Annotated in this window: 101 protein-coding genes and 3 pseudogenes (2 of these 104 only partly in view); 46 read left to right on the top strand and 58 right to left on the bottom strand. The window is 33.4% G+C overall.

The window, feature by feature from the left end; translation table 11 throughout:
• Positions 1–899 carry the 5' portion of a reverse transcriptase domain-containing protein gene (locus IGB25_RS05280; RefSeq protein ID WP_211065654.1) on the bottom strand. The gene continues 85 nt to the left of window position 1, outside the view, so the window shows 899 of its 984 coding nt (coding positions 1–899); it begins with the start codon at positions 897–899; the stop codon falls past the left edge of the window.
• Positions 900–2,471: 1,572 nt separating this feature from the next.
• Here IGB25_RS05280 and IGB25_RS05285 point away from each other — a divergent pair.
• The 3 genes from IGB25_RS05285 (at position 2,472) to IGB25_RS14820 (ending at position 4,915) form a co-directional block, all read left to right on the top strand.
• A complete protein-coding gene (locus IGB25_RS05285) occupies positions 2,472–3,254 on the top strand; it encodes an FRG domain-containing protein (protein WP_211066470.1) in 783 nt (260 codons plus the stop codon).
• Complete coding sequence (locus IGB25_RS05290) at positions 3,245–3,733, top strand: hypothetical protein (protein WP_211066471.1); 489 nt, start codon at positions 3,245–3,247, stop codon at positions 3,731–3,733. The genes IGB25_RS05285 and IGB25_RS05290 overlap by 10 nt, the downstream gene beginning before the upstream one ends.
• 882 nt (positions 3,734–4,615) lie before the next feature.
• On the top strand, positions 4,616–4,915 hold the full coding sequence (locus IGB25_RS14820) for a hypothetical protein (protein ID WP_247653635.1): 300 nt from the start codon (positions 4,616–4,618) through the stop codon (positions 4,913–4,915).
• Between the two features lie 227 nt (positions 4,916–5,142).
• On the opposite strand, the gene IGB25_RS05300 is transcribed toward IGB25_RS14820, so the two are convergent.
• Positions 5,143–5,310: a hypothetical protein gene (locus tag IGB25_RS05300; protein ID WP_211066472.1), complete on the bottom strand. Its 168-nt coding sequence runs from the start codon at positions 5,308–5,310 to the stop codon at positions 5,143–5,145.
• A 139-nt stretch (positions 5,311–5,449) separates the two neighbouring features.
• Here IGB25_RS05300 and IGB25_RS05305 point away from each other — a divergent pair, with 139 nt between their 5' ends.
• The 4 genes from IGB25_RS05305 to IGB25_RS05320 all read left to right on the top strand — a co-directional run bounded on the left by IGB25_RS05305 (position 5,450) and on the right by IGB25_RS05320 (position 7,326).
• Entirely contained in the window at positions 5,450–5,842 is a 393-nt protein-coding gene (locus IGB25_RS05305) for a Fur family transcriptional regulator (protein WP_211066473.1), read from the top strand.
• An 82-nt stretch (positions 5,843–5,924) separates the two neighbouring features.
• Entirely contained in the window at positions 5,925–6,311 is a 387-nt protein-coding gene (locus tag IGB25_RS05310) for a DUF302 domain-containing protein (protein ID WP_211066474.1), read from the top strand.
• 80 nt (positions 6,312–6,391) lie between these two features.
• The gene (locus IGB25_RS05315; RefSeq protein ID WP_211066475.1) at positions 6,392–6,667 is read left to right on the top strand and encodes a hypothetical protein; all 276 of its coding nucleotides are present in this window, start codon (positions 6,392–6,394) and stop codon (positions 6,665–6,667) included.
• 20 nt (positions 6,668–6,687) lie between these two features.
• Positions 6,688–7,326, top strand: coding sequence for a serine aminopeptidase domain-containing protein (locus IGB25_RS05320; RefSeq protein WP_256437268.1), 639 nt, complete (start codon positions 6,688–6,690; stop codon positions 7,324–7,326).
• A 368-nt stretch (positions 7,327–7,694) separates the two neighbouring features.
• Here IGB25_RS05320 and IGB25_RS05325 read toward each other — a convergent pair whose 3' ends face one another.
• From IGB25_RS05325 to IGB25_RS05405, 17 genes are all read right to left on the bottom strand, one after another.
• Positions 7,695–8,453, bottom strand: a complete 759-nt coding sequence (locus tag IGB25_RS05325) for an SDR family NAD(P)-dependent oxidoreductase (protein WP_211066476.1) — start codon at positions 8,451–8,453, stop codon at positions 7,695–7,697.
• A 244-nt stretch (positions 8,454–8,697) separates the two neighbouring features.
• Positions 8,698–9,579 (bottom strand): glycerophosphodiester phosphodiesterase family protein, encoded by an 882-nt coding sequence (locus IGB25_RS05330; RefSeq protein WP_211066477.1) that lies wholly within the window; start codon positions 9,577–9,579, stop codon positions 8,698–8,700.
• Positions 9,580–9,589: 10 nt separating this feature from the next.
• Positions 9,590–11,128, bottom strand: a complete 1,539-nt coding sequence (locus IGB25_RS05335) for a RagB/SusD family nutrient uptake outer membrane protein (RefSeq protein WP_211066478.1) — start codon at positions 11,126–11,128, stop codon at positions 9,590–9,592.
• Between the two features lie 11 nt (positions 11,129–11,139).
• Complete coding sequence (locus IGB25_RS05340) at positions 11,140–14,421, bottom strand: TonB-dependent receptor (RefSeq protein WP_211066479.1); 3,282 nt, start codon at positions 14,419–14,421, stop codon at positions 11,140–11,142.
• A gap of 109 nt (positions 14,422–14,530) precedes the next feature.
• Positions 14,531–15,559: a FecR family protein gene (locus tag IGB25_RS05345; protein ID WP_211066480.1), complete on the bottom strand. Its 1,029-nt coding sequence runs from the start codon at positions 15,557–15,559 to the stop codon at positions 14,531–14,533.
• 504 nt (positions 15,560–16,063) lie between these two features.
• Positions 16,064–16,627 (bottom strand): RNA polymerase sigma factor, encoded by a 564-nt coding sequence (locus IGB25_RS05350; RefSeq protein ID WP_211066481.1) that lies wholly within the window; start codon positions 16,625–16,627, stop codon positions 16,064–16,066.
• A gap of 622 nt (positions 16,628–17,249) precedes the next feature.
• Complete coding sequence (locus IGB25_RS05355) at positions 17,250–18,134, bottom strand: dioxygenase (RefSeq protein WP_211066482.1); 885 nt, start codon at positions 18,132–18,134, stop codon at positions 17,250–17,252.
• Positions 18,118–19,167, bottom strand: coding sequence for an LLM class flavin-dependent oxidoreductase (locus IGB25_RS05360; RefSeq protein ID WP_211066483.1), 1,050 nt, complete (start codon positions 19,165–19,167; stop codon positions 18,118–18,120). Before IGB25_RS05360 ends, IGB25_RS05355 begins: the two co-directional genes overlap by 17 nt.
• A 58-nt stretch (positions 19,168–19,225) precedes the next feature.
• Positions 19,226–20,107 (bottom strand): SDR family oxidoreductase, encoded by an 882-nt coding sequence (locus tag IGB25_RS05365; RefSeq protein ID WP_211066484.1) that lies wholly within the window; start codon positions 20,105–20,107, stop codon positions 19,226–19,228.
• Between the two features lie 451 nt (positions 20,108–20,558).
• Complete coding sequence (locus IGB25_RS05370) at positions 20,559–23,318, bottom strand: Eco57I restriction-modification methylase domain-containing protein (protein WP_211066485.1); 2,760 nt, start codon at positions 23,316–23,318, stop codon at positions 20,559–20,561.
• Positions 23,319–23,348: 30 nt separating this feature from the next.
• The gene (locus IGB25_RS05375) at positions 23,349–24,218 is read right to left on the bottom strand and encodes a type I restriction enzyme HsdR N-terminal domain-containing protein (protein WP_211066486.1); all 870 of its coding nucleotides are present in this window, start codon (positions 24,216–24,218) and stop codon (positions 23,349–23,351) included.
• A gap of 399 nt (positions 24,219–24,617) precedes the next feature.
• Positions 24,618–25,484: a hypothetical protein gene (locus IGB25_RS05380; protein WP_211066487.1), complete on the bottom strand. Its 867-nt coding sequence runs from the start codon at positions 25,482–25,484 to the stop codon at positions 24,618–24,620.
• A gap of 3 nt (positions 25,485–25,487) precedes the next feature.
• Positions 25,488–25,952, bottom strand: a complete 465-nt coding sequence (locus IGB25_RS05385) for a hypothetical protein (RefSeq protein ID WP_211066488.1) — start codon at positions 25,950–25,952, stop codon at positions 25,488–25,490.
• A gap of 147 nt (positions 25,953–26,099) precedes the next feature.
• Complete coding sequence (locus IGB25_RS05390; RefSeq protein ID WP_247653713.1) at positions 26,100–26,948, bottom strand: IS3 family transposase; 849 nt, start codon at positions 26,946–26,948, stop codon at positions 26,100–26,102.
• The gene (locus tag IGB25_RS05395; RefSeq protein WP_247653637.1) at positions 26,894–27,352 is read right to left on the bottom strand and encodes a helix-turn-helix domain-containing protein; all 459 of its coding nucleotides are present in this window, start codon (positions 27,350–27,352) and stop codon (positions 26,894–26,896) included. Before IGB25_RS05395 ends, IGB25_RS05390 begins: the two co-directional genes overlap by 55 nt.
• Positions 27,353–27,552: 200 nt before the next feature.
• A complete protein-coding gene (locus tag IGB25_RS05400) occupies positions 27,553–28,275 on the bottom strand; it encodes a hypothetical protein (protein WP_211066489.1) in 723 nt (240 codons plus the stop codon).
• 2 nt (positions 28,276–28,277) lie between these two features.
• A complete protein-coding gene (locus IGB25_RS05405; protein ID WP_211066490.1) occupies positions 28,278–29,003 on the bottom strand; it encodes an ion transporter in 726 nt (241 codons plus the stop codon).
• A gap of 282 nt (positions 29,004–29,285) precedes the next feature.
• On the opposite strand from IGB25_RS05405, the gene IGB25_RS05410 reads away from it, so the two are divergent.
• The 14 genes and pseudogenes from IGB25_RS05410 (at position 29,286) to typA (ending at position 41,937) form a co-directional block, all read left to right on the top strand.
• A complete protein-coding gene (locus IGB25_RS05410; RefSeq protein WP_211066491.1) occupies positions 29,286–29,618 on the top strand; it encodes a single-stranded DNA-binding protein in 333 nt (110 codons plus the stop codon).
• A 267-nt stretch (positions 29,619–29,885) separates the two neighbouring features.
• On the top strand, positions 29,886–30,224 hold the full coding sequence (rpsF, locus tag IGB25_RS05415; protein WP_211066492.1) for a 30S ribosomal protein S6: 339 nt from the start codon (positions 29,886–29,888) through the stop codon (positions 30,222–30,224).
• 3 nt (positions 30,225–30,227) lie between these two features.
• Positions 30,228–30,524: a 30S ribosomal protein S18 gene (gene rpsR, locus IGB25_RS05420; protein ID WP_125085365.1), complete on the top strand. Its 297-nt coding sequence runs from the start codon at positions 30,228–30,230 to the stop codon at positions 30,522–30,524.
• Positions 30,525–30,536: 12 nt separating this feature from the next.
• The gene (gene rplI, locus IGB25_RS05425) at positions 30,537–30,986 is read left to right on the top strand and encodes a 50S ribosomal protein L9 (protein ID WP_211066493.1); all 450 of its coding nucleotides are present in this window, start codon (positions 30,537–30,539) and stop codon (positions 30,984–30,986) included.
• A 116-nt stretch (positions 30,987–31,102) separates the two neighbouring features.
• A complete protein-coding gene (locus tag IGB25_RS05430; protein WP_211066494.1) occupies positions 31,103–32,311 on the top strand; it encodes an ATP-binding protein in 1,209 nt (402 codons plus the stop codon).
• Positions 32,312–32,371: 60 nt separating this feature from the next.
• A complete protein-coding gene (locus tag IGB25_RS05435) occupies positions 32,372–34,294 on the top strand; it encodes a BatA domain-containing protein (RefSeq protein ID WP_211066495.1) in 1,923 nt (640 codons plus the stop codon).
• Between the two features lie 6 nt (positions 34,295–34,300).
• Complete coding sequence (locus IGB25_RS05440; RefSeq protein ID WP_371815952.1) at positions 34,301–35,134, top strand: dihydroorotase family protein; 834 nt, start codon at positions 34,301–34,303, stop codon at positions 35,132–35,134.
• 66 nt (positions 35,135–35,200) lie between these two features.
• Positions 35,201–35,566 carry a hypothetical protein gene (locus IGB25_RS15480; RefSeq protein ID WP_371815953.1) on the top strand — a complete coding sequence of 122 codons (366 nt, stop codon included), beginning with the start codon at positions 35,201–35,203 and terminating at the stop codon, positions 35,564–35,566.
• Entirely contained in the window at positions 35,541–35,882 is a 342-nt protein-coding gene (locus IGB25_RS05445) for a DUF4870 domain-containing protein (protein ID WP_247653638.1), read from the top strand. The genes IGB25_RS15480 and IGB25_RS05445 overlap by 26 nt, the downstream gene beginning before the upstream one ends.
• Positions 35,883–36,533: an alpha/beta hydrolase gene (locus tag IGB25_RS05450; RefSeq protein WP_211066496.1), complete on the top strand. Its 651-nt coding sequence runs from the start codon at positions 35,883–35,885 to the stop codon at positions 36,531–36,533.
• A 642-nt stretch (positions 36,534–37,175) separates the two neighbouring features.
• Positions 37,176–37,337 (top strand): T9SS type A sorting domain-containing protein, encoded by a 162-nt coding sequence (locus tag IGB25_RS15485; RefSeq protein WP_211066497.1) that lies wholly within the window; start codon positions 37,176–37,178, stop codon positions 37,335–37,337.
• A 104-nt stretch (positions 37,338–37,441) separates the two neighbouring features.
• Positions 37,442–38,590: a hypothetical protein gene (locus IGB25_RS05460; RefSeq protein WP_211066498.1), complete on the top strand. Its 1,149-nt coding sequence runs from the start codon at positions 37,442–37,444 to the stop codon at positions 38,588–38,590.
• 14 nt (positions 38,591–38,604) lie between these two features.
• A complete protein-coding gene (locus IGB25_RS05465; RefSeq protein WP_247653642.1) occupies positions 38,605–40,065 on the top strand; it encodes a transporter substrate-binding domain-containing protein in 1,461 nt (486 codons plus the stop codon).
• A 76-nt stretch (positions 40,066–40,141) separates the two neighbouring features.
• A pseudogene (gene typA, locus IGB25_RS05470) lies at positions 40,142–41,937 on the top strand (translational GTPase TypA).
• 204 nt (positions 41,938–42,141) lie between these two features.
• Here the strand turns inward: typA and IGB25_RS05475 are convergent.
• Positions 42,142–42,903 (bottom strand): MBL fold metallo-hydrolase, encoded by a 762-nt coding sequence (locus IGB25_RS05475; protein WP_211066499.1) that lies wholly within the window; start codon positions 42,901–42,903, stop codon positions 42,142–42,144.
• Between the two features lie 99 nt (positions 42,904–43,002).
• On the opposite strand from IGB25_RS05475, the gene IGB25_RS05480 reads away from it, so the two are divergent.
• Entirely contained in the window at positions 43,003–44,469 is a 1,467-nt protein-coding gene (locus IGB25_RS05480; RefSeq protein ID WP_211066500.1) for a TonB-dependent receptor, read from the top strand.
• 27 nt (positions 44,470–44,496) lie between these two features.
• Here the strand turns inward: IGB25_RS05480 and IGB25_RS05485 are convergent, their stop codons facing one another.
• A complete protein-coding gene (locus IGB25_RS05485) occupies positions 44,497–44,841 on the bottom strand; it encodes an efflux RND transporter permease subunit (RefSeq protein WP_211066501.1) in 345 nt (114 codons plus the stop codon).
• A 21-nt stretch (positions 44,842–44,862) separates the two neighbouring features.
• Entirely contained in the window at positions 44,863–45,939 is a 1,077-nt protein-coding gene (locus tag IGB25_RS05490) for an AraC family transcriptional regulator (protein WP_211066502.1), read from the bottom strand.
• Positions 45,940–46,249: 310 nt separating this feature from the next.
• Between IGB25_RS05490 and IGB25_RS05495 the strand changes: the two genes are divergently transcribed.
• The 4 genes from IGB25_RS05495 (at position 46,250) to IGB25_RS05510 (ending at position 52,344) form a co-directional block, all read left to right on the top strand.
• Complete coding sequence (locus IGB25_RS05495) at positions 46,250–49,159, top strand: TonB-dependent receptor (protein WP_211066503.1); 2,910 nt, start codon at positions 46,250–46,252, stop codon at positions 49,157–49,159.
• Between the two features lie 64 nt (positions 49,160–49,223).
• Positions 49,224–50,372, top strand: coding sequence for a tyrosine-protein phosphatase (locus IGB25_RS05500; RefSeq protein ID WP_211066504.1), 1,149 nt, complete (start codon positions 49,224–49,226; stop codon positions 50,370–50,372).
• A 302-nt stretch (positions 50,373–50,674) separates the two neighbouring features.
• Entirely contained in the window at positions 50,675–51,703 is a 1,029-nt protein-coding gene (gene porQ, locus IGB25_RS05505) for a type IX secretion system protein PorQ (RefSeq protein ID WP_211066505.1), read from the top strand.
• Positions 51,703–52,344, top strand: a complete 642-nt coding sequence (locus IGB25_RS05510) for a type II CAAX prenyl endopeptidase Rce1 family protein (protein WP_211066506.1) — start codon at positions 51,703–51,705, stop codon at positions 52,342–52,344. The genes porQ and IGB25_RS05510 overlap by 1 nt, the downstream gene beginning before the upstream one ends.
• A 13-nt stretch (positions 52,345–52,357) precedes the next feature.
• Here IGB25_RS05510 and rimO read toward each other — a convergent pair whose 3' ends face one another.
• From rimO to ftsY, 3 genes are read right to left on the bottom strand one after another with little or no spacing between them, the layout of a single operon-like run.
• The gene (rimO, locus tag IGB25_RS05515; RefSeq protein WP_211066507.1) at positions 52,358–53,659 is read right to left on the bottom strand and encodes a 30S ribosomal protein S12 methylthiotransferase RimO; all 1,302 of its coding nucleotides are present in this window, start codon (positions 53,657–53,659) and stop codon (positions 52,358–52,360) included.
• A gap of 3 nt (positions 53,660–53,662) precedes the next feature.
• Positions 53,663–53,962 carry a hypothetical protein gene (locus tag IGB25_RS05520; protein ID WP_211066508.1) on the bottom strand — a complete coding sequence of 100 codons (300 nt, stop codon included), beginning with the start codon at positions 53,960–53,962 and terminating at the stop codon, positions 53,663–53,665.
• A 1-nt stretch (position 53,963) separates the two neighbouring features.
• On the bottom strand, positions 53,964–54,908 hold the full coding sequence (gene ftsY / locus IGB25_RS05525) for a signal recognition particle-docking protein FtsY (RefSeq protein WP_211066509.1): 945 nt from the start codon (positions 54,906–54,908) through the stop codon (positions 53,964–53,966).
• 235 nt (positions 54,909–55,143) lie between these two features.
• On the opposite strand from ftsY, the gene IGB25_RS05530 reads away from it, so the two are divergent.
• Both IGB25_RS05530 and IGB25_RS05535 read left to right on the top strand, forming a co-directional pair.
• Positions 55,144–56,343: a DNA adenine methylase gene (locus IGB25_RS05530; RefSeq protein WP_211066510.1), complete on the top strand. Its 1,200-nt coding sequence runs from the start codon at positions 55,144–55,146 to the stop codon at positions 56,341–56,343.
• Positions 56,343–57,122: an HNH endonuclease gene (locus IGB25_RS05535; protein WP_211066511.1), complete on the top strand. Its 780-nt coding sequence runs from the start codon at positions 56,343–56,345 to the stop codon at positions 57,120–57,122. Before IGB25_RS05530 ends, IGB25_RS05535 begins: the two co-directional genes overlap by 1 nt.
• Positions 57,123–57,401: 279 nt before the next feature.
• On the opposite strand, the gene IGB25_RS05540 is transcribed toward IGB25_RS05535, so the two are convergent.
• The 3 genes from IGB25_RS05540 to rpmB are packed head-to-tail and all read right to left on the bottom strand — an operon-like array spanning position 57,402 to position 57,992.
• A complete protein-coding gene (locus tag IGB25_RS05540) occupies positions 57,402–57,551 on the bottom strand; it encodes a DUF4295 domain-containing protein (RefSeq protein ID WP_211066512.1) in 150 nt (49 codons plus the stop codon).
• Positions 57,552–57,558: 7 nt separating this feature from the next.
• Positions 57,559–57,741, bottom strand: coding sequence for a 50S ribosomal protein L33 (rpmG, locus tag IGB25_RS05545; RefSeq protein ID WP_138932665.1), 183 nt, complete (start codon positions 57,739–57,741; stop codon positions 57,559–57,561).
• An 11-nt stretch (positions 57,742–57,752) separates the two neighbouring features.
• Positions 57,753–57,992, bottom strand: coding sequence for a 50S ribosomal protein L28 (gene rpmB, locus IGB25_RS05550; RefSeq protein WP_125087986.1), 240 nt, complete (start codon positions 57,990–57,992; stop codon positions 57,753–57,755).
• Positions 57,993–58,171: 179 nt separating this feature from the next.
• On the opposite strand from rpmB, the gene queA reads away from it, so the two are divergent.
• The 6 genes from queA (at position 58,172) to IGB25_RS05575 (ending at position 61,872) form a co-directional block, all read left to right on the top strand.
• The gene (gene queA / locus IGB25_RS05555) at positions 58,172–59,221 is read left to right on the top strand and encodes a tRNA preQ1(34) S-adenosylmethionine ribosyltransferase-isomerase QueA (protein WP_211066513.1); all 1,050 of its coding nucleotides are present in this window, start codon (positions 58,172–58,174) and stop codon (positions 59,219–59,221) included.
• 645 nt (positions 59,222–59,866) lie between these two features.
• On the top strand, positions 59,867–60,220 hold the full coding sequence (locus IGB25_RS05560; protein WP_211066514.1) for a hypothetical protein: 354 nt from the start codon (positions 59,867–59,869) through the stop codon (positions 60,218–60,220).
• The gene (locus IGB25_RS05565) at positions 60,208–60,936 is read left to right on the top strand and encodes an NRDE family protein (protein ID WP_211066515.1); all 729 of its coding nucleotides are present in this window, start codon (positions 60,208–60,210) and stop codon (positions 60,934–60,936) included. Before IGB25_RS05560 ends, IGB25_RS05565 begins: the two co-directional genes overlap by 13 nt.
• Positions 60,921–61,283 carry a DUF6695 family protein gene (locus IGB25_RS05570; RefSeq protein ID WP_211066516.1) on the top strand — a complete coding sequence of 121 codons (363 nt, stop codon included), beginning with the start codon at positions 60,921–60,923 and terminating at the stop codon, positions 61,281–61,283. Before IGB25_RS05565 ends, IGB25_RS05570 begins: the two co-directional genes overlap by 16 nt.
• A gap of 5 nt (positions 61,284–61,288) precedes the next feature.
• Positions 61,289–61,579: a DUF6695 family protein gene (locus IGB25_RS15490; RefSeq protein ID WP_371815977.1), complete on the top strand. Its 291-nt coding sequence runs from the start codon at positions 61,289–61,291 to the stop codon at positions 61,577–61,579.
• Positions 61,558–61,872, top strand: coding sequence for a DUF6695 family protein (locus tag IGB25_RS05575; RefSeq protein ID WP_211066517.1), 315 nt, complete (start codon positions 61,558–61,560; stop codon positions 61,870–61,872). Before IGB25_RS15490 ends, IGB25_RS05575 begins: the two co-directional genes overlap by 22 nt.
• Before the next feature lie 23 nt (positions 61,873–61,895).
• Here IGB25_RS05575 and IGB25_RS05580 read toward each other — a convergent pair whose 3' ends face one another.
• From IGB25_RS05580 to gyrB, 5 genes and pseudogenes are all read right to left on the bottom strand, one after another.
• Positions 61,896–62,513: an L-threonylcarbamoyladenylate synthase gene (locus IGB25_RS05580; protein WP_211066518.1), complete on the bottom strand. Its 618-nt coding sequence runs from the start codon at positions 62,511–62,513 to the stop codon at positions 61,896–61,898.
• Between the two features lie 6 nt (positions 62,514–62,519).
• Positions 62,520–64,574, bottom strand: a pseudogene (locus IGB25_RS05585) (HD family phosphohydrolase).
• 195 nt (positions 64,575–64,769) lie between these two features.
• Positions 64,770–65,691: pseudogene (locus IGB25_RS05590) on the bottom strand (malate dehydrogenase).
• A gap of 19 nt (positions 65,692–65,710) precedes the next feature.
• Positions 65,711–66,730 carry a DUF6588 family protein gene (locus IGB25_RS05595; protein WP_211066519.1) on the bottom strand — a complete coding sequence of 340 codons (1,020 nt, stop codon included), beginning with the start codon at positions 66,728–66,730 and terminating at the stop codon, positions 65,711–65,713.
• Between the two features lie 92 nt (positions 66,731–66,822).
• Positions 66,823–68,763, bottom strand: coding sequence for a DNA topoisomerase (ATP-hydrolyzing) subunit B (gene gyrB / locus IGB25_RS05600; protein ID WP_211066520.1), 1,941 nt, complete (start codon positions 68,761–68,763; stop codon positions 66,823–66,825).
• Positions 68,764–68,938: 175 nt separating this feature from the next.
• Between gyrB and IGB25_RS05605 the strand changes: the two genes are divergently transcribed.
• Positions 68,939–69,466 (top strand): DUF2911 domain-containing protein, encoded by a 528-nt coding sequence (locus tag IGB25_RS05605; protein WP_211066521.1) that lies wholly within the window; start codon positions 68,939–68,941, stop codon positions 69,464–69,466.
• Positions 69,467–69,545: 79 nt separating this feature from the next.
• Here the strand turns inward: IGB25_RS05605 and IGB25_RS05610 are convergent, their stop codons facing one another.
• The 8 genes from IGB25_RS05610 to IGB25_RS05645 all read right to left on the bottom strand — a co-directional run bounded on the left by IGB25_RS05610 (position 69,546) and on the right by IGB25_RS05645 (position 75,878).
• The gene (locus IGB25_RS05610; protein ID WP_211066522.1) at positions 69,546–70,457 is read right to left on the bottom strand and encodes a bifunctional UDP-sugar hydrolase/5'-nucleotidase; all 912 of its coding nucleotides are present in this window, start codon (positions 70,455–70,457) and stop codon (positions 69,546–69,548) included.
• A 2-nt stretch (positions 70,458–70,459) separates the two neighbouring features.
• Positions 70,460–71,221 carry a 5'-nucleotidase C-terminal domain-containing protein gene (locus tag IGB25_RS05615; protein ID WP_211066523.1) on the bottom strand — a complete coding sequence of 254 codons (762 nt, stop codon included), beginning with the start codon at positions 71,219–71,221 and terminating at the stop codon, positions 70,460–70,462.
• A 4-nt stretch (positions 71,222–71,225) separates the two neighbouring features.
• Complete coding sequence (locus IGB25_RS05620) at positions 71,226–71,867, bottom strand: protein-L-isoaspartate(D-aspartate) O-methyltransferase (protein WP_211066524.1); 642 nt, start codon at positions 71,865–71,867, stop codon at positions 71,226–71,228.
• 322 nt (positions 71,868–72,189) lie between these two features.
• Positions 72,190–72,492 (bottom strand): type II toxin-antitoxin system RelE/ParE family toxin, encoded by a 303-nt coding sequence (locus tag IGB25_RS05625; RefSeq protein ID WP_211066525.1) that lies wholly within the window; start codon positions 72,490–72,492, stop codon positions 72,190–72,192.
• Between the two features lies 1 nt (position 72,493).
• Positions 72,494–72,715 (bottom strand): hypothetical protein, encoded by a 222-nt coding sequence (locus IGB25_RS05630; RefSeq protein WP_211066526.1) that lies wholly within the window; start codon positions 72,713–72,715, stop codon positions 72,494–72,496.
• 233 nt (positions 72,716–72,948) lie between these two features.
• Positions 72,949–74,334 carry a Sau3AI family type II restriction endonuclease gene (locus IGB25_RS05635; RefSeq protein WP_211066527.1) on the bottom strand — a complete coding sequence of 462 codons (1,386 nt, stop codon included), beginning with the start codon at positions 74,332–74,334 and terminating at the stop codon, positions 72,949–72,951.
• Positions 74,327–75,580 carry a DNA (cytosine-5-)-methyltransferase gene (gene dcm, locus IGB25_RS05640; RefSeq protein WP_211066528.1) on the bottom strand — a complete coding sequence of 418 codons (1,254 nt, stop codon included), beginning with the start codon at positions 75,578–75,580 and terminating at the stop codon, positions 74,327–74,329. The genes IGB25_RS05635 and dcm overlap by 8 nt, the downstream gene beginning before the upstream one ends.
• A complete protein-coding gene (locus IGB25_RS05645; protein ID WP_211066529.1) occupies positions 75,570–75,878 on the bottom strand; it encodes a helix-turn-helix domain-containing protein in 309 nt (102 codons plus the stop codon). Before IGB25_RS05645 ends, dcm begins: the two co-directional genes overlap by 11 nt.
• A gap of 269 nt (positions 75,879–76,147) precedes the next feature.
• Here IGB25_RS05645 and IGB25_RS05650 point away from each other — a divergent pair, with 269 nt between their 5' ends.
• From IGB25_RS05650 to miaA, 10 genes are all read left to right on the top strand, one after another.
• Positions 76,148–77,107 (top strand): Gfo/Idh/MocA family protein, encoded by a 960-nt coding sequence (locus tag IGB25_RS05650; RefSeq protein WP_211066863.1) that lies wholly within the window; start codon positions 76,148–76,150, stop codon positions 77,105–77,107.
• 11 nt (positions 77,108–77,118) lie between these two features.
• Entirely contained in the window at positions 77,119–78,009 is an 891-nt protein-coding gene (locus IGB25_RS05655) for a 3-hydroxyacyl-CoA dehydrogenase family protein (RefSeq protein WP_211066530.1), read from the top strand.
• A gap of 3 nt (positions 78,010–78,012) precedes the next feature.
• Positions 78,013–79,251, top strand: a complete 1,239-nt coding sequence (locus IGB25_RS05660) for a DUF1015 domain-containing protein (protein ID WP_211066531.1) — start codon at positions 78,013–78,015, stop codon at positions 79,249–79,251.
• A 37-nt stretch (positions 79,252–79,288) separates the two neighbouring features.
• Positions 79,289–79,948 (top strand): YggS family pyridoxal phosphate-dependent enzyme, encoded by a 660-nt coding sequence (locus IGB25_RS05665; RefSeq protein ID WP_211066532.1) that lies wholly within the window; start codon positions 79,289–79,291, stop codon positions 79,946–79,948.
• A 356-nt stretch (positions 79,949–80,304) separates the two neighbouring features.
• Positions 80,305–80,547 (top strand): hypothetical protein, encoded by a 243-nt coding sequence (locus tag IGB25_RS05670; RefSeq protein ID WP_211066533.1) that lies wholly within the window; start codon positions 80,305–80,307, stop codon positions 80,545–80,547.
• Entirely contained in the window at positions 80,538–80,855 is a 318-nt protein-coding gene (locus tag IGB25_RS05675; protein ID WP_211066534.1) for a type II toxin-antitoxin system RelE/ParE family toxin, read from the top strand. Before IGB25_RS05670 ends, IGB25_RS05675 begins: the two co-directional genes overlap by 10 nt.
• A 415-nt stretch (positions 80,856–81,270) precedes the next feature.
• Positions 81,271–82,428: an exonuclease domain-containing protein gene (locus tag IGB25_RS05680; protein ID WP_371815954.1), complete on the top strand. Its 1,158-nt coding sequence runs from the start codon at positions 81,271–81,273 to the stop codon at positions 82,426–82,428.
• Entirely contained in the window at positions 82,425–84,164 is a 1,740-nt protein-coding gene (locus tag IGB25_RS05685; protein WP_211066535.1) for a TrkH family potassium uptake protein, read from the top strand. The genes IGB25_RS05680 and IGB25_RS05685 overlap by 4 nt, the downstream gene beginning before the upstream one ends.
• 17 nt (positions 84,165–84,181) lie before the next feature.
• The gene (locus IGB25_RS05690; protein ID WP_211066536.1) at positions 84,182–84,871 is read left to right on the top strand and encodes a TrkA family potassium uptake protein; all 690 of its coding nucleotides are present in this window, start codon (positions 84,182–84,184) and stop codon (positions 84,869–84,871) included.
• A 24-nt stretch (positions 84,872–84,895) separates the two neighbouring features.
• A complete protein-coding gene (gene miaA, locus IGB25_RS05695) occupies positions 84,896–85,798 on the top strand; it encodes a tRNA (adenosine(37)-N6)-dimethylallyltransferase MiaA (RefSeq protein ID WP_247653646.1) in 903 nt (300 codons plus the stop codon).
• 35 nt (positions 85,799–85,833) lie between these two features.
• On the opposite strand, the gene IGB25_RS05700 is transcribed toward miaA, so the two are convergent.
• The 17 genes from IGB25_RS05700 to IGB25_RS05775 form a co-directional block, all read right to left on the bottom strand.
• Positions 85,834–86,241: a protein-export chaperone SecB gene (locus tag IGB25_RS05700; RefSeq protein WP_211066537.1), complete on the bottom strand. Its 408-nt coding sequence runs from the start codon at positions 86,239–86,241 to the stop codon at positions 85,834–85,836.
• A 1-nt stretch (position 86,242) separates the two neighbouring features.
• Positions 86,243–86,464 carry a hypothetical protein gene (locus IGB25_RS05705; protein ID WP_211066538.1) on the bottom strand — a complete coding sequence of 74 codons (222 nt, stop codon included), beginning with the start codon at positions 86,462–86,464 and terminating at the stop codon, positions 86,243–86,245.
• Complete coding sequence (locus IGB25_RS05710) at positions 86,451–87,026, bottom strand: hypothetical protein (RefSeq protein WP_211066539.1); 576 nt, start codon at positions 87,024–87,026, stop codon at positions 86,451–86,453. The genes IGB25_RS05705 and IGB25_RS05710 overlap by 14 nt, the downstream gene beginning before the upstream one ends.
• 254 nt (positions 87,027–87,280) lie before the next feature.
• Positions 87,281–88,003: a response regulator transcription factor gene (locus IGB25_RS05715; protein ID WP_211066540.1), complete on the bottom strand. Its 723-nt coding sequence runs from the start codon at positions 88,001–88,003 to the stop codon at positions 87,281–87,283.
• A gap of 3 nt (positions 88,004–88,006) precedes the next feature.
• Entirely contained in the window at positions 88,007–88,738 is a 732-nt protein-coding gene (locus IGB25_RS15495) for a sensor histidine kinase (RefSeq protein WP_371815955.1), read from the bottom strand.
• Positions 88,701–89,573: a hypothetical protein gene (locus tag IGB25_RS15500; protein ID WP_371815956.1), complete on the bottom strand. Its 873-nt coding sequence runs from the start codon at positions 89,571–89,573 to the stop codon at positions 88,701–88,703. Before IGB25_RS15500 ends, IGB25_RS15495 begins: the two co-directional genes overlap by 38 nt.
• A 121-nt stretch (positions 89,574–89,694) precedes the next feature.
• A complete protein-coding gene (coaE, locus tag IGB25_RS05725; protein ID WP_211066541.1) occupies positions 89,695–90,291 on the bottom strand; it encodes a dephospho-CoA kinase in 597 nt (198 codons plus the stop codon).
• Entirely contained in the window at positions 90,288–91,238 is a 951-nt protein-coding gene (locus IGB25_RS05730; RefSeq protein WP_211066542.1) for a CdaR family protein, read from the bottom strand. The genes coaE and IGB25_RS05730 overlap by 4 nt, the downstream gene beginning before the upstream one ends.
• Positions 91,235–92,284, bottom strand: a complete 1,050-nt coding sequence (locus IGB25_RS05735; RefSeq protein WP_371815957.1) for a glycosyltransferase family 2 protein — start codon at positions 92,282–92,284, stop codon at positions 91,235–91,237. Before IGB25_RS05735 ends, IGB25_RS05730 begins: the two co-directional genes overlap by 4 nt.
• Before the next feature lie 40 nt (positions 92,285–92,324).
• A complete protein-coding gene (locus tag IGB25_RS05740; RefSeq protein WP_211066543.1) occupies positions 92,325–98,012 on the bottom strand; it encodes a fibronectin type III domain-containing protein in 5,688 nt (1,895 codons plus the stop codon).
• Between the two features lie 124 nt (positions 98,013–98,136).
• Complete coding sequence (locus tag IGB25_RS05745; protein WP_211066544.1) at positions 98,137–99,561, bottom strand: T9SS-dependent choice-of-anchor J family protein; 1,425 nt, start codon at positions 99,559–99,561, stop codon at positions 98,137–98,139.
• A 125-nt stretch (positions 99,562–99,686) separates the two neighbouring features.
• Positions 99,687–105,353 (bottom strand): fibronectin type III domain-containing protein, encoded by a 5,667-nt coding sequence (locus tag IGB25_RS05750; RefSeq protein WP_211066545.1) that lies wholly within the window; start codon positions 105,351–105,353, stop codon positions 99,687–99,689.
• 111 nt (positions 105,354–105,464) lie between these two features.
• A complete protein-coding gene (locus tag IGB25_RS05755; protein WP_211066546.1) occupies positions 105,465–105,830 on the bottom strand; it encodes a T9SS type A sorting domain-containing protein in 366 nt (121 codons plus the stop codon).
• 17 nt (positions 105,831–105,847) lie between these two features.
• On the bottom strand, positions 105,848–107,773 hold the full coding sequence (locus tag IGB25_RS05760) for a choice-of-anchor J domain-containing protein (RefSeq protein ID WP_211066547.1): 1,926 nt from the start codon (positions 107,771–107,773) through the stop codon (positions 105,848–105,850).
• 81 nt (positions 107,774–107,854) lie between these two features.
• Positions 107,855–110,485: a choice-of-anchor J domain-containing protein gene (locus tag IGB25_RS05765; protein WP_211066548.1), complete on the bottom strand. Its 2,631-nt coding sequence runs from the start codon at positions 110,483–110,485 to the stop codon at positions 107,855–107,857.
• A gap of 125 nt (positions 110,486–110,610) precedes the next feature.
• Positions 110,611–113,550, bottom strand: a complete 2,940-nt coding sequence (locus tag IGB25_RS05770) for a fibronectin type III domain-containing protein (protein ID WP_211066549.1) — start codon at positions 113,548–113,550, stop codon at positions 110,611–110,613.
• Positions 113,529–114,062 (bottom strand): GEVED domain-containing protein, encoded by a 534-nt coding sequence (locus tag IGB25_RS05775; RefSeq protein WP_211066550.1) that lies wholly within the window; start codon positions 114,060–114,062, stop codon positions 113,529–113,531. The genes IGB25_RS05770 and IGB25_RS05775 overlap by 22 nt, the downstream gene beginning before the upstream one ends.
• A gap of 260 nt (positions 114,063–114,322) precedes the next feature.
• Between IGB25_RS05775 and IGB25_RS05780 the strand changes: the two genes are divergently transcribed.
• Positions 114,323–115,343 carry the 5' portion of an endonuclease gene (locus IGB25_RS05780; protein WP_211066551.1) on the top strand. The gene runs 110 nt beyond the window's last position, so 1,021 of the gene's 1,131 nt are visible here — the first part of the coding sequence; it begins with the start codon at positions 114,323–114,325; its stop codon lies beyond the right edge, outside the window.

The following is a 115,343-nucleotide window of genomic DNA, read 5'->3' on the forward strand; positions in this document are numbered from 1 at the left end:
CAGTGTTTACGCCTAAATCTCCGATATTTGTTGCGTACCCATTTTGCCAGACGCATATTCAAGAAACGAAATACATAGTGTAATTCACTCATTCTTACTTTGCCGTAATAATTAATCCAACCTCGTACTTTTTCTGCTATTATGCCTGCCAAATCTGGCAGGCGTAAATGAACCATACGATGAAGTTTCATCTTAAACAAAGTTTGATTGATGCGTTTCTGTCGTTTACGACTGATTGACGGTGTAAATCCCAAATGAAAGTTCCCAAAATAGCCCTTTACCATTCTTGGCTTAAATGTAAATCCAAGAAAATCGAATGTTACATAATGAACCTTAAATGGTGGATGCTTCTTTTGGTTGCGTTTGCAATAAACGATATTGCTCTTGCCGTCTTTTATCTGCAATTTGCACTGTTTAAATCGGGCTTTTACCGCTTCCAACGTCCGCAAGGCTTGTTTAAAATTATCGCAATGGATGATAATATCATCAGCATAGCGCTCAAACTTTACTTCCGGGTGGTTGTTCTCAATCCACTTATCAAAAACAACATGCAAGAAAATGTTTGCCAGTAATGGGCTAATAACACCTCCTTGTGGTGTGCCTTTGTCTCGTGAATGAATACTACCGTCTTTCTTTTGAATTGGAGCCTTTAACCAACGTGCTACATACAAGTGAATATGCTTTTCTTTGGTAAAATGTCCTAATGCTTTAAGCATTAAGTCATGGTCTATCTCATCAAAAAAACTCTTGATATCCAAATCTATCACCCAATCCATTTTCATGCAGTTTTCCCTGCATTGCTTTATGGCTTGATGCGCTGATTTGTTTGGTCGATAGCCAAAAGAATCTTTACTAAACTGTTTATCTACAATCTGTTCTAATTCTTCTCTTATTACCATTTGAGCCGTTCGGTCTTATACTGTTGGAATGCCAAGCTTCCTGATTCTGACCGTCTTCTTTGGGTATTTCTACCTCGCGCACAGTACTGGAAAATAACTACCATCGGCTAACCTATTCCATACAGGATATAAGTATTTCATAGGACGTGAATGTACTTCTGTACTGACAAATTATCAACACCTGAAATACCTTTGTTACTCTTTACCTTTTTAAAGGCATCCCATACCTGTCGCTTTAATATCGGTTGCGACTTTTGTTTCTCTTTGAAAATCATCCTAAAAAAATCTTTAGTTGTAATACAATTTAAAACTGTTAAGTCAGTCCCTTCGCTCCATTTCCATTACAGAAACTTCATCACTACTACAGACTAATCCGCCACTAATTAACAGTATCGCTACTTTCTACCTTGCCCTTCGGGGTTGTGGTATTTTTGCACTATTAATTAGCTTCTCCTGCTCCGTAATTGAGCCGTAAGCAAAGCTCCTGCCCTCTTTATGCCGATTGCCACTTGACCAGAAATAGGTATCATGTCAAGTTCTGTTCTCGCAAGACCGCCCATCCCTCGATTTTGACAATACTAAAGTTGTTTACGACACTTCTACAAGGGTTCAATCTCGTCTCTTTCAGCTTCTTTACTCCTACCATAGCAAACTACTCTGAAAACAACACAGGTAGTGCATTTAACCTTATCGCTCAAGACCAACCCGTGAAAGGAAAGCCCCATAAGGCGGTTTGACTGGTGTGCCTAATCACTCCCAGCCGAGAGACCAATCCTCATCGTACTCTTTACGTGAATCCACCTGAAACAAATGCCAGGGTCGTTTCTAAATACCAATGAGACTCTCATCTCAATTACAGTTATGTTACTTGTTTTCAATGAACTTAATCACTATCTTGTATCCCCAAGTAACGCAGGACACACTACTGCTCACAACAATGTATAAAAGTAATAGCGGTTTGGGTATTAATCCAAACCGCTTTTGCGTTTTATTAAGTACATTGCATACCGAAAAGTAGTTGCTTATTAATCCGCTACTACTCTTATACTTGACCGTTGGTAGCAACTACTCCATAATATTTTTAAAATTATAGGCTCACCCATTTTTTGATAAAGTAAGATGTAGGAATTTTTTCGGTGGAATTTTTCTAAATCCTAAATGATAGGCTTATCACGAGGAATGTTAACGATTAAAATCTTATCACGACGAGAAAATCACAATCCGCAACAAAAGGCTGATTTGCAATAAAATAGTGAATAAAGAAAACAAGGAGCGATGCTAAATCAAAAACTATGGCTAAGCGTCAACGAAATGTTATAACATCGAAATTATGGGAAATTTGAAATCTGGGAATGAAAAAAAATGGGTGCGAAAGGTTTGGGCATTTTTCAGCAAAAGTTCTCGCCTACTCCACCGCTACTACCAACAATGTGTATCATTAATGGCTGTGTTTGGGCAAAATTTTAAGGTTTGTGATTTTTTTTTATCTTTACCAATAAAAACGAAAATGTGTTGACTTTTTGCACGCCACTAATGATACACTCGCCCGTTACCTGCAAGCTAAATAAAACTATGACCAAAAGAGAAATATCGAATTTAGATTTAAAGGTTCAGTTCACCAACGAATATTTACGAAGCGGTGGACTTGAAAAAATATTAGACCCAAATCTATTGCAGGACTTAATAGATATGAAGTTTGACCATAACGGAAAAGCTAATCCTGAATCAGTTACACCAAGAGCAAATGCTTTTATGTTAGCACTTCTTGGAGTACAACTTCAACCACCTTATTTCTCTAAAGACTTTATATCTGAATATTCCTCAATACTTCAAAAATCAAAATGCTTTGACCAAATAAATATTGATACAGTTGAACATTTCGATAAAATATATGATGAATATAAAATCAAAGAAGATATGCTTTTTAGAGGCCAAAGAGAAGCAAGATGGCGTCTTTATAGTAATCTTCAACGTTTTTGGATTCTTCATAAACTTCACGAACAAGAAAATTCTTTTGAAGAGTTTTTAGACAAGCTTGTAACAAATGGAAAAACTGATTACGAAGAACATATCAAACAAATTTTAGAGGAACACAATATTGATACTTTAAATGCTATTTCCATACTTGGCTTTTTACAACACCATAGTTGCCCAACACCTTTATTAGATTGGACTTACAAATTTCAGAATGCACTATTCTTTGGTTTAGATGGTTTGGAATTAAATCAAGGAGCAAAAGAAATAGACAATTATTTTAGTCTGTTCTACATTGAGGAAGAATATATGGGAGAAGGCGGAATGCGTAAATTAATGGAAGCTTTGAAGATGTTGGACAAGCTCTCACTTTGGAACTAATTGCAAAAATTGCCAAAGACGATAAAGAAAGATTGGAAATTGAAGAGCATTTTAAAGGACGTAGTATAATCGACAAAAGCAAAGTATTTGGTTCGGGACTTGTAAAATATGTTACTGAAATTAAGCATATGGTTAATATTCCTATAAGTTTTTTCAGCGATAAAGATGTAGATAGCGGTTTTATATTTTCTCTAAACAATAGTAAAAATATACAGAATCAAGTTGGAGTTTTTACTTGGAACGCTGACCCAATAAAACCACTAGAGATTGTAGGAAATGAACAATATTTAGAAGCCAAAGCCGAGAACGAGCCAGAGGAATACAGATTTTGCAGTTGTTTTAACATTAATAAAAAACTTGCAGGTCATATACTCAAAAGATTGGAAGATGACGGAATTACAAGAGATTTCATATATCCTACACCTGATATTAACAGTTGGAACATTTATGAAAAATCTAGAACAAAAGCCAGCAGGTAACATCGGCTATAGCAAATGCGGGCTAAAGTGCTAAAATGAAAATAATTACACAAAATAAACTAATCGCTAAACGGAAAGGAAAGTTCCTTGAAATCCCGCACTTGCCATAGCCGAGAACCGTTGGTAGCAACTACTCCATAATATTTTTAAAATTATAGGCTCACCCATTTTTTGATTAAATAAGTTGAATGGATTTTTTTCGGTGGAATTTTTCTAAATCCTAAATGATAGGCTTATCACGAGGAATGTTAACGAGTAAAATCTCATCACGACGAGAAAATCACAATCCGAAACAATAGGCTGATTTGCAATAAAATAGCGAATAAAGAAAACGACAAACGATGCTAAATCAAAAACTATGGCTAAGCGTCAACGAAATGTTATAACATCAAAATTATGGGAAATTTGAAATCTGGGAATGAAAAAAAATGGGTGCGAAAGGTTTGGGCATTTTTCAGCAAAAGTTCTCGCCTACTCCACCGCTACTACCAACAATGTGTATCATTAATGGCTGTGTTTGGGCAAAATTTTAAGGTTTGTGATTTTTTTTTATCTTTACCAATAAAAACGAAAATGTGTTGACTTTTTGCACGCCACTAATGATACACTCGCCCGTTGTGCCTCATTCCCCACATGTAATTTCCTGAAACAGGTTGACTAAAAATTAAACCATTAATTATAGTCACTTATGAAATCAAAAAAAGAACACTGGCGAAAAAAAGCTACCAAAAAGTAACTTTAGAAACCAAATTATTAGTTGTTGACCAAATCGTAAACGGTCAGCTCTCAAGAAAAGTCGCCTCAAAGAAATATGATGTTCCTCGGACAACTATTTCCTACTGGCTAAGAATTTATAGTACCTTAGCCCAACAAAAAATAGGTATGAGTAAAAATCAAGAAATCAAGAAATTAAAAGAAAAGATCGAAGAACTGGAGTTCGTTAAAGACTTTCAGCAAGACATCATTGCTGATATGGAACTCATTACAGGAGTGGATATGGCAAAAAAGTCGTTGCCCAAAACATTAGCAAAAGAGATAGAGCGAAAGAAGAAAGACCGTATAAAAGAAAATGGCTCTATGGATGTTTTGGGATCACTAAACAAGCCTTCTACAAACGACTTAAAGCCCAACAAAAACATTGAAATAGCTAGAGATATGACTCATCAAGCTGTATATTTATAATAACCTAAGAACGCATTTTAGTCTTGACCTTAGAAAACCAGCAGAGGTTCATTTAAATCCGAACATCAAATACAAATCGTATAGAAAAAATAACTTAAATTTACAGGAAATTAAAATATGAGCACAAAGTAAAAAGTTATTCTAATTTTTTTAAATCATTCAAAAGGCTCAGAAAAAAAATTGGAAATAACTTTTGATCGATAATCTAATCAATAACCAAAAAAGAGTCAACCTATATCAATATAATACATTGACTTTTGCACTGGTAAAAGTTGATGAAATTTTCCAAGTTTTAGAATGTCGATAAAGTTTAGAAAGAAATCTGCTCTTTTGTGTTTATCAACAAAAGCACTGTTTAATTCTGATAAATTTTTAATATCTTTGTGTTGTAGCATTTTGTCGTATTTGGAATTACAGCTTTAAATATACTGAAAATCAGTAAATTAAAGAAACAAAAAGCTACTTTTTTTTGTAATATTTATCTTGTTTTTAGGACAATTTAAAAGTGCGAAACTTGAGTTAATTATTACTGTTATGGAAAATCAGGAAATCGATAAAAAACTTGAATCGAAAAACGTAAAATCAACAGCCATGCAAACGTTGGTTTACAAAGCACTGAGCCTATCGGATTTGGAACAACGCTTTGGAAAAGTTGAGCGTTCAACCATATTCAGGGCACTTAAATCATTCGAGGATAATTTCATCGTTCAAACAGTTAATGATGGTTCAGGTTCAGTTAAGTATGCCGTTTGCGATGAGGATTGTACATGTAATATAAATGACCTGCACGTTCATTTTTTCTGTACGCGTTGTGGCAGAACACGTTGCATGAAGGAACTGCCCATCCCCGATGTTAAACTGCCCGATGGATATACTTATGAGAATACCCAGTTCATTATTAACGGGGTGTGTCCGCACTGTCATTAAACTTTGCAACAATTTTGCACTAACTTTTATGTAATTTTGGTGTTAATATTATTAGAATGTCTCACATTAAAAAATTATTAGTATGAAGTATTATTTTGAAAAAACCACAGATTATGCTTTTGAAGAAGCAGTAGAAAAAGTAACCGAAGAACTTAAAAAAGAAGAGTTCGGGGTACTGACCGAGATTGATGTGCAGCCTACATTGAAAAAGAAACTGGATGTCGATTTCAGAAAATACCTAATTTTGGGGGCTTGCAATCCGCCATTTGCACATAAAGCACTGCAAGCCGAAAACAAAATCGGAGCCATGCTACCCTGCAATGTGATTGTGCAGGAACTGGAGAATGGCAAAACAGAAGTAGTCGCCGTTGACCCAGTGGCATCCATGAAGGCGGTTCAAAATGACAAATTAGGTGGTATTGCTGGCGAAATCAGGGCGAAACTTGAAAAGGTCATTGAAAACGTATAATAACTTAATAATCATGATAAAAATTAATCGAAATAAAAAAGAGGATTGTTACATTCTTATTGACGAGTTTTATCATTTACATGGCAATTTGTTTATCTCTTATCTATTGGTCGATACCTGAAATAAAGAACATTAAAAACTACGATTTTAGTTCAATCGAGGAAAATTCAGGTTCTTCTCTTGGAGAAACGCAATGGATTAAAACCAGAGATGGATTTGAATTATTCAACAGAATTTATAAAAGCGAAAGCAAAGATGTAATGATTTTAATTCATGGCTCTGGTTCTGAAAGCAGGTATTTGTCAAGTTTATCCGATTCAATTGCAAAAAAAAATTGCCACAGTACTGACGCCTGATTTAAGAGGACACGGAAATAATAAAGAAAAAAAAAGGAGAAGTTGAGTACATAGGACAACTTGAAAACGACATTGAAGATTTGATTGAGTTCAGCAAACAAAATCTCAAAGCTGATAAAATCATATTGGCAGGACACTCATCGGGAGGCGGTTTAGTTTTAAAGTTTATCGGCAACCCTAAAAACACAAAAGTTGACAGGGCAATTATGCTTGCACCTTATTTGGGATACGATGCAATAACGGTTAAACCGAACAGTGGCGGTTGGGTGACGGTTGCGTTGAAAAGGATAATCGGACTATCGATGTTGAATAACATTGGGATAAAGATGCTCAATGGACTTCCGGTTTTGTTTTTCAACCGGCCGGAAAGTGTTAATGATGAACTCCAGGTTCCTTTTTATTCGTTCCGAATGACGATAGATTTTACGCCCAAGAATTATAAAGAAGACATAAGAAATATAAATATCCCGTGCCTGGTTTTAGTAGGAAAGCAAGACGAAAGTTTTTATCCCGAACAATTTGAAGTTGCTTTTAAACCAGCCGACAAATTTGTCAAGACATTAATATTGGACGATGCGAAACATTTAAGTCTTGTTGATAAACAAAAGACATTTGAAATAATTAAAGAATGGGTGAAAGAAACAGAGCACGAAAATTAAAATCTGCTTCGCAGACAGAAAAGAAAACTATGGAGAAATCCTTGTGAAAAGTTTAGCCACGTTAGACAAGTTTTTAGATGACGGAATGAATGCCGAGTAGCCGCCAACACATGGTATAGTGCATGCGGGTTTCAGAGGTTTGCGAAGGCTTGTGGCTCGTAAAAAAAGTCGGTGTAAACTGATAGGAAATCGCTTCGTAATCCCGCACGACACCTAAACTGAAAAAATGTCAAGGCTGTTTTATGGCTAATGGTGAATGTTATTTTATATATATCTTTCTATGTATTGGGGTTCTTAAAAAATACGTCGGTATTATACTTTCATCTGTTTATTAACGATACTATTTCATTAAAAATGGTATAATATCATTATAGTGCGGTCAATCCACCATCAATAACTAATTCAGAGCCTGTCATATAAGAAGATTCATCAGAAGCAAGAAATAAAACACCATACGCAATTTCTTCTAATTTTGCCCCTCTACCCAAAGGTGTTCCAGAAAGTGAATTCATTTTAAAATCATCAGAACCTTTCATCTGTGTTGTCATAGGAGTTTCTACATAACCTGGATGAACGGAGTTGACACGAATGTTATCCTTGGCTAATTCAACTGTCGCCCCTTTGGAATAGATTCTTGAACCACCTTTTGATGCCGTATAGGCCGTACCATTACCTCCACCAATAATACCTCCTACGGATGAAATATTGATAATGGAACCTGCTCCTTCTTTTTTCATATAAGGAACAACGGTTTTAACTCCTATGAACTGACCTAAAAGATTAACCGAAAGTACTTTGTTGAATTCTTCTACGGTTCTTTCTTCCAATGATCCCATGATATCACCAAGAATACCTGCATTATTAACCAGTACGTCAATTTTACCAAAAGCGGTCTCCGCTTTTTGAGCTACTGTTTTCCAGCTCTCTTCCGAGCTTACATCATGGACGACATATTCCACAACACCACCATTAGCCTTTATTTCAGCGGCAACGGATTTTAATTTTTCTTCTTGTATATCGGTGATGATTACTTTTGCCCCTTCTTTGGCAAATAGTTTAGCTTCTGTCGCACCCATACCACCAGCAAGACCAGTGATAATTGCGACTTTGTTTTCTAATCTGTTCATGCTTATATATTTTTTAATTTAAAATCGAATTTAATTAAATTCCATTTAAATATTAATAAGTTTCACATAAATTTAATGAACTAAAACATCAGCCTACAAACAATTATCAAAAGTTTAGATTTTTGAATACTTTTTATTTCTAAGTCCTAAGATTTTCAGTTTTCTTTCTTTAAGTTGGTGGTTTTTATCTTATTTCTCCTTATATTTTATCAATTAACACTATAATTCATTTAGTTTATCAATATTAACGATGTAAATTTTTCGATTTAAGAAATGCTAATAGTTCTTCAGGTAAATCAGTCTGAATTACATTGACATACTTTTCATTTAAGACTTTTTCAAAACCAGAACCTTTTTCTTGCAATTCCAAATCATCGATATCTCCCATGGTTTTTACCAAGATACGCATCCCTTTATATGCCATTTTTTTCATTAAATAATCATTATAAAAATCATGGTCGATGTGTACAATTTTTATATCGTCATATTTTAGCATATCTTCTACATCACAAGTAGAATATGCCCTTGGCATAATTTTAATTTCTGGATTCAACTTATGTATATGGGGGAAATATCTAAAATTATGTAAAAAGAAAAGCACTTGCTTTTCAGCATTATGCTTTTCAATAAGTTTAAAGGTTTTAACCACAGCTTCTTTATCATCCAACTTAAAGTCAACATCTATCATAATTTTATCTTTAGTAAGCTTTAGAACCTCGTCGAAAGTGGGTACGGCTTGATTGGTTGGTTTTTCATTAAACAATAAATGCAATTTTTTTAATTCATCTAATGTAAAAGAACTGACTTCTCCAGTACCATCTGTTGTACGATCGACAGTAGCATCATGCATAATGATTAATTTTCCATCCTTAGTTTGTCTTAAATCCAATTCGATAATATCCACTCCTAAACGGATACTTTCTTTCATTGCGACTATCGAATTTTCTGGATAATTTTGATGAGCTGAACGATGAGCCATTACCAGAATTTCCTCTGGTTCATTATTAAAAACATGTAATATACTATCTAATCTTGTTGTGATCTGTGCCTGAACTTGCAGAGCTATGAATAAAAGAAAGAATAGATTTTGGAAAGCTTTTGTTGTTATATTTAGATTTCTTTTCATTTTAAAATTTTTAGTATCCGTCATTTTGTGGAAATTCTACTGTGCTTAAATCGATTTGAGATTGTGGTATCGGTCTTAGTTTATGATAATCCATGATATTAGGTTCAGCATTAGGATTATATAGCCTTGTCCGCTCTATTAATTTTCCTGTTCTTGCTAAGTCCATCCAACGTTTCTCCTCAGCACCTAATTCTAAAGCTCTTTCATCTAAAATTTTATCCATGTCTATTTGCGATGCGGTCACTAAAGGAATCATAGTACCTTCTTTTGATGCTCTAATACGAACTTCATTTAAGTAATCAGCGACTTCTTGTTTTTTATCCTGCTTTAAAAGTGCTTCTGCTGCCAACAAATAAGTTTCTGAAAGTCGATATACAAAAAAGTCTCGAAAACCTGCTCTGTCTTGAAAACTGGCACGTGTGGGATCATCATGTTTTTTTATACCCCAATGCATTTTATCGATATTAGGAGCTATTTTTGAAGGAACATCTGATTCTACCTGCCAAACAACAGTATCTCCTATAGCTTTACCTTCTGGCAAAGTTGCTTCATTATTGTAAAACCAGGTATATCTAAATGTAACATCAAATCGAGAATCATTTTCAGAAAATAAATTTCTAAAAAATTCAGTAGGACGAAATCGAGTATATGGTCTTCCTCCTTGAGTTACGTCTCGTTTAAGCCCAGGATATTGATCATAGGCTGGAGTAAAAAAAAGATGACCTTGGTTTCCATCTCCATTAAAAAGCGGGTCTCGAATGTATTGAACTGCAAAAATTATCTCTTCATTTACCTGATTATTATAATCAAACACATCAGCATAATTACTCAGTAATGCATAAGGACCTTCTTGTATAATCATTTTAGCAGCGTTTTCTGCACCTTCATAATCATTCAACAATAAGTCAATCAAAGCTAATTGTTGCAAGGTCGCTCCTTTTGTAACTCTACCATACTCATCTTGTGTATAGTCTAAGTTATTTACAGCATATTCGGTATCTTCTTTCATTTTTTCCCAAATGCTAATCCTATCGGTTCTTACATCTTCTGTATTTACGCCTTCTGTTTCAGTATCTCTATAGACTACATCGCCATACTGTATGGTCAGCCAGTAATAATAATGAGCTCTTAAAAATCTTACTTCAGCTTTATAGGTTGTTTTCAGAGCCTCATCCATATCAACATTATCTATACGATCAAGTATTGTATTAGAAGCATTAATTCCGGCATAGCAGGTACTCCATATATCTTCTAAATAACCCATAGATGAGTTCAATTCAGAACTGTATCTGTCCATACCTTTATAACCGCCATCCTTACCGTGGCGGAACAAATCTGTACCAAAAGTAGTTAGAGTAAAGCCAGGCTGAGATCCATATAAATCTCTGAGATATGAATAAACACCATTCACACCGTCAACTATTCCCGAAGGAGTATTGAATATAGTATTGGGAGTAGCTTCTGAAACAGGGTCTTCGTCTAAACTACATGAATAGAAAACACCCAATGCTAACACTGATAAAATGATTAAAAAATTTATTTTTTTCATGATAAATAAAATTAAAAAGTTACATTAAGATTTAAAGAGTACATTTTGGTAGAAGGATATAAAGCTCTTTCACCATTAGATTCAAACTCAGGATCAAATCCCTCATAAGAAGTAAATGTAAAGGGGTTTTCACCTATTAGAGTTAATGTTAGGTCTTGAATATTGAGATTTTTTGTCAATTTTTTAGGCAAAGAATAGCTCAAAGCTATATTCCTTATCCTCACAAAGCTCACATCTTTATAAGCTAAGGTAGATCCTAAGAAAACGCTTTCCTGACTTACATTAGGGCGTGGATTTGCGTTGGTAGGATTTTCTGGCGTCCAATAATCAACATCTAAATTATTATATCTTCCTGCAAGTCTGTTATTATTGACGTAAAATTGAGAAAAGGTCTTGTAGTTTTGACGGGTATAGAGTACAAAAGATAGGGCTAAATTTTTATAGGTAAAGCTATTGGTAAGACCGCCTATCCATTCAGGGTTTGCAGAACCGATGATGGTTCTATCATCCGCATTGTATAAACCATCATTATTGATATCTTCAATTTTTATATCTCCAGGTGCAAATCCTGTCGCTTCTGCCACTTCTGCTTCATTTGTCTGCCAAATACCAATTTTTTTATAATCGTAAAAGACATTGATAGGTTGCCCAATAAACCAATTATTTCCAACATCATCCTGACCGTTTCCAAAAAGTTCGGTAATTTTATTTTTATTGGTAGCAAAAGACAAATCAGCTCTCCAATTAAAATCTGAAGAATTAAGAATATTTTTAAAGGATAAGTTTATTTCTAAACCTTTATTTCTTGTAGATCCAATGTTTTCTAAAACACTTTCAAAACCCGTACTCGTAGGGATACTTCTCGGTAACAAAAGATCTTCTGTATCAGCTACATAATAATTTATAGAACCTCCTATGTGTTGGTTCCAGAATTCAAAATCAAGACCCAAGTTGAATTGTTTTGTAGTTTCCCACCGCAAATCTGGATTTGATAAAGAACCAGGAACAAAACCAAGAACACCATTATCTCCAAAAGCATAGGAACTTGAATTTAAAAAACTAAAAGTTTGATAGGGTTGTATTCCTGTATTTCCAGTTTCTCCATAGCTAACCCGAAGTTTTAGATCTGAGAAAGTAGGTAATTTAAAAAATGGTTCGTCAGAAATACGCCAAGCCAAAGTCGCTGAAGGAAAGAATCCCCATTTATTTCCTTCTGCAAAACGAGATGAACCATCAGTTCGAGCGGTTACAGTTAGGAGATAGCGTTTTTTAAATTGGTAATTAAGACGTCCAGTATAAGAGAGAAGCCTCCACTTTTGATAATTAGATCCAACTCCTGTGATTTCAGTAGCAGACCCTAAATTATTATACGATTGTGAATCATAGGGCAAATCTCTGACATTTATAAAACTTGACCTCGTGACTTGATTTTGATAACTTTGCACTAAGGTTGTTGATAGTGAATGAGATTCATTAAATTCATGATCATAGCTTAAAATATTTTCTACGGTTATAGAAATAATATCAAAATTATTTTTTCCAGCCAAAGAAGCTCCTCCTTGAGAATTAGTGGTTTCACTTCCATAAAAATAGCCTTGCTTTCCAAATTGTAGATCAGGATCGACTTTCAACTGGTAGGTCAAATCATCTGTTATTTTATATTCCCCATAAATACTCGAAAAAATACGAGTTTTAAAACGTTCATCTACTGAATTTTGAATATCAGATAACGGATTTACGCGTTGGCTTTCATCATTTGTAGGACGAAAACGAATGTTTCCTTCTTCATCATAAGGAACCCCTAAAGGGCTTAAACGCAACACATTATCATACAAGTCGTTTTGGGTAAAATCTTGTTTTGAATAGCTACCGAATGAGGACACACCAAACTTAAATCTCTCATTTACTTTATGATCTAAATTTATTCTTAAAGATGCCCTGTTATAAGTTGAGCTTTCAACAATTCCCTTTTCATCAAAAAAATTTATAGATGTAGCAAACTGTGTTTTTTGATTGCCACCCCTAATAGATATTTGGTGATTCTGTTTATAGCCTGGGTCGTATGTAAAATCCTGCCAATCTGTAAAGTTTCCGTTTGCCAAAGATTCTAAAGCGATATTATCAAAAATCTCCTCATCGTCTGGATAGCTTCCATCAGGTCGTATGGTTCGGTTAGCTTCTCTCCTTAGTTGGGCAAACTCTTCACCGTTCATCAAGTCAATTTTATGAATTACAGAGGTTATACCGTAATAACCGTCATAGGTGATGCGAGTCTCTCCTATCTCTCCTCTTTTGGTAGTGATAAGAATAACACCGTTTGAAGCCCTAGAACCATAAATAGCTGTGGCAGATGCGTCTTTTAAAATCTCAAAAGAAGCTATATCATTGGGGTTAATGTCATTTAAACCGCCACTGATGGGAATGCCGTCTAATACAATCAAAGGTTCATTATCAGCACCGATAGATCGTGCACCCCTTATGCGTATGTTAGTTGGCGAACCAGGCTCATGACCACCATTAAAAACATCTACTCCCGAAACTTGCCCTTTTAATAACTGTAAAGGATTGGCTACTGGTATATTTTTAAAATCTTCACTATTTACAGATTCTACTGAACCCGTTACATCCCGTTTTTTTTGCTTTCCATAACCTATTAAAACCACTTCGTTTAAGCTCGTAACATCACTTTCTAATTGAATATTTATTACTCTACGCTCATTAACTGAAATGGTTTGTGGAATGTAACCTAAATATGAATATTCCAATTCTACGTCTAAATTAGGGACATCAACAATATATCGACCGTCTAAATCGGTTATGGCACCTGTATTAATCCCTTTTACTTTTATATTCACTCCTGGTATAGGTTCTCCTGATGTTTTATCGGTTACTACCCCAGTAACTTTTCCTGGTTCATCCTTTTGAATTATGATGATATTGTTTCCATTAACCTCATAAGTAAGAAATGTTTTTTCTAGTAAACGCTTTAACACTTGTTCTATACTTTGATTTTCAAATTTTAGGCTTAGATTTTGGTAATTATTTACTTGTTCTTGGTTAAATACAAACTTTAAGTTACTCTGGGCTTCCACTTGTCTAAACCCATCTATTAAAGGTGCATTATTGAGTTCTACAGAAACTTTTATTTCAGAAATGTTCTGTGCCTTTACAATCCCAATATTATATAAGGATAACAATAGCATAAAAATCAATGATGTTTTTATAAATTTTTTAGAAAAAGAAATATTTTTGTTCCAACTAAAAAATAGAATTGTTTTGTAAGAAATTTTCATAAATTTGAATGTTTAATAGTTTGAGATGGTTATTGAATTGAATGTTTTTGAATTAATCCAGTAATTCAAAATACAAATATCGGTCTAGTAGGTTTTACCTAAAGTTTTTTTACTGCATATTTTTATCTTTTTTTAAACAACCTTTTCCCGTTATAAGAATTTGGTCATGGGTTAATAATTTGTATGATGTAGGGTTAAGCCGGCATAGCATATCCAATATTTCATTTATAGATTTATCAGCATTAAAACTTGCTGTGATAGGGCAATTTTTGGCAGACTCATTTTTAAAAGTTATAGTTACCTGATATCTTTTTTCCAGTATTGTGGCTACTTCCCCGAAATTTGATTCTTTAAAAATCAACTGTCCATTCTTCCATTCATTCCAATTTGGATTGCTTATTTGAGTGGTATGTATCTTATTGGTACGATGGCTATATGTGAGTTTTTCATCCTTTGTGAGTAAACTTAGTCTTTCATTTCCTCGAGATACTGAAACCTTGCCCGTTGCCACCGTTACTGAAATGTTTTCACTGTCTGGGTAAGCACTAATGTTAAATGAAGTGCCTAAAACTGTGGTTTTTAAATCCTGAGTATAAATAGAAAAAGGTCGTTTTGCATTGTGTTGCACTTCAAAAAAAGCTTCTCCTTCTAAGTATATTTCCCGATAATTTTCTTCAAATTTTCTTGGATATCTAATTTTGCTCGTTGTTGTTAACCAAATCTTAGAGCCGTCAGGTAAATTGATGTTTTTGATTTTTCCTGAGTTGTTTTCAACAAGAACATCATCGGCTAATTTCATATTTGAAAACCAAAACGCAACAGCACCAGACAAGCCAATTAGCAGAAAAATGATAGTCGCGATCTTTCGGAAACTAAAGGCTGGTTTTGATTTTTTGGTATTACCTATCGCATTTTCTTTTCTAAAGAATATTTTATTTCGAACCAACTTCTTAGCGTTATCCAAATTAAATTGTGGATATTCACTCTCATCAAAATTCCAATTAGATTTAATTTCAATATATAATTTTAAATCCTCAGGGTTTTCTTGAAGCCACCTCTTTACTCTCTCATCTTCTTCTGCAGAAGTCTCTTTTAAGAGATGTTTAATTATGAGTTCCCAAAAATCCTGTTGTTCCATAGTTTTACCTTTCTACTTATAAGACCCCAAAACCCAGTTTTTTTCCCGACTCATGCTATTACCAAATTGTTAAGGTAGAGTTAGCTTTAGGTTTTTATATTTAACGTGAGTTCGATATAAATTCCAGTAAAATATATTCATATAAAACACAGATATTTAATCATTTGTCATGTTGACAGAGCGATGCATGAGCGACGAGACATCTCAGTAGGATGAGATTTCTCCTCATTCTTCGTTCGAAATGACAAAATTTGCTAACAAAAAGATGTAATTATCTGATTTACAGCTTTCGATAAATCTAACTCACGTTATTTAAGAAGATATTTATGAAACAATCTTATACCATTTTGAGTGAATAATATCGTTTAGATAAAGGTATAAGTTTGATTAGCTTGCTATATTTGTATCATCAGCAATGATATTTTTCGTCTTAGCAAGTGAAAAAAGTTTAATCAAAAAGTCTAACAATATTTTTTTTACTGGACTTCTTGATTTTTTATAATTTTATATTACGGATTTTAATTTAAGAATTTCTTTCAATTGTTTATCGGCCAAACGCAGTTGATTCATTACTGTTTTTTCTGAAATGTTTAAAATTTCGGCGATTTGTTTACTTGAAAGATGTTCTTTACGATTAAGCTGAAAAATCTTTCTTCTTTTTATAGGAAGTGTTTGTATCAATTTTTCCATTTCAATTTCAGTTTCCTGAAATATCAAATTTTCAAAAGCATTTGCCGATTTTTCTATACTTGTGTTGGCTACTTCTTCAAGCTGTTGATTTGCTACTTTTGTTTTGCGAATTTGTTTTAGTGCATTATTTTTAACAGCCATAAATAAATACGACTTTAGACTTGTATGAATGTATTCTTTTTTACGATTTACCCATAACCCAAAAAATATATCTGCAACAATTTCCTCACAATCTGTTTTAGCATTTATAAAACCGTAACAAAACCTACATAACAGAACATAATATTTCTCCATTAAAATTTCTAAAGCCTTTTCCTCATTATTTTTGAGTCTTTTCAGCAAATCGGCATCGGATTCATATTTATTTGCTAATTTCATTTTTTTATCCTGTTAGCATTTCATAGGTGTTAATCAACTATTAATAAAACCATAGATGGCTTCAAAAATATTTAGTTCATAAGAGATAGTTATTAAATCAAAATTAAGGTTGGGTTAAGTAAAGTAGATGATTTTTTATAGACTCCAAAAAATGTATTATACCGTACTTTTAGCTTGAATTTGATAAACCCAAAACGCATCAGTTTAAGTGAAATTCTGATAGTAATTTTGTAACTAAACAATGCTATTTGGTTGCCAAAAGCCCATTCTCAATACACTTTTCTCAATCTTTATGGTTAAGAAAAGTCTCAAATTGACCTATTCTTGCCTAGCCTAAAAATGATGGAACTCGTAAAATTTTATATTTTAACGTGAGTTCGATATAAATTCCAAAAAATATATTTCTATAAAATACAGATATTTAATCATTTGTCATGTTGACAGAGCGATGCATGAGCGACGAGACATCTCAGTAGGATGAGATTTCTCCTCATTCTTCTTTATCAATGACGTTTTTTTATAATATACACATATTTAGATAATTACAACATTTTTTCTTTTCTTTTTTGCATCGCCCAAAAAAGAAACAAAAAAGTCTATGCTTACAAATATTTATCTAAATTTATCGTTCAATAATAAAACTGCGTTCGCTAAAAGCTGGTATAGTTGGCTCGCCTCCGAAAAAATACTTGATTTCATCATCTTGATCCATAAGTCCCAAACTGTAAAGTACAGGTACATAATGATCAGGCGTGGGAGCAGCTAACTTACTCAACTTATGACTGTTTTCGTAGTTAATGATATTGACAATGTTTCGGGAATCAATCTGTTTTTTAATCCAAGCATCATATTCTGTCTCCCAACCATAAGGCGTCTTATCATTTTTGTACAATTTTTGGCTTGCTAAAGGTAAGTTGTGTATAAGGGCACCACTTCCTATAATCAACACGCCTTTGTTACGCAATGATTTTAGTTGTTTGCCCAACTCATAATGGTAGTCGGGTTTAGCGTAATAATCAATACTCATCTGAAAAGCGGGAATATTGGCTTCTGGAAATAAATGCATCAGCATATAGTACGCACCGTGGTCTAATCCCCAATCGGTTGTTTCAGAAACGGAAGGAACAATTTTCTTTACTTCGTGAGCAATTTCGGGCGAACCTTTAGCGCGGTAATACACTTTGTAGTATTCTTCAGGAAAACCATAATAATCGTAAATCTGTTTTGGACTATGCGAAACATTAACGTAAGTCCCTTTGGTACACCAATGTGCTGATACAACCAATGCCGCTTTTACCTCATAATTTTTTTGAAGATTAATTCCTAAATCATAAAGTTTTTGCCAAAATTCCCTGTCACTTCTTGAAACAGGAATATCCATCGGGTTGCCGTGAGAGGTAAACAGCACGGGCATTTTCTTACTTTGTGTAGGTAAAGTATCTGTGAATGATTTAAGTTGATTTAATGTGGTCATACCTGATGTATCAAAATTAGACTTCGGTTTCAATTTTTGCTTTAACAAGCGGAATTACTTTTGTGGCATAAACGCTTATTGCTTTTTTGACAATATCGTGGGGCATGGTTGCCAAAGGCATTTGAATGATAAATCTGTCGATGTTCAAATGTTTGATGAGCAAAATAATTTTGTTCGCAACTTCTTCAGGACCACCTACAAATAATCCTTGTCCTGGTGAACGTGCATAATCAAATTCGTCTCTAATGTAAGGTGGAAAACCGCGTTCTCCTAATAAGTGATTTCTGTAATACTGTATGTATGGAAAAAATGTGTCGGCAGTTTCTTGATTATCATCCAGCACAAAACCGTGTGCTTGAACACTAAATTTTAAGTTATCCGAATCGTGCCCACTTTCTTGTGCTACCGCACGATACAATTTTGGGTATTTACTGAAGTCAACAATGTTGCCACCCAACATGACCAAAACCACGGGAAGTCCGTGTTTTGTCGCTTTAATAACGATACTTCGCGAACCACCTAACGCCATAGAGATATTCAATGGTTTTTCGGTGCGTGGATAAACCCCTAAGTTGTCAATCGGGCTTCTTGTCTTTCCGCTCCACGTAACAAACTCGTTGTCTCTTGCTTTGAGCAACAATTCAAGTCGTTCATCAAACAATAAATCGTATTGATTAAGGTCGAAACCAAACAATGGAAATGATTCGGTAAATGCTCCACGCCCAACCAACAACTCTGCTCGGCCATTACTGATAGCGTCAATTGTTGCAAAGTCTTGATACACACGAATAGGGTCGCTGGTCGATAAAACGGTAACAGCACTACCCAATGTAATGTGTTTGGTTTTTCCCGCATGCATGACCAACACAATGGCTGGCGATGAAACTGCAAATTCTGGTCTATGATGCTCGCCTACGCCATAAAAATCAACTCCTAACTCGTCGGCTAAAACAATGTCATCAACCACTTGCCGAATGCGTTCTGCTTGTGAAATAGTTACGCCCGAATGTGGGTCGGGCATAACATCGGCAAAGGTGGAAATGCCAAATTCAATGTTCTTTTTCATACGTTATAATTACTCAAATAAGGCAATTTTTTTAAGCAGTTTAGCATCTGAATATCTTTTATTTTTTAAATTTTGACGAAAGATATTTTTTAACTGTAGTGGGTTTACGTCCGAGTAATTGAGTTAAATCAGTAGTAGAAATATTCATAGTATCAGCAAGAAAAGCAACCGCAAATGCTGTAAACATTCGTGCAAAATCTTCTGGTACATCATGTCGCATCAAAGTTTGCTTATAAACTTCAGGTTCGGGAGTAACATAGTTGATGGCAACTCCAGTAAGTTCTGAAATGTAATTGGCAATTTCTCCAAATGATATGGGTTGTTCGTTTCCTATTAAGTAAGTTTTATTGTCGTGACCGCTTGTCGTAAGCACGTTAGCAAGTGCCTCAGCAACTTCGTTACGCAGTACAAAATTTACTTTTCCTTTACCAGCTGGAACAAAAATGGTTTTGGTTTCCAATACCTGTTCTCCTACGTAATCCATTAGCATATCCAAATAAAAACCATTATCAAAAAGAGTAAAAGTAATACCCGATTCTTTAAGGTATTTTTCGGTTTCTATATGATCTTCGGCTATAAACCAAAGCGGAGATTTGGGATCTTCTTCGGTTCTCATAAAACTGGTATAGACGATATGCTTCACGCCATTTTCTTTTGCGACTTTGATGGCATTGATGTGCTGTTCTGCTCTGCTTTTGTTCATTTCGCTGGATGAAATTAAAAGCATAGTTTCTATACCTTGCATTGCAGAACGCAGGTAATCAATATCATCATAGTTACCTATTTTTACATCTATTCCTTTAGATTTTAGTTCGGCAGCCTTACCTTCATCCCTCGCCAAAGCTGAAATTTGATTGGCTACAACACCTTTTTGTAGCAGAAAGTTTATCGTTGCTTTTCCTAAGTGACCTGTTGATCCTGTGATAAATAACTTGCTCATAATTAATTTGTTTAGAAAATTATTGTTTTAACTATTCAGTCTTACTATACTTTAGAATTTCAATAAATTTCTATAAAATTAGCTATTATTAAAGAAATATTGATAATTTTTAAAAAAACATTATGCTAATTTAATGTGAATTGGACTAATAAAATTATGGTATTTTGAGCACTTTCAAATCAAAATAATTTATTTGATAAGAAATGAGCTTTTTTAAGATACTAATGCATTAATAAAAGCAATTTTTGTAAGCTAATTTTATTTAACTCATTATCAAATAATTGTAATAGGGATAATATTATTTTTCTTCTGTAAAACACTTGTGTTGGGTTTTTCGAAATATAGGGCAAAGTTAGCGAAAACTATTTCTGTTTCTAAAATAAAGGCTCTAAATAGATATTATTGTTACTAAATTCCGTTCTACTCGGCTTTTAGCGCTGGCTTTTCATTTTTATATATTCTTTTCTATCGTTGCAATTTCAGTCGGTTCAATGTCGTAAAGCTCGTAGATAATCGAGTTGATTTTGTTTTCGGCTTTTCCCAACTCCGTTTTTAGTTGCTCCAATTCTTTTGTCAGTTGTATTTCTCGGTCAAAATTGTTTTCCGCTTTTGCTGTTTCCAACAATTCTTGGTAATCCGAACTTTTTTGTTTGTTAGAAATTATGCTTGAAACTAAATCAGCTACTTTTTCCTGAATTTCTTTTGTTGGATTAATAATTGGCAAATTCATTAACGGCTCTTTGTCCACTTGATATAAATCGCCTTGCATTTTTCCTTGATATTTCAACCAAAATGCAATTAGATTACTGTTTAATAAACCTGTTAAATATCTCTGGTTTAAACGTTCCGTTTTGATTACGTTAAAAGTCAACATCACATAACAATCAAACTCTGTGTATGAAAACATTGGTCGTTTTGGGCATTTTCTCAACGAAATTATTTTTCCGCCTTTTGAGAAGAATTTTTCATCTCTTGACCAATGCAAGTTGTAGTACTCAATTGAACCGCTTTTATTTTCCCTTCTATCTTCCATTATTGGGCGATATTTATCTAAATGCTCTAAAATATGTGGTTCCGGTTTTTTCCCTTTTGGCACATAGATTAACTCTTTAGAATATTTTTGGTTGTGATAAAAAACTTCAAAGTTTTCGGGTTCATATACAGGTTTTATATATTGACTGTGGTTTAAAACACCTCTATCAATTACAAAAACACCTTGTCCAACTTCAATCTTGTTATCTTCAATTTCTTTTTGAGTAAATTTGGAAATATTTCTTGAGTTTACAACATCAGGATTCGGCACTATACCTTGAGCAATTTCTTTTTTGTCAAAGGCAAAATTTTGTTTCGCTCTTATTTTTTCTAAAATTAAAGTTAGTTCAGCATTTACAAAATTAATAGGTTTATCTAAGTTTTCTTTTCTATCGATATTGGCTCTAAAATATTCGTATTTTTCATCTTTAACACGCTCTAAAAACAATTGTGCATCTTCGTGTTTTATTTTGCTGTCATTTACTTTTGAAAAGTTGAAGTTATAGTTTTCATTATTTTCAGAACTTTTCATTATATAAATCATGGTTTGAATACCTGCCGAATCAAAAACCTTAAAATCGCCAAAATCTATGAATTCTGTGAGTTTTCCTTTGTTCAGCACTATGTTTCTAAATTTTGAAGCGCCTGAATTGGTAATCCAATTATTGGGTGCGATATAACCAATCAATCCATAATCTTTTTTAATGATGTTTAATGCCAAAGCACCAAAGAAATACCACAAATCCATTTTGCCTTGATAACAAGGATGGTCGTGTAAACCGTCAAAAGCTTGTCGGTTTGTGTATTCTTTAATATACGGCGGATTACCGATAACCACATCAAATCCGCCAGTAAATTCAGGCTCAAGAGCTTCATCAATAGTACAACACATTTTTTCGATGATACTTTTTATAATTTTATCGTGTTGTGGTAATTGGTGTTTAGTTCTGTTGTTTTGTATATAAGTAATGGTGTTTTGTAATTGCTCTTCGTTCATTATTTCTTTTGGAGCACTATACTTTTGTTGCCACACGAGTTTGTATTCTTTTTCTTTATGCATGGGTTTATCCTGCAAGGAATCATGACCCCTTGCAATATCCCTTGCGTATCTTGAGTCATTTACTCTCTTTGCGGTGATTGATTTTATTTTTTGCATTATGGATGCAACTTCATTGATATCACAAGCAATTAACAGATGCATGTGGTCAGCACAAATATTATACGCCAGAACTTTAATTTTGTCTTTTTCAACAATTTCAGCAATGGTTTCTGTAATAATTAAATCTTCTTCTTTTGTGAAATAGATGATGTTTGGGTATGGGTTTGTTCCCATCTCTCTTTTTTCTCTTACTTTATAATCCATCATCCTTTTGGATGTACGGCTGTCATGAACTGCCGTTGTAATGTGATATAGTTTTTTATCTTTTTCCTTAAAAACTTGGGGAAACTCTTTGTGCCAATCAAATTCACTTGTTAAAAGTGAGTTGCCACATTTTATGTTATTGTTTAATTTGGAAAGTTTGCGGTCTTTTTTTGCGGTGCGAAGCCAAAGTGATAATTGGGCAATTTCAACACTTTCTTCGTTGATATCTACACCAAAAAGATTGTTTTCTAAAATGTTCTTGTCTGTATCGAACAATCTCAATGGTGAGTTTGTCAAGTCTGCAATGATGTCGTCTATTTTTTTATGCTCTTCAATCAAGTAATTTAATGCTTGATTTAAAAATGCTCCACTTCCGCAAGCTGGGTCAATTATTTTTAAATTTGTCAACCAATTTTTGTACTCGGTCAAGGTTGTGAAAAGCTTTTTACCTTTTACCGTTAGCGTCTTGTCTTTTTTTAGAAACGAATCGTCATATTCAATTTCTTCAATGTCGAGTTCTTTTCTTTTGTCAATGCAAAGTTTACCTATTGTATTGGCAACAATATAAGTTGTGATATATTTTGGTGTGTAAAAAACACCGTCTTTCTTTCGCTTTGTTCTTTTTTGGTCGGAAACTGTGCCCTCAATTTCTGCGGTTACTTCCTCAATTTCATTGAGTGAATGCTCAAAAATATGACCGAGAATATTTACGTCAACTTCTGTATTGAAATCGTAGGTTGATAGTTTCTTTAAATCGTCAATTAAAATGTCATCATCAATGTTTAGGTTGTTGAGCAATAAATCTTCATAAAACAATCCGCCATTGTATGCAGGAATATTGTCAGGTTATTTTTTGCCTTTTCGACCAATGTTCATATATCCGAAATACTGCTTGAAAATTTCGTAAATTGGTTTGTAGGCATCTTCTTCTTTTAAGATGTCAAAACGCTTGATGATTCGTGAAATTGAATTTGGTGGCAACAATCCGCTATCTTCAGCAAACAGGATAAACAGAAAACGATCTAAAAGTTTTTGCGATTTTTTGAAAAGCAACAACTTATCATTGTCCGGATGATTTGCAATAAGGTTGTTGAACAGTTTTGTTTTAAAGTTGGAATAATCGTTGTAAAGTTCCTCAGAAATTTCCTTTTCGTGAAATTGCGTTTCTTTTTTAAGTTGTATGGGAAGATTTGAAAAAATACTTTCCTTATGAAGAATTAGGTACAGCAATTCAAATCGTTCCCTGTCGAGAAAAAACAAGTCAAACTCCTCAAATTCGGTAGAGTAATCAATGTAAAACCGAAGTTTTTGAAAATTTGAGGTTATGATGTATTTACACTCTGGCTGATTGTTTTTATAGTTAAACGCTTGTTGCGTTATTTTTGTCAAGTCCTTTGTTTTTGTTGACTTCAACTCAATTACTGCAATTGCATTTTCATCTTTAAGTATTGCACCGTCTGCTTTTTTTCCGTCCGTTTGGTTTTTAAATTCACGTTGTAAATCAAAATTTTCATCTGGTCGAAGTGTATAACCGAGAACGTCAACAAATATTTCACGTAGAAATCCGTCTTGATATTCCTCTTCTTTGAGCGTTTTTATTTGCTCTATTTTTGTTGGATTGTAATTCAGTCGGAATGTTTGGAAAGCCTTTTCCAACTTTTCTTGGTCAAGATTTTTAAGGTGTTTTTGTATGACTGATTTCTGAAATATTGGCATTTATTTTCGGTTGTTTTTTCTTTCACAAGATACATTTTTTCGAGCATTGGTAAAAACAACTCTTTTGGTTTTTCGACCTTGGGTTTTAACTTAGGCAAAAAACCAAATGTATTTAACCGTGAGGTTAGCTTTTTAGCTTCAAACTAACCTAAAATTATACCACTATAAATCAATCATTTATATTTTATTCGAAGTTTCAACTTTCAATCCTAAATTTACTCATTTTACGTTAGCCGAGGGACTAAAGTTTCTATGAGTCTATGAGGGATTGTTGCCAACGGTTCGCGTGTATGAGAAGTAGCGGATTTTAAAGCACTACACTTTCGGTCTGGCACTGACTTTTATTAAAAGCACTGACCTTTGATTTAGCACTGAAACCGCTATTTCTTATACACGCTGTTAGCCACTGGCTTTTTCTTTTTTGCTTATTAGTTTCACGTATTCTTTCAAGTTAGTTTCATCATAAAATACTCTTTTATCGAAGCGTTCCATTATTCTATTTAGTCGATTAATATTTAGATTAGCTCTTTGCCTAATGTACCGTTTAACTTTCTTAACTTTTTCTTTTTTGACAGTCATAAAATCAAGTCTTATAAAGTATGATTCGTAAATGCTGTAAAGCGATAGGCAGTATAAAAAAGGCAAAAACAAAATTGTAAGCAATATCGGTAAAATGAACGAGTGTAATGTTCCTAATTTGAAAAAATCAGAATATCCATTAGCCATTTTATAGATTGAATATATTAATAGTGCGAAACCAAAAATTGTCATTAAATTCGTCAGTAATTTTGCCACTTTTGCATTCTTTGAATCTAATTCAGCAACCGCTTGTAACATTACAATAAAAATCAAAATGGGAAGTAAAATTAGTTCTGTTAATAAGCTGAAATTATAAAAGTTAATTACAAATTCCAGAATCGCAATCACTTTTATGGTATCGATAATAATTGATTTAAAATAATTACTGTCTTTAGCTTTGTTTAGGCTAAAACCTAAAACAAAGCCAACCGAAAAAAGCCAAAAAATAGAATCTTTTATATCAGCTGAAGTCCAAAACCCTAATGATTTTAAAAGAGCGAATACTCCAAACAAGTAAAGTCCTAAAGCTAAATAAATTGCAAGAAAATATTTGCCAAAAAGTAATTTTACAACATCCGCCAATGAATTTCTCATTGACTTTTGTGTTAGTACAAAAATCATAAAAATCCCAAGCCAAATTAATAATGAGATTTCTCTGTTGCTAAATATTTCTTGTAGTCTGCTCAAATATTAAAAATGTGTAAGTATTGATTTTATTACTTGATTTGCATTTCTGAAATTTTCTTCTTGTAGGTCAATCTGCATAAAGTTTTTTAATCCGTGAAAAAGATTATTTCGATATCTAAAAACTATAATTGAGAGTGCTAAAACTATATCGGAAGTTACATTGTCATTACTCAAAAGGACGTTTGCAACAAATTCTTTTCTATCTCCATTTCTAAAGTTCAGATGTTCAAATCGTCCATTAGTTGTTCCATTTTCCGTATATCTATTTTTAAAATATTGAAAATTTTCTTGAAAGTCAGCAATTTGAAATTCGACTGGATTTAGTCTTTGGTCTAAACGATTAACATTGCAATGATTTCCGCAAACCAAATTTTCGAAGATGTTCCAAAGTAGAGAAAAGTCTTTAATATTTGTTAGTTCTTCTTCGGTGAAGTTTGTTCCGTATTTTTCGTTTATCCATTCAATCATTATAGTTCGGATTTTTGTATTATACTGATATAGGTTGACTCTTTTTTGGTTATTGATTAGATTATCGATCAAAAGTTATTTCCAATTTTTTTTCTCTGCTTTTTGAATGAAATTTCAAAAAAATTAGAATAACTTTTTACTTTGTGCTCATATTTTAATTTCCTGTAAATTTAAGTTATTTTTTCTATACGACTTGTATTTGATGTTCGGATTTAAATGAACCTCTGCTGGTTTTCTAAGGTCGAGACTAAAATGCGTTCTTAGGTTATTATAAATATATACAGCTTGATGAGTCATATCTCTAGCTATTTCAGTGTTTTTGATGGTTTGCTTTAAACCATATTCATATTTAAGAGTTCTGTTAATTCTTTCAGCTACAGCATTTTCATAAGGGTCGTATTGTTCGGTCATGCTCATTGTAATGCCATTGTTTTCAGCAAAGCTTGTGTATTTAGGATTACAATACTGGAAGCCTCTATCGGAATGATGAATGAGTTCTTGGTTAGGGTACTTTCTGTTTTTAATAGCCATAGCGAGTGCATCTTTGCAAAGCGATGTTCTCATATGGTTGTCGAGTTTATAACCCATAATTTGTTTAGAATAGGCGTCTGTAACCAAGGCGAGATAGTTGTGTCCGTTTTGCGTTTTAATATAAGTGATGTCGCTTACCCAGAGTTGTTCAGGTCTTCTGGGAACTTGGTCTTTTACAAGGTTTTTATATTTTTTGTACATGTGGTTAGAGTTAGTTGTGGTGATGTAATTTTTACTTTTTGGAACAAGTAGATTATTGTGTTTTAAAAAACGATAGAACTTGTCTCTACCTATCTTAATATCGGTATCTATGAAGTCTTGTTTCAATTCAGCATATAGCTTGATACCACCTGTTTTAGAGCCAACTTTCTTACGGTAATCTTTAACCATTTTAATTAGTTTTTGATGGTCTATTTGTTGTTTTTGTTGGGCTTTAAGTCGTTTGTAGAAGGCTTGTTTAGTGATCCCAAAACATCCATAGAGCCATTTTCTTTTATACGGTCTTTCTTCTTTCGCTCTATCTCTTTTGCTAATGTTTTGGGCAACGACTTTTTTGCCATATCCATTCCTGTAATGAGTTCCATATCAGCAATGATGTCTTGCTGAAAGTCTTTAACGAACTCCAGTTCTTCGATCTTTTCTTTTAATTTCTTGATTTCTTGATTTTTACTCATACCTATTTTTTGTTGGGCTAAGGTACTATAAATTCTTAGCCAGTAGGAAATAGTTGTCCGAGGAACGTCATATTTCTTTGAGGCGACTTTTCTTGAGAGCTGACCGTTTACGATTTGGTCAACAACTAATAATTTGGTTTCTAAAGTTACTTTTTGGTAGCTTTTTTTTCGCCGTTGTTCTTTTTTTGATTTCATAAGTGACTATAATTAATGGTTTAATTTTTAGTCAACCTATTTCAGGAAATTACATTTTTTAAGCTTGTGGCTAACGGTTTGCGTATATGACTTGTGGCGGTTTTCGAAGCACTTTCTTGTCGGCTTGCAACAAATTGACTTAAAAGCACAAAGCTTGAATTTATCACTTTCCCCGCCATAAGTTATATACGCTGTTGTGCTTAGTTTTTTATATTAAATTGACTAAAGTAAACGTATTCAGGATTAAATTCTTGGTCAAATTTATCTTCCTTCATTAATAAAAGTTTCAGCAGTGATATCAAATTAATTATAGGAACAATTACTGTCCAACACAACAAAATCGAAAGGACTGTATAACCTGGTGATTTCAAATAAGCCCATTGAAAACCTAACAAAGGAATTGCAAGTAATACAGCAGTATTTTTTGACTTTCTCTTGTTTTTCGCTATTTCTAGATTTTGCTCAATGTGATTTTTAATATCATTGTTGAACTTGTCCATGAGTCTTACAAATTCATTTCGTCTTTCTTCTAGGTAGTCAACACTTTTTTCTTTATAATCATCGTCAACTAAAGCACTTCCATGATTGAATTTGTCGTTGTATTGATTAATTAGTTCTGTTATGTCATTAATCTCACTTAGCGTTTGATTTCCATTGAATTCTATATTAGAAATTACCAAGTCGGTTAATTCAATCAGTCTTGATATATTTCCTTTGTTCGTTGAAACAAACTTCACTTTATTAATTTCTTTGATACTTTTTACAACGTCACTATCAGATGGTTTTATTCTCCCTGAATAGTCACTTGCACCTTTTACTGCATAATAATTAGCACCTTTTAAAATTGAATTTGCACCTGCTCTTCCAAATTCACGACCAAATTGTCTTGCAAGACCACTTACTACGTCATTAAGTATGTTCATTTTTAATTGTTTTTATTGAGTTTCTCTTTTTCTATTTCTCTAGCTTTTGATAAAGCACTAGCAACGAGTCCTGCTGGAATAGTTACAATACCTACACCAATTAGTAAAATAAAAAATGTAAATATTTTTCCACCTACAGTAATTGGATAAACATCTCCATAGCCAACAGTCGTTAGTGTTACGACAGCCCACCATCCACTATGTATAACAGAGGAAAATAGCTCAGGTTGTGCTTCGTTTTCGAAGTAATAAATACCTGCAGAAGCTAGAAAAATAAATATTGCTGTAACTATGAGAAATAAAACCATTTCTTCTTTTACTATTCCTTTTGCAATATGAAATCGTTTCATAGCCTTATTGTATCGAACAAGTTTCAAGGTTCTAAATATTCTAAAAACCCTGAATGCTCTTAAAGCTCTAAGGTCATACGCTGTTCTTAAGTAAAAGGGAAAGATTGCTAAAAAGTCTATTAGCCCGTAAAAGCTAAAAATATATTTCAAAGGCTTTTTAGCAACATAAATTCTTAAAATGTACTCAAGAGTAAAAATTGAAACGCAAATTATTTCAAAAGTGGCAAGAAAATCTATCGTTTTTTTTGAGTTGTCTGGTAATGTCTCAACTGTAAAAGCTATAAGGGAAGCAAGTATCAAAAACTGAATGAAATAGTCAAAAATCTTACCCTTCCTTGTGGTATTATCTTCTACTATTTTTCGAATTTTCTCTTTCATTCAGGGTTTTCTTAAATTAAGCACAACTTCAGTATATACCAACAAATATAAAACTTTTTTAACAATTTATTAATTTTTTATAAATATTTGTTTATTAGGTTTTTATGCATTTACAAATAGTTACAAACAAAAGTAAACGAAAGTAGATGTTTATTTACCGAATATCTCTTCCCTCCTATCTCATCTTTGTCCTGTCGTTTTGTTACGGCACTGGTTTAGAAACCCTAAATCGGTTTTATGTTTAACTTGTTCCGCCAAAGGCGGAATCAAAAATTTTATATTATGAATAATTTACGTAACCATGTGCAATTAATGGGAAGATTAGGTCAAGACCCAGAAATCATCAACTTAGATTCTGGTAAAAAATTAGCGAAATTCAGTTTAGCTACCAACGATTATTTCACCACTGCTAAGGGTGAAAAAGTAGAAAATACCGACTGGCACAATATTGTGGCTTGGGGCAAAACTGCTGATATTATTGAAAATCACGTCTCTAAAGGTCAAGAAGTGCTGATTGGTGGTAAACTGACTACGCGTTCTTATGAAACTAAAGACGGTGACAAACGCTACATCACTGAAGTGGTTTGCAATAATATTGTGATGACGCAGAAATAGGTTTTGCAAATGAATAAAATTTCATGTTTAGTTCAAACCTTATAATCTAACAACACAATATTTAAAAAGTCATTGCTAAGCTGTTTTCTGCTGAAATGCAGGAAACAGCCGTGGCAATCTTGGGATATATAATTGTGTTTTGAGGTTTAAAAAGTGAATTCATATACTTCAAAAGCCATAAATTACTCTTATTTTTATTTAGCAGAAAATCTTGCAGTTAAAGATAAAAAGTTTATTTTTGCACCCGTTTAATTTAAAACTATATTTATGAACCAGTACGAAACTGTTTTCATTTTAAATCCCGTTTTATCTGAAGATCAGATAAAGGAAACAGTCAAAAAGTTTGAAGATTACTTATCTTCAGAAGGTGCAGAAATGGTGCACAAAGAAGATTGGGGGCTAAAAAAATTGGCTTACCCAATCGAAAACAAAAAAAGTGGCTTTTACCACTTGTTAGAATTTAAAGTGAAGCCTGAAATCATCGATACTTTTGAGTTGATGATGAGACAAGATGAACGCGTTATGCGTTTTTTAACTGTCAAGTTAGACAAGTATGCCGTAGAATGGGCAAGAGAACGCGTAAAACGAACCAAACAAAAAGCTTAAGCGATGTCAAAAATTGAAGAACAATCAAAAGAGAAAAACGAAGGCGAAATCAGATATCTGACGCCTCTTGATATTGAAACGAAAAGTAAAAAACGTTTTTGCCGTTTTAAAAGAGCTGGCATCAAATATGTTGATTATAAAAATGCGGATTTCTTGATGGAGTTTGTGAACGAGCAAGGTAAAATTTTACCCAGACGTTTAACAGGAACTTCTTTGAAATACCAAAGAAAAGTTGCTCAAGCTGTAAAACGCGCAAGACACTTAGCCTTAATGCCTTATGTAGGTGATTTACTTAAATAAAACGAAAAAAACATGGAACTTATACTGAAAAAAGACGTTGAAAATTTAGGTTTTGCTGACGATGTGGTAACAGTTAAAAACGGCTATGGTCGAAATTTTTTAATCCCTCAAGGGTTTGCGGTTTTAGCCACTTCTTCTGCCAAAAAAGTTTTGGCTGAAAATCTTAAACAACGTGCTCATAAAGAAGAAAAAATCATCAAAGAAGCTAAAGATGCTGCTTCAAAACTTGATGGTTTAGAACTTAAAATTACAGCTAAAGCTGGTGCAGGCGATAAACTTTTTGGTAGCATTACCAATGCTGATTTAAGTGAAGCCTTGGCCGATAAAGATGTAGAGGTTGACAAAAAGTTTATTTCTATTCTTGGTGGCAACATCAAAAGATTGGGGCAATATGAAGCCAAAATCAGATTTCACAGAGAAGTGGTTGCTGATTTTACCTTTGATGTTATCGCAGAAGCTTAAATAATTTATTGTTATTTATTAAACCAAACCTCGTCAATTGACGGGGTTTTTTATATAAATTTATCAAGTGCATAGGAATTACTTTTAATTTTTGTTAAATTGCCCTTTTAATGAATATGCAAACATCAACTCCTTCTGAAATAGAACAAAAACGTTTAAGAGCTCTAAAGTCTCTTAACATTCTCGATAGCCAACCTGAAAAAGAATATGATGATTTGACCGAATTGGTCGCTTACATTTGCGACACACCTGTAGCAATGATCAGTCTAATTGATAAAGACCGACAATGGATAAAATCTAAAATTGGTATTGACTTTTGTGAAACTGAACGCAAGATTTCGTTTTGCACACATGTCATCAATCAACCTGATGAAATATATGAGATTGAAGATACCTCAACCCATGAATTGTTTAAGAACAACCCTTTTGTCATTGAAGAAGGCGTTAGATTTTATGCTGGAGCTCCTTTAATTAACGAAAACGGTTATGCACTTGGCACAATTTGCGTGATTGATTTTAAACCAAAAACTTTATCAGACCAACAAAAAATAGCTTTAAAAAATTTGGCTAATCAAGTGGTAAAGCTTTTTGAATTGCGCTCTAAAAATGAAAACCTGCGTGAAGTGCAACGCAATTTAAAAGAAAAAAATACTCAACTTAGAAATTTTGCTGGTGTGGTTTCGCATGATATGAAAATGCCACTGGCCAATATCATCGTGACCATTGATATTTTAAAAAGCAAATACAAAAAAGTCTTAGATGAAGCTGGTTTTGATTATCTCAACAACCTGAAACAGTCAGCCTTTAAAATGAGTGACTATATCAGCAATATTCTTACCCACTACGAAAGCGATGAAATAACCGAAAAACAAGCTAAAGAAAACATTGATCTTCACGAACTTCTCGAAAACATCATAGAATTGTTAGACGTCAATGACAATTGCGAAATCAATCTACCAGCCCAAAACACCCAAATCAAATGCAATAAAACCGCTGTTGAACAAATTTTGCTCAACCTTATCGGTAATAGTTTAAAATATAACGATAAAGAAAAAATTATCGTCGATATAGATTTTTCTGAAGATGACTCTTATTACTATTTTAGCGTAAAAGACAACGGTATCGGTATTCCTAAAGAAAAACAAAAAGATATTTTTAAATTGTTTTCTACAGTTGCTGAAAAAGATAGACGCGGTCAAAAAGGGAACGGCATTGGTTTATCTACGGTGCGTAAACTCATCAACAACCTGGGTGGAAAGATTGACGTAGAGTCTGAAAAAGGCATTTATACTAAAATTTCATTTAGTATTGAGAAATGTGAGTAAGTTGAGTTTGATTACAATCACCATTAGCTATATTTGCCCTTAACGCTTCTAAACCTTGGTATGCAATTTTATCGCCCTGAACTTTTATATGGATTATTGGCACTTGCCATTCCTATTATTGTGCATTTATTTCAGTTGAGAAAATTTAAAACTGAACCTTTTACCAATGTCGCTTTACTTAAAAAACTCATCATTTCTTCAAGAAAAAGTTCTAAGCTCAAAAAATGGTTAAGTCTCATTGCTAGATTGCTTATCATCACATGTTTGGTTTTGGCTTTTGCTCAACCTTATTTTTCTGATTCAAAGATTGTTGACCAAAAGAAACAAATTGGTGTTTTTATAGATAACTCATATAGTATGGCTTTAAAAGGACAAAATACTTCGCTGTTTGAAAAAGCCAAAAAAGAGTTGCTTGAAGCATTACCAGAAAATGAAAATTATCATATCGCAACACATGATCAAAGTCTGAAAAATGTAAAACCTAGCGAATTCAAATCTTGGCTATACGATTTGGATTACAGTTCGGTGAGTTTAGATTTAAAAGCCATCTTTACCAAAGCTCAAAGTTTGTATCAAGCTCAGGAGAATCAACTTAACGAACTTGTGATTTTATCTGATTTTCAATACTTTGAAGAGTTTGACAGCTCAAGTCTTGACACGACTTATAATTATCATTTTATACAATATCAACCTAAGGAACAAATCAACTTTAGCATAGATACCGCTTATCTTAAAACTTCGGCAGAACAAAAAACCCTGATGTTCAAAGTCTCAGCATCTGATCAAACCACACAAAGTTTGCCAGTTTCATTGTATGATGATAAAACTTTACTCGGCAAATTTAGTTTGAATTTTGAAGATGAAACCGAAAAAAACTACAGCTTTGATATAGAACAAAACGAAATAATAAACGGACGAATTCAAATTGACGATGCCAGCCTGAGTTTTGACAACAAACTATTTTTTTCAATAGCTGAGCCTGAAAAAATTAAAGTTCTAATCATTTCACAACAAGCTACATCTTATTTAGACAAGGTTTATAACAATGAAAGATTTGACTACCAACAAAGCCTTATTGGCAATTTAGAATATGCCGATATCAGTCAAGCTGATGTAGTTATTTTAAATGAACTTCAAAGCATTCCAAACGCGTTAAAAATCAGCATAGAAAATCATATAGCTGAAAATAAAGTATTGGGCATTATTCCTTCAAAAGACATTGACTTGAACAGTTACAATGATTTGTTTAATGCTTTAAATTTAAGACCATATTCTGCTGTCAATTCTAATGAAATTAAACTGACTACTATTGCTTTTGAACATCCTATTTTTGAAGATGTGTTTACACAACGTATTCAAAATTTTGACTATCCTAGTTTTGAATCCTATTACAGAAGTTCAAATCCACAAAAAGCCTTAGCCTTTAGTAATGGTTTAGCTTTTTTAGAATCGCAGAATAATATTTTTAGATTTAATGCGACTATTGAAGACAATTCAAATTTTAAACAATCGCCGTTGGTCGTGTTAAGCTTTTATAATTTGGCATTACAAGCTCAAACCAAAACTCAGCTTTATGCAGAAATAGGACAATCTTATCAATTTAACATCAAAACTCAACTCAATCCTGATGAAGTTTTAAGTCTGTCTCAAGATGAATACAAATTCATTCCTAAACAAAATGCAAAAGGACAACACATTACGCTCCAATTTGATGAAAACCTAAACACGCCAGGACATTATGCCATTACCAATACCCAAAATGACACGTTATATCAGTTGGCATTTAATTTAAATCGTAAAGAAAATCAATTTAATTATTTAGATGTTTCTAATTTTAACAATGTTAAAACCTATGACAGCTTTACGACTTATGCTCAAAATTGGTCTGAAAGTCAAAATCAAAAAAGTTTATGGCAATGGTTTATCGCTTTTGCATTGATATTTATGATTATTGAATTACTTTTGTTGAGATTTATTAAATAAGACTTTATGAGATTGCTTATCAAATCAGCAAAAATTATTGACCCAAAAAGTCCTTATCATCTTAAACAAAAAGATATTTTTATTGAAAATGGCAAGATTAAAGCCATAGAAGACAAGGTTGATGAGAAAGCAGATAAGCAAATTACATATAAAAATCTCCACGTTTCTCAAGGTTGGTTTGATTCTTCAGTCTCTTTTGGCGAACCTGGTTTTGAAGATCGAGAAACTTTACAAAATGGCTTAGATACCGCGATGAAAAGTGGATTTACGAGTGTGATTTTAAATCCCAATACCGATCCCGTTATTGACAATGCCGCTTTGGTTCAGTATTTAAAAACCAAAACCCAAAGTCATATTGTCAACGCTCTAATTTCAGGAGCATTAACCGAACAATCAAAAAATCAGCAACTTGCAGAATTGTTTGATATGCATCAACACAATGCAGTAGTGTTTGGCGATTATAAAAAAGGGATTCAAAATGCCAACCTACTCAAATTGGCTTTGCAATACACCAAAGCTTTTGAAGGTTTGGTTCAAGTTTTCCCGATTGAAAACAGCTTGAGTGAAAAGGCACAAATGCACGAAGGCGAAATCAGCACAAGTCTCGGTTTAAAAGCACAACCACGAATGGCTGAAGTGATTCAAATAAAAAGAGATTTAGACCTATTGAGATATACCGATTCGAAAATTCATTTCTCTTGTATTTCTACAGCAGATTCAGTTGAACTTATAAAACAAGCCAAAAAAGAAGGTTTGGATGTGAGTTGTAGCGTTGCTATTTCCAATTTGATTTACACAGATAAAAAACTGCAGGATTTTGATACCAGATATAAAGTTTGACCACCATTAAGAGAAACTTCAGACCAAAAGGCTTTAATAAAAGGACTCAAATCTGGTGTTATAGATATGGTAACTTCAGACCATCAACCACTTAATATCGAACTTAAAAAAACAGAATTTGAGCACGCCGCTTTTGGCAGTATAGGCTTAGAATCTGCCTTTGGCATTTTAAATAAAAAATTGGGCTTAGAGCCAAGCATAAATTATCTTACCCGTGGAAAAACACGTTTTAACCAAGCGTTTTCTTCAATAGAAGTCGGGCAAAACGCTGAGCTAAGCCTTTTTGACCCCGATATAAAATGGACGTTTTCAGAAGATGATATCATTTCGAAATCAAAAAATGCGATATTTCTAAGTGAAACGCTTAAAGGAAAAGCTCTCGGTATCGTTAATAAAAATCAATTTTATGTCACAGATGTCACAAAATTCTAAAAGTCCAAAAGGAAAAACGGCGACTATAACAAGCTATTTATTCTTTTTTTTAGGCACTATCATTGCCCTATTTATGAATATGGAAGATAGACATGAATTCGCAAGATTTCATATCCGTCAATCTTTTGGATTACATTTTATCTTTATCGCCTTTTCACCTTTAGCCAGTGGGTTTGACAATTGGATGATCAGTTTTTCATTGTATCTATTTTATACGGTTTTATGGTTTTACGGGTTTATCAATGCGGTTACCAACAAAACTCAACCTATTCCTATACTCGGTAATTTTTTTCAAAAACTATTTAAAGTGTTATAAATGACAACAAAAAATTTAAGCTTAACTCATCTCATTAGACCTTCAAATCTAACCCAACCATCGCCACTTATTTTGATGCTACACGGCTATGGCAGTGATGAAAAAGATTTGTTTGCCTTTGCCGAATATCTGCCTGAGAACTATACTGTGATTTCAGTGCAAGCTCCTTATGGTTTACAACCTATGGGTTATGCATGGTATGCCATTAATTTTGATGCTGATGCCAATAAATTTAGCGATACCCAACAAGGAATAAAATCCAGAGAAAAAATTAAAAATTTTATCACCGAAGCGATAGATGCTTACAATATCAATCCAAAAGAAGTGACTTTGTTCGGCTTTAGTCAAGGTACAATTTTAAGTTTTGCCACGGCTCTAACCTATCCACATTTGGTCAAAAACGTGATTGGTTTGAGCGGTTACATCGACAAAAATATGGTTGAAATAGCCGATAAAAACGCTTTAAAAAAACTACATGTATTTAGTTCTCATGGCACAGCAGACCAAGTCATACCAGTAGATTGGGCAAGAAAAACCCCTGAAATTTTAAAATCCTACGGAATTGATTGTGAGTTTAAAGAATTTCCCATCGGTCACGGTGTCAACCAAGAAAATTTTGAAGCGGTGTTAGATTGGCTGAAAAACCATTGAAAAAAGAATTGATAATAATATCACAAATGCTTCATTTTATTGACAAATTTCAAGCTGATATCAGAGTTTGTTTATTTTATAATCCTTTTGTTAAAACCGTTTAAGTGTATAACTCAAAAATTTTATTACTAACCTGAGTTCGATTTAAATAGGGTTTTCTCAGAAAATCAGAATTTAAAGTTATAGATTTAGGATTTGTTATAACCTGAGTTCGGTATATTGAAAGCTGTAAATCAGATGATTATATCTTTTTGTTAGCAAATTTTGTCATTGGTAACAAAGAATGAGGAGAAATCTCATCCTACTGAGATGTCTCGTCGCTCATGCTTCGCTCTTTCGACATGACAAATGATTAAATATCTGTATTTTATATGAATATATTTTATTGAAATTTATATCGAACTCACGTTGTTATAAATAGAACGTCTCCAATCCAACTATTTAAAACCGTTGAAACGCTTAGGATTGTGCGTGGGCTATGGTTTGCAAATATTCGATGGTGAATGGATTTATCCATTTTCTATGATTTCAATTTCTTCTCTGTAAGTCATTGAAATAAATTTTAACACATTCATCCCAAGGAAAATGATAGGCGAATTTTACCCAATCCTGTTGATAATCGAATTAAAATTGAATCTGTAGTTGATCAATTTACAATTTGAAATATACGATATAAAAGGCATACTTTTAATGCAAACCCAAAACAGAAATAGTAACGCTTCAAAATTTTCAACAGGTATCTATTTTCTTAAAATTATAAATAAAAATCAACAAATATTGACCGAAAAGATCATCAAGAAATAAGCAGATTTATCTCATTTGACAAAAATCCTAAACTAAAATTTTGATTAGAAGGCATATTGTTTTTAAAATTTAACTAAAAAACGTATGTTTGAATAAAACCAAACATGAAAAACCTTTATTTGCTTTTAGTTTTTTTAAGCCTGATGGGTTGTAACTCGACTAAAAAAGTTGAAAAGGCTTTATTGTCAGGTAACTATCAAACAGCTATAAATCTTGCTGTAGATCAAATTCAAAAAGGCAAAGACAACAAAAAGACAGAAGATCAAAAATTAATTTTACAACAAGCCTTTAAAAACTACCAAAAAGAAATTATTAAAAAAAATGATTTCTTAAAAAAAGACCCAACTACTAATGCCGAAAAAGAGATATATGAAAATTATTTAGAGCTTTACGAAACGCAAAATAATATTAAACCTCTTTTACCGCTTTATCATCAAGGTAAAAAACTAAAGTTCAAGTTTGAAGATATTTCTTCTGACTTGATCATCGCTAAACAAAACTATGCAGAGTATCTTTATCAATCAGGACAATCGTTTATGGATAAAGAAAAAACGCTTTCATACAGAAATGCATATGAAATATTTGAAAAACTCGACCAATTAATACCTCAATATAAAAATTCAAATAATTTAGCCGAAAAAGCGAGCTATTTAGGTAAAGATTTCGTCTTTGTCAATGCCGTAAACAATACAGAAGTCAGCATCCCAAAAAAACTTGAAGCTGAAATATTAGACTTCAATACTTATGGAATAGACAATCAATGGACAGAATATCACTCCAACCAAAAAGATGGAAATCCTTACCAATTTCAAATTAATCTCATCTTTGAAAATATTACCTTTTCACCTGAACAAATTGTTGAAAAGGAAAAACACATTAACAAAACAATTGAAATATCAGAAGTTCAAACGGATAGATCTGGAAATGAAATAACCAAAAATGTTAAAGTCAATGTAAGTGGTTTGTTGAACACCATTTCTCAAAGCAAATCTGTTTCTATTATTGCACAAGTCGATTATATTAACTTAGATACGGCTCAAAAAATAGATGATTTCAAATTAGGTAGCCAATATGTTTTTGAAAATATTTATGCTACTTTTGATGGAGATGAGAGAGCTTTAGACAAAAAACAAAAATCACTTCTAAACAACAAAGCAGTACCATTTCCTAGTAATGAGCAAATGTTGTTTGATGCGACTGAGGATGTCAAACTCAAACTCAAATCTATTTTGAAAAGACATCCCTTAAGATAAATTTAAATTAACTTATGATACGATTGATTTTTATAAGCTTTTTAAGCCTTTTTTTGCTGTTATCCTGTAGTGATAGTAATAGCAAAGATGTTAAGGCTAAAAACACTGAACTTAATAAAAATCGAAAGTTTAAAGATATAATAGAAAGTGGCAAAATAAAAGCCATAACAACTTATAGTGGCACCACCTATTTTTTATACCGAGGACAACCCATGGGGTTTGAATACGAAATCCTTAAAAAATTTGCTGAAGATTTAAACCTTGAACTAGAAATCGTAATTGCCAAAGACGAAAATAAACTCATTGATATGCTCAAAGCCAACAAAGGCGACATAATTGCCTACGGCTATACTATCACAGAAGAACGCAAAAAAGAAATAGATTTTAGCATTCCTTTATATTTATCACATCAAGTTTTAGTTCAGAGAAAACCAAACAACTGGCGAAAAATGAAACTTCACAATATAAGAGAACAACTTATATCTAATCCCGTTGAATTGATAGGTGATACCGTTTCAGTTAAACGCAATTCATCCTATGCCCAAAGGATAGTGAACTTGTCAGAAGAAGTAGGCGGAAAAATTTATATCGATACCATTCCTGGTCAAATGACTACTGATGAGATTTTTAAAAATATTGCAGAAGGTAAAATAAAATACAGTATTGTTGATCAAAATGTAGCTTCTATTTACGCATCTGACTATCCTATTCTTGATATTTCCACAAAAATGAGTTTTTCTCAACGCATTGCTTGGGGTTTGAGAAAAGACTCAAATCAACTTAAAGATACTTTAAACCAATGGCTTAAACGTGCTAAAAAAACAGTTGATTATCACGTGATTTACAATAAATATTTCAAAAACAGAAGATCCTTTAGAAAACGTGTAAAGAGTGAGTTTTACAGCCTTAACGATCAAAAAATAAGTCCTTACGACGATTTGATAAAAAAATATGCAAAAAAATTGGGTTGGGATTGGCGTCTGATTGCGTCAATAGTTTATCAAGAATCGCAATTCAAACCTTCTAATGAGTCTTGGACAGGAGCCACTGGTCTTATGCAGATTATGCCAAGAACTGCTGAAGAACTAAAAATCACTAATCCAACCGATCCTGAGCAAAGTTTAAGAGGTGGCACAAAATATCTATCTCAACTTTGGAAAGCCCACATCACTGTTCCTGATTCTATACAGCGTATAAAATTCACTTTAGCATCTTATAATGCAGGTTTGTTTCATATTAAAGACGCTCAACGTCTTGCTTCACACCTCAAATTAGATTCACTTCAGTGGGATAAAAACGTAGAAAATGCACTTCTTAAATTGGATAAACCCGAATTTTACAACAAAGATTTTATAAAATACGGATACGTCAGAGCAAAAGAGCCATATAAATATGTCAAAGAAATTTTTGAACGTTACGAGCATTATAAAGCTTTTATTGATAGAAATCCTAATTTAAAAGAAGAAGAACTTTAGTATTAATTTTATAACTCATAAAAGGGTTTCTATTCAGATTTTATAAAGTACATTTGCAACTTTTTAAAACTGAGTTATGAACCTTAGAAATATTGCCATTATTGCCCACGTTGACCACGGTAAAACCACCTTGGTTGACAAAATTATGCACCATTGCAAACTTTTTAGAGACAACCAAGATACTGGTGAACTCATCTTAGATAGCAGTGACCAAGAACGAGAACGCGGTATCACCATTGTATCCAAAAATGTTTCTGTAGTATATAAAGACACTAAAATTAATATTATTGATACTCCTGGTCACGCCGATTTTGGTGGCGAAGTTGAACGCGCACTCAATATACCGATGGCGTTTTACTTTTAGTTGATGCCTTTGAAGGTCCGATGCCACAAACCCGTTTTGTGTTGCAAAAAGCCATAGATTTGGGGTTAAAACCTTGTGTGGTTATCAATAAAGTGGACAAACCAAACTGCACGCCAGAAGAAGTTCACGAAAAAGTTTTTGATTTGATGTTTGAACTCGGTGCTGAAGAATGGCAACTCGATTTTCCAACCGTTTACGGTTCTGCACTTAACAACTGGATGAGCGAAGATCCTGATAATGTTACAGACAACATCGAACCATTATTAGATATGGTTGTAGAACATATTGATCCTCCTAAAGTTAAAGAAGGTAATCTTCAAATGTTGATTACCTCTTTAGATTTCTCATCATACACAGGAAGAATTGCTATAGGAAGATTGCAACGTGGCAAGCTCAAAGCTGGAATGAATGTCGTTTTAGTGAAACGAGATGATTCTATCCAAAAAACAAAAATTAAAGAGCTATATGTATTTGAAGGCTTAGGCAAACGAAAAGTTGACGAAGTTCAAGCCGGTGATATTTGTGCTATTGTTGGTTTAGAAAATTTTGAGATAGGCGATACTATTGCCGATGTTGAAAATCCAGAAGCTCTATCTAAAATCAAAATTGATGAACCTACAATGAGTATGTTGTTTACCATCAATGATTCTCCCTTTTTTGGTAAAGATGGTAAATTTGTAACTTCAAGACACATCAAAGAACGTTTGTTAAAAGAACTTGAAAAAAACTTGGCTCTTAGAGTTGAAGAAACCAACAATGCTGATAAATTTATCGTTTATGGACGAGGTGTGATGCACTTATCGGTTTTAATAGAAACCATGCGAAGAGAAGGTTACGAACTCCAAATTGGTCAACCTCAAGTTATCATCAAAACCATAGACGGAAAAGCTTGCGAACCTATTGAAGAGTTAACCATTGATTTGCCTGAAAATCTTTCAGGTAAAGCTGTTGAAATGGTTACTCAACGAAAAGGCGAAATGCTCAGTATGGTGACCAAAGGTGAACGAATGGTCATCGAATTTATGATTCCTTCTCGCGGTATTATTGGTCTAAGAAATCAATTGTTGACAGCCACTGCCGGTGAAGCTATTATGGCACATCGATTTAAAGAATATCAACCCCTTAAAGGTGACATTCCTCAACGTCAAAACGGCTCTTTGATCTCTATGGAAAAAGGAAAAGCTATTCCCTACTCTATCGACAAACTGCAAGACAGAGGTAAGTTTTTTGTCGATCCAGGCGAAGATATTTATGAAGGTCAAGTGATTGGTGAAAGTTCTAGACAAGATGATTTAACTGTCAACGTTACCAAAACCAAAAAGCTTTCTAATGTCCGTTCTTCAGGTGCAGACGATAAAGCTAAAATTGTGCTTACCAAAAAATTCTCTTTAGAAGAAGCTTTAGAATATATTCAAAAAGACGAATACGTTGAAGTGACGCCAAATTTTTTAAGACTAAGAAAAATTTATCTTAAGGAAACCGATAGAAAACGCAATAAGATTGTTTGACCTATTATACCAAATTGAATGAGTAAAAAAAAGTATAACACCGACCTATATTTTAACGTGAGTTCGATATAAATATTAGGAAAAAAAATTAAAAAAGTAGAAAAATTAGTATATTAAAACACTGAAAAACAACAATATAAACTAATTTTCTGCTTATGATTTCAACAAATAAAATTACTGAAATTTACTATTGAATAAATCGGGTTATACTTCTATTTTCAAATTATCGTAAGCCAAAAAAACATTTTCTGGAAGTTTTTTTTGCACCTCTTCATGAAATCCCATTTTATGACTGATATGTGTAAAATATGCCCGTTCTGGTTTTACATGATTTACAATTTCAAGTGCTTCGCTTAAGTTGAGATGTGTATTGTGCGGTTCTTCTCTTAAAGCATTTAAAACTAAAACTTTTACGCCTTTCAATTTTTTCATAGACTCTTTTGGAATAGTTTTAGCATCAGTTACATAGGCAAAATCGTCTATTCTGAAACCGTAAACTTGGAGTTTGCCATGAAAAACATTGATAGGAATAACTTCTTTTTTCCCAATAATAAATGGATTATCATCAATGATATTGATATCTAAAGTCGGTGCACCAGGATATTTGTTTTGTACTGTAAAAACATATTCAAATCTTTTTTTTAGTTCTTTTAAAACCCTTTGATGTGCGTAAATAGAAATATCACCTTGCCTAAAGTAAAACGGTCTGACGTCATCTAGACCGATAACATGATCATTGTGTTCGTGGGTAAACAAAATGCCGTCTAATCTATCAATAGGGTTAGCTAACATTTGTTGTCTAAAATCAGGACCACAATCTACTACATAGGTATAAATATCCCATTGAATCAAAATAGAAACTCTAAGTCTTTTGTCTTTAGGGTCATCGCTTAAACATACAGGATGACGGCTTCCAATTACGGGAATACCTTGTGAAGTGCCTGTACCTAAAAATGTAACTTTCAAAACCTTTATTTTTTCACAAAAGTAGGGATTATTTTTTGTAAGCTTATGCATTTAATTATCTTTGTTAGTACTAAAATTTATACACTTAAATCAACAAAAATGGCAGTTTCAATCAAGGGAGACAAAGAGTTTGACGAAGTACTTTCCATCAAAAACAAAGCCTTAAGAATCAACCTTAACAAAAACATTTACGGCACATTTGCTGAAATTGGTGCTGGACAAGAAACCGTAAGGAATTTTTTTAGAGCTGGTGGTGCCAGTGGAACCATAGCTAAAACTATGAGTGCTTACGACAAAGATTTTAGCGATGCTATTTACGGAACTGAAGACGATAGACGCTACGTCACTGAAAACAAGCTAAACAAAATGCTTGATCATGAAACCAGACTTATCGAGGAACGTATCATAAGGCGTAAACATCCTGATAAATTATTTTTTACCTTTGCTAACACCGTTACCACGATAGATTTTGCAAAAAAATACAAAGGTCATGGTTGGGTTGGTATTAAATATCAAGTCAAACCTGACGAAGCTTACAATAAAATAGTTTTGCATCTGAGATTTAAAGAAAACAATGCTAAACATCAACAAATCACACTTGGTGTTTTAGGGGTTAATTTGATTTATGCGGCTTATTACAATCACGATAGTGCAAGAGATATTTTAATAAACCTTTACAATCACCTTGAGAAAGACCAACTAGAAATTGACACGATAAACTTTTCTGGACCGCGTTTTAAAAAAGTAGATAACCGTTTGATGAGTTTGCAATTGGTCAAAAACGATATGACCGATGCGGTAATGTTTGCTCCAAATGGTAACAATGTTTTGCCTGCAAGTATTTTATACAGGAAAAATATTTTAGCTTTAAGAGGAAGTTTTAGACCTGTGACTAACGTCAATATGGATATTTACAGAAATTCATTAAAGCTCTTTAAAAGCGAAAGAAAGGTCAGTGAGAAGCAAACCCAAGTCATTTTTGAAATCACATTATCTAATCTAAAAGCTGAAGGCGAAATAGATGAAGCAGATTTTTTAGACCGTGCTGACTTGCTTTGTAATCTTGGTCACACAGTTATGATTTCTAACTTCCAAGAATACTATAGGCTTGTTGAATATTTTTCTAAATACACCAAAGAACGAATGGGTCTTGCTATGGGCGTTAACAATCTTATTGACGTTTTTGACGAACGCTACTACAGACATTTAAGCGGTGGTATTTTAGAAGCATTTGGTAAACTCTTCTTTAAAGACCTTAAAGTTTATCTTTATCCATACAAAAACCCAGAAACTGGCGAAATAACCAACAGCGAAAATCTTAAAGTTCACCCGAGAATGAAAGAACTCTACAAATTCTTTAAACATAATGGTCGCGTGGTTGATATTAAAGATTACGACGAAGACAATCTAGGAATTTTCTCAAGAGAAGTACTTCAAATGATAGCTGATGATGAAAGTGGCTGGGAAGACAAATTACCAGAACAAACTGCTGAAATGATAAAAAGTCAAAACCTGTTTAAACGCGATTATAAAAAGGCTGAGTATGTTGGATATGATATTTCGTGATTCTAATTTTTAGTTTTAAAGTTAAACTTATTTTCTAACCAATAACTTATACAAAATAGGAATAAAGTATAAACTGATAAAAGTACCTACAAACAAGCCACCAATAACAGTAAGAGCTAAAGGCTTTTGCAAATCTGCTCCTAAGCCTGAGATAAACAAAAATGGCATAAGAGCTAAAATAGTAGTTAAAGAAGTCATCAATATAGGCTTTAGACGCATAATACCAGCTTTTTCGATAGCTTTATCAACATCATTTAAACCAGACTTTCGCAACGTATTGATGGTATGAACTTTTATGATACTATCATTTATGCCTATACCCGTCATATCATTTAAACTGCCTCCAAAAATCCAAACTATAAAATTGTACATTACTCAATACATCTTCAGTTGTCAGCTTGCCTTATAAATAGAATCCTTAGAATTTAAGTGTTTCCTGTATTCACTGGGAGTGAAATTTGTTTCCATCTTAATATATCTATTAAAAGAAGCCTTAGATTTAAAACCACATTGAAAAGCTATATCTAACAATTTCATTGAACCATTCTTTTTACTTTCAATAATTCGTTTTGCTTCTTCAATTCTATAATGATTAATAAATTTATAAAAATTCTTATTGAGATGTGAGTTCAACACTTGAGTTAAATAATGTTTAGGAACATCTAAATTGTCTGCCAATTTATCTAAGGTTATATTTTCATCCAAATAAATCTTACTTTCGCTCATATATTTTTCTAAATTAATTGCTATTTCTTCTATATTCACTCCCCTAATTTCAGATTTCTCGTATTTTTTTTTCTTCTTATTAGAAGAAACCAGTTTTAAATAAAATAAGTGTTGAATCAACAAGATACAAATAATGGTCAATGTGCTATAAATAATCACCCTATTGGTGTAATCAGAGAAATAATTAGGTAAAATATAACTTAAACCCCATACGATTAAAGATGGAGTAAATAACAAATAAGAAATTATTTTTAATCTGTTTGAATTTACGCTATCATCGCTACTTTGATGCTTTCTAATGGTAAAAACGCTAAGCAATCCGTAAACGGTTATCGATATCAAAAAAGCATAAACCATAAGTGGTTTGTAAATGCTAAGCCACTGCACATAATTATTGGAAGAGGTAAATAAATTGCCTACAATAACCACATAAAAAACTGAAGCAACCAACAGAGGAGTAAAGTGATATTTTACTTTGGTTTTGTCATAGTCTATTTTGAAATATTTACAAATAGCAAAATATAACAATGGACCATAAGCTAAGCTCAAGCTTGTAATAAGGTTTCTAAATAGAAAATCGGTATCTGCCAATTCCAATAAAAGAAATTTTAAAGAAAAGTGAATCAATACAATAAGTATAAAATTCTTTATAAAATATTCCTTTTTAAATAGACTTTTGTTAGAACGCAATAAATATAAAGCGACAAGAACTTGACAAATTGCAACTATTAAGGTTGTTTTCATATTCAAAGATATTTATCAAATTTATATAATTTGTTAACTCATTATTAAGTAAGGGTTACGTTTACAAACTCTATAATCTGAAAAATCAAATCCATATCTCTTAAAGATTATATTACAAAAAATTAACCTAAAGGTAATACATGCTTTTTGTTTTTTATATTACTGTATATCAGATGTTTAAAGTATTATTTTTATCATTAAAAGTTTAAATTAATTGGTTGCTACCAAAAAAGGTGTCCACCAAATATCCGATACTTTTACGCGGTTACTTAATTATAGATTTGGCGAAAATTTTAAAACATCTATTTTTATGAAAACAAAAACCTTTTTCTCATCTAGTAAAGAAGCTTTGCTACTTTATCTATGTATTTTATTTTCAACTGTATCATTTTCGCAAAACTCAGCTTCAATCACTGGTGTTTGCGTGGACAGTTATGGTAAACTGCCTGGCGTTTCTATTTTAATAAAAGGCACTAACTATGGTGCGATTTCAAACCTTGAAGGAAATTTTACCATAAACAATGTTCCTGTTGGTGATCAAGTTGTTGAATTTTCTTTTATGGGCTACGAGACAATCACAAAAGAAATTGTGGTTGAAGAAAATCAAATGATAAATTTAGGAACTATCAAAATGACTGAAAGTGGCATTTCCTTAGATGCTGTAGATTTAAAAATTTCTAACCGACCTACTCAGGCAAGGGCTTATAGCATTCAAAAAAATGCACCTGCTATTATGAATGTAATCTCTTCTGACGTAATTGGAAAATTACCCGACAGAAATGCCGCTGAAGCCGTCCAGAGAATTCCAGGAGTTTCTATTGAAAGAGACCACGGCGAAGGTCGTTATGTAAGTGTGAGAGGTGCTCCATTAAAATGGAATTCAAACCTCATAAATGGTAACAGGTCGCCTTCATCTTTAGGAACTTCCGATGGGATTGGCTCCGACAGGTCGGTTCCTTTAGACATCTTCCCTTCAGAATTAATTCAATTTGTTCAATTGTCAAAGGCTATAACCCCAGATATGGAAGGTGATGCTATTGGTGGGTCTGTTAATTTTATCACCAGAACAGCTCCGCTTAAAGAAACCCTTATTGTCAACGCCGCAGGTGGTGGTAATAATCAAGCCAAAGATTACACTTACAACGCTGCAGTTACTTATGGTAATAAATTCTTTGATGATAAGCTGGGAATCATCGTTTCTGGTTCAATTTGGGATCGTGCTTGGGGAACTGATAATTATGAAGTGATATACAACGCTGAACTAGAAGACCCTATACAGCAGTTTTCTCTTGCTGAACTTGAGTTGAGAGACTATCTCGGAAGAAGAAGAACTTGGGGTTTAAATTTTGGAGCCGAATACAATTTCGATTTTAACAATAAAATATTCTTAAGAACCATCAACACTTCTTTTCAAGATGATGAAAAATCTAGGGAGTCACTTTTTGATTTCAACGCAAACAGCTATACAATGAGAACCAGAAAAGCCGTTTGGGGCACTGATTTATCTGGTGGCGAGCTAGGCGGTGATCATTACTTAACTCAAAAACTACGATTGAGATGGAAAGGAGCTACCTATACCAATAAGTTTGACCTTTCTAATACACCTAGAGTTAACGATCTTGTTGATCCTGCTTTGCTGTTTGCCATTTTTGTTCAATCAGATATGAATTTTGGAGGCCGAGCAGCAGATGGCTATAAATATTTAGATATTGATGCTCCTCAAGGAAGTCAAGGCGATCCTGCCGATAACATTCAGCCCAATCCAGGCAATCCTATAAGTGCAGACGAACTTTTATTATCGCAACTGCTCAATCTCCAACAAAGATCTAAAGAGACCGATTATGTTGGGCAAGTGGACTTTGACTATGAGGTGAACAATAGACTTAAATTAAAGTTTGGTGGTAAAGCAAGATTTAAAACCAGAACAGAAGGTGCTCCACTTAACATCTGGATTCCAGGTGTCGCAGTTGGTGCTCCAGTTCAGCCATTTTTTCTGTCTGATTTTGATAGAGAATCTTCGTTCCCGTTTAATGGAGGATATTTATCTGAAATTCCAGGAAATTACGATAATTTATTAATGCCTCATATTACTCAAGGGCAATTACGAGATCTTTATTCTGAAAATAGTTTATCAGAGCTCAATGCAATCAGAATTACCCAAGACGAAAACAATCCTTCATCAGCTGGAAGTTATTTCTCTGGTGACGAAAATGTTTATGCAGGTTATATTATGGCTACCTATGAGCTAACGGATAAGATGACATTGATCGGTGGATTTAGAAACGAATACACCTCCATAGACTATACAGGCAACAAAGTAATAGAAAGTGATAACGCAGATCCAGTAATTGAAAAAACATCAGAAAGCAAATCAAACAATGCTTTTTTACCTATGTTTCATGTAAAATATGCTCTAAATGACAATTCTAATCTACGCTTAGCTTACACTAGAACTTTAGCTAGACCAGATTTTGGAAGCTTAAATCCTGGGGTTTCCCAAAATTCAGTTTTCAGGACCATAAATAGAGGTAATCCAGATTTAAAACCTACATTTTCAGATAATTTTGATTTGCTTTTTGAACATTACTTTGATAACGTTGGCTTTGTTTCTGGAGGTGTGTTTTACAAATCTATTACTGACGACATTTTTGCCAGCACAGGACAAGAAACCATAGACGGAGTAATATATAATGTTACAGAACCCCGCAACCTAGAAGACGGTTACTTGTTTGGTTTTGAAGTAGGTCTTTCTAAACGATTAGACTTTCTGCCAGGTTTCCTAAGTGGTTTTGGCGTTGAAGCTAACTATACTTATACAGATTCTGAAGTTAACATCCCTATTTTTAATGTTGATGAAAATAATAATATTGTAAGAGAAACCATAAAACAACCCTTACAAAATCAATCAGAACACTTGTTTAATGCATCTATTTTCTATGAAAAATATGGATTTATGTTTAGAGCTCACGCAAACTTTAAAGGTAAAAATATTGTGGAATTTTCAGAATTTGGTCCAGAACATAACAGATGGTATGACGACAACCTAACCGTTGACCTCTCTGCTTCCTATAGCTTCAACAAAAAATTAAAGTTATTTATGGAAGTTAACAATATAACCAATGAGCCGTTGAGATATTTTCACGGTGTAGAAGGAAGACCAGAACAGGTTGAATATTATTCTATACGAGGTCAACTGGGCATTTCTTATTCAATATTTTAACATTACTAAACAAGAGGTAAAATTAATTGCCTCTTGTTTAAACTTTAATTCTTAAAACTAATATATGATAAATTATAGAAACATCACTTTAATATTACTTGTTTTGATTACAAGTTTGGTGGGTTGCAAAAACAAACCTGAAGAAAAACTTAACTCTGAGATTTCAGCTGAAAACAAGCTTAATTCTGAAGTTACATTGGAAACCCCCAAAACCATTGAAAAATCACTTCAAGAAACAGCTGAAGCCATTTACAACCCTGATAGCACTTATACTTTGGTTTTTAACAAAAAGGCGAACTGGAAATTTGTGGTCTCAAATTCAGATGAAAACATCAATTGGGAACAATTAAAACCCATTGAGTTATCAAATGATAGCACCTATACCACAAATCAAAAATTTAAGGAACGTATGTTCTTTGGCATAGTAAATGATTTAGGAGATACTTTGGTCATTTCCAATAGGCAAATTCCTTTGTTAGGACTTTCAAATTTTAGGGACATAGGTGGCTTACAAACCACAGATGGTAAAACAGTAAAATGGGGGAAAATTTACAGATCGGACAAATTATCTGAACTTTCAAATAATGATGTTCAACTACTTAAAACGATGAATATTAAAACCGTTATAGATTTTAGAACTGCTTCAGAAGTTACCAAAGAACCTGATGTAATTGCAAACGACTCTTATTTTGACTACAAAAATTATCCTACAGGTCCTGATATGAAAGATAAAAACAAATACTTAGAAATGCTAAGAGAATTTGAATCTCCTGAAGATTCGGCTGATCTTTTAAAGGAAATAACTGGGCAATTCCCTATTGAATGGAAAGACACTTACATCAAATTATTTGAAAATTTAGTGCAGACAAACCAACCTTTGCTTTTTCATTGTACAGCTGGAAAAGACCGTACCGGTTTGGCCAGTGCACTTATTCTTTATGTCTTAGGGGTTGATAAAAACACCATAATAGATGAGTATTTATTATCTAATTTTTACAGACAGGAAGATAACAATAAATGGATTAGTCAAATTGCTCAATATGACATTGATCCAGAAATAATCAGACCTTTTATGGATGTTCGTAAATCCTATTTGTTAAATGCCTTCAACACCATTGAAAAAGAATACGGTTCTATGGACAACTATGTAAAAAATGTTTTGAATTTAAGTGAAAAAGATATAAATACACTTCGAAATAAATATTTATATTAAGCAAGATTAAACCTTCATATTCAGACAAATAAGAAACACAGTTTGTTTTATTGCGGGGTAAAAATTACCCCGTATTTTTTTAATTTACCTATTATCAAACTTTATATTATAAAAATGCCTTAAAAATCAATTAATAAAATTTTCAACTCTATCTATTCTTGAATTTTTACCTTGCTTTCTCATCTCAAGAAAACGTTTAAAAATTTAAGGGTTTAATTTAAAACCAACAGATAACTTTAGAATTTAAAATATTGCACTTCAGTATTCGTTTATAAGGTTGTATCATTATCTTTACCGCCTAAATGAATAGCTTGAGCCGTTTAATTTTAGTTTTATCAATGCTTTTATATTTTGACCTGTCAGCTCAAATCGGTGGTCAAAATACTTATCAATTTCTCAACTTACCCGTTTCGCCGAGGCACGTCGCTCTTGGTGGTAAAAACATCACATTAAACAATTACGACCCATCTTCAGCCCTGAATAATCCAGCTCTGATTAATTATAGAATGGACAATCAGTTGGCAGTAAATTATATGAATTTTGTAGGTGACATCAATTACGGCACAGCATCTTACGCCTATTTGTTTGATAGACGCACACAGGTTTTGCAAATTGGCATGACCTATATCAATTACGGTAGTTTTGATGGATTTGACGAAAATGCTAATCCAACTGGAAGTTTTACGGGCAACGAAGCGGCTCTATCAGTAGGTTACCAAAAGAAACTTGGTCGTTCAGATTTTCATCTTGGAGCAAATGTGAAATTTATCACCTCTAAATTAGAAAATTTTACATCTTTTGGTATTGCATCAGATATTGGTTTATCTTATAAATATGACCGTTGGGATTTAATCGTCTCTGGTGTGGTTAGAAATATTGGCTATCAGATTAAACCTTTTAATGATGTTCGCGAAGATTTGCCTCTTGAAGTTGTCCTCGGCATTTCTCAAAAGTTACGTACTTTACCGTTTAGATGGCATATTACGGTTGAAAATATCCAAGAGTGGAATATCGCCTTTGGTAATACAGCAAGAGATGAAGTGGATTTAAATGGAAATGTAACCAAAGATGATCCTGGTTTTTTTAGCAATTTATTTAGAAGAACAATAATTGGCTTAGAATTCTTTCCTGAAAGCGGATTTAATATCCAATTAGGTTATAACTTTAGACGTGCAGAAGAATTGAGAATTGAAGATCAACGTTCATTTGCTGGTTTAAGCGGTGGCTTGAGCATTAAGTTTAATAAAGTGAGAATCAATTACAGTTATACCCAATTTAACCGTGTCGCCAATACCAGTTTTTTTGGAGTCAGCATAGACCTTAATCGCTAATGAAATTTTTTACTTTCAACCGTTTGAGCCTTGAGCACTTCTTGATATTTGTGTTATTTCCTATTGTACTAACTTTTGATTTTTCTATATATATCAAATTAGGTTTAGGATTTATTGCCTTAATTTATGTGATAATTATCTCGATCAAAAATAGTTACTTTAGAAGTTTAAATCTAAAATTTAGTCCATCTCAAAAGTCAGCTTACTTAAAAAGTTTGACGTTAAAATTTATAAGTATTGCTCTGCTGACAAGCCTAATCACATTTTTATTTTATAAAGAAGTGTTGTTTAATGCATTACAAAATAATCTATGGCGATTTTTTCTCGTTACTGGTGTTTACACTTTTTTATCTGTCATACCACAAGAATTTATTTATAGAAAATTCTATTTTCAACGATACAAAATGCTTTTTAAATCTGATAAACAACTTATCGCAATCAATTCTATGGTGTTTTGTCTCGGTCATTTGTTTTTTGACAATCTGTTAGTCTTAGTCATCACTCTAATAGGTGGATTCATATTTAGCTTGTCTTATCTCAAATATCAGTCCTTAAAATGGATATGTATTGAGCACAGCCTTTATGGTTTATGGCTTTATACAATCGGACTTGGCGGATTGTTGGGGTTTCCTGTTAACTGAAGGCTAAATACAATTACGCAGGAAAACCATACAAATCAAAATCATGAGCCTCTTCGATTTTGATATTGCAAAAATCCCCTATTTTGACATAGTGTTCTTCTGCATTGATCAAAACTTCATTATCCACATCAGGCGAATCAAATTCAGTTCGACCTACAAAATAATTGCCTTCTTTTCTGTCTATAACGCATTTGAAAGTTTGACCGATTTTGTTTTGGTTTTGCTCCCAAGAGATTTGAGATTGAATTTCCATAATCTCATTGGCACGTTTTATTTTGACTTCTTCGGGTACATCATCTTCAAGATTATAGGCGTGCGTGTCTTCTTCGTGTGAATAGGTAAACACGCCAAGTCGTTCAAACCTCATCTCTTTCACCCAAGTTTTTAATTCTTCAAATTGAGCTTCAGTTTCGCCAGGATAGCCAACAATCAAAGTTGTTCTGATACAGATGCCTGGCACTTTTTCTCTAAATAGTTTTAAAAGCTTTGTGGTTTTTTCATGAGTTGTGCCACGTCGCATAGATTTTAAAATTTCATCAGAAATATGTTGTAGTGGAATGTCGATATAATTACACACTTTTGGCTCTTCACGAATAACGTCTAAAACATCTTCAGGAAAGCCCGTTGGAAATGCATAATGCAACCTGATCCATTCAATACCTTCTATTTTTGCTAAAGCTTTTAGCAATTCGGCAAGATTGCGTTTTTTATAAAGGTCTAAGCCGTAATAGGTTAAATCTTGAGCTATTAAAATCAGTTCTTTAACACCATTTGCGGCTAATTTTTCAGACTCTTGAACCAATTCCTCTATGGGTTTTGAGCGGTGTTTACCACGCATGAGCGGAATAGCACAAAAAGAACACTGCATATCGCATCCTTCTGCTATTTTTAGATAAGCATAATTTTTAGGCGTTGTCGTTAAACGTTCGCCAATCAATTCGTGTTTGTAGTCAGCACCGAGAGCTTTTAATAATAAAGGCAAATCTGTCGTACCAAAATAATCATCAACATCGGGAATTTCTTTTTGCAAATCTGGTTTATAGCGTTCAGACAAACAGCCTGTTACAAATACTTTATCTATTTCGCCTTCTTGTTTAAGGTTGACATAGTTTAAGATTGTGTTGACCGATTGCTCTTTGGCGTTGTTGATAAATCCACAAGTGTTTATGACTACAATATTGCCTTCCTGCTCGTGAGCAACATCCTTGCCGTTGGCTTTCAACTGACCCATTATCACTTCAGAATCATAGATGTTTTTACTACAACCCAAAGTAACTAAATTGATTTTATTTTTCTTGAGCGATTTTGTTCGCATAAATTATAAATTTTGATTCAACCACCAGACCCAATCTACTTCAAAATACCGCACTGCACTGATGACGATGACTGATAAAGCAATGAACCACCAATTGGTTTTGTTTTGTTTGAGTTGCCACCATGCTATCAAACCGATTATCGCTAAAGGTAAACTTATGATAAGGATAGGCAACACCGATTGGTTTTCTGCAAAGATAGAATACAGTTTTGTCAAGATATAAAAAGTCGCATAAATGACAGTAATTTTATAAATGATGAGTTTATTTTTTGGATTTCTAAATGGTGCTGGTTTATCGGTCATATTAAGATTTAAAAAATGAATCTACAAATTCTGTTTTGTCAAACAATTGTAAATCTGTGGCTTTTTCACCAATACCAATATATTTTACAGGCACTTTAAATTGGTCGCTAATACCAATCACAACGCCACCTTTGGCAGTACCATCGAGTTTTGTAACGGCTAAAGAAGTCACTTCGGTTGCGACCGTAAACTGTTTAGCTTGTTCAAAAGCATTTTGCCCTGTAGAGCCATCTAAAACCAACAAAACTTCGTTAGGAGCGTGATCAACCACTTTTTGCATCACGCGTTTAATTTTGGTCAACTCGTTCATCAAGTTCACTTTGTTATGCAATCTTCCTGCGGTGTCTATTAAAACAACATCTGCATTTTGTTTAACAGCACTTTGCACAGTATCATAAGCCACAGATGCTGGATCGCTTCCCATTTTTTGTTTAACGATAGGCACACCAACACGCTGAGACCAGATGTCTAATTGCTCAACAGTCGCAGCTCTAAAAGTATCAGCAAGACCCAAAACCACTGAAAGGCCTTGATTTTTAAACAAGGTTGCAAGTTTACCAATGGTTGTGGTTTTTCCAACACCATTAACGCCAACAACCATAATCACATACGGCTTTTTATCTTCATCGTGGTTAATGTCGTGTTCATTTTCTGATAGAAGTTTGGCAATTTCGTCGCGTAAAATACTATTGAGTTCGTCAGTGCCAAGATATTTATCTCGAGCTACGCGTTCTTCAATACGGTCTATAATTTTGATAGTGGTTGCCACGCCTACATCACTTGAGATAAGGACTTCTTCCAAATCGTCTAAAACTTCAGCATCAACTTTTGATTTGCCAGCAACGGCTTTAGACAGTTTATTAAAAAAACTGGATTTTGTTTTTTCAAGACCTTCATCAAGGTCTTCTTTTTTGTCTTTATTAAATATTTTTTTGAAAAAACTCATGATATTAAATTTAAAATTGCAAAGATACATATTAAGTTAATCCCAAATTATAATCAGAGCATAATCCTCTATAATAACCGACGAAAACATAGTTTTGTTTCGGGGTTAACCCTGACAAAAATGCTTATAATTGAACATTTTTCGTCATTATTCAATAGTTGGGCACAATACAGAAAAAATTTCAACTTAAAATTAAATTCTCGTGTTTAAACTGATAAATTTTTATATTTACAGTATGAATTATCTTGTAGAAGAACCAGTCGTAACATACAATCAAATTAATTTAAGTTTCACAAACTATACAAAAGCACGGAAACTTGAACCACTTGTAAAATGGGCTGGTGGAAAGGAACAAGAATTAAAATATATTATTCCAAATCTTCCAGATTATTTTGAAAATTACTACGAACCCTTTGTTGGTGGCGGTTCAGTTTATACCGCAATTCAAGCCCAAAAATATTTTATAAATGATAAATCACACGAGTTAATTGATTTATATAAAATCATAATTTCTGAAGAGCGAGAAATTTTTTTTAAAGCAATTGACGAAATTATCCACAACTGGGAAGTTTTAGGTGATATTTCAAAGAAAAATCAAAAGTTCTTTGTGAAAATATATAAGGATTTTGCCAGTGACAAAATAACGAAAGATATATTATCAAATAAAATCTATGAATTCATATTAAAAAATTCTAAGGAATTTAATGGTCTTTTTTCTTCATTTTTCAATTTTAATATTGAGAATTTTCTCAAAGAAGTCAAGAAAAATTTAGTCCGAAAAACATCAAGAATGAAAGTTCTTGAAAAACAAAAAGGGAAATTACCCGATAAAGACATTTTAGATAACATAGAAACGGCATTAAAAAGTGCATTTTATATGCATTTTAGACATATTTATAATTTCCATAAAAAATACGAATTAAATAAAGCTTTTTATAGTGCAATATTTCTCTTTATTAGAAATTACGCATATTCTGGAATGTTTCGATACAATTCAAAAGGTGAATTTAATGTTCCTTATGGCGGAATAGCATACAATAATAAAAATTTCAGAAAAAAAATTGAATATTTAAAATCTGAACCCCTACAAAAATTATTAACAAAAACAAAAATTGTTAATGATGATTTTGAAGATTTCTTTAGATACAATAATCCATCAAAAAGAGATTTTGTTTTCTTAGATCCTCCTTACGATACAGAATTTAGCACATATGCTCAAAACGATTTTGTTAAAACTGACCAAGAAAGACTTGCAAATTATTTAATAAATGATTGTAAAGCAAAGTGGATGATGATAATTAAAAATACTGATTTTATTTTAAATTTATATACTCATCCCAAAGTAAATGTTTTAACTTTTGACAAAAAATATTTAGTTAGCTTTATGAACCGGAATAATAAAAATACTGAACATCTTTTAATAACCAATTATTAATGGCAAGAAGAATTACCGAAACAGAATTAATATTACCATCATTATATTTGATGAAACTAAATAATGGTCAAATAACGACATCAGAATTAATCGAGAAACTTCGCTTAATAATGAAACCAAGTGGTGCAGATTTAGAAATTCTTTCAGGTAGAAACGATGACAAATTTTCTCAAAAGGTTAGAAATTTAAAAGCCCACGGAACCTTTGAAAGAATGGGATATGCAAAATATAAAGGTAAGGCTCGCAGTGGTTATGTAGAAATAACTAATGAAGGGAAAAAACATTTGAAACGAAATCAAAAGATTTTAAATTATCTTTTAGTAAATGATTTTGAATATTCTGACCTAACAGAAAACTTAAAGGAAATAGAAAAAAATGAAGACAAAAAAGAAATAGAAACTTTTGACGAAAATATTATTATTCAAGAAGGTCTAAAAAAAGTAAGAGAAGTAAAGGTTTACGAAAGATCTTCGACGTTAAGAGATTTTGCGATTAAGCATTTTACTGTAAAAAATCATATTTCCTGTAAATGTTGTTCTTTCGACTTTGAAGATTTTTACGGTTCTGAAATTGGAAAAGGTTTTATTGAAATACATCATACAAAACCAATTTTCCAGTATGAAGATGATGATTTAGAAAACACTTTGGAAAATGCACTTGAAAATTTAGCACCAGTTTGTTCAAATTGTCATCGTATGATACATAGGAACTGGTCGAAACCACTCGAAATACAATATTTAATAGGACAAATAGAACAAAACGGAACATTTACGCGATAAAGCTCAGTGCCTAACACGAGGTCATAAGTAATGTGGGTTTTGAGCAAAATCAAAAATTAAGGCGTGTTATTTCGCGAGCAATTTATATTGTTTATAATATGAAAAACAAAAATAGCTCGCTTGAGTTTGTACTGAATTGAAAAGTAAAAGCTTTGTTTTCTCGCACTACTCATAACCCAAACGGAAATTCGTACTGAATGTTTCGGGGTTAATACCAATTATAGAAAACAAAAAAAGCCGTTAACAAAGTAACGGCTTTAGAAAATATGTAAGAGTTTTTTATTTTTTTAAAAAATCATTGACATCCTCGGGTGCCATAATTTGTTCTACAAAAGTATAAGCACCAGTCTTTTCAGACTTTACCATTTTTACTGCTTTTGTAAGTCTCTTGCTTCCAGTTTGAATACTTGCTACTGATTTCTTAGCCATAACTTATTTATTTAATTTCTTTGTGAACGGTCATTTTTCTCAAGATAGGATTGTATTTTTTTAATTCAATTCTATCAGGTGTATTACGCTTGTTCTTAGTTGTAATATATCTTGACGTTCCAGGTTTTCCTGAATTTTTATGTTCGGTGCATTCTAAAATGACTTGAACTCTATTGCCTCTTTTTGCCATCGTTCTTTAGTTTATTTTTTTAAAAATCCTTTTTGTCTTGCTTCTTTTAAAACCGCAGAGATTCCTTTTTTATTGATATTTTTCAAAGCTGATGTAGATACTTTTAAAGTGATCCATTTATCTTCTTCAGGAATATAAAAACGCTTTTTAATGAGATTTACATTAAATTTACGCTTTCTTCTATTTAAAGCATGAGACACATGATTTCCTGTCATTGCTCTCTTACCGGTAAGCTCACAAACTCTAGACATGATTTTCTTATTTTTTAAAACGGTTGCAAAATTAAGACCTTTTAAAACAATTTACAAACCTTTTGAAATATATTTTATGCTTTTTTACACAATTTCTTAAAATTAAAAGCTAAAACACTTGACAACGGTATAGCGATAAGGTTATATTTGCAACTTTTAAAAACCACTTCGCTATGGGTATGAAATTATCTCAATTTGACTTTGAACTTCCTAAAGAACTTTTGGCTGAACATCCTGCTGATCACAGAGATGAATCACGATTAATGGTGGTTCACCGTGATACAGGAAAAATTGAACACAAAGTTTTTAAAGATCTTATCAACTATTTTGATGAAAAAGATGTGCTGATTTTTAACAACACTAAAGTATTTCCTGCACGTTTGTTTGGAAACAAAGAAAAAACGGGTGCCAGAATTGAAGTTTTTCTTTTAAGAGAACTCAATCCTGAAACGCGTCTTTGGGATGTTTTGGTTGACCCTGCTAGAAAAATAAGAATTGGTAATAAGCTATATTTTGGCGATGACGATAGTTTAGTTGCAGAAGTCATTGACAATACCACATCGAGAGGTCGAACTTTGAGATTTTTATTTGACGGTTCGTATGAAGAATTTAGAAAAAAACTATACGAATTAGGTGAAACCCCAATTCCAAAATACATCAGTCGTCCAGTTGAACCTGAAGACGAAGAGCGTTACCAAACCATTTACGCCAAAGAAGAAGGTGCTGTGGTCGCTCCTACTGCTGGGCTTCACTTTTCTAAACACTTAATGAAGCGTTTAGAAATTAAAGGTATTGATTTTGCCGAAGTTACTTTACATATTGGATTAGGCACATTTAATCCTGTTGAAGTTGAAGATTTGTCCAAACATAAAATGGATAGCGAGCAGGTGAAAATTGATAAAAAAGCCACTAAAATTGTCAACAATGCCAAAGCAGAAAAACGCAGAATATGTGCTGTAGGTACAACGGTGATGAGAACCATAGAAAGTGCTGTCAATTCGGATAATACTTTAAATGATTTTGAAGGTTGGACCAACAAATATATATTCCCGCCATATGATTTTAGAATTGCCAACAGTATGATCACCAACTTTCACATGCCAAAATCTACATTATTGATGATGGTATCTGCATTTATGGGGCACGAATTGATGGAAAAAGCCTACAAAGAAGCTATAAAAGAAAAATATAGATTTTACTCCTACGGAGATGCGATGTTGATATTGTAAGTAGAGTTGTTTATTGTATTTTTAACCCAATCACGATTTAGTTATTGTAATCATTTCACAATATTGAATGGCAATTTATGATTTTTTATAACACAATAACGTCATAAAGAAAACAGTTGATTAAACTGAGGGTTTTAAAAATTTATCAATTATATTACAGATTTTAAATCTTAAATCTAAATCATAAAAGCACATTATAACCATATACTTTCTAATAGTATTTGTGATTTACTTACAAGATACACAAAAAAAATCTCAAGATTTTGATTAAAAAACATGGGCAAAAAATTGAAACTTTTGACAGTTGATTTTTCTGCAACATTATTATATCACTTCAAAATATCAAGCATCTAAAGTAATACGTTAAAATTTTTAATTACAGAACGTAAAGATATAACCTATGTAACGACATAGATTAAAAATTGCAACTTCGGTTAAAGTTTTGACCTTTAAAATCAAAAGATTATTTATATTTTTGTTAAAAGATAATTAAATTATGATATCACACTGTAAAAACAATTTACTTCAAATTAAAAATTTAACCATTAAAATAGATAAAGAAAATTACAAAAAACCCTGTGCTGTTTTATTTCAATCAACAATTGGGCAGACATCAGACATGCTTTGGAGTTTTACTTGTGTTTATTGGAAGGACTTGATAGCCATATTGTAAATTATGATGAACGCAAACGTCAATACACTATTGAGAACTGTCCAAATATGGTCGCAGAAGTTATAGAAACTATCATATCAAAACTTAATACCATTAATCAAAATCAATTTTTAGAAATTAAAGCCAACTACACATCCGATTATGATGTTGAAATCTGTATGAAATCATCTTTGTATAGAGAATTAGGTGTTTGTCTTGAACACAAGATTCATCATCAAGCCATAGTAAAATCTGGTTTAAAAGAATTAGATTGCTTAAACTTAGTGAACCATAATTTTGGAGTTGCTCCATCAACTATAAGAAACCAAAAAAAATGTGCACAGTAAGCTACATCACTCATAACCAAGGTTTTAATTTAACATCAAATCGAGATGAATTAGTCTCTAGACCTACTAAACCACCAAAGATATATGAGGAGTTTAATCAACAACTGGTTTACCCTAAGGATGAATTGGCGGGCGGAACTTGGATAGCAATTTCAAACCAGAATATTACTGTTTGTTTGCTCAATGGTGCTTTTAAAAAACACAAAAGAAAACCACCTTATGCCAGAAGCCGTGGTCAAGTGTTAAAGCAACGGTTTGATTATCAAACAAATCGCGATTTTGTTGACAACCTAAACTTAAAAAATATTGAACCTTTCACGCTTTTGCTTATCGATCATAAAGACAAGATTGATTTTGCAGAATTGGTTTGGGATGGCACTCAAAAACACTATAAATCAATAGACCCGTCAAAAAATCACATTTGGGCATCTGCTACTCTTTATAGCGAAGACCAAAGACAAAGCCGAAAAAAGTGGTTTCAACACTTTTTAAATCAACATCACAATATCACACCAAATGATATCCTAAATTTTCACACAGGAAGCTATACAGATGATAAAAAAAATGATATGCTGATGCAAAGAAATAAAATGTTGAAAACTATAAGTGTTTCTCAAATCAATGTTTTTTTAGATAAAGCATCATTTGTTTACAAAGATTTAGAACAAAATAAAACTCACCATCAAAACCTTGATTTGTTATGCAAAACAGTTTAGCCATAGCATTGGCTTGGCCAGAAACACGATGTAAACAAACTGGAGCATGGTATGATAGACCTGCTGAGTTTTTGAGTATTAGCAAAAATAACTACTACAAAGTTGGTCATTCAGCTATTGTATTAATTAATCCTAAAAATAAAAAATGTTTATATTTTGATTTTGGAAGATATCACACACCATTAGGCTATGGCAGAGTGAGAGATGAGCAAACTGATTTTGATTTAAAAATAGAAACATTAGCTGAAATGAGCGATAATTTGATTTTGTCTAATTACCAAAATATCATAGATGAGATTCAACAAAATCCTTCTTCTCATGGAGATGGTCAGCTTTATGCAGATTAACTAAAATCAATTTTGAAAATGCTTATTCCAAAGCCAAACAAATGCAAAATTGTGGAATTATCAATTATGGTCCTTTTGTAATAAACGGAACAAATTGCTCTAGGTTTGTCAGAAGTGTGTTGTTAAGTGCAGAAATATCATTATTGCTACAATTTAAAATTCGCTTCACCAGAACATTAAGCCCAACTCCAATAGGAGTTGTAAATAATCTAAACCAACAACGTAAAGCAAATTTCAGAAAAAGATATTTTAGTGTTGAAAAAAGCGTGAAAGAATGCGAAATTATAACTTCATAAATAAAACTTTACCAGAACCACAACGCCCTGATTTTTTATCTATTCATGCTCAATGGTTGGCTGGAGAAGGTGCAGGTTCATGGTTTTTGTTAGAAAAAACAAGTGATAATACAATCTATGAAGTTACACGCTTTAGTCCAAAAGGAAAAATAGAATGCGAAGGTTTTTTTAGATTAGAAAATAAGACTAAAGCTTTAAACATAACTAAACCATATCAATTTGTTCATTTAAGTCACTGTGCAATAGTTCATATCAAACAAGATAAAAATATCTTTAAACTGGTAAGGATTTAATTACTTAGTTTATTAAAAAACATTTAAATTTCAATAGACCCTTTTCCTTCTCTAATCAGTATTGGTTCATCTGTTGTTAAATCTATAACAGTAGAAGCAATATTATCTCCATATCCACCATCTACCACAATATCGACCAGTTTATCCCATTTTTCTAAGATTAAACTTGGGTCTGTAGTATATTCAATAACTTCATCATCGTCTTTGATAGATGTTGAAATAATGGGGTTGCCAAGTGTTTCAACTATACTTAATGTAATTCTGTTATCTGGTATTCTTATGCCAACGGTCTTTTTATTCTTAAAAAATTTAGGGAGATTATTGTTTCCTGGTAAGATAAAAGTATATGGTCCCGGTAAATTTCTTTTTAAAATTTTGAAAGTATTAGAATCTATTTGAGCTACATACTCAGAAAGATTGCTTAAGCTTTCGCAAACAAAAGATAGATTAGCCTTTTCAAGTTTTATATTTTTGATTTGTGCGATTTTTTGGAGTGCTTTTTTACTTTTGATACTACATCCTAAACCGTAAACTGTATCTGTTGGATAAATTATTAAACCATCGTTTTTTAAAACCTCTACTATTTCTCTTAGATGTTTTTCTGATGGATTTTCTTCATATATTTTTATAAGTTTAGCCATTGTTTTTTATTCTGGATATTCCACTCTTAGGTGATATATGTTTTTTAATTTTATTTTAAGTATTTTCTTAACTTGTTCAATTTCTTTAAACGTAATATTAGCGTTTAAAAATTGTTTTTCATTAACTTGATAGTCAATTATTTTTTCAACAAAATTATTAATTATTTTGGTATTGGGTTCTTTAAGGCTTCTACTGGTCGCTTCAACACTATCACACATCATCAAAATAGCTGTTTCTTTATTAAATGGTTTAGGTCCTGGATATCTAAATTCTGAATCATCTTCTACTGTTTCATCACTGATTGCTTCTTGTTTTTTAAAAAAATAATACACCAATGTTGTGCCGTGATGTGTTCTAATAAAATCAATAATCCTATCAGGTAATTTGTGTTTTTTGGCAATTTCTATTCCAAAAGCTCTGTGGTTAATGATAATTGATGCACTTTCTTTAGGGTCTAAATCATCATGGGCAGATACCGAAGTTTTTTGGTTTTCGCTAAAATATGTGGGCTGTTTCATTTTGCCTATATCGTGATACAAAGCTCCAACTCTTACCAGTAGTGCATTTGCTCCGATCTCGTTTGCTGAAGCTTCTGCTAAATTTGCAACATTTAAAGAATGATGAAAAGTTCCTGGTGCATGTTCTGCAAGTTGCTTTAGCAGTTTAGAATTTGTATCTGATAACTCTAATAGAGATAAATCAGAAATTAATCCAAACACCTTTTCGTATGAATAAATCAAGGGTTGAACAAATAGTAAACCTACGCCAGCGAGTAAAAACCACATAAAGGTATTTACTTCAATTTCATAAATGTCGCCTTCTTGAATTAAATTAAAGACCAGATACGAAAATAAATACACTAAAGTGATTTGAAAAACCGAGATAAATAGATTGGCTCTCTTGTATAGTTCTGATACGGTTAGTATAGTCACAATTCCAGCTATAATCTGCAAAAACATATATTCAAAACTATTAGGGACAATAAAACCGAGTATTAAAACAGTAATCACATGAGTAAACAAACCTAATCTCGCATCAAAAAACACTTTTAATGTCAAGGGTAAAATACAAATTGGAACTATATAAATAAAATCTCTATTAAAGTGCAATACTACTAACGATAAGCCTATGACAAATAGAATATTAAAAAATATAAAAGTTACTTTATTGTTATCTTCATAAATATCTTTGTGATACTTGTTTATGAACAGTAATAACATGAGTAAAGCTAAAGAAACGAGTAATACATATCCAACAATCACCGTGTTATATGAAGAATGATCCCAATCTTGACTTTCATATTCAGCTTTTAGAGAAACTAATTTTTGATATCTATCACTATCAACTATTTCGCCTCTACTTATAATTTTACTGCCTTTTTTAACGGTTCCTCTTGTTTCAGAGATATCATTTAAACTTCGATTTAAACTTTTTTCTGTAAGTTCTTCATTAAAAAACACATTGACTTCAATATGTTTAAAGAAAATAGATGTAATTTCATTTTTGTATATTTCAAATGGCGTTCCGTTTATTTTTTTATGGATTAAGGTTTTGAGTTCGTCTTGTTTTACTATAGCTGAAAGTAAAACTTCTTGAACTTCTGCATTTTTTTTTAAGAAGACTACTTTATCTTCCGGATAGCGATTTTCATCTATTCTCAATCCATATTTATAGATATCTTCAAATGTTGAGACAATTAATTCTTTTAATTTTTGTTTTGATATTTTAAATATAGTATCGGTGTTGAATTTCTGTTCAATTTCAGATAAAAAATCATTTTTAACTTGATTATAAATATTGACATCGTAATTGTAGTAAGGTGTGTGGTTTTTGATTATACTCTCCCGCTCTGCTTTTAATTCGTCTGCGGACTTTAGTATGGAATAATCGAAAGGAGCGTAAAGATTTTCATAAAGCTAGGGCGTGTTTTTATCAATGTCATATTTAAATTTATAGCCTTTTGGAAAAAAATATACAATTAGAAATACCGTTATAAGAACTAAAAATATCTTATATATATTGGCTTGATTACTGTATAAAAATTGCAATATTTTTTTCAAAATCTAACTTTTAAGCTAAAATAAGGGTTTTTTAAATAATACTATAATTTAAAAGTAAGAATCAAATTAAAACTAAACTGTTTTTAACTGATTTATTTTAAAGCGAATTATAGAGTGGAATCTAATCAATAATTATAAAAAAAATCCGCTACTGATTATAGCAACGGATTTTAAAATTTAAAATGCATTTATAGTTTAAAGCAAACCATTGGTTTTCTTAACGCCTTCAGCACTTTCTTGAAGTTTGGCTTTTTCAGCATCAGTAAGATCAAGTTCTACGATTTTTTCAATACCGTTTTTACCTATAATGACAGGAACACCAATACATAAATCTTTAAGTCCATATTCACCGTCAAGCAAGGTTGAACAAGGGAACAATTTCTTTTGATCGCAAGCAATGGCTTGAACAATGGCTGAAACTGCAAGCACCAGGTGCATACCAAGCACTCGTGCCTAATAGTTTGGTTAAAGTAGCACCACCAACTTTGGTGTCTTCTTTCACTTGTTCAAGTCTATCTTCAGATAAAAACTCAGTAACTCTAACGCTGTTTCTTGTTGCTAAACGTGTTAATGGCAACATTCCTGTATCGCTGTGACCGCCAATTACTATACCATCAACATCAGATGCTGGACATTCTAAAGCTTCTGATAGTCGGTATTTAAACCTTGCAGAGTCTAAAGCACCTCCCATTCCGATGATTTTGTGTTTTGGCAAGTCTAAAGTTTGGTGTGCAAGATAAGTCATGGTATCCATAGGATTGCTCACAACAATTAAAGTAACATCTGGTGAATGTTTAACTAAATTGCTGGAAACATCTTTAACAATTCCCGCATTGATTCCTATAAGTTCTTCACGGGTCATACCTGGTTTACGTGGCACACCACTCGTGATTACGGCAATATCAGAATTTGCTGTTTTTGTGTAATCATTTGTAGAACCCAAAATTTTGGTATCAAATCCGTTTAAAGAAGCCGTTTGCATCAAATCCATAGCTTTGCCTTCGGCATAACCTTCTTTGATGTCTAAAATAACAACTTCTGATGCAAAATTTTTAATGGCAATGTACTCAGCACAGCTTGCACCAACTGCTCCTGCTCCAACTACTGTAATTTTCATATGATATTTATTTTAAAATTTATATTCCTAAACTTATGCCTAAACTGGCAGTATTAAATTCTTGAAACGAATAATCTGCATGTATTCTAAAAAATGCTAAACTTAATTTAAAACCCAAAGTTGCTTTTGCACCACTTACATCAGATGTAACGCTATAAGGATCGACCAAGACTTCACTATCAACCGATTCAATACCCGTGTTTAGGTTATATTGTCCTAATAAACTTGTCGTGGCATCTCCACTAACATAACCTACGCTGCCATAAAAATTTATAACGGGCAATTTGGTTGACACAATAGCAGAAAACAACCACGAATCTGCTTCAGACTCTATTCTTCTATCAACACCTGAAATAAGGTCAGAATTATCAAATTTATATTTGCCTTCAAACTTAGAATAGCCAACTAAAGCCGAAATTCTTATCGGTAAAATTTTATCAAAAGGGATTAACTCTGTCAACTCATTTTGCAAAGCAAAGCCATAAAACTGAGTATCAACATCTTCGATATTAACTTCAGGGAGATATCTCGCTTTTAACTCAAACCCTTTTACTAAACCTATACTGGCTTGAATGAAACCCGTTGGCACAAAATTGATATCTTCAGAAGATATACCTTGCGGTAAAGTAATAGGAATTTGTAATGTTTGATTGGTGTTTGGGTCTTCTACATTGACTATCATATTAATATCGGGATCATTTTCTCCCAAAGCTGTTGCAACAGATTGAGAGTTGGGTCCAGAAGCAAACGACAGATTGTTATAATCGGCAGTGTTTAGTTGAAAGGATTGGTTTTCATCATCTGTAAAAGACAAATTGCCAATGGTCGAAATTTCAAATCTTAAAAATTTTTTGCTTTTTGCCGTGTTAAACCATCCCGAACTCATACCATAAATCACAGCATCAGTTGCTGGCGAAAAATAGCTTTGACTAAATCGTTGAGCGTCTTCAACACCAGCAAACAGAAGATTATCGATATCCTCTTGTGCTAATGACAAAAAGGTTAAAAATAAAAATAAGCTTGTGAAACATGCTTTCATAAACAGTAAATTTAATTGTTTTAAAATGTTTTGTTTTAACTTAAGGTTAATTTATTTTAAAACAACTGAATTATACTTTTTTCTAAAAATATTTAAACATCAATATTGGCATAAACGGCGTTCTTTTCTATAAATTCTCTTCTTGGTGGCACTTCATCGCCCATCAACATCGAAAAGATTCTATCAGCTTCGCTTGTATTGTCAATCGTTACTTTTCTTAAAATTCTAAACTCAGGATTCATGGTGGTATCCCAAAGTTGGTTGGCATTCATTTCACCAAGACCTTTGTAACGTTGAACAACGGCATTGGTTTTATATTCGCTTAAAATTTCATCTCGTTCTTTTTCACTCCACGCATAGCGTTTTTTGTTTCCTTTTTTGACTAAATATAATGGCGGTGTGGCAATGTAAACATGACCAGCTTCTATCAATTCTTTCATATATCTAAAGAAAAAGGTCAAAATAAGTGTAGCAATGTGGCTACCATCAACATCGGCATCACACATAATAACAATTTTGTGATATCTGAGTTTTGAAATATTAAGAGCTTTAGAATCTTCTTCAGTACCGATGGTTATACCAAGTGCTGTATAAATATTTCTTATTTCTTCATTTTCAAAAACCTTATGTTGCATAGCTTTTTCAACGTTAAGGATTTTACCTCTTAAAGGCAAAATGGCTTGAAATTTTCTATCTCGTCCTTGTTTAGCTGTACCACCTGCAGAATCACCCTCAACCAAAAACACTTCGCAGTCTTCTGGATTTTGTTCAGAACAATCTGAGAGTTTTCCAGGCAAACCCGCACCACTCATAACGGTTTTTCGTTGCACCATTTCACGGGCTTTTTTAGCGGCGTGTCTGGCTTGAGCGACAAGAATCACTTTTTGCACAATGGTTTTAGCATCATTGGGGTTTTCTTCCAAATAAATTTCTAACATTTCAGACACCGACTGAGACACAGCGGAAGTTACTTCACGGTTACCCAACTTGGTTTTGGTTTGACCTTCAAATTGTGGATGAGCTACTTTTACTGAAACTATAGCTGTAAGACCTTCTCTAAAGTCGTCACCAGTAATTTCAAATTTAAGTTTTTCTAACATCCCTGAAGCATCGGCATATTTCTTTAGGGTGTTAGTTAAACCTCTTCTAAAACCTGACAAATGTGTTCCACCTTCGTGAGTGTTGATATTGTTGACATAAGAATGTAGATTTTCAGCATAAGAGTTATTGTAAATCATCGCTACTTCAACCGGGATATCATTCTTCTCACCTTCCATACTGATCACGTCAGTAATTAATGGTTCTCTGGTGCCGTCTAAAAATCTTACAAATTCTTTTAATCCTTCTTCAGAATAAAAAGATTCTTTAAGAAATTCACCATTCTCATCTTTAGAACGTTTGTCGGTAATGTTGATTTTTATACCTTTATTAAGAAAAGCTAATTCTCTTAAGCGTTGAGTTAAAGTTTCAAATTTAAACTCGACACTGTCTTGAAAAATTTCAGCATCAGGCATAAAAGTTACTTTAGTTCCTTGCAAATCTGTTGTGCCAACTTGTTTTACAGGATATAGTGGTTTTCCTTTTTCGTATTCTTGTTCATATATTTTGCCATCTCTATAAACTGTAGCTCTCAATTGAGCTGAAAGAGCATTAACTACAGAAACACCAACACCGTGGAGTCCACCAGAGACTTTATAAGAATCTTTATCAAACTTTCCTCCAGCTCCAATCTTAGTCATCACGACTTCAAGGGCTGAAACGCCTTCTTTTTTATGCAGATCTACTGGAATACCTCTACCGTTATCTTCAATGCTTATCGAGCCATCTTCTTCGATAATGACAGTGATTTTGTCACAATGACCTGCCATAGCTTCATCAATAGAATTATCGACAACTTCACTGACCAAATGATGCAAACCTCTTGAGCCTACATCACCTATATACATAGATGGACGCATTCTTACATGTTCAATACCTTCTAAAGCCTGAATACTATCAGCTGAATAGTTGTTTTTTTTGATGTCTTCGTTCATAAATTTTTAATATTAGTTCATAACAGACAAATATAAGCAAACCCATTATTTACAAGACACAATCAAACAACTTTAAACAAGTATTTATCAACAAAAAGATGTTAAATATTCACAATTTAACAAGTCTTAAATATGGCAACCTTTAATTTTGAGTTATCATTGAAAAAAAACATTTATGAAAACCAAAATTTTATCACTATTTATCGTTGCACTATGTTTTAACTCACTTCAAGCTCAAAATTTTCCAAAGGTTGATATAAGCCCAATGGATGCCGTTATCGTTAGGACAGATGATGGACAATCTTTTATGAGAATCATTTACAGCAGACCTCAAAAAAAAGGAAGAGAAATTTTTGGTGGTCTTGTTCCTTATGGTGAAGTTTGGAGAACAGGTGCCAACGAAGCCACAGAAATCACTTTTTATGAAAAAGTTACTTTTGGCGGAAAACCTATTGATGCAGGGACTTATTCTTTATTTACCATTCCAAATAAAGATAAATGGACTGTAATTCTCAACAAAGAGCTTAACCAATGGGGTGCTTATCAATACGATTCTTCTAAGGATGTGGCTCGAATAGAAGTTAAACCAAAATCTACAGTTGCTAATGTTGAAACATTTTCAATAACAAGTAAAAAAGTAGATAAAGGTTATCACCTTTTGCTTGGTTGGGACGATACTTATATAGAAATTCCTGTTTATTAAATTAACGTGAATTCAACTAATAAAATACCTCGATTTGTAAGAGATAAAACATGAAAAAAAGTAGAATTTTTATTAAATTTTAAACTTCAATAACCACATCTTTCACTCCTTTTTCTTGATTGTTGCTAAAGTAAAAATCAATTCTGCCTAGGTTTAAACCTGCCCAACCTACTTGATTGACTAAGGTGATTTTTTCTGCTTGGTTGACAACTTTAGTCGGTCGGTCTAAAAATGTGTGCGTATGACCGCCGATGATTAAGTCAATATTTTTTGTGTTTTTGGCGAGTTGTATATCGCTGACTTTATCTGATTGATATTCATAACCCAAATGAGATAAACAAATTACCAAATCGCATTGATGTTCTTGTTTTAAAATTTTTACTTGGTCTTGAGCGATTTCAATGGGATTAAGATATTTTGTTTCACCATAAAGATTTTTAGACACTAAACCTTCCAATTCAATACCAAGTCCAAAAACACCTATTGAAATGCCATCCACATCGTAAATTTGATATGGTTTCACCAAAGCATTTAAAGAGGTATTTGATAAATCATAATTGGCATTAAGCAAGTCAAAATTTGCGTGTTGCAATTGTGCCGCGATATTATCAATGCCATTATCAAATTCGTGATTACCAATGGTTGAAGCCTGGTAACCCATTTTAGACATCAGTTTATATTCTAATTCTCCGCCATAAAAATTAAAATATGGCGTGCCTTGAAACGCATCACCAGCATCGAGAAGTAGCGTGTTTGGATTTTCAGATTTTATCTGCTGAACAAGACTATATCGCCGACTCACACCACCGCGGTTAGGAAATTTGCGATGCTTATTTGGAAACGGGTCAATGTGACTATGCACGTCGTTGGTGTGCAAAATCGTGATGTGTTTGTCATAAGATTTCTCCCAAATCACAGGATTGACCAAACTGCTCAATCCAACAAGACTGCCAGCTTGTATAGTTTGGCTTATAAATGTTCTTCGTTTCATATTTATCTAATTTTGACAAAACGCTGATCAGCTGTTGCAGAAATGGTATCGTGTTTTTTGAAATAATCTATAAAAAGGTTTCTCAATTTATAATCTATATCAAAAACCTGTGTTGCGTTTTTAAAAAAAATCATGTTATCGCCACCTTGCAACAAATAATCAGACGTAGCGATAAAATATGTTTCATCATCGTTGATGGGTTTTCCATTTATTTTAAAATCTACAACTTCACTATTGCTATTTAAACGCAATTGCATTTTTGAAATAGGATGGGCAACTTGGTTTTTGACCAAATAATTCACCATTGCTTTTATTGATTTGGCATCTAATTCTGCAACCACCACCATATTTTCAAAAGGCATAATATTGTATGCCGTTCGAGTGGTTATCACACCTTGATTAATACCTGAGCGAATACCGCCATAATTCAATAAAACCCCATCAATTGAATCTTTGTGGCGGCTATTAAAAATAGGATTTGCCATTTCAAAAACCGCATCGGCCATCATATTCCCAATGGCAGTATTTAAAGGATGGTCAGACTTAAACATTGCTTTTTTCGTATAGCTCAAAGGTCGATTCATCTCTTCTTGAATTGAAGTTCTATAAGGCTTGATAAATTTTTCAAGAGATTGGTCTTGACTTAAAGTAGAATCAACAGCAATTTGTTCTCCTTCTATTTTAATGAGTTGAGGTTGATTTTGACAGGAAAATAAAATCCAAAAAAGAGATAAAAGTGAAATTTTAAATAAAAATGACTTCATAACGTTAATTTTTATTTTCTAATAAAGGTACAAACCTAAATTCGCCAAAAGTGTGTTTATCAAATTTATCTTTAGCCGTTCGCACAAGCAAAGTCATAATTTGTGGGTCTTCACCAACAGGAATAACCAATCGCCCACCTATTTTCAATTGAGCCATAAGCGGTTTAGGCACAAAAGGTGCACCAGCTGTAACGATAATTTTATCAAAAGGAGCATAATCAGGCAAACCTTTGTAACCATCACCAAAACTCAGATATTTTGGGCGATAACCCAATTTTTCTAAAAAACGCTTAGTCGATTTATAGAGTTTTTGTTGGCGTTCAATACTGTAAACTTGGGCATTGAGTTCACAAAGCACGGCGGTTTGGTAACCACTTCCTGTGCCGATTTCTAAAACTTTATCGCCCTTTTCAACTTGCATCAATTCGGTTTGAAAAGCCACGGTAAAAGGTTGCGAAATCGTTTGACTTTCAGCAATAGGAAAAGCTTTATCTTGATAAGCAAAATCTTCAAAACTGCTATCCATAAACAAATGTCTCGGAATGCGATTAATGGCGTCTAAAACACGCTCATCTTTAATTCCCTTATCTTTGAGTTTTTCAACGAGTTGTTTGCGTTTGCCCTGATGCTTAAAAGTGTCTTTCAAATGAAAAAATTAAAACGTAAAAGTAAGTAAATAGAATATTTTAAAAAACTAATTAAGCTCGATTTTTAGAAGCAAAAAAAGTTTGGTCATTTTTGCTCAGGACAGTCTCCCGCTTTCCGCTATAGTTGTTTGTCTTTTGTTTTTTTGTCTGTGCGTTTCGTGGCTTCCGTTGGTCGCCACGCCTCGCCCACAAAAAATAACAAAAGCCTACACAAGCTGTCGCTCCAATCGGGGCGAGGACAAAGGCTTGAGGAGATTTTTGAAATTTTTGTTTTCGTTTTTTAAATGAATTACCAATACATAATTGATAATGTTTAGTTTTTCAAATGTCTTTATCCAGTTTATTAGGATTTTGCCTATTATCAAATATCGTCACAATATTAATTTGTTCAGAATTATAGCGATAATATAATGTGGTTTGTTTTGTGATTACGCACTTTCTTAAACCCTTCCCTTTTTTAGATTCAGGAAAAATCTCTGGTTGATTTTTAATTAATTCTATCGATGAATCTAATTTTTTAATAAAGTCTTTTTTGATTTTATTAGACCATTCTTCAGTTAAATACTTAAACAAGTTATCTAATTTCTTTTCGGCTGTTTTTGAAATAACAACTTTTTTACCCAATTTATCTGTGTTTTTGCATAAAAGTGTCGTAATTCACTACTTCTGCATTTTTAATCTCTGCTGAAGCCTTTTCAATTTCTTTGCGTTGTTCAATTGATAAATCATCCCAAAAGTCAGATGTTTTTTCTGTATGAAAGACTTTTTTAATACGCTCAATTAATTTGGGATTTTCAATATCCAAAAGCATTTTAATCAGTTCTATTTTTTCAGCCTGAATGTTCATCGCAATGTATTTATAAATCAAAAATAAGGATTAAATTTAAATTTTCGATAATATATTTAGATTATTTCGATCAAGGTAAAACAAGAAATATTTTAACTATCAATTCAATAATCATCGGTTAGCAAAAAACTAAACCAACATTCTTTGTTTATAATTTTTCATTCTGCTATTCAATGAGCAAGGGCTGAAAGTTACAATTTTTGTGTTGTGTGATTGCTGGTAATAGCGTTGGATTAATTCAGATAAATTTCATCTTTAACATAACTTGCATTTAACCAAAAACAATGTTTTGTATATTCAGTTAATCCAGTTAATTTATCAACCACAGGTAATTTATATGTGTCAGCTGCATTTCTTGCATGAGGTCTTATATGACAAATTCTGTTTTCTCTTTTTTTGGGAAAGAATGTTTTTCTTATGCCTTTTTCTGTAATTTTTCTTACAACTTCACCTTTTTGAAGTGTATCGACCATTCTATTCCAAACAGTTTTTGCTTCTATGATATCTGAATATGGCATATTCCAAAACTTAACCTTTCTAAGTTTTAAATTATTGTTCTCATATTGATAGAAAACAAAGAAAAATTTACTCTCTAAAATATTCTTAAAATCTGAATCTTCCCAATCTGTTTCAACAAGTTCTTGATATTTAAAAGGTGAAAATGATATATGTTCATTAGGAAGATTGTTTTCTTTTAACCTAATGGTTTTGACTTTAATATCAGCTTTTTCAAATTCTTCAATTTTTTTACCAAGTTCAATTCCAAGCACAGCATTTGTAAGATTGGCAAAATAACTTTTAGCTCTTTGATTAAGGTTTAAATTTAAAATATTTTCAATATCTTCAGCTGTTTTACCATAGAATGTCTCAAATTTCGAAATCACGATATCTTCAATAGATTGTAATTTATCTAAAATATCAACACGCTTAATAATCTTTCCATAAACATCAGATTCTTCATTTGCAATGTTTGCTATTATATGATTTACATAACCTTGCTTAAGAGAATATGCTCTTTGCTTTGCTTTTTTATCATTGAATGGTTGATCTCTGTAGGATTTTAAAGCAGTAGATCCTTTCGTGCAAGCACCAAGATAAAAAGTATCCCCTTCCGATAATTCATGAGCTTTCCCATCCTTAATTTTCTGTTTTATGAAGTTCCAATCTTGCTCTATTATTTTTAAATCTTCTTCGGGATATTTCCAAGCGTCAACCAATTTAATTATATAATCAAGTAAATCTAAATCTCTATCATGAAGATAAAAGACTAAAAGTAAATGAGCATTTTTCTTCCAAAATGAACTTGTTTCAAAGTATTCTTTGTGTACTTCTAGGTAATTTATGATATTTAAGACAAGCCTTTCTTTTGAACGAAATTCTCCGTTTTTTAAGGCTTTTAGTGGACTTGATTTTAATTCAATTCCAGCTTCTTTAAAGTCAGGTTCTGCATCAGAATTTGGTTCATATCCAAAATAAAATTTCTCTAATATTTGTCCAAAATTACCTTTTCCTTTATAACCGTGTTTTTCGATTTCTTTTCCACAAGCTTGTCGTAAAGTTTGACCCTTAAGTTTTTTGGCAAAATTTATAATTGAATTAGCTGAAGAAATATCAAGCATATTCTAATTGGTTTATTTGTTTATAAAGCTCTTTACCTATTTTTTCAATTACTCCAACTACTAAAGCATTACCCATAAAAAAAGCTCTTTTTCTATCTGAAATGCCTTCAAGTTTTGTGTGATTATCTGGAAACATATTTAGTCTTTCTAATTCGATTGGTGTAAGTCTTCTTAAACCTCTTTCTGAAACAACTACATGCTTAAATCTTGATGGAGATTTACCACCTTCACCAGTAATTATTGTTCTTGAAGCGTTATCTAAGGCGTCTGGGTAAATCATTCCACCTTCAGAATATTTGTATTTATGACCTTCGTTTGAAATTCTCTCAATGGTCTTAGATCCTTTTAAATATTCCCATTTATCCTTATCTTTATCGTCAATAAAAAATTCAGACGTTACTTCTCCATTTTGTAAAACATCACCTAAAACAGTATAATTACCATCATAACTTGGCTCTGTTTTAATTGTTGAAACTTCACCATTTATCATAACACCTGAATTTTCGAATGGTGATTTTTTTCCTGTTTTATTAAAATTATCAGTAATCTCTACTAAATCTCCTTTTAATTGAAATTTTGATAAAAAAAGCTCTGATGAATTTTTAACTGGAAATGCACTTGGTATTGTTCCATCTTTTAATATCCAATCTATTTTTCTTGATTCTTTTAATTTTGAAAATAATTCTGATGATTTATGATAGCCAATAAAAAACAATCTTCTTCTTCTTTGTGGCATTCCATATTCAGCTGCGTTAATTACTCTCCACTCAACCGCATACCCCAAATCATTTAAACTTTGTAGCATAACTGCAAAATCTCTACCTCTTTGTTTGGCAGGAGATTTTAAGAGTCGATCTACGTTTTCAAGGAATAAATATTTTGGCTTATTTTTCTTTTCTTCTAGTATTTTATGAATTGCCCACCATAAAACACCTTTCTTACCTTTTAGACCTTTTGAGTTGTGTAAAGTTGTAGCTACAGAATAATCTTGACACGGAAAACCACCAACTAATAAATCATGATCAGGGATTTCTTCCACATTTCTTTGAACAACTTCATTTATATCTTCGTTTGAATGATTTTCTTTTCCAAATCTCGCTTCATAAACTTTTGATGCGTGTTGTATTTTTGTTGAAGGTTCCCATTGATTACTCCAAACAATTTTATAATTACTTTTTTCTAGACCAAGTCTAAAACCACCTACTCCAGCGAACAATTCTATTACTTTTAATGTTTTACTTTCCATTTGCTTGAGTTTTATAATATTTGATTTTTTCTTCTGCTACTTTTAGTATTTCAGTAGTCAAATCCGTGTATTTTAGGTCATCAGCTATTTTTTCTGAATACCAATTAATCAATAATTCACTTTCTGAAAGTTCATAAAATTTAGCAAACCTTTTAATTTGATTCATTGTTGGTTTTCTATCATTTTTCTCAAACTTACTAATCAATGATTGATCAATATCTACTTCAGCTGCAACTTTTCGTAAAATTAATTTTTTATGCTCTCTTGCATTTTTTAAAGTCTCACCTAAAGTTTTCATTAGTCAAAAAAGTTTTAGACAATTATTGTCCAAATATACAAAAAGATTATAGATTTCAAATATTTTTTAATTAATATCAAAAGCGTTGAAGAAAAAGCTCTTTTGGTTTATTCAGCGTTGGCAAAATGAGTAGCAAAAAACTAAATGTAATTTTGTTCGGCTATAATCAGCGTAAACAGAAACCCATACTTTCTCACCTTTATCTTAAAGCTTTACAATCATTAATCAAAATTCAAAAAAGAAATGTTATTTTTGATAAAAATTTAAATATGCTTAAAATAGGTGTAGTTGGTGCAGGTCATTTGGGTAAAATTCATTTGAAATTAGCTCAAGCTTCAAAAGCTTATGACCTTGTTGGTTTTTATGATATGGATCAAAACAATGCTAAAACCATAAGTCAAGATAATGGTTATAAATTTTATGATGATTACCAAAAACTGTTAGATGATGTAGATGTGATTGATATTGTCACACCAACTCTATCTCACTTTGAAATGGCTAAACAAGCCATTGAAGCTGGCAAACATACTTTTATTGAAAAACCAATCACCAACAGCATTGAGGAAGCTGAAGCTTTGATAAAATTGCTTGACAAACACCAAGTCAAAGGTCAAGTGGGTCACGTAGAGCGGTTTAATCCAGCATTTTTAGCGAGTGCACCAAAGATAAAAAACCCAATGTTCATCGAGGCACATCGCTTGGCAGAGTTTAATCCTCGTGGCACAGACGTTCCTGTAGTTTTAGACTTGATGATTCACGATATTGATGCCATTTTAAGCGTTGTCAAATCTGATGTAAAATCCATCAACGCCAGTGGAGTTTCGGTCATCAGTGAAACGCCAGATATTGCCAATGCACGCATTCAATTTGAAAACGGTTGTGTTGCCAATCTCACCGCAAGTCGGATTTCTTTAAAAAATATGCGTAAAGCAAGATTCTTTCAAAAAGATGCCTACATTTCTGTGGACTTTTTAGAAAAAAAATCTGAAGTCGTCAAGATGAAAGATGCCCCAAAAACACCAGGCGATTTTGATATGATTTTACAAAATGCCGAAGGCGTGAAAAAGCAAATCTATTTTGACAATCCCAAGGTTGAAGAAAACAATGCTATTCTTGAAGAATTAGAAAGTTTTGCAAGAGCCATAAACAACAACAAACCTACTCAAGTTACTTTTAGACAAGCGGCAAACGCCCTAAAAGTGGCTAAATCTGTAATTGATAATTTTTAAATTTATATACTATGAAAAATATTGCCGTCATCGGTGCTGGAACAATGGGCAATGGAATTGCTCACACATTTGCACAATTTGGATACAAAGTTAGTCTAATAGACACCTCTCAAAACAACCTTGATAGAGGCTTAGCAACCATTACCAAAAATTTAGATAGAATGGTTGCTAAAGACAAAATCACAGAAGCTCAAAAAAAAGAGACGTTAGACAACATCAACACTTATACTGATTTAGAAAAAGGTGCAGAATACGCAGGATTAGTTGTAGAAGCGTCCACTGAAAACGAAAAAATCAAATTAGATTTATTTAGAAATTTAGACAAAATATGTCCAGAAGACACCATTCTGGCAACTAACACCAGTTCAATTCCTATTACAAAAATTGCAGCGGTTACAAGACGCCCTGAACAAGTTATTGGTATGCACTTCATGAATCCAGTGCCAATTATGAAGTTAGTTGAAGTCATCAGAGGCTATAACACTTCAGATGAAACGACAAACACAATTCTTGAATTATCTAAAAATCTCAAAAAAACACCAACAGAAGTCAACGATTATCCTGGTTTTGTCGCTAATCGTATTTTAATGCCGATGATTAATGAAGCTATTGAAACTCTATACAACAATGTAGCTGGCGTTGAAGAAATTGATACCGTGATGAAACTCGGTATGGCTCACCCAATGGGACCGCTACAATTGGCAGATTTTATTGGTCTTGACGTTTGCCATTCTATTCTTGAAGTGATGTATGAAGGTTTTAAAAAACCAAAATACGCACCTTGTCCATTATTAGTCAATATGGTAAGAGCTGGCAAATTGGGTGTAAAATCTGGCGAAGGTTTCTACGATTACAGCGAAAGTCGAAAAGCCGAGAAAGTCTCTGCTCAATTTACATCATAAAATATGCCTATTGTCAAAGCTTTTAGAGCCACACGACCTACACGAGAAAAGGTCAGTTTGATAGCGTCAAGAGCTTACGAAACTTACTCTAAAAAAGAACGTGAAGCTCGGCTAGATAACAATCCTTTTTCATTCTTACACATTGTCAATCCAGGTTATAAATATCAAAAAGAAGTTTCTGGTAAAAAACGTTTTAAGTTAGTTAAAAATCGATTTCAAGAATTTAAAGAAGATGGTATTTTTATTAAAGACAATCAGCCTCTTTTTTATATCCATAGAATTGTTTATCGCAACGAACAGGTTTTTCTTGGTCTTGTAGCTAAAGCAAGTTGTCAAGACTATCTTAATGGTAAAATCAAAAAACACGAAGATACTATTTTAGACCGTGAAAATACATTTTCGGAATACTTAAAAACCGTAAGATTTAATGCTGACCCTGTATTGTTGACCTATCCTAAACAAGATCGTATCAACAAAATCATTGAGCGATATACTTCTGAACGTGCGGAATATGAATTTACCACAACTTCTCGAGAAACCCATTATTTATGGCTGATTGATGATGAGAATGACATCAACAACATAGAACAAGTTTTTGCTAAAATGCAAAATATTTACATTGCAGATGGTCATCATCGCTGTGCGTCATCAGCACTTTTGGCACAAAAATTAGCTCAAAACAACGACGCTCACAATGGCGATGAAGACTACAACTATTTTATGAGCTATTTGATTTCTGAAGACCAACTCGATATACACGAGTTTAATCGGTTGATTACAGATTTGAACGGATTACACAAAGACGAATTTTTGATTAAACTTGACGAGCATTTTAAAATTGAAAATCGTGGCGAAACTTATTACAAACCTCATCAGAAACACCATTTTAGTATGTATCTTGATGGTGATTTTTATTCGCTTTACCTGAGAAAATCTGAATATCAATTTGAAAATGCTTTAGAACAATTAGATGCTCAAATTCTTTACAAAACGGTTTTAAAACCTATTTTGAACATAACGGATTTAAAAAATGATAGCCGTATTGATTACATCAAAGGACAAAAAGATATGGCTTATGTCAAAAGTGCTATAGATCAAAACCAATATGCCGTTGGTTTTGGTATGCTTCCACCAACAATTGAAGAAATCAAAAACATAGCCGATGAAGCTTTGGTCATGCCGCCTAAAACTACTTATATTGATCCTAAATTGAGAAGCGGTATAACCATTTATGAATTTTAAAGCTAAAATTAAATTAAACTAAAAAGTTGAAAGGAATATGATAGCAGAGAATCTTAGAAAAATAAAATCAAAACTTAAGCCTGAAATCACTTTAGTAGCGGTTTCAAAAACCAAACCTAATGAAGATATTTTAGAAGCTTACAATATAGGTCATAGGGATTTTGGCGAAAACAAAATCCAAGATATGACTGACAAATATGAAGCACTTCCTAAAGATATTCGTTGGCATATGATTGGTCACGTGCAACGTAATAAAGTGAAATATATGGCTAAATACGTGCATTTAATCCACGCCGTAGATAGTTTAAAGTTGCTTAAAGAAATCAATAAACGTGCAAAAAATGAAGATCGACAAATTCAGTGTTTACTCCAATTAAAAATAGCTGAAGAAGACTCAAAATTTGGATTAGACAAAAGAGATTTGCTCGACATATTAAAAAGTGATGCCCTTAAAAGTTTTGAACACGTCAAAATTGTTGGCTTGATGGGCATGGCAACTTTTACTGATGATGAGCAACAAATCCATCGTGAATTTTCGCAGCTTGAAAATTTATATTTTGACTTAAAAGACCAATATCACTTTACTACCCTATCAATGGGAATGAGTGGAGATTATGAATTGGCACTTGAGCACCGCACAAATATGGTCAGGATTGGAAGTAAGATTTTTGGGAAAAGAGATTACGATAATTGGTAAAATCAATATCATAGAATAGTTTAACCTTGTAACCTATAAAATATTTCTATAGGATTAAAGTGAAATTGTAATATATTGAATGTGTTTAGGTGTGATAATTGATAATATTTTATAAATTTGAATAAAGCAAAATTATGGTTATTACAATTAAATCAGGCGAAGAAGAAAAAAATATAATTTTAAACTTCCTGATTCAATAATTGTTGCTTCGACTATTTATCTTAATTGCTCTTTTGTATCGGCTGATAAGAAATTATTGGAGACAAATGAAGTTTCAGGTGTTGTATTTGATTTTTAAATTTTGTCTTATAAAACATAAAATTGATTAATTTGTATATTTAATAAAAATCATAGAAATGGACATCCAAACAAGAAAAATAGAATTTGTTCAAGAATTTCTAAAAGTTGAAAGTGAAGACATTATTAAACGCTTAGAAAGTATTCTGCACAAAGAAAACGAAAATTCTGATAAAGAAGAATTTCATCCTATGAGTATTAACGAGCTTAATAGGCGGATTGACAGATCATTGGAAGATTCTAAAAATGGAAGATTGATTAAAGCAAGTGACTTAAAAGCTAAAATGGAGAAATGGCGTTAGAAGTTTATTGGACTGAGTTTTCTGAAAGAGAACTTGAAAATATATTTAATTATTACAAAAACAAAGTAAATTTAAATGTTGCTAAAACAATAACAGATGGTATTTACAATGAAGCTCTCAAGCTTGAGCATCAACCCGAAATGGGACAAATTGAAGAACTACTAAGCAAAAGAAATCAAGACTTTAGATATTTGATTTACAAAAACTATAAAATAATTTACTGGATTAATTATTCTAAAGGTAAAGTTGAAATAAATGATGTTTTTGACACCAGACAAAATCCAACTAAAATAGAGCGAAATAGGTGATTTTAAGTTTCAAAGTGGTTGATTACACTTTCATTATAAAGCCTAATATCGATAGTCCCGACAAAATTCGAAATTCTTCGTTTTACTCGGAAAAATCAGCCAATTTTACGGTTTTACATAATTTAATTATTTACCCCTGCGGGTTTATTCCCTTTTTTCACTTTAGCTTTGCCAAAAATATTTTTAACACCTTAAACAAGTATTAGATTTACGCTGTAATAGACATAGAATCCACAGGAGGAAAATACAACGAAGAAGGTATTACTGAAATTGCTATCTACAAATTTGACGGTCACGAAGTTGTTGATAAATTTTGTAGCCTTATTAATCCTGAAAGGAAGATACAAGCCTTCGTGGTCAAACTTACAGGCATCAATCAAGAGATGCTTTGCGGTATGCTCCAAAATTTCACGAAGTGGCTAAACGCATTATTAAAATTACAGAAGATTGTATCATCGTGGCACATAATGCCAAGTTTGATTATCGCATTTTACGCACCGAATTTTCACGTTTGGGTTACGACTATCAAAGACAATCGCTGTGCACGGTAGAACTGTCTAAAAAACTGATTCCTGATATGCCTTCCTATAGTTTGGGAAAACTGACAAAATCTCTCGGTATTCCTTTAGCCAAAAGACATCGCGCAGAAGGTGATGCTCAAGCTACAGTAAAATTGCTCAAAATCTTATTAAACAAAGACCAAGATAAAAGCGTTTTAAAAAACTACGTTCGTCTAAAGCCTAAAAAGCAAGTTGACACCAAGCTACTCAATTTTCTTGACACACTTCCACAAGAAACCGGTGTTTATTTTTTTTACGATAAAGATAAAAAACCACTCTATGTTGGGAAAAGCAAAAACATTAGAAAGCGAGTTAGTCAACTCTTTACAAAAGACAATCCAAAAGCAAAATCCATTCAACGCCTAACCGAGGATGTGCAATTTGAAATTACTGGAAACGAACTCATTGCGCTTCTTAAAGAAAACGAATACATCAAAACACTCCAACCAGAATTTAACCGTGCATTGACAAAAACACAATTCACTTATGGCGTTTATGTCAACAAAGACAGTGAAGGTTATCTAAATTTTAAAGCAAAACCCATTCATAACAAATCAAAAGCCTTAGTTACATTTTCAAACTTAGCTTCTGCAAAACGTTTTTTAGAACAACTTGTCAACTCTTACGAACTTTGTCTGAATAAAACAAGCTTGGGCAACCACCAAAAAAGTTGTTTTAACTATGGCATTAAAAATTGCTATGGTGCTTGTCTTGGCAAAGAAAATGCTGATGATTACAATGCACGAGCAAAAGAAATCATAGATAGATATAGTTTTGAAAACAAAAATTTTTTATTAGTCACAAAAGGAAGAGAGTTAGGCGAAAAATCATTAGTTTATATTAAAAATGGCGATATTGTTGGTTTTGCTTATTTTAACTTAAATTTACAAATTCAAAATATTAAAATTTTAGAACGGATTTTAACACCAGTAAAACATCAACGCGATGCCAAGCATATTGTTCAAAGTTATATGAGAAAACATCCCAACAGACTTAAAATGATAGATTTATGAAGCTATCTTCAGCATTTAAAATTTTAAAAAAAATAAATATTGGATTAAGTGTCGTTGCAACCTTGCTAATTCTTTTTGATTTTGGTTTTAACCATACCAATTTTGAAAATCAGTTTTTGGTTAGTTTTTTTGTCATTACTATTTTTTTTAATGTAGTGGTATTAAATCTTGAGTATGTAATCAATCAAAAAAAATCTGTTTTTAAAGTTTTAATATTCGATATTATATTCATACTGTTTTCAATCTTTTTATTACTCGTTCAGTTTAAGGTTTTTAAAATTGCTTCTTTTGAGTCTCTTCATTGGTTAGAATTTTTAATTTTTGTGGGATTAGTTAGATATCTTTCTAACTTAAGTTTCAAATATTCTAAAACAAAACTTGATCCGTCTCAAATTTTTGTTGTCAGTTTTATTATAATCATTTTATTTGGCACTTTGGCTTTAATGTTGCCAAATGCAACCTATACTGACATCGGTTTTATTGATGCCTTATTTACTTCAACAAGTGCAGTTTGTGTTACGGGTTTAATCGTGGTTGATACCAGCACATTTTTTACACCATTTGGTCAAGGTATTATTATGGTTTTAATACAAATTGGCGGTTTGGGTATCTTGACCATAGCCAGTTATTTCAGCTTTTTTTTTAAAAGAGGTTCGTCTTATGAAAGCCAGTTGTTGCTCAGTGAAATCACCCAAAGCAATAAAGTTAATGCTGTTTTTGGCACATTAAAATATATCATTGGCATCACTTTTTTTGTAGAAGCTGTTTCTGGTGTTTTTATCTTCTTTAATGTAGAAAGTTCAAGTTTTGATAATTTAGGTCAGCATATTTTCTTTTCAATGTTTCATTCTATTTCAGCTTTTTGTAATGCAGGTTTTTCAACACTCAGTAATAGTCTTTATCAAACTGGGTACAGGTTTAATTATGGTTTGCAATTAGTAGTGGTCTTAACTTTTATATTTGGTGGTTTAGGCTTTCCTATAGTGGCTAATATAGTATCTTATTTAAAAAATAAATTTTTAAGACTCTTTGATTTTAAAAATCAAATCAAACACAAACCTTGGTTAGTAAACATTAATAGTCGATTGAATTTGATTACCACTGGCATTATTACTTTAAGTGCATTTGTGTTTTTTATAGGTGTAGAATTTGATGGTGCTTTGGCTCACTTAGACTTTAAAGGTAAGTTAGTCAATGCTTTATTTACAGCGACAACACCACGAACAGCTGGATTTAACACTATAGATATGGCAGAATTGGCAGTGCCAAGTATTTTGTTTACTATTTTATTAATGTGGATTGGGGCATCGCCATCATCAACTGGTGGTGGAATAAAAACGTCAACAATTGCTGTAGCTGTCCTTAATGTGTTTAATCTTGCTCAAGGTAAAAATAAACTCGAAGTATTTAGACGAGAGATAAGTCAAGTTTCTATCAGTCGAGCCTTTGCCACAATAGTTTTATCTCTTCTTATCATTGGGCTAAGTATTTTATCGATATCTATATTTAATCCTAAACTCAATCTTTTGGACGTAGCTTTTGAATGTTTTTCAGCCTATAGTACCGTTGGTTTAAGTTTAGGCATCACATCAAGTCTTAGCACTTATAGTAAAATTATAATAATATTGACTATGTTTATAGGTCGGGTTAGTATGCTTACAATAATTGTGGCGATAGTGAAGAAAACTATGAAAAAGAATTATAATTATCCAAAAGAAGAAATTTTAATTACATAATCTGAAAAAAAATTGATATGAAATATATAATTGTCGGTCTTGGAAATTTTGGAGCATCTCTTGCTATGAAACTTACAGAAAATAAAAACGAAGTCATTGCCATAGATGATAGCCTTGAAAAAGTAGAGTTTTACAAAGAAAAAATAACACATACCATAAGAATGGACGCCACTGATGAAAACACAGTAAGTGGATTACCTATTCCAAACACAGATATTGTTGTTATTGCCATTGGTGAAGACCAAGGTGCTAATGTTATGGCGACGGCTTTATTTAAAAATTTAAACGCCAAACGCATCATAAGTCGATCTATCAATGTCCTTCACGAAAAAGTTTTAACTGCAATAGGCGTGGATGATATTGTGAGACCAGAGCAAGAGTCAGCAGAAAAATGGTCTAAAAAACTCTCGGCGCAAAACATTGTTGACTCATTTGAATTAGGTGTCAATTTTTCAATAGTTGAAGCAAAAATTCCTGAAAAATATGCTGGACAATCTATAAGAGAAATGCACTTGAGAAGAAAATTTAATATTTTAGTTTTAACGGTTATTGAAGCTGGAAACAAAAAAGAGTCAGAATCTTTTCAACTCAACGAAAAAATTAAAGGCATAGCTGATCCCGATAGAGTTGTTAATAAAAATGACGTGTTGGTTCTTTTTGGTGCTAATAATGATCTTAAGGTCTTTTTAAAGCAAGAATTAAAATAGATTTTGACGTCTAAATCAAATACTTTGATATGCATTGTCGGTCCAACGGCTATCGGCAAAACTAGCATCAGCATCAGGCTTGCTAAAGCTTTCAATACAGAAATTATCTCATGCGATTCAAGGCAATTTTATAGAGAAATGAAAATTGGCACTGCTGTACCATCTGATGATGAATTAGCACAAGTCAAACATCATTTTATTCAACATCTATCTATTTTTGAAAACTACAGTGTTGGCAACTATGAAAAAGAAGCATTGAATAAAATAAATGAAATTTTTGAAACTAAAAATACACTTTGTTTAACTGGCGGAAGTGGTTTGTATCAAAAAGCCGTTTTAGAAGGTCTTGATGATTTTCCAGTCGTTGATAAATCTATTAGAGAAAAACTTAAAACCACCTATAAAAATGAAGGCATCAAACCCCTACAAGACCAATTAGAGCAACTTGACCCTGAATATTTTAAAACTGTAGATATTCAAAACCCACATCGATTGATACGGGCTTTAGAAATTTGTATTGGCACTTCAAAACCATTTTCTTTATTTATCAATACCAAGAAAACTTCAAATAGAAATTTTACACCTATAAAAATTGGTTTAACCGCAGATAGAGCCATTGTTTATGAGAGAATAGAACAACGCGTCGATAAAATGTTTGATAGCGGTTTGCTTAAAGAAGCCCAATCTCTTTATGAATACAGAAATTTAAACGCCTTACAAACAGTTGGCTACAAAGAATTATTTGACCACTTTGATGGCAAACTAAGCCTTGAAGAAGCTAAGTCTGAAATCAAAAAAAACACTCGTCGCTATGCCAAACGTCAACTGACTTGGTATAGAAAACAAAACGACATCAAGTGGTTTGAATATGATGCAAATATTGACAAAATTATAGACTACATCAAAACTATTTTACCCGTCAAATAATAAATTTAACGGGTTATAGCAGTATGAAATTATTATCAGTGATTAGAATCAGTGGAATTATCTTCTTCCTTTTCTTTAGCGAACTGAACAAAGTTAATTGATGGTAAAATCACAGGATCATATCCAGACTGTAAAGTCATGTTAGAAACGTAAGCTCTTAAAAATGGAAAGGCTATTGCTGGTGCATTAATTTTCGGGAAATTTGAAAGCTTAAATTCTTCTGTGATATCTTCGTCAAGTTTAAACATAAACATAGCTTCAACCATTAAGTCAAAGGATTTATCTTTTATTTCAATTTCAAAACCAACACCGAAAGAATCATTAAATTTTTTAGAAAAAAAATGCTCAGTAGATAAGTCAAAAGAATTTTCCTCTCTATGTTTATCTTTTAAAGCTTCAAAGTTTACGTTAGTAACTTTCCAATTATCTAGTTGAATTTTCATATTAAGTCGCTAATAGTAAAGATTCCATATCATTAGCATCCAAGCTAGTGTCAGAATTTGAACAATAGAAGTTTTGTCCGACGTTCTTAAAAGATTGATTGTCGATTTCTATATCTACTTCTTCTTTAAAACCGTAACCGATTGCTTTAAAATATAATTCCTCTGGAGTTATATTTTCAAAGTATTGGTCTATTCGATTTTTAATTTCTTTATTCAGTTTCATCTTTTATATTACCTATTTCTATAATATTTGAACTAGTTATATTTTTTGTAGGTTCATATACTGTACATATAGTACAATTAGCAGTTCTTAAAGTAATATTTTTAATTCTTTCTTTTGCAAATTTAATATAAAAATTTCCTTTAACAACCTCTATTGGCAAAATCCCTTCATCTCTGGCAAGATTAATAAGCAAACCATCTATTGGTTTAAATCTTTTATTTAGTTTTCTTAGCTTCTTTTCAAAACATTCAGAGAGATAAGATAATATTTCAACACCTTCTTCTTTGGTTAAGTCCAAATAATCATCTTCTTCAACCTGTATTTCAGAATTAATAACACAATAGTTTTTATATTTATATGTTTTTTTATGCTTATCCCAAGCTTGGACAATTGACCATTTCTTTGCCTGTTCATCTGGCTTTGAGCTTATTCCATCTACAAAAAAATAAACACCATTACCCAACCATTCATCATCACCAATTGAAGATTCATAGTTTGAGCTAACTATTTTTTTTGCCGAACTTAAACTTGTTCCATGAAAACCATTAAAATGTAATAGCATTAATTGGTAATTTGAAACAAAAATAAAAAAACTATTGCCAAAAAAATATTTGTTAACGTGAGTTTTATTTATTGAAAGCTGTAAATCAGATGATTACATATTTTTGTAAGCAAATCTTGTCATTTCGAACGAAGAATGAGGAGAAATCTCATCCTACTGAGATGTCTCATCGCTCATGCTTCGCTCTATCGACATGACAAATGATTAAATATCTGTATTTTATTGGAATTTATATTGAACTCAGGTTTTGTTAGCTATGCTTTTTCATTGTCTTTTCCGTGAACAACCAATCTGAAACCTTCGCCATGGATATTTAAGATTTCTACGGTATCGTCTTTTTTGAGATACTTTCTCAATTTGGCGATGTAAACGTCCATACTTCTAGATGTAAAGTAGTTGTCGTCTCTCCAAATTTTGGTCAAGGCTAATTCTCTGGGCATCAAATCGTTTTCGTGTAAAGCTAAGAGTCTCAGCAATTCGTTTTCTTTTGGCGACAATTTGATGGGTTCTTCATCTTTATAAGTTAAAAAACGAAGTTTTGAATTGAGAAAAAAGTTACCAATTTGAAACTCAAATTGTTTAGAATCTGCGAGGCTATCAACAGATTTTCGTCGCATAATAGCTTTGATTTTCATCAATAAGACTTCGCTATCAAATGGTTTATTGAGATAGTCGTCTGCACCAACTTTATAGCCTTTTAAGACGTCTTCTTTCATGGATTTGGCCGTTAAGAAAATGATTGGGATATTTTCATTTTTCTCTCTGATTTCCTTAGCTAAGGTAAAACCATCTTTGTAAGGCATCATGACGTCAAGAATGCAAAGGTCAAAATTGTCTTTTTTGAATTTTTCAAAACCTTCCATACCGTTTTTGGCATGAGTGACATCATAGTCGTTCATACTTAAATAATCTTTAAGCACAATTCCAAAATTTGGATCGTCTTCTACTAATAGAATTTTTTTGTTTTCAGTTTCCATATGTTATGATATTAGTGGTAATTTAATTATAAATGTACTTCCTTTTCCTTTTTCACTTTCAACAGTGATTTCACCGTGATGGTCATCAACAATTTGTTTAACGTAGGCTAAACCAAGTCCATGACCTTTCACGTTATGCACATCTCCTGTGTGTTCTCTATAAAATTTTTCAAAAATGCGTTTTTGAACCGAAGTTGACATACCGATACCTTGGTCTGCAATTTTCAGAACAATATAATTTTTTACATTTTCGGTATATATATCAATTTTTGGTTCGTTTGTTGAATATTTTATAGCATTGTCTAATATGTTTACTATCACATTAGTAAAGTGTGATTCATTAGCTAAAATTGAAGATTTTTTAGCTTCAAAATGTGTTTTTATATAACCTTCTTTATTTTTCACAATCAATTCAACATGGGTTATGGCTTGTTGTATTATGTCGTGAAGTTTCAATCTTTCTTTCGAAATATCAAGTTCATTCTTTTCGAGTTTAGAAATACGCAATACATTTTCGACTTGAGCATGCATGCGTTTGTTTTCATCTCTAATCATTTTGTGATATCGTTTCAGCATTTCAGGATGCTTGGATATTTTTGGGTTTTTTATAGAATCTAAAGCCAAATTGATGGTTGCAATTGGGGTTTTAAATTCGTGCGTCATATTATTGATAAAATCTGTTTTGATTTGAGATATTTTACGCTGTTTGATTAATTGAGAAATGGTCTGCTGCAAAAGCTAATACTATAATTAATGTAAAAATAATTGAAACACCACCCATAAAAGCAATAGAAGAAAAGATTTGAGATTTTTTATCTGTAAAACTGACATATAGTTTGTAGTCTAAACTTTGCTCGTTGTAATCAAAAATAGGTATGCCATAAATAGCTTCGTGATTAAGGTCAAAATCTTCTGATTTTACTTTTGTTGGCAAGTCATCTTGATAAATACCAAATTCAAAATCTGAATCTATATTGCGTTTGCTTATTTCTGATTTTATAAGCGATTTAACTTCTTCATTATCTACGCGTTTGTGAATTGGTATTTTGTTAGCTTCGTTCTGTACGCCGTCTGTAATTTGAAGCCTTTCAAGGTCATTGAGGTTTTCTATTTTTTCATATCCTTGTTCTAAGCTGTGTTGCTGACCATCGACATGTTTGTTTCTTACAACTTTTGTGATTTTTTTATTAATGTATTTTTTAAATTCAATACTGTCTTTATCACCTATCAAAAAAGGAGAAGCCATTTTGTAATCTTCTCTCAAGATACTATTGGTATAGATAAAATAATCGGCTGAATAATATTCTTCATCTATCTTAAAAAGCTCACTGACTTGCCTGTTGATTGGTCTTAATGTATCTGAAATGCTTAAAAATTTGTAGTAATAACTGTCTAATTCGTTTTTTTCGATTTTGTCTGCTACATTAATCAAGACTTCTTTGGCACTAATTGAAAATTGATTTGAGCTATTGACCACCGAATTTTTAATCCAATAGCCTTGAACCATAATTATACCAATAAGCGATAAGCTCATCAATATGACTATAAATTTGAAATATGAGTATTTCATTAAAACTTAAGCTTTTATAAAGCATTATAATTTAACAAAATTATCGTTTTAATGATGAGTTGTTAAGTTGTTTAACCTAATGTTAACATGAGAATATATTTATATTTTTTTAATATTTTTATTAGCATTTTTCTAATATATTAACATTTATTTTATATATTTCTTTGTTTAAATTATTAATATCTATATTTTCTATAATATAGTCTGCTTTTTTTCTTTTCAGCCTATCATCCATTTGTTTATCCATTCTTTTTTTGACGTCATCCTCAGAAACATTATCTCTATCTTGGACTCGTTTGATGCGTAAATCTTTTGGTGCTATGACCAAAACAATATAGTCAAAATTGTCTTCTTGGTGTAGTTCAAATATCAAAGCAGATTCATAAACCACATAAGCTGAGTTTTGGTAAGACAGCCACTTTTTAAAATCTTCTCTTACCGCTGGATGAACCAAATTATTAAGAATTTTGAGTTTTTCAGGGTTATTAAAAACAATATCAGATAAGTAAGTCTTGTTGAGTTTACCATCTTCATCATAAGTTTGATTTCCAAAATTTTGTTTGATACTGTTGATCAAATTTGGGTTGGTTTGCATTAAATATTTTGCTTTTATATCAGATATATAAGCTGGTACATCAAAATCTTTAAATATTTCAACAACTGTAGATTTGCCACTACCAATTCCGCCAGTGATGCCAACAACTATAGGTTTTTTCATGATTTTCGTTTAATGAGATAATCCACTTTATTGATATGTAATTTTGGTCCAATAATATTTTTGGGATATTTTTCGAGTTTAGGAATCATTATAGCGTCGTCTTCATATCGTTTTTTATAATCGCATATCACTTGAAAATCTGAGTTTGATATTTTATCAAAAGATTTTAAACTCACTAAAAACGACACTTTAGCTTGGCTTGGATAGGTTGTCAACTGCAAAGTATCAGGAATATTAATGGTCTCAATATCTACCATTAAAGTTTTTTCAGAAAATTTTTCAACGGGCAAATAATATTCAACTTGAGAGGTTGTTGCTTCGATATTTTCAGAAGGTATTTCTAAACTGATTTTGCTAGACAAAGTATCTTTAATATTTTTTAAAATCAACTTTTGAGTTTGAATATAGTTTATGTTTTTTAATTCATTTTTTGGTCCTGTTATGACCACAGAATCTGGTATAGGTTGAATGGATTGTAAAGTGTTGTATCCTGATTTAAAATTTAAATCAGCAATTATTCTAACTGGAACTTTTTTTGTTGCTTTTTTTCTAAATCCAAAAGCTAACTCATTGTCTTCAATAGAAATATTTTCGCTATCAAAAGGAAAGTTGTTAGTCATTTTATCAATGATTGAGTTTTTTGATATTTTTAATAGCGATGTTTCTTTATTAAAGTCTGCATAATTTATTGTTATAGTTTTTGATGATAAATTGTACTGCCATAACTTTAGCCCGCTTGCTTTTATATTTACTTTGATGGTTTTAGTTGTTGTGTCAACTACAAATTGTTTTGGAATTTGGTCAATTTCAACCATTAAATCGGTATTGTAATTGTAGGTTTTAACCAATTGTATGACAAACCATAATATGAATGTTAAGCTTAAAAAAACAGCGTAAGCCTTATAATTTTTAGCTGAAAATAGTTTTATAAGATTAGTTGTTTTCATGTTTTAGGCTTAAAAAATAATTTTGGATAGGTGTTTTCTGGAGGTTTTTTAAAAACAAATATTGATAAAGTGCTATTCAAATAACCCCAACCATAGCTAACAAACTGAATACAAGTTGCATAAATAGCATAAAAAGCAATTTTAAGGTTTTTATTTTGGATGAAAGCATCTATAAAAATTATTGAAAAATATAATAAATATAACAATACAAAAAAATAATAATCAAAAAATAATAGAACAATAGCCATCAAAAACCCCAAACTAAACAAAGTCGGAAAATAATACAAAATTTTATGACTTGATGGATGCCAAGTGTTGAGAATAGGACGAACAAGCCCAAATTTGTATATCTGCTTTGCATAATTTTTCCAATCAATACGTCTTTTATGATAGACAAAACAATCTGAAAATAGAGCTGTTTTAAAACCTAATTGTTGAAGACGAATAGACAAATCAGGGTCTTCACCAGGATGAATGTTTGAAAATCCTTTAGATTTTTGAAATGCTTGTTTAGACAAACCCATATTAAAACTTCGGGGTTGAAATTTTTTCTTTTGTGCCTCACGACCTCTTATGCCACCAGTTGTCCATAGTGAAGTCATAACATAGTTAATCGCTTTTTGAACAGGCGAAAAGCTTTGATTTGCTTTGTCAGGACCACCAAAACAGTGAGTAAATTGTGTTTTGAGGTGTTTTTTTAGATTAATGATGTAATCACTTGGCAATAATACATCACTATCTAATATAATAAAGTAATCAGCTTGAGCATATTTCATTCCATAATTCCGAGAATCACCAGGACCTGAGTTTTTCTTAAAATAGTAAGATATAGCCAATTTATTTTTAAATAAACTTACAATATCTTTACAAAGCAAATCAGAGCCATCTTCAACAATAACAATTTCGCAGGTATCAATTCCTCTAACATTTACAAAAGACTCAAGCAGTTCTTTGATTTCTTGTGGTCTGTTGTAAACAGGTATAATAAACGAAAACTCAAATTTCATAGCTGTAAATATAGGCACAATAAAAAAATCCCAAAGCAAAATTGCTATGGGATTTTATCTGATTATTATTTAGAACGAACTATTTTTTGATAAATCTGAAGTTTTCAGATGAACCATCAATAGTAACATTCATAATATAAGTTCCAGCCTGTAAAGCTTCAACATTAAGCGAAGGAGAAACCGTATTAGGCGTTTCAGTCATCACTTGTTGACCAAGCATATTATAAACTACCACAGACTCAACTTGTCGAGTTGTTTGAAAGTTTAAAGTATTTTGTGTTGGATTTGGATAGAAACTAAAGTTCTGACTATCAAAAGTTTCAGTAGATAATGTTTCATTAACTTCTATTCCAAATGTTCCTGGTGTTGCAGTACCCCATTGGTCAACTTGTATATAATAAGTATCACTTGGTGTTAAGCCTGTTAAATCAACGGCTGACAAGAAGTTTGGGAATAAAATATCTTGATTACAACCTAATTCTGCACCAAGTGTAGTTAAATCAGCACAGTCTGTAGGAGCTTCATAAACGGCTATTTCTGTATCGTCTAATGTGCCACCTGCAATATCCGTAGAAACTTCTACAGAACCAGATGCAGGAGCAACAAATGTAAACCACACAGAACCATTAATACCATCATCGAAGCAAGATGCAACAGGCTCATCAGTTTGTGCTGTTGCACCAACATTGGTGTAAGCATCGCCAGTAGAAGGTGTACCGATTGTTAAAGCAATAGCATCACATAAATTATCATTTGCAGGTGGTAATGCTAAAGTGCTAAAGCTTTCTGGTCCAGCTAATGAACTTACTCCATTTGTATCACAATCAGAGCTGACATAAAAATCATAATCTGTCTGCGGAGTTAAGCCTGTAACGTTAGCTGTTGTTACTCCAACACCAACAATTCCTGTAGCAACTGGTGTTGCCGTTGCTGGGTCATCTCCAGATGCAAAAACAAACCATTCAAAACCGTTTGTCGCATTTGAAACATCATCCCAGTTTAAGTCAGCTGAATCAGTAGCTACATTTGATACATTTAAATTTTGAGGCTCAGCACATGCTGGCAAATCGGTAATGGCTAAACTAAAGGCTCCTTCGGAGTAATCTTCTGTATAAACTTGAAGGAAGTAAGTTGTATTGGTTGTAAGACCAGTAACTAATACATCTGATGTAAAGTCAACACTTGAACCATCAGCAAAACAGAATAATTCTGTACCACCACAGGCATCGTAAATAGCACCTTCAATATTTCCCTCATTTCCAGATAGTAAGCTTAAAGTTACACCATCAGTTGCATTTGTAGTAAAGGTGTACCATAAATCTGATTCACTAGAATCAAAACCTTCACAACTTGGCACAACACTGGCATCTTGAGCACCAGTAGTGTCAAAGTTTATAGGTTGAGAAGTATTACCAAAAGCGGTAACTGTTGCAGGTAATGCACCACTACAATCATCATTTACAATAGGTGTTGAAAAACTCTCCACAGCAGACCAAGCACTTTCTAATCCTACGCTACAAACTGCTCTTACGTAAGCATCATAACTTGTACCTGAGGTTAAACCCGTTGGATTAGCAGTTGTTATTCCTGTACCGACACTTCCAGTTGGTATGGTTGTGGCATCTGGTGTTGAACCGTCTGTAATTAATACATATTCATAACCACCTGTTTCTGTTGAAGTTGTGGCCGTCCAGTCTAATTGAACCGATGTTGCCGTTACATTTGAAGCGGTTAAACCTGTTGGAGCTGCACAACTTGGTGGTGTTCTTACTTCGAAATTATCAATATAAATATTATAATCTTCAGCATCATCTACAGTGCCTTCAGTTCCCCAAAATGCAAATTGAACACTTGTTCCTGTAATTGATGATAAGTCAACAGTAACCAATTCACCAGCATTTGAAGGTTCTGAACCTCTTGCCCATGTCTGAAGGTTGTTCCAAGTTGCTCCGTTATCATCAGAATACAACAATTGAACTTCATCGTCACTTCCCATAAGAGAATCGTCAGTATTATTCCATACCGTAATTCCAATATTAAAAGCAACTTCAAAACCGCCTGCAGATAAATCAAAGCTAGGTGATAATAACCAATCTGATGTCCCTAAGTTCCAAAGTTCAACTCTTGCAGAACCACTTGACCCGTCATTTAAAAAGCCATCTGAAGTCCAATCTCCAGAGCCTAAACCTGTTGGTCCTGTGGTTGGGTCGCCATCTGTGGCTTCATCCCAACAGTCAGGAACAAAATTTGTAAAGTCTTCTAAATAATCTGGTGTAAATACATCACAAGGTGTTGTAAAACTGGTAGAAAGTGACCAAGCACTTTCATCACCTACACTACAAACGGCTCTGACATAAGCTTCATAATCTGTTACTGGTGTCAAGCCCGTTGGGTTGGCTGTTGTTACACCCGTACCGACACTTCCTGTTGGTGTGGTTGTGGCATCTGGTGTTGAACCGTCAGTGATTAAGACATATTCATAACCACCTGTTTCTGTTGAAGTTGTGGCTGTCCAATCTAATTGTACTGAATTTGCAGTTACACTTGAAGCGGTTAAACCTGTTGGAGTTGCACAACTTGGTGGTGTTCTTACTTCGAAATTATCAATATAAATATTATAATCTTCAGCATCATCTACAGTGCCTTCAGTTCCCCAAAATGCAAATTGAACACTTGTTCCTGTAATTGATGATAAGTCAACGGTAACCAATTCACCAGCATTTGAAGGTTCTGAACCTGTCGCCCATGTCTGAAGGTTATTCCAAGTTGCTCCGTTATCATCAGAATACAACAATTGAACCTCATCATCACTTCCCATAGGAGAATTAGACGTTCCTGAATATGTAGTTATTCCTATATTAAAAGCAACTTCAAAACCGCCTGCAGATAAATCAAAGCTAGGTGATAATAACCAATCAGACTTAAATGTACTGTAAAGATTTATTCTCGCAGAACCACTTGAACCGTCATTTAAAAAACCATCTGAAGTCCAACTTCCAGAGCCTAAACCTGTTGGTCCTGTGGTGGGGTCGCCATCTGTGGCTTCATCCCAACAGTCAGGAACAAAGCTTGTAAAATCTTGTAAATAGTCAGGTGTAAATACGGCTGGGCATGGTGTTGTAAAACTGGTAGAAAGTGACCAAGCACTTTCATCACCTACACTACAAACAGCTCTGACATAAGCTTCATAATCTGTTCTTGGTGTCAAGCCCGTTGGGTTGGCTGTTGTTACACCCGTACCGACACTTCCAGTTGGTGTGGTTGTGGCATCTGGTGTTGAACCGTCAGTGATTAAGACATATTCATAACCACCTGTTTCTGTTGAAGTTGTGGCCGTCCAGTCTAATTGAACCGATGTTGCCGTTACATTTGAAGCGGTTAAACCTGTTGGAGCTGCACAACTTGGTGGTGTTCTTACTTCGAAATTATCAATATAAATATTATAATCTTCAGCATCATCTACAGTGCCTTCAGTTCCCCAAAATGCAAATTGAACACTTGTTCCTGTAATTGATGATAAGTCAACGGTAACCAATTCACCAGCATTTGAAGGTTCTGAACCTCTTGCCCATGTCTGAAGGTTATTCCAAGTTGCTCCGTTATCATCAGAATACAACAATTGAACCTCATCATCACTTCCCATAGGAGAATTAGACGTTCCTGAATATGTAGTTATTCCTATATTAAAAGCAACTTCAAAACCGCCTGCAGATAAATCAAAGCTAGGTGATAATAACCAATCAGACTTAAATGTACTGTAAAGATTTATTCTCGCAGAACCACTTGAACCGTCATTTAAAAAACCATCTGAAGTCCAACTTCCAGAGCCTAAACCTGTTGGTCCTGTGGTTGGGTCGCCATCTGTGGCTTCATCCCAACAGTCAGGAACAAAATTTGTAAAGTCTTCTAAATAATCTGGTGTAAATACATCACAAGGTGTTGTAAAACTTGCAGGCCCAGCTTGATCACTATTTCCAGATGCACATACTGCTGTTACGTAAAAGTCATAGGATGTATTTGGTGATAAACTCTGCAAAGATATACCTAAAGTACCATCGTTATCATTTACAACTGTTCCCTCGTTTGTTGGATCAAAACCTTCTAGTCCCCATAGCACTTCCCACTCAGTTTCTGAATTACCAGCCGTCCAAGTTAAATCTGCTGTTGAAGATGTTATATTTTCAGCAGTAAGACCAGATGGTGCAGGACACTCGTTAAAAAATAACACAAATTCAGCTGTAGTTTGAGTAGAATCTGTCCATACCATGGCATAATATGTATTGCCAACAGTTAATCCAGTTAAGATACCATCATTATTGTTTACACAATTTGCTGTTAACTCAGTTAAGTTGTTGCAATCTGATCCTTCATAAATTGTTATTCCGGGATCACCACTTGCACCTTGTAAAAATTCTATTGTTGAAGATGGTGCAGTAAATGTATACCAAACTCCCAAGTTACCAGAAGCATCACAATCATTTAGCTCGTTTGTGCCTTCTGTAGCAAAATCAGTTGAAAAAGTAGTAAATGTTGTATTATCAGTAGTGACTGTTAAAGGTAAAGCCCCTGTACAATCATCATTAGAAGGTGGTGGCGGTGGAGTCCCCACACATACATCAAATGTAGTTTGTGCAGTATTAGAAGAACTCCAACCATAAACTCTAACTAAGTAAGTTGAACCAATTGTCAACCCATTAGCTGAAAGCGTGTTAGGATCACTGTCATCTACTAGGCTTAAGGCCGAACAACCACTAGTCCCATCATATAAACCCATCCCCATGTCAATTGATGTCCCTATAACGGCTTGTACATTTTCTAAAGAAACTTGATGTTGCTCTTGAGTTGCTACAAATGAAAACCAAACATCGTTATCTGGTGTCCCCGTAACATCATCTGTTTGCGAAGAAGCTGTGGCACCAGCTGTAGTTCCGTTTGTTACACTTGCACAATTTAAGTCTGAATTAACTGTTAGAGCAATTGCTGTAGAACACTCATCGTTAGCTGGTGGAAAAGCTAGTGTAGTAAAAGGTTCTGGTCCTGATAAAACGCTCGTGCCATCAGTAGCACAATCTGAACTTACATAAAAATCATAATCTGTTTGCGATGTTAATCCTGTAACATTAACTGTTGTTATTCCAGCAACAACAGTACCTGTAGCAACTGGAATTGCTGTTAAAGGATCGTCTCCAGATGCAAATACAAACCACTCAAAACCATTTGTAGCATTAGTTACATCATCCCAGTTTAAATCAGCTGAATCTGTAGTTATATTTGTTACGTTTAAATTTTGAGGCTCAGCACATGCTGGCAAATCGGTAATGGCTAAACTAAAGGCTCCTTCGGAGTAATCTTCTGTATAAACTTGAAGGAAGTAAGTTGTATTGGCTGTAAGACCAGTAACTAATACATCTGATGTAAAGTCAACACTTGAACCATCAGCAAAACAGAATAATTCTGTACCACCACAGGCATCGTAAATAGCTCCTTCAATATCTCCCTCATCTCCAGACAATAAGCTTAAAGTTACACCATCAGTTGCATTTGTAGTAAAGGTGTACCATAAATCTGATTCACTAGAATCAAAACCTTCGCAACTTGGCACAACACTGGCATCTTGAGCACCAGTAGTGTCAAAGTTTATAGGTTGAGAAACATCTCCAAAAGGTGTTACTGAAGCAGTTAAAGCTCCAGAACAATCTTCATTTTGAGCTTGCCCAAGAAAAGGAAGTATAAAAAAGAACATTAATAATAAAGTAATTTGTTTCATAATAATATATTTTTTATAATTTGACCAAATATATAAAATTTTTGTTAAGGTTTTAATTATTTATCCAAAAAAAAAAGCCTGAGACATCTCAGGCTTTTTATAGACTTAAAAATTTACTTACTTTCTAATCTTTAATCACTCTGAAAGTTTGAGAATTTCCACTTATCGAAACTTTCATCAAATAAGTTCCACTACTTAAAGCATCCATATTAATATTTATTGAAGTCTCTTCATAATTATTACTAAATACTTCTTTTCCTAAAATATCAAATACTTGAACTGATTCAATTGGATTTGCCGAATCAATTGTCATAGTAGAACTTACAGGGTTTGGATAGTATTTAAAATTATTATCCGAAAACGCCACCGTTGAAAACACCCCTGCAAATACATCAAAATCAAATGGTACTTCAATATCAACACCACTCTGACAAGAGCCAAATATATCTGACTCTAACAACATATACATAGCTCCTGAGTCAGCACTCAAAGTAACACCTGATAAGTCTGTACCTTGTACGTCAGAATCATACAATCTTGGTGCGGTTTGATCAAAACCATTAAATACTCTAAAACGGTCGGTTGAGCCTGTTCCGTCTTCTATTGTTCCTCCGTTAAAGATAACCTCTACGGGTGTTGGTGGTGTGATTTGTATATCTGAAGATACAAATAACCATTCTTTAAACTCATTATTATCATAACAATAAGTGTTGTTGATTGCAGGGTCATTGACAACAACGGTTACAGGTGTAAGTGCAGTTGTAAAACCTTCTGGATATATCCAATTACTTACATCTCCTGGTCCACAATCAGCTCTGACATAGAAGTCATAATCTGTCTCTGAAGTTAAACCTGTTGCTGTAAATGGTACACTAACATCTTCAAAAGTGGGTGTTCCTGTTGGTGGTGTTCCTGCTGGAACAACTTCTACATCAAAATTAGTTTCAGTAGAGCCAGCTTGCCAACTTAAATCAGCTGAAATATCTGTTACTGATATAACTTCTAAGTTTAACGGATCAAAGCAGGTTGGTGCTTCATCAAAATTAACATCATCGATAGCAACATCGCCTTCATATCCGTCGCCTCTTGTTACTCTGAATCTTACTTGAATAGTTTGACCAGCATAAGGCATTAAATCCACAAAGACTTGCACCCAATCATCAGTCTCAGAAGTCTGTTGTTCTCCTACTATTGTGAACACATCAAGATCTAATGTTGTGCCATCATCTATATCAACACTAAGTTGATCAATATCTGCACCGTATATATGATACCTAAAAGATACTGCTGGGGTAGTTAGGTTTGACAAGTCAACTTGAGGCGATAAAACTATGGCCTCATCTCCCTGACTACCTGAAGAGGCTTCAGAGAATAAATAATTTAAACCAGAGAAAGCAGCGTCTGGTCCTGTATTTAGAGATCCTGTATTACCTGTTCCTACATCCCAAGTAAATGAACCAAGAGATTCTTCATTCCAACATCCATCTTCATCAAAGCTAGTACTTACAGTAAAGTTTTCAAAATCTTCAAAATAAGGGGTTGGTATCACATCACATAAAGTTTCAAAACTAACTGCTGGTGATAATTCACTAAGACCGTCTGTAGCACCACAATTTGATTGAATATAAGCTTCTAAAAATGAGGAACTCGGTAAATTAGTAACATTTGCAGTAGTTACACCTGCTTTGCCGTAGAACCGCTCGCTACTGGGGTATCAACATCAGGGTCATCTCCTGCATTAAATACAAACCAATTATAACCAGAAGTTGCATTGCCTATGACACTCCAACTTAAATCTGCTGTAGTTTCTGTGATATTACTAACGGTAAGACCCGTTGGTGTTAGACAAGACGGAGCTTCATCGATTAATACATCTTCAATAGCGACATCACCTGTAAATCCATTACCACGGGTTACCCTAAATCTAAATTGAATGGTTTCTCCTGCGTAAATGCTCAAATCAACAAATTGTTGAATCCAAGAATCAGTTTCTGCAGTTTGTTGTTCTCCACTTAAGGTAAATACATCTAAATCAAAATTAGCTGAAGTTGAAATTTTAACATCTACAGCCAGTATACTTATATCAGCACCATACATATGATACCAAAAAGATAAAGCAGGTTGAGTCAAGGTTGATAAATCTACTAAAGGAGAGAGCAATATAGCTTCATCTCCTTGAGTTCCACTACTGGCTTCTGTAAACACATAGTTATTACCCGATAATGCACCACTTGGTCCTGTATTTAGAGATCCTGTACCTCCTGTTCCAACGTCCCAACCAAATGAACCAGAAGAGTCCTCAATCCAACAATCTTCTTCTGTGAGATTGGTGGTTACTGGAAATGCTTCAAAGTCATTGAAGTAAGGAGCAGTAAACACAGTATAATGCGTACTAAAAGCTACGGGTTGAGATTGAATACTTTGACCATCGCTCGGTCCACAATCTGTGGTAATATATGCCTCATAATCTGAGTTATCTGTAAGTCCTGTTGCTATGACAGATGTATCACCACTTGCAGCTGTACCTGAAACAACAGGTGTAGCAGTTGCTGGATCATCACCAGCGTTAAAGATTGCCCACAGGTAACCATTAATTGCATTTGGAATTGGTGTCCAAGTTAGTTCTGCTGAATCAGGTAAAACATTTGTTACTTCAAAAGTTGATGGTAAGCTACACAACTCTGTTGTTGTAAACGTGATAGGATTTGTCAATACACTTTGACCATCAGTTGCTCCACAATCTGAAATCATATAAAAATCATAATCCGTTTCAGGTAATAAACCATCTGCTACACCTTGTGTTGTCCCTGAAGCAAAAGTGCCTGTAGATACTGGAGTATCAACAGCTGGATCATCTCCTGCGTTATAAACCTCCCATATATAGCCATTTGAAGCATTACTCACTGAATTCCAAGACACTTCTAAAGAATCGAAGAATACATCAATAATTGCAATGTTACCAGGCTTGGGACATGCTGGAGCCTCTTCAAGTCTAACGTCGTCAATAGCTACATCATCGTAAAAATCAGTTCCGTTGTTTTCATCAACTATGAATGCTATTTGTGCATTTCCAGTAAAAGTCAAGGTCGAAAGCTCTATTTGAATTTCCTCCCATTCTCCATTAAAAGTATTGGAATTACTGAAAAACACCTCATTCCAAGTCGCACCATCCCAGACTTCTACTCTGAAATCAACATTTGAAAATCCTTCATTATTACTGATCAAATAAAAACTTAAAAAAGGTACGCTTAAAGAAGAAACATCTATCAATGGAGAATGCAATCTTGTGTCTAAAACATTTGGGGAAGAATCATCTACCCATGCCAAACCACCATTACTAGCTGTGGAACCTCCTAAAGTTCCACTATCCCCAACATGACTAAAAGAAGGTGGATCGGTAAACAACCAGTCTTTTGAAGTATTGCCTGCTTGCTCCCAACAGCTTGGAATATTAGTCCCATTTGTATTGAAATCTTCAACAAATGGTGCTACAAAAGGATCACATAGAGTGGTGAAAGTTATACCATTTGACAACAAACTTTGACCATCTACAGCACCACAATCTGATAAAATATAGACTTGATAAGTTGTCAATCCTGTCAGACCTGTGATTGTAGTAGATGTAACTCCTGCTGGTTCATTTGCCGTTGCAAATGGCGTATCTGTATCAGGGTCATCGCCATCAGCAAATACCAATATTTCGTATCCATCTATGGCTGATGGAGTATCATCCCAAGAGACATTAACTGAATCGTTGCCTACGCTATCAACTGATAATCCCGTAGGTGTAAAACACGAAGGAGCTTCATCGATTAAAACATCTTCAATAGCAACATCACCAGCAAATCCATTACCACGGATTACTCTGAATCTAAATTGAATGGTTTCTCCTGCGTAAGTAGTCAAATCAACAAACTGTTGAATCCAAGAATCAGTTTCTGCAGTTTGTTGTTCTCCACTTAAAGTAAATACATCTAAATCAAAATTAGCTGAAGTTGAAGTTTTAACATCTACAGCCAGTGTACCTATATCAGCACCATACATATGATACCAAAAAGATAAAGTAGGTTCAGCTAATGTTGATAAATCTAATGAAGGAGAGAGCAATATAGCTTCATCTCCTTGACTTCCACTACTGGCTTCTGTAAACACATAGTTATTACCCGATAATGCACCACTTGGTCCTGTATTTAGAGATCCTGTACCTCCTGTCCCCACATCCCAAGTAAACGAACCAAGAGATACTTCATTCCAACAATCTTCTACTGTGAGATTGGTGGTTACAGGAAATGCTTCAAAATCATTGAAGTAAGGAGCAGTAAATGAATCACAATCAGTTGTGAAAGTCAATGGGTTTCCTAATGCACTAATTCCATTAGTTGAGCCACAGTCTGATTGAACATAAAAATCATAAACTGTGTTTGATGTTAAACCAGAAGCTGATGCATTTAAGACACCGACTCCAACATTACCTGTAGCTACAGGAGAATCTGTTGTAACATCTGCTCCTTGATTAAAGACAAACCAGTTATAGCCGTCTGTTGCCTCAGTAACATCATCCCAAGAAAAATCTGCTGTCGTGTTGGATACACTATTTAATGTTATATTTTCAGGAACTGGACATGGTGGATTGGTATCAATAACACTGATTCCAAAATCTCCAGGCGTAGTTGTTCCCCATTGATCGACTTGTATATAATAAGTAGTACCACCTGTAAGTCCTGAGAGGTTCACAATTGAATTAAAACCAATTACTGTACCTCCATCTTGATCACATCCTAATTCAGCACCCATTGTTGTTGGGTCTGCACAGTCTGTTGGAGCATCATATACAGCTATTTCAGTATCCGTTAAAGTAGCTCCAGCAATATCGGTTGAGACTTCAACTTCGCCAGAAGCTGGTGCTACAAAAGTAAACCATACTGAACCATTTAAACCTCCATTAAAACAAGTACCTTCTGGTTCATCAGTTTGTGCTGTTGCACCCAGATTAGTATAAGTGTCGCTTGGAGGAATGACGCCAACTGTTAATGGTATCGCATCACAAATATCATCATTAACTGGTGGTAATGGTAAAGTTAAGAAGCTTATCGGACCTTCTGTAACTGACAAACCATCTGTATCACAATCTGAAGTGATATAAAAATCATAATCTACATTGTCTGAAAGACCTGTTAAATTTAATGTCGTAGTTCCAAAAGCTACATTCCCACTTTGTGTTGGCGTCGCTGTTGCGGGATCTTCGCCATCAAGGAACAATTCCCAATTATAACCATTGCTTGCATTAAAAGATTCATCCCAAGTAATATCGGCTGAATTTTCAGTGATATTGGTTACAGCAATATTGGATGGACTTGGGCAAGTTGCTAAAGTTGAAAAACTTAATGGTCCAGCCAAATCTGAAGTTCCATCTACACCACAATCAGAAATAATGTATAAATCGTAATCCGTAAGTTCTGTAAGACCAGTTAGAAGTCCAGAAGTAATTCCAGCGACAAATGTTCCAGTAGAAACTGGGGTTGCTGTCGTAGGGTCATCTCCTGCATTATAAACTTCCCAAATATAACCGTTAGTAGCATTACCAATTAAACTCCAAGACACTTCTGCCTCAACGTCAAAGGCTTCTACCAAAGCAAGATTAAAAGTCTTCAAACAAGACGGAGCTTCATCAACTTTAAAATCATCTATAGCTATATCACTTTCAAAACCATCTCCTTTTACTCCTCTAAATCTTATGGTTACAGTTTGTCCAGCATAAGCTGACAAATCTACTATTTGCTCAATAAATGCATCAGATTCTGCAACTTGTTGTTGACCTGAAATAGTAAATACATCCAAATCAAAGCCTGAACCTGCATCAACGTCAACACTTAGTGTACCCATATTATCACCAAACATGTGATACCAGAAAGTTAATGCTGGGGCTGTCAATGGCGATAGGTCAATTAAAGGAGATACAAAAAATGCTTCGTCTCCTACTGATCCATTTGATCCTTCTGTAAAAATATAATTAGGTGTTGAATTTGCAACACTAGGTCCTGTACCTGTTGAACCTGTTGTACCTGAACGTGTCCCCCAAAAGAAATCCGTTCCTTGACCAGGTGTTCTTTGCCAGCAATTATCTATAGCATCTCCTGTATTATTAAATCCTGTTCCAGACACCCAACTTGCACCGTCAAAATTTTCTGTAATTGGTGCTGAAAGTGCTGTACATGGTGTTGTTACAGTAACTACATTAGATAATTCACTGGTGCCGTCTACATCACAATCTGCAGATACATATACATCATAAGAAGTGTTATCTGTAAGTCCTGTTACCGATGTTGATGTTGTTCCAAAAGGTTCTGTACCTGTAAAAACTGGTGTATCTATTGTTGGATCGTCACCTGCATTAAACACAGACCAAGTATAACCATTTCTTGCATTTGGAATTTCGTTCCAACTAATATTAAATGTACTTGCCGTAACACCATCTACAGTTACATTTGAAGGTGCTGGGCATAAAAATACTGTGGTAAACGTAACTACATTACTTCTTTGGCTTAAACCATCTGTAGCTCCACAGTCTGTTATAACATAAAAATCATAATCTGTAAGTTCTGTCAGTCCATCTGCATTTACAGTTGAAACACCAGAACCAACTGTCCCAGTAGAAACAGGAGTATCAACATCAGGATCTGCTCCTGCATTGAAAACCTCCCATATATATCCATTTTGATCATTTGGAGCTAAATCCCAAGAAAAGTCAGCAGATGAGCCAAATACCTCTACTAATTGAACATTAAAAGGTTGTTCACAAGTGATATCAATACCGCCTGAAATAACAATTTCAAAGTCAACAACAGAACCATAAGTAAATGAACCACATGGATCTAATGGTAAAACACCGCCTTCCCACTGCATAACTCTCATTCTTGAGCTACCATTAATAGCATCAGACGGAACTGTTACAGCAAAAGATTGTAAAGTAAAAGGTGCAATTCCAGCTATAGTTCCTATAGATTCTGTAGTTTCAAAAAAACCATCTCTATCAAAATCTATCCAAGCTTCACCAACACTAGAATAATTGCCACCACAAGTTCCAAACTGTACATCTACAGTGTAAGAATTACCTGCAATGACGTCTGCTGATTGAGAATCAGTTAAGTCTTCAACTCCAGCAACACCATTACCAACATTTTGACAACCTAGGTAAGCAATAGTAGCCGTTTCTCCTACCAGATCTACAGATTCTACATTTGTATCAAATGTACTTGATGGACCACCATCAGTACAATAATCTTGTGCATTGATTTGCCAGCACGTTACGAGCAAACCGAACAATAGTATTATTTTTTTCATAAGTTAAATGTTTTTTAATTAGGCGTTAAATTTATGAAAAAAATATGAAAAACAAAAAAATAGCCTGAGTTTTACTCAAGCTATTTAATATAATCTTTATGAAAATTTATTTTATTCCTTAATCACTCTGAAAGTTTGAGAATTTCCACTTATCGAAACTTTCATCAAATAAGTTCCACTACTTAAAGCATCCATATTAATATTTATTGAAGTCTCTTCATAATTATTACTAAATACTTCTTTTCCTAAAATATCAAATACTTGAACTGATTCAATTGGATTTGCCGAATCAATTGTCATAGTAGAACTTACAGGGTTTGGATAGTATTTAAAATTATTATCCGAAAACGCCACCGTTGAAAACACCCCTGCAAATACATCAAAATCAAATGGTAGCTCAATATCAACACCACTCTGACAAGAGCCAAATATATCTGACTCTAACAACATATACATAGCTCCTGAGTCAGCACTCAAAGTAACACCTGATAAGTCTATGCCTTAGCGTCAGAATCATACAATCTTGGTGCGGTTTGATCAAAACCATTAAATACTCTAAAACGGTCGGTTGAGCCTGTTCCGTCTTCTATTGTTCCTCCGTTAAAGATAACCTCTACGGGTGTTGGTGGTGTGATTTGTATATCTGAAGATACAAATAACCATTCTTTAAACTCATTATTATCATAACAATAAGTGTTGTTGATTGCAGGGTCATTGACAACAACGGTTACAGGTGTAAGTGCAGTTGTAAAACCTTCTGGACCTACCCAATTACTTACATCTCCTGGTCCACAATCAGCTCTGACATAGAAGTCATAATCTGTCTCTGAAGTTAAACCTGTTGCTGTAAATGGTACACTAACATCTTCAAAAGTGGGTGTTCCTGTTGGTGGTGTTCCTGCTGGAACAACTTCTACATCAAAGTTAGTTTCAGTAGAGCCAGCTTGCCAACTTAAATCAGCTGAAATATCTGTTACTGATATAACTTCTAAGTTTAACGGATCAAAGCAGGTTGGTGCTTCATCAAAATTAACATCATCGATAGCAACATCGCCTTCAAATCCGTCGCCTCTTGTTACTCTGAATCTAACTTGAATAGTTTGACCAGCATAAGGCATTAAATCCACAAAGACTTGCACCCAATCATCAGTCTCAGAAGTCTGTTGTTCTCCTACTATTGTGAACACATCAAGATCTAATGTTGTGCCATCATCTATATCAACACTAAGTTGATCAATATCTGCACCATACATATGATACCTAAAAGATACTGCTGGGGTAGTTAGGTTTGACAAGTCAACTTGAGGCGATAAAACTATGGACTCATCTCCCTGACTACCTGAAGAGGCTTCAGAGAATAAATAATTTAAACCAGAGAAAGCAGCGTCTGGTCCTGTATTTGAGGATGTTGTATTTCCTGTTCCTACATCCCAAGTAAACGAACCAAGAGATTCTTCATTCCAACATCCATCTTCATCAAAGCTAGTGCTTACAGTAAAGAATTCAAAATCTTCAAAATAAGGGGTTGGTATCACATCACATAAAGTTTCAAAACTAACTGCTGGTGAGAATTCACTAAGACCGTCTGTAGCACCACAATTTGATTGAATATAAGCTTCTAAAAATGAGGAACTCGGTAAATTAGTAACATTTGCAGTAGTTACACCTGCTGCCGTAGAACCGCTCGCTACTGGGGTATCAACATCAGGGTCATCTCCTGCATTAAATACAAACCAATTATAACCAGAAGTTGCATTGCCTATGACACTCCAACTTAAATCTGCTGTAGTTTCTGTGATATTACTAACTGTGAGACCCGTTGGTGTTAGACAAGACGGAGCTTCATCGATTAATACATCTTCAATAGCAAGATCACTTGTAAATCCATTACCACGGGTTACTCTAAATCTAAATTGAATGGTTTCTCCTGCGTAAGTACTCAAATCAACAAATTGTTGAATCCAAGAATCAGTTTCTGCAGTTTGTTGTTCTCCACTTAGTGTGAATACATCTAAATCAAAATTAACTGAAGTTGAAATTTTAACATCTACAGCCAGTGTACCCATATCAGCACCATACATATGATACCAAAAAGATAAAGCAGGTTGAGTCAAGGTTGATAAATCTACTAAAGGAGAGAGCAATATAGCCTCATCTCCTTGTGTTCCACTACTGGCTTCTGTAAACACATAGTTATTACCCGATAATGCACCACTTGGTCCTGTATTTGAGGATATTGTACCTCCTGTTCCAACGTCCCAACCAAATGAACCTGAAGAGTCCTCAATCCAACAATCTTCTTCTGTGAGATTGGTGGTTACTGGAAATGCTTCAAAGTCATTGAAGTAAGGAGCAGTAAACACAGTACATGGAATGCTAAAAGCTACGGGTTGAGATTGAACACTTTGACCATCACTCATGCACAATCTGTGGTAATATATGCCTCATAATCTGAGTTATCTGTAAGTCCTGTTGCTATGACGGATGTATCACACTTGCGACTACACCTGAAACAACAGTGTAGCTGTTGCCTGATCATCACCAGCGTTAAAGATTGCCCACAGGTAACCATTAATTGCATTTGGAATTGGTGTCCAAGTTAGTTCTGCTGAATCAGGTAAAACATTTGTTACTTCAAAAGTTGATGGTAAGCTACACAACTCTGTTGTTGTAAACGTGATAGGATTTGTCAATACACTTTGACCATCAGTTGCTCCACAATCTGAAATCATATAAAAATCATAATCCGTTTCAGGTAATAGACCATCTGCTACACCTTGTGTAGTCCCTGAAGCAAAAGTGCCTGTAGATACTGGAGTGTCAACAGCTGGATCATCTCCTGCGTTATAAACCTCCCATATATAGCCATTTAAAGCATTACTCACTGAATTCCAAGACACTTCTAAAGAATCGAAGAATACATCAATAATTGCAATGTTACCAGGCTTGGGACATGCTGGAGCCTCTTCAAGTCTAACGTCGTCAATAGCTACATCATCGTAAAAGTTAGTTCCGTTGTTTTCATCAACTATGAATGCTATTTGTGCATTTCCAGTAAAAGTCAAGGTCGAAAGCTCTATTTGAATTTCCTCCCATTCTCCATTAAAAGTATTGGAATTACTGAAAAACACCTCATTCCAAGTCGCACCATCCCAGACTTCTACTCTGAAATCAACATTTGAAAATCCTTCATTATTACTGATCAAATAAAAGCTTAAAAAAGGTACGCTTAAAGAAGAAACATCTATCAATGGAGAATGCAATCTTGTGTTTAAAACGTGTGGGGAAGAATCATCTACCCATGCCAAACCACCATTACTAGCTGTGGAACCTCCTAAAGTTCCACTATCCCCAACATGACTAGAAGAAGGTGGATCGGTAAACAACCAGTCTTTTGAAGTATTGCCTGCTTGCTCCCAACAGCTTGGAATATTAGTCCCATTTGTATTGAAATCTTCAACAAATGGTGCTACAAAAGGATCACATAGAGTGGTGAAAGTTATACCATTTGACAACAAACTTTGACCATCTACAGCACCACAATCTGATAAAATATAGACTTGATAAGTTGTCAATCCTGTCAGACCTGTGATTGTAGTAGATGTAACTCCTGCTGGTTCATTTGCCGTTGCAAATGGCGTATCTGTATCAGGGTCATCGCCATCAGCAAATACCAATATTTCGTATCCATCTATGGCTGATGGAGTATCATCCCAAGAGACATTAACTGAATCGTTGCCTACGTTAACGACTGATAATCCCGTAGGTGTAAAACACGAAGGAGCTTCATCGATTAAAACATCTTCAATAGCAACATCACCAGCAAATCCATTACCACGGATTACTCTGAATCTAAATTGAATGGTTTCTCCTGCGTAAGTACTCAAATCAACAAACTGTTGAATCCAAGGATCAGTTTCTGCAGTTTGTTGTTCTCCACTTAAAGTAAATACATCTAAATCAAAATTAGCTGAAGTTGAAGTTTTAACATCTACAGCCAGTGTACCTATATCAGCACCATACATATGATACCAAAAGGATAAAGCAGGTTCAGCTAATGTTGATAAATCTAATGAAGGAGAGAGCAATATAGCTTCATCTCCTTGACTTCCACTACTGGCTTCTGTAAACACATAGTTATTACCCGATAATGCACCACTTGGTCCTGTATTTGGAGATCCTGTACCTCCTGTCCCCACATCCCAAGTAAACGAACCAAGAGATTCTTCATTCCAACAACCATCTTCATCAAAGCTAGTACTTACAGTAAAGAATTCAAAATCTTCAAAATAAGGGGTTGGTATCACATCACATAAAGTTTCAAAACTAACTGCTGGTGAGAATTCACTAAGACCGTTTGTAGCACCACAATTTGATTGAATATAAGCTTCTAAAAATGATGAACTCGGTAAATTAACATTTGCAGTAGTTACACCTCTCGCTGTAGAACCGCTCGCTACTGGGGTATCAACATCAGGGTCATCTCCTGCATTAAATACAAACCAATTATAACCAGAAGTTGCATTGCCTATGACACTCCAACTTAAGTCTGCTGTAGTTTCTGTGATATTACTAACTGTAAGACCCGTTGGTGTTAGACAAGACGGAGCTTCATCAATTAATACATCTTCAATAGCAAGATCACCTGTAAATCCATTACCACGGGTTACCCTAAATCTAAATTGAATGATTTCTCCTGCGTAAGTACTCAAATCAACAAATTGTTGAATCCAAGGATCAGTTTCTGCAGTTTGTTGTTCTCCACTTAAGATAAATACATCTAAATCAAAATTAGCTGAAGTTGAAATTTTAACATCTACAGCCAGTGTATCCATATCAGCACCGTACATATGATACCAAAAAGATAAAGTAGGTTCAGCTAATGTTGATAAATCTATTAAAGGAGAGAGCAATATAGCTTCATCTCCTTGACTTCCACTACTGGCTTCTGTAAACACATAGTTATTACCCGATAATGCACCACTTGGTCCTGTATTTGAGGATATTGTCCCTCCTGTCCCCACATCCCAAGTAAACGAACCAAGAGATTCTTCATTCCAACATCCATCTTCATCAAAGCTAATACTTACAGTAAAGAATTCAAAATCTTCAAAATAAGGGGTTGGTATCACATCACATAAAGTTTCAAAACTAACTGCTGGTGATAATTCACTAAGACCGTCTGTAGCACCACAATTTGATTGAATATAAGCTTCTAAAAATGAGGAACTCGGTAAATTAGTAACATTTACAGTAGTTACACCTCTGCCGTAGAACCGCTCGCTACTGGGGTATCAACATCAGGGTCATCTCCTGCATTAAATACAAACCAATTATAACCAGAAGTTGCATTGCCTATGACACTCCAACTTAAATCTGCTGTAGTTTCTGTGATATTACTAACTGTGAGACCCGTTGGTGTTAGACAAGACGGAGCTTCATCGATTAATACATCTTCAATAGCAAGATCACCTGTAAATCCATTACCACGGGTTACCCTAAATCTAAATTGAATGGTTTCTCCTGCGTAAGTACTCAAATCAACAAATTGTTGAATCCAAGAATCAGTTTCTGCAGTTTGTTGTTCTCCACTTAAGGTAAATACATCTAAATCAAAATTAGCTGAAGTTGAAATTTTAACATCTACAGCCAGTGTATCCATATCAGCACCATACATATGATACCAAAAAGATAAAGCAGGTTGAGTCAAGGTTGATAAATCTACTAAAGGAGAGAGCAATATAGCTTCATCTCCTTGAGTTCCACTACTGGCTTCTGTAAATACATAGTTATTACCCGATAATGCACCACTTGGTCCTGTATTGGTGGATGTTGTACCTCCTGTTCCAACGTCCCAACCAAATGAACCTGAAGAGTCCTCAATCCAACAATCTTCTTCTGTGAGATTGGTGGTTACTGGAAATGCTTCAAAGTCATTGAAGTAAGGAACAGTAAACACAGTACATAGCGTACTAAAAGCTACGGGTTGAGATTGAACACTTTGACCATCACTCGGTCCACAATCTGTGGTAATATATGCCTCATAATCTGAGTTATCTGTAAGTCCTGTTGCTATGACGGATGTATCACCACTTGCAGCTGTACCTGAAACAACAGGTGTAGCTGTTGCCGGATCATCACCAGCGTTAAAGATTGCCCACAGGTAACCATTAATTGCATTTGGAATTGGTGTCCAAGTTAGTTCTGCTGAATCAGGTAAAACATTTGTTACTTCAAAAGTTGATGGTAAGCTACACAACTCTGTTGTTGTAAACGTGATAGGATTTGTCAATACACTTTGACCATCAGTTGCTCCACAATCTGAAATCATATAAAAATCATAATCCGTTTCAGGTAATAAACCATCTGCTACACCTTGTGTTGTCCCTGAAGCAAAAGTGCCTGTAGATACTGGAGTATCAACAGCTGGATCATCTCCTGCGTTATAAACCTCCCATATATAGCCATTTGAAGCATTACTCACTGAATTCCAAGACACTTCTAAAGAATCGAAGAATACATCAATAATTGCAATGTTACCAGGCTTGGGACATGCTGGAGCCTCTTCAAGTCTAACGTCGTCAATAGCTACATCATCGTAAAAATCAGTTCCGTTGTTTTCATCAACTATGAATGCTATTTGTGCATTTCCAGTAAAAGTCAAGGTCGAAAGCTCTATTTGAATTTCCTCCCATTCTCCATTAAAAGTATTGGAATTACTGAAAAACACCTCATTCCAAGCTACACCATCCCAGACTTCTACTCTGAAATCAACATTTGAAAAGCCTTCATTATTACTGATCAAATAAAAACTTAAAAAAGGTACGCTTAAAGAAGAAACATCTATCAATGGAGAATGCAATCTTGTGTTTAAAACGTGTGGAGAAGAATCATCTACCCATGCCAAACCACCGTCACTAGCTGTAGAACCACCTAAAGTTCCACTATCCCCAACATGACTAGAAGAAAGTGGATTGGTAAACAACCAGTCTTTTGAAGTATTGCCTGCTTGCTCCCAACAGCTTGGAATATTAGTCCCATTTGTATTGAAATCTTCAACAAATGGTGCTACAAAAGGATCACATAGGGTGGTGAAAGTTATACCATTTGACAACAAACTTTGACCATCTACAGCACCACAATCTGATAAAATATAGACTTGATAAGTTGTTAATTCTGTTAGACCTGTGATTGTAGTAGATGTAACTCCTGCTGGTTCATTTGCCGTTGCAAATGGCGTATCTGTATCAGGGTCATCACCATCAGCAAATACCAATATTTCGTATCCATCTATGGCTGATGGAGTATCATCCCAAGAGATATTAACTGAATCGTTGCCTACGTTAACAACTGATAATCCTGTAGGTGTAAAACACGGAAGAGCTTCATCGATTAAAACATCTTCAATAGCAACATCGCCTTCAAAATCATCGCCTCTTGTTACTCTGAATCTAAATTGAATGGTTTCTCCTGCGTAAGTACTCAAATCAACAAATTGTTGAATCCAAGGATCAGTTCCTGCAGTTTGTTGTTCTCCACTTAAGGTAAATACATCTAAATCAAAATTAGCTGAAGTTGAAGTCTTAACATCTACTGCCAGTGTACCTATTTCAGCACCATACATATGATACCAAAAAGATAAAGCAGGTTCAGCTAAAGTTGATAAATCCACTAAAGGAGAGAGCAATATAGCTTCATCTCCTTGTGTTCCACTACTAGCTTCTGTAAATACATAGTTATTACCCGATAATGCACCACTTGGTCCTGTATTTGAGGATGTTGTCCCTCCTGTTCCAACGTCCCAACCAAATGAACCTGAAGAGTCCTCAATCCAACAATCTTCTTCTGTGAGATTGGTGGTTACAGGAAATGTTTCAAAATCATTGAAGTAAGGAGCAGTAAACACACCACATAGCGTACTAAAAGCTACGGGTTGAGATCGAACACTTTGACCATCAGTTGCTCCACAATCTGAAATCATATAAAAATCATAATCCGTTTCAGGTAATAGACCATCTGCTACACCTTGAGTAGTCCCTGAAGCAAAAATACCTGTAGATACTGGAGTATCAACAGCTGGATCATCTCCAGCATTATAAACCTCCCATATATAGCCATTTGTAGCTTGTGCTACATTGTCCCAAACAAAATCGGCAGTTTGACTTTGAACCGCATCTAAAGCCACATTAGTTGGCACGGGACATGATGGTGGTGGTAAGATATTGACTGTATAGTCGTGAGTTTCACCCCGGTGCCACTTGGTGTACACGGGTCACTTGGTTCTTGACCCCAAATATCAACTACTCGCATTCTAGTTGCACCTTGAGTTGCTGAAGCAGGAATAGTAATCGAACCATCAGTCTGAATAGAACCTGTTGTACTTGTGAAAACAACTTCTGTATCATCAAAAGTCTGATTTGAATTAAAGTCTATCCAAATCTTAACATGCTGATTTCCATATCCATGAACGATTTGAAAATTATAAGCTATACCAGCTAATAAATCAATTTCTAAAGTTGCATCAGCTGTAAAGTCGCCATAACTATTGGCTGAACAGCCTGAGCTTAGATGACTAAACCCTGCATTGGGTATTGTAAAATCATCTATTTCATCATCAACACACCCTACTGAAATAGTTGGTGTGCAGTATTGTGCATTGATTTGCCAGCACGTTACGAGCAAACCGAACAATAGTATAATTTTTTTCATCAGTTAAATGTTTTTTAATTAGGCGTTGAATTTATGAAAAAATTAATTAAAAAAAAACTTCATAATTATTTTAACATAATTTATTTTTTTTAACAACATTCATTGATTTAATGGTATCTTTTCTATTAAAATTTCTAAGCATATCACACAAAATAGTTTTAGATTGAAACTCTAATGTCTAAGAAATATCTCATATTTGATTAATTTTTAGGCCGTAATTTTTTTAAAAAAATAGATATTTGTTGCCAAAATTAAAACTAATGTCAAAACACATCTTATTAACGATACTAATACTTAATTTTTCACTTTTTAATAGCTATTCTCAAGCTCCTCAAGGATACTACTCAAGTGCTCAAGGGCTTACTGGGTTTCAGTTAAAAACTGCACTCAAAAATATAATTGATGATATTGATGATAGTGGTGGTCTTCCCTTTCACACGCCACAACAATATTCAGATTTATGGAATGCCTATGCTAATACTAATAGTGGTTTTGTTGACAATTATACCAATTTTGATAATGATGGGTTTTTGTTAGACATCTATTCAGAAAATCCAAATGGTATAGATCCATATAATCATAGTTTATTGGTAGATCAATGTGGTAATTTTAATGCTGAAGGCGTGTGTTATAACAGGGAACATCTCTTACCTCAATCTTTATTTAATCAACAACTTCCAATGCGAAGTGATTTTCATTCCACTTTTCCAACTGACGGTCAGGTTAATGGGTATCGCGGGAATCTTCCTTATGGAGAGGTTAGTAACCCGAATTTAACAACACTTAACGGTTCTAAACGTGGTCCTAATGTCTTTCCTGGATATAATGGAAATGTATTTGAACCTCTTGATGAGTTTAAAGGTGATATCGCAAGAGCTTTATTATATTTTGCTGTTAGATATGAAGATGAGATTAACACCTCTGGCTGGGCTGATGCTAATGATAATATATTGAATTCAGACTCTAATCAATTTTATGATGATTGGTATATCGATTTACTATTAAGTTGGCATATCATTGACCCTGTGTCTCAAGAAGAATTAGATCGAAACGAAAATGGATTTAACTTTCAGAATAACCGAAATCCTTTTATAGACAACCCAACTTATGTACAAGCTATTTGGGATGAAAACTTTAGTGCAGATGAATTTCAATCTTTAAAAATCTCTGTCTATCCAAACCCCGTAAGAAGTCAGTTTTTAAATATTGACTCCAAAGGTATTTCAAATCTAAAATTTGAAGTTTATAATATTTTTGGTCAACCTATTTTAAAAGGAATAA

Origin of the sequence: Flavobacterium sp. CS20 (assembly GCF_018080005.1) — a bacterium.
In the GTDB taxonomy this organism is placed as follows: Bacteria; Bacteroidota; Bacteroidia; order Flavobacteriales; family Flavobacteriaceae; genus Psychroflexus.

Excerpts from the sequence above, each read along its gene's own strand:
- rpmG (WP_138932665.1), bottom strand. The coding sequence starts at position 57,741 with ATGGCAAAAAGAGGCAATAGAGTTCAAGTCATTTTAGAATGCACCGAA.
- IGB25_RS05400 (WP_211066489.1), bottom strand. The coding sequence starts at position 28,275 with ATGAACATACTTAATGACGTAGTAAGTGGTCTTGCAAGACAATTTGGT.
- IGB25_RS05430 (WP_211066494.1), top strand. The coding sequence starts at position 31,103 with ATGCAAACATCAACTCCTTCTGAAATAGAACAAAAACGTTTAAGAGCT.
- IGB25_RS05665 (WP_211066532.1), top strand. The coding sequence starts at position 79,289 with ATGATAGCAGAGAATCTTAGAAAAATAAAATCAAAACTTAAGCCTGAA.
- IGB25_RS05530 (WP_211066510.1), top strand. The coding sequence starts at position 55,144 with ATGAATTATCTTGTAGAAGAACCAGTCGTAACATACAATCAAATTAAT.
- IGB25_RS05510 (WP_211066506.1), top strand. The coding sequence starts at position 51,703 with ATGAAATTTTTTACTTTCAACCGTTTGAGCCTTGAGCACTTCTTGATA.
- IGB25_RS05650 (WP_211066863.1), top strand. The coding sequence starts at position 76,148 with ATGCTTAAAATAGGTGTAGTTGGTGCAGGTCATTTGGGTAAAATTCAT.
- IGB25_RS05350 (WP_211066481.1), bottom strand. The coding sequence starts at position 16,627 with ATGAAATTAGCAAATAAATATGAATCCGATGCCGATTTGCTGAAAAGA.
- IGB25_RS05700 (WP_211066537.1), bottom strand. The coding sequence starts at position 86,241 with ATGAAAATTCAACTAGATAATTGGAAAGTTACTAACGTAAACTTTGAA.
- dcm (WP_211066528.1), bottom strand. The coding sequence starts at position 75,580 with ATGGAAAGTAAAACATTAAAAGTAATAGAATTGTTCGCTGGAGTAGGT.
- IGB25_RS05450 (WP_211066496.1), top strand. The coding sequence starts at position 35,883 with ATGACAACAAAAAATTTAAGCTTAACTCATCTCATTAGACCTTCAAAT.
- IGB25_RS05460 (WP_211066498.1), top strand. The coding sequence starts at position 37,442 with ATGAAAAACCTTTATTTGCTTTTAGTTTTTTTAAGCCTGATGGGTTGT.
- IGB25_RS05670 (WP_211066533.1), top strand. The coding sequence starts at position 80,305 with ATGGACATCCAAACAAGAAAAATAGAATTTGTTCAAGAATTTCTAAAA.
- IGB25_RS05705 (WP_211066538.1), bottom strand. The coding sequence starts at position 86,464 with ATGAAACTGAATAAAGAAATTAAAAATCGAATAGACCAATACTTTGAA.
- IGB25_RS05310 (WP_211066474.1), top strand. The coding sequence starts at position 5,925 with ATGAAGTATTATTTTGAAAAAACCACAGATTATGCTTTTGAAGAAGCA.
- IGB25_RS05345 (WP_211066480.1), bottom strand. The coding sequence starts at position 15,559 with ATGGAACAACAGGATTTTTGGGAACTCATAATTAAACATCTCTTAAAA.
- IGB25_RS15480 (WP_371815953.1), top strand. The coding sequence starts at position 35,201 with ATGGTAACTTCAGACCATCAACCACTTAATATCGAACTTAAAAAAACA.
- ftsY (WP_211066509.1), bottom strand. The coding sequence starts at position 54,908 with ATGAGTTTTTTCAAAAAAATATTTAATAAAGACAAAAAAGAAGACCTT.
- IGB25_RS05710 (WP_211066539.1), bottom strand. The coding sequence starts at position 87,026 with ATGCTATTACATTTTAATGGTTTTCATGGAACAAGTTTAAGTTCGGCA.
- IGB25_RS05325 (WP_211066476.1), bottom strand. The coding sequence starts at position 8,453 with ATGAACAGATTAGAAAACAAAGTCGCAATTATCACTGGTCTTGCTGGT.
- rimO (WP_211066507.1), bottom strand. The coding sequence starts at position 53,659 with ATGCGAACAAAATCGCTCAAGAAAAATAAAATCAATTTAGTTACTTTG.
- IGB25_RS05615 (WP_211066523.1), bottom strand. The coding sequence starts at position 71,221 with ATGAAGTCATTTTTATTTAAAATTTCACTTTTATCTCTTTTTTGGATT.
- IGB25_RS05760 (WP_211066547.1), bottom strand. The coding sequence starts at position 107,773 with ATGAGTGATGGTCAAAGTGTTCAATCTCAACCCGTAGCTTTTAGCATT.
- IGB25_RS05300 (WP_211066472.1), bottom strand. The coding sequence starts at position 5,310 with ATGCTACAACACAAAGATATTAAAAATTTATCAGAATTAAACAGTGCT.
- IGB25_RS05340 (WP_211066479.1), bottom strand. The coding sequence starts at position 14,421 with ATGAAAATTTCTTACAAAACAATTCTATTTTTTAGTTGGAACAAAAAT.
- porQ (WP_211066505.1), top strand. The coding sequence starts at position 50,675 with ATGAATAGCTTGAGCCGTTTAATTTTAGTTTTATCAATGCTTTTATAT.
- IGB25_RS05635 (WP_211066527.1), bottom strand. The coding sequence starts at position 74,334 with ATGCTTGATATTTCTTCAGCTAATTCAATTATAAATTTTGCCAAAAAA.
- IGB25_RS05660 (WP_211066531.1), top strand. The coding sequence starts at position 78,013 with ATGCCTATTGTCAAAGCTTTTAGAGCCACACGACCTACACGAGAAAAG.
- IGB25_RS05495 (WP_211066503.1), top strand. The coding sequence starts at position 46,250 with ATGAAAACAAAAACCTTTTTCTCATCTAGTAAAGAAGCTTTGCTACTT.
- IGB25_RS05685 (WP_211066535.1), top strand. The coding sequence starts at position 82,425 with ATGAAGCTATCTTCAGCATTTAAAATTTTAAAAAAAATAAATATTGGA.
- IGB25_RS05540 (WP_211066512.1), bottom strand. The coding sequence starts at position 57,551 with ATGGCTAAGAAATCAGTAGCAAGTATTCAAACTGGAAGCAAGAGACTT.
- IGB25_RS05690 (WP_211066536.1), top strand. The coding sequence starts at position 84,182 with ATGAAATATATAATTGTCGGTCTTGGAAATTTTGGAGCATCTCTTGCT.
- rpmB (WP_125087986.1), bottom strand. The coding sequence starts at position 57,992 with ATGTCTAGAGTTTGTGAGCTTACCGGTAAGAGAGCAATGACAGGAAAT.
- IGB25_RS05750 (WP_211066545.1), bottom strand. The coding sequence starts at position 105,353 with ATGAAAAAAATAATACTATTGTTCGGTTTGCTCGTAACGTGCTGGCAA.
- IGB25_RS05285 (WP_211066470.1), top strand. The coding sequence starts at position 2,472 with ATGACCAAAAGAGAAATATCGAATTTAGATTTAAAGGTTCAGTTCACC.
- IGB25_RS05360 (WP_211066483.1), bottom strand. The coding sequence starts at position 19,167 with ATGAAAAAGAACATTGAATTTGGCATTTCCACCTTTGCCGATGTTATG.
- coaE (WP_211066541.1), bottom strand. The coding sequence starts at position 90,291 with ATGAAAAAACCTATAGTTGTTGGCATCACTGGCGGAATTGGTAGTGGC.
- rplI (WP_211066493.1), top strand. The coding sequence starts at position 30,537 with ATGGAACTTATACTGAAAAAAGACGTTGAAAATTTAGGTTTTGCTGAC.
- IGB25_RS05730 (WP_211066542.1), bottom strand. The coding sequence starts at position 91,238 with ATGAAAACAACTAATCTTATAAAACTATTTTCAGCTAAAAATTATAAG.
- IGB25_RS05305 (WP_211066473.1), top strand. The coding sequence starts at position 5,450 with ATGGAAAATCAGGAAATCGATAAAAAACTTGAATCGAAAAACGTAAAA.
- IGB25_RS05490 (WP_211066502.1), bottom strand. The coding sequence starts at position 45,939 with ATGAAAACAACCTTAATAGTTGCAATTTGTCAAGTTCTTGTCGCTTTA.
- IGB25_RS05440 (WP_371815952.1), top strand. The coding sequence starts at position 34,301 with ATGAGATTGCTTATCAAATCAGCAAAAATTATTGACCCAAAAAGTCCT.
- IGB25_RS05570 (WP_211066516.1), top strand. The coding sequence starts at position 60,921 with ATGCAAAACAGTTTAGCCATAGCATTGGCTTGGCCAGAAACACGATGT.
- IGB25_RS05480 (WP_211066500.1), top strand. The coding sequence starts at position 43,003 with ATGGCAGTTTCAATCAAGGGAGACAAAGAGTTTGACGAAGTACTTTCC.
- IGB25_RS05375 (WP_211066486.1), bottom strand. The coding sequence starts at position 24,218 with ATGCCAATATTTCAGAAATCAGTCATACAAAAACACCTTAAAAATCTT.
- IGB25_RS05565 (WP_211066515.1), top strand. The coding sequence starts at position 60,208 with ATGTGCACAGTAAGCTACATCACTCATAACCAAGGTTTTAATTTAACA.
- IGB25_RS05395 (WP_247653637.1), bottom strand. The coding sequence starts at position 27,352 with ATGAAATCAAAAAAAGAACAACGGCGAAAAAAAAGCTACCAAAAAGTA.
- IGB25_RS05610 (WP_211066522.1), bottom strand. The coding sequence starts at position 70,457 with ATGAAACGAAGAACATTTATAAGCCAAACTATACAAGCTGGCAGTCTT.
- IGB25_RS05595 (WP_211066519.1), bottom strand. The coding sequence starts at position 66,730 with ATGAAAGCATGTTTCACAAGCTTATTTTTATTTTTAACCTTTTTGTCA.
- IGB25_RS05385 (WP_211066488.1), bottom strand. The coding sequence starts at position 25,952 with ATGATTGAATGGATAAACGAAAAATACGGAACAAACTTCACCGAAGAA.
- IGB25_RS05775 (WP_211066550.1), bottom strand. The coding sequence starts at position 114,062 with ATGAAAAAAATTATACTATTGTTCGGTTTGCTCGTAACGTGCTGGCAA.
- IGB25_RS15500 (WP_371815956.1), bottom strand. The coding sequence starts at position 89,573 with ATGAAATACTCATATTTCAAATTTATAGTCATATTGATGAGCTTATCG.
- IGB25_RS05500 (WP_211066504.1), top strand. The coding sequence starts at position 49,224 with ATGATAAATTATAGAAACATCACTTTAATATTACTTGTTTTGATTACA.
- IGB25_RS05580 (WP_211066518.1), bottom strand. The coding sequence starts at position 62,513 with ATGGCTAAACTTATAAAAATATATGAAGAAAATCCATCAGAAAAACAT.
- IGB25_RS05485 (WP_211066501.1), bottom strand. The coding sequence starts at position 44,841 with ATGTACAATTTTATAGTTTGGATTTTTGGAGGCAGTTTAAATGATATG.
- IGB25_RS05535 (WP_211066511.1), top strand. The coding sequence starts at position 56,343 with ATGGCAAGAAGAATTACCGAAACAGAATTAATATTACCATCATTATAT.
- IGB25_RS05465 (WP_247653642.1), top strand. The coding sequence starts at position 38,605 with ATGATACGATTGATTTTTATAAGCTTTTTAAGCCTTTTTTTGCTGTTA.
- IGB25_RS05520 (WP_211066508.1), bottom strand. The coding sequence starts at position 53,962 with ATGACCGATAAACCAGCACCATTTAGAAATCCAAAAAATAAACTCATC.
- IGB25_RS05715 (WP_211066540.1), bottom strand. The coding sequence starts at position 88,003 with ATGGAAACTGAAAACAAAAAAATTCTATTAGTAGAAGACGATCCAAAT.
- IGB25_RS05605 (WP_211066521.1), top strand. The coding sequence starts at position 68,939 with ATGAAAACCAAAATTTTATCACTATTTATCGTTGCACTATGTTTTAAC.
- IGB25_RS05655 (WP_211066530.1), top strand. The coding sequence starts at position 77,119 with ATGAAAAATATTGCCGTCATCGGTGCTGGAACAATGGGCAATGGAATT.
- IGB25_RS05630 (WP_211066526.1), bottom strand. The coding sequence starts at position 72,715 with ATGAACATTCAGGCTGAAAAAATAGAACTGATTAAAATGCTTTTGGAT.
- gyrB (WP_211066520.1), bottom strand. The coding sequence starts at position 68,763 with ATGAACGAAGACATCAAAAAAAACAACTATTCAGCTGATAGTATTCAG.
- IGB25_RS05740 (WP_211066543.1), bottom strand. The coding sequence starts at position 98,012 with ATGAAACAAATTACTTTATTATTAATGTTCTTTTTTATACTTCCTTTT.
- IGB25_RS05365 (WP_211066484.1), bottom strand. The coding sequence starts at position 20,107 with ATGAGCAAGTTATTTATCACAGGATCAACAGGTCACTTAGGAAAAGCA.
- IGB25_RS05315 (WP_211066475.1), top strand. The coding sequence starts at position 6,392 with ATGGCAATTTGTTTATCTCTTATCTATTGGTCGATACCTGAAATAAAG.
- queA (WP_211066513.1), top strand. The coding sequence starts at position 58,172 with ATGAAATTATCTCAATTTGACTTTGAACTTCCTAAAGAACTTTTGGCT.
- IGB25_RS05330 (WP_211066477.1), bottom strand. The coding sequence starts at position 9,579 with ATGAAAAGAAATCTAAATATAACAACAAAAGCTTTCCAAAATCTATTC.
- IGB25_RS05410 (WP_211066491.1), top strand. The coding sequence starts at position 29,286 with ATGAATAATTTACGTAACCATGTGCAATTAATGGGAAGATTAGGTCAA.
- IGB25_RS05435 (WP_211066495.1), top strand. The coding sequence starts at position 32,372 with ATGCAATTTTATCGCCCTGAACTTTTATATGGATTATTGGCACTTGCC.
- IGB25_RS14820 (WP_247653635.1), top strand. The coding sequence starts at position 4,616 with ATGAGTAAAAATCAAGAAATCAAGAAATTAAAAGAAAAGATCGAAGAA.
- IGB25_RS05405 (WP_211066490.1), bottom strand. The coding sequence starts at position 29,003 with ATGAAAGAGAAAATTCGAAAAATAGTAGAAGATAATACCACAAGGAAG.
- IGB25_RS05335 (WP_211066478.1), bottom strand. The coding sequence starts at position 11,128 with ATGAAAAAAATAAATTTTTTAATCATTTTATCAGTGTTAGCATTGGGT.
- rpsR (WP_125085365.1), top strand. The coding sequence starts at position 30,228 with ATGTCAAAAATTGAAGAACAATCAAAAGAGAAAAACGAAGGCGAAATC.
- IGB25_RS05675 (WP_211066534.1), top strand. The coding sequence starts at position 80,538 with ATGGCGTTAGAAGTTTATTGGACTGAGTTTTCTGAAAGAGAACTTGAA.
- rpsF (WP_211066492.1), top strand. The coding sequence starts at position 29,886 with ATGAACCAGTACGAAACTGTTTTCATTTTAAATCCCGTTTTATCTGAA.
- IGB25_RS05445 (WP_247653638.1), top strand. The coding sequence starts at position 35,541 with ATGTCACAGATGTCACAAAATTCTAAAAGTCCAAAAGGAAAAACGGCG.
- IGB25_RS05575 (WP_211066517.1), top strand. The coding sequence starts at position 61,558 with ATGCGAAATTATAACTTCATAAATAAAACTTTACCAGAACCACAACGC.
- IGB25_RS05645 (WP_211066529.1), bottom strand. The coding sequence starts at position 75,878 with ATGAAAACTTTAGGTGAGACTTTAAAAAATGCAAGAGAGCATAAAAAA.